This is a genomic window from Jingyaoa shaoxingensis, from assembly GCF_014385005.1.
Taxonomy (GTDB): domain Bacteria; phylum Bacillota; class Clostridia; order Lachnospirales; family Lachnospiraceae; genus Marvinbryantia; species Marvinbryantia shaoxingensis.
On the sequence record NZ_JACRSZ010000001.1, the window covers coordinates 576,717 to 692,059 of the forward strand.

Sequence of the window (115,343 nt, forward strand, 5' to 3'; positions counted from 1 at the left end):
ATCCCAAGACAAAACACTGGAAGTATCCTGCGTGATTGATACTATAAACAAAGCCAAAGCCCGCCGAAATATCGATCAACCATTAATCATCCACTCAGATCGTGGAAGCCAGTATGTTGCAAAAGAATATAAAAAAGCAACCGAAAACATGCAGCGTAGTTATTCAAAGAAAGCATTTCCATGGGATAATGCATGCATTGAATCCTTTCATTCCATTATCAAACGTGAATGGCTCAATCGCTTTAAAATTCGTGATTACAAGCAAGCATACCGGTTGATTTTCGAATATTTGGAAGCTTTTTACAATACGAAACGAATTCACAGCCATTGTGACTTTATGTCGCCTGATGAATTTGAGCGAGTATATGAAAGAAGACATACTAAGGCGGAGCTTCTGGCAGGTTAAAATGGGGAGAAATTTCTCATTTTAACTTGTACTAAATCTTGACATAGCACCACTTAATTTGCACTATCTATGCTAACCGAAACAACAAAGTGCTTGACATTCACAAGTGTTTGCTGTTTACACTTCGGACAGTAGAGTGGAAAGTTCTTTAATTCGGTATCTTCTTGCATTATCGTTCGGGTTTTATTTCCACAGATAGGACATAGAACCCATTTTATAGTTTCCATATTTTTCTCAATCCTTACTTCTAAATATTATCCTACTAAATTTATAAAATTTATCGCAACGGTTTTTAAGCTTTTGCTTCTTGATTACTTAACGGCGGAAAAAGAATGTTTTCACATAGGGCTGTTGTTTACATGTCATTTTTTTGTTTTTTTAATTCTATACCCACCAGTACAACAGATAGCATAAACGCTGAAAAATCAGCAACAGGTCCCGCAAGCAATACTCCCATAATTCCGAAACGAAGCGGGAGCAGTAGGGTAAGCGGAATCAACACAAAGGTCTGCCTTGTTAATGCCAACAGAGCACCTTTTAACGATTTTCCTATTGCGGTAAAAAAACTGGAAGAAAGCAACTGCACACCATTTACCAACACCATGAAAAGATAGGTACGCATGAACAAAACAGCAAATTCAAAATACAGCTCGTCCCCATCTCCGAATAGCGAAATGATAGATTGCGGGAAAAATTGAAATGCGATGAAAGCAATTGTGGAAACAACAAGGTTCCATTTTACCGCAAGCAGGTAAGCCTCCCGTACACGATGGTATTGCCTTGCCCCATAGTTGAAGCCGATAATCGGCTGTGTTCCCTGCGAGATTCCTACAACAATCGCTAGGATTATGGCATTTGTTTTCATAACGATTCCGCAAGCAGCTAATGGAATATCTGTTCCATATTTTGTTAATGCGCCGTAATAAGTCAACGAATTGTACTGAATGATTTGAATCACGGTAACTGCAATCTGGTTTGAGCTGCTGCTGATTCCCATGCTGCAAATTTTCATACTTTCTTTGATGTCCAATAAAAACGACTCTTTTTCAAAATGGATTGTTTGGAAACGCCATAGATAACGGAGTGCGAGTATGAAGGAAAAAATTTGCCCAATAACTGTTGCCCAAGCTGCGCCGGCAATCCCCCAATCGCAAGCAAAAATAAAAATAGGGTCAAGAATGGTATTGATAATAGCTCCCATAACCATGCAAACCATTGAATACTTTGGTTTTCCATCTGCTCGAATCAAATTGCTCATACCATTCGTTACAATAAGAAACGGCATTCCAATCAATGTTATGCTGGCATACTGCTTTGCATATGGAAATACATCTGTCGTTGCCCCAAATGCCTTTAGGAGCAAAGACAGAAAAGCTTCACCAACCAATAAATAAATAATTCCGAAAATCCCCATCAGAACAATACCATTTCCCGCTGCTTTGGCGGCAGCTTTCGGCTCTTTGCGTCCAAGACAGAGGGAAACACGGGAAGCACTGCCAATTCCAACCAGCAGTGCAATAGCAAGGCAGATGGTAGAGAACGGGTAGGCAACATTGGTTGCTGCATTTCCCAGATAACCGACCCCTTGACCAATAAAAATCTGATCCACAATATTGTAGATTGAGCCGACAAGAGACGCCATAATACTGGGAATGGCAAAATCTTTCAACAGTTTTGAAATTTTTTCATATCCTAGGGGATTCTCAGTCATTAAATTCATCCCCCTTTCTTTCTATACGGAGTTCCGCTGTAATATTTTCACCTGCCTGAATCAGCAAATCAATAAAGAGGTTTTTATCAGATTCCCTGAAGCCTTGCAATAAAAGAGCTTCTGTCTTTTCACATACCGTCTGTACCTCATCAATTACAGACAGCGCACGTTCCGTAGGATACAGCTTACACGTCCGCTTATCCTTATCATTTGGGGAACGCATAATCATTCCCTGCTTTTCTAATGCCGCAACTGTCCGTACAATATTGCTCGGATGAACATAAAACATATCCATTAAAGAATCCTGTAAAATGCCAGGCGAACGACAGATTTTAATCAAAAACATATATTGGCTGTTGTTGATTCCAAAGGGGGCAAGCTGTTTATCCAAATAGATTTTGTAAAATCGGTCTGTTACTGAAAGCCATTTTAATAGTTTCATAGATATATTCCTCCTAACCACCAGTATTATAATACAATATGCGTGCGCACGCAATTACTTTTAACATTATATCTGCCGCTTTGTCCTCCTAAACACAAATCAATTCTACATCTATAATCTCTACTGCTCTGCTACGAATATTATTCATTTTCCTAACCCATTCCATCTGATTCTGCATCTTCAGTTCTTCCGTCACTCCCCACTGTTCAGCCATCTGCTCCACCAGCATCTCAACTTTTTCCCTGACCTCTTTATCAACCTGATTCAAATGCTCCGTCAGTTTCCCGGTCAGCACCAGATACTGATACCTGGCACTCCTGTGTTCCTTCAGAAACTGCTTTCGCATTATTCCATATTTCCCATATGTAGGTTCTTCCTCATTGATTTCCAAATCTGGCAGATAATAATCTCCATGCAGTGTGTAGCTCAGTCCGTTCTTTTCATCATAAATCTGTTTCTTCATATTCTTACAACTCCATTCCTCTGTATTTTGCTTTGTTCTTTTTTATCTGTGCATTGTGTTCTTCGCTTCGTTCTCTTGCCCATTGTATGCGGTCACCTATTTTTTTCGGCATTTGCTCCTTCTGTTTTCTCGCTTCAAGTTCCGCCTGGATCCGGATATCGTCCTGTACCAGTCTTTCTACCATATCTTTCCCCAACATGCGTAAAAGCCGATTATATCTGTCCGCAAGTCCTTGCAACATTTCTTTCTCACCAGATAATTTCTGATAATCCTTCTTAACTTCTGCCAGTTCATTTTTTGTGTTTTCATGCTCTTGCTTTTTCTTCTGAAACTTACTTTTCCAACTATCTCTTTCTCTTGTGAGTTCTTTCACCTGTGCAGCCATCGCACCGATTTTGTTTTTCATTTCAATGAATAATGGTTTTATTTTCTTATCCCGGTAAGTTACCGCACGTTCCAATGCTGTAGCTTCCGGCAGAAATGTTTTGATCATTCCATATTCTTTTATTTCCTTACTGACATTATCCATCACTGGTTGCAGGAATTCTCTTCTATCTTCCAGTTTTTTCAATTCCGTTTCTGCTTTCTCCGCACGTTTTTCCGCTATCTCTTTATCTTTCTGGAACTGAATTTTTTCTTCTTCCAGTAGCTTAATATCTGCCCTTGCTTCTGCAATCTGAGAAGTCAATCCTTCATTCTCCACTGTCAGATTTTCTTTTTCCTGTTCCAATTCCTGCACTTCCTTTTTGCGTTCTTTTTTCTTGAAATTGTAAACATCCAGATGTTCTTCATGTGTGCCTTTCTGTTCCCATTCAATTCCATGCTGTTTTGCGATTTCAGCCAGCACTTCCTTTTCATGATTTATCCACTGATTCAGTTCTGTATCATGCTTATTTCCACCTTGAAATCCAAGACTTTTCAATGCCTGCTTCAATGAAACTCTGGTATCCATTCCTTTTCCCTTCCAGTTGGTCACATAAGGAACAAAGTCAATATGCAGATGCGGAGTAGCTTCGTCCTGATGCAGATAGCAGCTAAATACCCGAAGTGTCGGATTCCGTTTCTGGAAGTCTTTCACATATTCGTCCAGTACCTTTACAGCCAGATTTCCTTCTAACGTTCCCACTGCCATATCCTCACGATTACCAATCTGGAATATTACTTCATGGAACAGCTTCTCCTGTTTGCCCTGTCGGATTTTTTCATAATAATTTGCAATCTGCCGGTCCTTTCTTTTCCCGACATTGTATCTCTCCGTAGCATCGTCAAACAGTTCCTTATAAACTTCTTTCAGATTCTCATTCTTATAACAAATGTTCAATTGCACTCTGTCCGGATCTACATTTTCTGCTACAAAATCCCGTCTGTTATGAGCCAGTGAACCGGCTCCGATCATGCCACTGATTGTCCGTTTCATCATAAATTTTCTCACCTCTTTTCTACTCGAGTGCCAGACATGGCACATAATTTTTATTTACGCCAGTTATGGCAAGATTTAAGAAATTTTCGCCGGATACGGCGGTTTTGTTACTTTTGTCAAAAGTAACGCAAAAGCACTTTCGACAGCCGTACCGTCCATCAAAAGTCCCCTTGCGCCCTGCCGGGGACATAACGTCCTTATGGACGTCTGTTCTGCACCGACCGAAGTGGATCATAGATCTGTTTATTCTGGTATCCTCACCTGCACATATTCCAAATCTCCACAATAAGGCGTTCCCACCAGATACCATTCTCTTGCCAGATTCATCTCCATTCTGGTCTGTACCCATTCATCACCTACCAGCACTTCCAGTCCTTCTCCGCAGTGAAATCCTGTATCAATCCATAAATCTGATGATAATAATCCATATCTGTCATTGCTGCTGTTATATCCTAATCTTCCCTGTTTCATTGTATCTTTCTCCCTTCACGACTATCTAATTTGCTATAAACTCACAAACCATCAACTAACTCCCGGCTACACCTTACCGACATTCTCCTTGTCTGCTATCTACAGGTGCGTGACACGATCCTGTAATAGAGTAGTCAGAAAGAACCTTTACCATCGAAAGCTCTCTTGTATTCCTTTTCTGTCAAGGTATTCCTGCCGGAACTTTTCTCTTTCTTCTTCCGTTGGTGCAGTTTTGAATTTGCTATACATTTCACGATTCACCATTGCATCCAGTTTCTTCTCTAAGCCCAACCGGATTTTTTCTTCACCATCATAGTTGTCCATCAAAAAATATTGCAGGAGTTGAAGAAATAACTCGTATGGAATCTGTACATTTCTATTTTGCATCTGTCCTCCTTTCAAGGTAGCAAGATTCCCTCTTCTTAAGAAATGGTAATCTTGCCATCTTCCATTTTTATTCTGGTAACATCCAATACCATTGCTTTCCACGTTTCACAGAATCAATCTCAAGTTCCCGTTTGGCATTCCACAACGTTTTTCCTTTTATTCCTCTGCCTTCTGCTTCTTCTGCAATTTTCTTCTGAGCCATTCCTCCATTTGCCAAAATTTCAAGAAGAAATTCTTTTGCCTTCTGGCTTTTTTGTCCTCTGCCATCTCCATTAAGAAGTTCATCGGCACTGATATCATATTCTCCAATCCATTCAAATCCATTATTCTTATCCAGCCTGAATGCAATGGACATTCCTTCCGGTGCAAGAGAACTCTTCGTATGACATACTACTCTTACTTCCGGTTCTTCCTTAACTCGCCCGACAATCAGAACACTTCTTGCAGCAGCCTGAAAATCAATGGAGCCAAGTCCACGATAAGAAGATTTGCCGTTGCTGTTTTTATTCATATGACCAATCAAAATGACTGCACAGTGATATTTTTCTGCCAGCACTGCTATACGCTTCATCAATGGTCTAATCTCATTTGCCCTGTGCATGTCTACGTTTGCTCCCAGGAACCCCTGAATCGGATCAAGGACAACCATTTTTGCTTTTGTCTGCACGATTGCTTCTTCCAATCGAACATCTGCCATTGTCAGTGGCTGGTCACTGTCATCAATCACCATCACCTTTGAACAATCCGCACCCGCAGCAAGTAATCTGGGTTTGATAGTATCTCCAAGACCATCTTCTGCTGTCTGATAAATCACATGTACAGGTGACATAGAAGACTGTTCCTGCATATTGTCTTCGCCATCTAAACCATCGTTCCCACTATCAACTTCATCACTTCGTTTTTCTTTTATTTTCATCGTTGTATCCGTAACAGGAAAAATCGGCTCTCCTCTGGTCAGTTTTGCAATAATCTGAAGTACCATCGTTGTCTTGCCTTCCCCTAGATCTCCCTGTATAATAGTCACTTTCCCATAAGGAATAAACGGATAAAGCAGCCATTCTATCTGCTCCACCTCTACTGAATCCATTTTGATCAGTTTCAGTTTTGGTTCTATTCTGCAATTTTCAACTTTATTTTTTTCATTCATATTCATTTCATCATCTACCTCCTGCCCCTCCGGGCAAGTCTCTGATGAACAGATATTCGGGAATTGTTGTATCTTTCAATTCGTGATATACTTAATCTGCCAAGATGGTATATCAGTGAATCTGATTATCAGAGAACTTGCTCAGATATTTTATCTGGGCTTTTTCTTTTTTGTCTGTCAGTAGTCATAGCTTCTGCTCCTTACACAAATCTCCTTGTAGGAATAATGATAATTTCAAATTTGCTTCCGTCCTCTAATTCAAGAAGAATCACATAATCTGAATCCCGATCTGGTAAGATGGAACTTATCTTCAACTTCTTACTGTAGTTAATTGCATCAAATATTTTTCCGACTACTTTCTTTGTTTTCATTTGTCTTCCTCCGTATTAACGTTTGTTGTCCAGCATCTCAGCTACTTTTTTCTGCTGTGACGGGTACAGATGCCCATAAGTGTTCAGTGTCATCTGAATATCTTTGTGCCCCAACCTTTCCTTGATAATCAATGGTTCTACGCCCTGATAGATTAAATATGCTACATGGCTATGCCGGATATCATGCACTCTGATTGGTTTTACACCAGTCAATGCTTCATATTTCTTGAGACGTTTCTGCAGCGTTCTCGCCACAATTGGGAACAACCGCTGATCTTCCGGAAGTCCATAATGCTTCTTCGCATACTCCTGCACCTCTTCTTTAAGAAAATTTGGAATATCAATAGTACGGACCGAATTTTCTGTTTTTGGAGTATCAATCATATCTCTTTTCCTGATTCGGTTATAAGTCTTATTGATATGAAGGAGATTTCCACTCATATCAAAGTCCGAAAGACTCAATGCCAGAAGTTCTCCTTCCCTGATTCCTGTCCAGAACAGAATTTCAAATATCAAATAATCTTCACTCCCCGGTTCAATCTCGGCGATAAATCTGTCATATTCTGCTTTCGTCCAGAATTCCAGTTTATTGGCATCCGATTTCCCCATCTTTTTTACTTTCTTACATGGATTTTCCTTCAGATTGTAAATTTTCTGTGCATGATTAAACAGTGCATTTAACTGATTCTGGATCATACGCTCATAAGTCTTGCTGTAACCTTTTTCCTGAATGGTGTTCTGCCACTGGATAATCTCTGCCGGTGTGATCTCATTCATTTTTCTTGTTCCAAAATACGGAACAATGTGCTTGTTCATCATGTGCTGCTTATTGCGGATTGAATTTTCTTTTAGTTCATTCTTCTTATCTTCAAAATAGACTGAAATAAAACTGTTCATCTCCATTTTCATATCCGCCGCAGTCTTTCTTATGAATTCCTTTTCATAATTCAATGCTTCTTTCTTTGTCTTGAACCCTCTTTTCAGCTTCTGCGTTTTCTTTCCTGTCCAGTCAATATAACGGAAGCTCACATACCAGGTTCCCTGTGTTTTGTCTTTGTAAGCTGACATCTTAAACCCTCCTTCATACTGCTCTCTGAGAGCATCCATAAAATTTTGTTTCCCAGTAAGGACGTGGTATCTTCCCACGAACTGCAACATATCCTTCCTTTGCCAGTTCATCATTGAGCTGCTTCAGAATAGAATATGCTTTACTGCGTTTCACACCTAATTCTTCCATGACATCATCAACAGTCATCATATAATTAGTTCTCATAGCGTCCTCCTTTTCAGTCACTTTTGTGACTTCTTTGATGTTTTTTACTATAATTCACTTTTGTGACTTTGTCAATAACCTTTTGCGAATTTTATTTTTATATTCCATTCTACATTTTCAGGCTCTGCGAAAATCAACCTCTTTCGCATCATTCACTTTTGTGCTAGAATAGAATCACAAATATTATTAAGGAGGCAGCACTATGGTAGGTAAAAAAATCCGGGCATACCGGGAATTCAGAGGCTACAGTCAAATACAATTAGCCGAGCTGTCCGGCATTAACGTAGGTACGATCAGAAAATATGAACTTGGAATCCGGAATCCAAAACCGGATCAGTTAGAAAAGATAGCAACTGCACTGGGATTAAATGTAAGTGTTTTTCTGGATTTTAATATTGAAACAGTCGGAGATGTACTCTCCCTATTGTTTTCTATTGATGATTCTGTGAATCTCTCACTTGCTGAGATGCCTGATCAGAAAATTTCACTGACGTTCGATAATCCTACAATGCAGGACTTTTTCAGGAAATGGTGTCAATTTAAAAATGTCTATGAAAAGGAAAAAGCTGAAATATTAGCTATTGAAGATGAAGATAAAAGACAGGAAGAAATGGATAAGCTGAACGCTACCCAGGAAGAATGGAAACTGCGTGCCATGGGAACTACTATAGGTTGTCATACTATCGTTAAAAAAGGTACCGAGGGCAATACTATCAAGGCATATTCTTTAACTTAATATAAAATGTTTGAAAGGAACGAATACCATGAAAAAAATAGATAGCAATGAAATTATAAACTTTTTAAATTCTAAATGGCAAGGAAGTACTTGTCCAATGTGTCATGCTGGAAATTGGAATGTCAGCAATAAAGTTTTTGAACTTCGTGAATTTAACAATGGAGATTTGGTTATTGGCGGTCCTTCAAGTGCTATCACTCCCGTTGTGCCTGTCACCTGTTCGAATTGTGGCAATACAATTTTTATCAATGTTTTATCAACTGGATTGTTAAAGGAGTAGTCAATGTCCGAAATTCATACTAATGATTCAAAAATAATTTCTGAAACCAATAATACATTTTTACACTCAAAAGAGAAAAAATCACAAATAACTATTGCTAACGATACATGGCTACCAGACAAAGCCAAAAACAATTATCACACTCAAAGACTCAAACAGTCAAAGTGGGCATTTTGGCTTAGCTTTTGGGGTGCTATTGCCGGATTTGCTGTTTTAATCATTACAACTTTTATATATATTGCTTCAGATAATCCTTCTGCTGTTGGATATATCTCTGGTATTATTATTGAAGCAACATCTGCTCTATTTTTCACATTGTCTAATAAAGCAAATGAAAAAATATCTGAGTTTTTCGACAAACTCACTTTAGATTCAAATACAACACACGCAATGCACATGACGAAAGAAATTTCCAATTCTGATGTAAGAGATCAACTACTTGTAAAGCTTTCATTACATCTTGCTGGAATTAATGAAGACAAAATTTGTAAACAAACCATCGAAATTTGTACTAATTCGCAGAATGAATCTCCAAATCAAGCTGATTAACTACATATTTTGTTATCATTCTGTTATCACAAGCGGTTGTCAGGACACTCTCCCGGCAACCGCTTTTCTATACTGTTCGTTATTATTTTCCGCTCTTTTATATATTTTCAGGCAACAGAAAAACCCCGGAAACCTTGCGGTTCCGGGGCATCTTACGCTACAGTACGATGTACACGAAGTACATACTAAATTATATATGATGATCTGTCAATCAATGATTACTCGATGATTGTAGCAACACGTCCTGATCCTACAGTACGTCCACCTTCACGTTTGTGAGGTTCTTAAAATCTCATTATTTTCTGTGATTTTCGTGTCTTTATTGTCCTGTGTTATAGGATTTCTACGCTATATTTCTGTTCTCTTCATTTTTTAGTATCAAAACGGTATCACAGCCAGATTTTCATGAGCTGTCAACTTTCCGGTTGCAGATTCCCACCTTGACTGTTATAATCGAAACATGGGTGCTATCATAACGGTAGGCGGTTAGTCCTTCAGCAGAGGGACTGTGACCCTCTGATTACATAGAAACTCGAAAGAGAATCCACTGGAAAGGAGGGCTAAGCCAATGAGTATTGTGGACTTTATTGCAGTCGTGAGCTTCGGCATCACCTGCTTTTGTGCCGGATACACATTCGGCAAAGATAATAACAAGACACAAAAATAACCGCCCCAGCCTCGCAAACTGAACGGTTATTTTTAATCAATTAAGTATGTGGACTAACCGTCTATCGGTAGCACTCTTTTTCTATAATCATATTAGCACGCATGTGTGAAAATGTCAAAAAATTTCTTCATTCTTGGTTATTAATCTCCTTGATCAACTGTACTGCCTTCTCTGCATCATCGGTTTTCACGAATATATCCACACCATATATTCCAAATCCTGGTGCCCCATGCATTGCAACATTCGCACCTGCTTCCTGCGAAAAAGCTGCTATTCCATTTTGCTTTAACATTTCTACAAGTTGTTCTGTCTCTACTATATTCTGTGCATTATAAATTTTTGTCCATTCTACCTTAGATAGGGAAATTTCCTTTTTCTCCTGAACATTTGACGAATTCTGGTTTCTTTTTCGATTAATAAATGCCAAGAGCCTAAGAATAATAAATGCCACAATAGTAATACCAATCAGAAATCCCAATGCTAATCGTGTTATCTGTTTTTCTGTAGCTCCCATTCTAAATAAACATATACCATAGATGACTGTAAAAATTCCTGCACATATCACACTGGTGAGAAAATCTCGCCATATAGTAGCACTTTGGAGCAAACATTTATCCCATATTCCATTATACACCATAATAGATGCATACAGGATTCCTCCTACTAAGACAGTTGCTGTCTCTCCTAAAACCAAGCGAACATCCACCGTTAATAACATCTGAATAATAATCGCTAACACACTAATCACAAACATTGATGCAAATGCAAGATTTCCAGCCTTTAATGCTTTTTGTTTCACCCATTCTTCATACACCGCAACTTTGTCCAGTGTTTCTTTCATCTCTTTATTCATAGTCTGGCTCCTTTCTCCATCCAGGAGCTCTCTCATCTCAACATCGTAATACTCAGCAAGTTGAACAAGTATACTGAGATCTGGCATATTTATTCCTGTTTCCCATCTGGAAACTGTTCTTGCAGATACCTCAAACTTCTCAGCAAGCTGCTCTTGTGTAAGATTCTTTTCTTTACGACATTGCTTTAAAAAAGCTCCAATCTTTTTTGTGTCCATGTCTCTACCTCTCTTCCACTTACAGCTTACCAATATGTACCAAAATTACCACGACATAAAACGAGAATCCGCTAATTTTCAACCGGACATCGTATGTCTAAAACAAGTAAACGGTATTTTCACCCCAAAAGCATTCTATTCCTCTATAAATTAACCTTCTCTTTTATGTCTATCCATAAGCAGCAGAATAAACATAACAAACCATATCACCCATGCAATTAAACAACCGATTCCTATATGCCAAATATCTATAATCATTCCAGCAATAAAAGGAATTGACATAAACATCATTCTCTTCCCATATGCCTTACACATAGCATTTTCATCATATTTTTTTCGTTCTTCTGCTGATTTCATATTATAACCAGACAAGAATTTGGATGCTTGTCCTTTTGACCTATAAAACCATATTCCAAATAAAAGCATAATCACTGCCATTGCAAAGTCAAAAATAATATAAATATAGAACATATAATGCCTTCCTTTCAGTCAATTCCTCAAACCAGAAATTATTACTTTTTGCATAGTGTGTTTTCTAAAATGATAATAACCACGACATCAACTACAATGATTCCCAATGCAATATATACAAAAAATGCAGGCAAAATATTTTCAAGCAAGCCCATAATTAATACAAGAATTGCTATAATAGACATTCCAACTCCCATTGTCCTGCATAACTTCTTTTCATCATATTTTTTCTTTTCTTCTTTTGAAGCTGTATTATATCCAGAAATAAACCAGCTTCCGTGTCCAGAAAGTAAAACTATAGAAAGTACAGCAAATATTACAAAGACAATCCACACTATCCAATCAGAACCTGTTGCTAAATCTGCTAATTTCAATTATAGACCCCTCCCTAAATTCCGTTTTTCTTAATTCTAAAAATCTGAAAGTTGTCTTTTAAGATTTCAATTTCGTTAAATCCTCTAAATACATTTCTGTATAACCACATTCTGGGCAGACTGCAACTCTAACATCATCTATAGTTGTCGCCTTTTGTTTTTCATCTACACGAACAACCATCCCATAGCCACCGCCATTAACTTTAAGTCTTAAATCTAATTTCATACTTGCTCCACACTTTTCACATTTCCTCATTGTTTATACCTCCAAATCCCGAATTTGAGAAAAAGCCCAAAGGACTTTTAATGTCCCTTATGCTTTTCTCTTTTCTTTCGCTGTTTTAGTTCAAACATTCGCTGTTCTTCCGCCTCTTTTTTCTTTCGTTTTTTTTCTTTACGCTCCTGTTTGTTCTGTTCCTGTTGTAATTTCAACGCCTGTTGCGATTTTGTGCCAATGCCAGTTTCCAGCATCTGCTTTTTTGCTGAACACTGCATCCGTTTCGGATTTCTTTTTATATCCTTTACAATAGCTTCAACAGCCGGACTGAATTTCAAACCGAAATAGTATTTTTGAATATATTCCTGCACTTCATAATCTTTTGGTTCTACGCCAAATGTTACCTTTGCCACAGATAATTTACCATCTTCAATATGCTCAAATATGCCTACCCAAAATGGTTCTTCAAAATATACCGTCAATCTTCCATTTACTCTGTCCATAAAAATCCCTCCTAAAATTTATTGAACAAAGAATGGACAACCCGGAGGGGCAGGTTACTTACCCTATTTATATAGGACGGCCGGGCTACCTACCGGCTCTGGCACATCAAAGATGCACGTTGCGTTTTTATCTTTGTTTTGATAAGTTTCAATTTACCTTCACTTTATTTTACCATAGTGCTTTCTAAAGTTCTATTCTAATATACAAAAATGTAAAAAAGCGATTTTATCCCCCTCGCAATCACACATATATCATGTTTTTCAATACAATTTCTTCTGCACTAGCTTTTATATTATTCATCAGCCTGACCCACTCCATCTGATCCTGTGCCTTTAATTCTTCAGTTACACCCTGTTTTTCTGTCATCTGTTCCATAAGCGTTTCCACCTGTTCTCTAGCTTCCTGATCAGTCTGATTCAGATGTTCATTCAGCTTTCCAATCAATAACAAATACTGATACCTTGCTGATCTGTGTTCTTTTAAGAACTGCTTTCGTAACATTCCATATTTTCCATATGTCGGCTCTTCTTCTCTTAAAACCAGATCCGGCAAATAGTAATCTCCATGCAATGTATAGCTCATTCCATTTTTTTCATCATAAAATTGTTTTTTCATAGTCTAAATCTCCAATCCTTTGTATTTTGTTCTATTTTTCTTACGTTGTTGGTTTTCAATCTGACTCTTTTGAGTCGCCCATTCCAACTGTTTCAGAACGCTTCCCTTTGGCATTTGCTCCATTCGCCGTTTTTCTTCCAGTGTCCTCTGTTCTTTAATATCCTGCTGCACCACATCCTCTACAGTTTCTGATCCCAAAATACGCACCACTCTGTCATATCTGTCCGAAATCTCTTGTAAACGTTGATTATCATTTAATAATTCCCCATTTTCTTTACGCACATCATCTAACTGCGTTTGGATATCATCACATTTCTCCGTAGATTTTTGATATTTGTTTTTCCAGCTTTCTATCGTTTTGTTAAGTTCTACAACCTTTCCAGCTAATGCAGCAATCTGATTCTTCATCTTGATAAACAATGGCTTGATTTTATTTTCTCTGTAAGGTACTGCACGTTCAAATGTTCCTGCCTCCGGTAAAAACGTCTTAATCATTCCATATTCTTTTATTTCTTTACTGGCATTATCCATAATCGGCTGCAGCACATCTCGACGCTCTTCCAGACTTTTTACTTCTTTTTCTGCGTCCTCTGCCCTTTGTTCTGCTTCTTGTTTCTCCCTGATTGCCTGTTCCTTATCGTCTTTTAAAATCTGGATATCTGCTCTGAATTCCGCAATTTGTGCTGTCAGTTCTTCGTTTTCTGCAGTTAGATACTCTTTCTCCTGCTCCAGCTCCTGTACTTCCTTTTTTCGCTCTTTCTTCTTGAAGTTATAAACATCCAAATGTTCCTCATGAGTACCTTTCTGTTCCCATTCAATGCCATGCTGTTTTGCAATCTCTGCCAGGACCTTTTTTTCATGGTTCATCCACTGGTTCAACTCTGTATCATGCTTATTTCCACCTTGAAATCCAAGACTTTTTAATGCCTGTTTCAACGAAACTCTGGTGTCCATTCCTTTTCCTTTCCAATCAGTCACATAAGGAATAAAATCAATATGTAAATGTGGAGTAGACTCATCCTGATGTAGATAACACCCAAATACCCGTAGCGCTGGATTCCGTTTCTGGAAGTCCTTTACATATTCATCCAGCACTTTTACAGCCAGATCTCCTTCTACTGTTCCGACAGCCATATCTTCTCGATTTCCAATTTGAAAAATCACTTCGTGGAACAACTTCTCTTGTTTTCCCTGCCGAATTTTTTCATAGTAATTTGTAATCTGCCGATCTTTTCTTTTTCCGATGTTGTATCTCCCCACAGCATCATCAAATAACTCTTTATAGACTTCCTTCAGATTTTCATTCTGGTAACAAATATTTAATTGTACTCTGTCCGGTTCTACATTCTCTGCGAAAAACTCTCTCCTGTTATGGGCCAAAGAACCTTTCCCTATCATACCGCTAATTGTTCGTTTTATCATAATGTTTCTCACCTCTTTTCTGAGCAAGTGCCAGATAGCACATAATTTTTATTTACGCCAGTCATGGCGATATTAAGAAATTTTCGCCGGATACGGCGGTTTTGTTACTTTTGTCAAAAGTAACGCAAAAGCACTTTCGACAGCCGTACCGTCCATCAAAAGGTACCCTTGCGCCCTGCCGGGGGCTATCCAATCAAATTATTCCGGTATTCTTGCCTGTACATATTCCAGATCTCCGCAATATGATGTTCCCACCAGATACCATTCTCTTGCCGGATTCATCTCCATTCTTGTCCGTACCCACTTATCATCAACCAGCACCTCAAGACCTTCTCCACAGTGAAATCCCGTATCAATCCATAAGTCTGATGCCAACAATCCATATCTGTCATTACTGCTGTTATATCCTAATCTTCCCTGTTTCATTGTATCTTTCTCCCTTCTTCACAACTATCAAATTTACAGTAATCTCACATTCCAGCCATAGTTTTCCGTCTGCACCTTACCAACTTTCTCCTTGTTTACTTCTCACAGGTGCGTGACACGCTCCTGTAAAAAGATAGTCAATAAGAACTGTTACCATCGAAAGCTCTCTTGCATTCCTTTTCTGTCCAGATACTCCTGCCGGAACTTTTCCCGTTCTTCTTCTGTTGGTGCAGTTTTGGATTTACTGTATACCTCACGATTTACCATTGCATCCAGCTTTTTCTCCAAACCTTTTCTTATATCATCTGCTTCCTGTTCCTGATCCAGTAAATGATATTTTATAATCTTTCCAAATAACTCCTCTGGAATCATAACGTTTTTCAAGTTCTCACCTTCTTACAATTTATGTAAGGACGCAACACTGCAATGTCTTTACAGATTGCAACCTTGCATTTTAATTCCGCATTTTCTATATACTCTGCAATGTTGCACCCTTAATTTATTCCGGCTTAACTTTATCTAAATCCCAATACCATGAATTACCGATTCGTCTTGCCTTAATTCCAAGTTCCTTTTTTGCATTTTCCAGTGTTCTTTTAGAAATATTCAAATCTTCTGCCATATCAAAGATTTCACTGCTTTGCACAGAAGCTGATGTTTCTGCCAGTTCCCTCAGCATCTTTTTTGCCTGTTCCAGTTTATTTACCTTTGGAGCAATTCCACCAAGCACCTCATCTGCTGTGATTTCATAGTCACCTATCCACTCAAATCCGGTTTCTGTCAGGCGAAATGCTTTGGAATGTCCAAATGCAGCCAGATTATTTTTAATCTGAACCACTGCTCTTAAGTCCGGTTCTCCCTCTATTCTTCCTACCAGTAATACGCTTCTGGCTACTGCAAAAAAGTCAATCGAACCCATTCCTCTATATGCAGCTTTATTTCCACCAGCTTTATTCATATGTCCGATTAATAAAATTGCACATTTATACTTTTCTGCCAGCAAGCTCAATCTTTTTGTCATATCCCTTGCTTCATTTGCCCGGTTCATATCCATTGTTCCTCCAAGGTATGCCTGAATCGGATCTAAAATAAGCACTCTCGCACCAGTCCGTTTGATAGCAGTTTCCAGTCTCTCATCTATCATGGAAAGTGATTTTTCTGTTTCATCTATAACCATGATTCTTTCACAGACCGCTTCTGCCAGCTCCAGTCTGGGTTTTACCGTATCTGCCAGCCCATCTTCCGCTGTCTGATAAATAATATTTACTGGTTCTGTTACTTTCATATCGTTATCCAGACCTTCTCCTTTAGACAATCTCGCTGCAATATTTAATATCAGCGTAGTTTTTCCATCGCCCGGATCACCCTGAATGATCGTTAATTTCCCATAAGGGATAAATGGATACCAGAGCCAGTCCACTGTCTGGGACTGGACATCTGACATCTTTATCATTTTCAAATCTGTTTTATTCTCATTTCTCTGTTCCATAAATTCCTCCATTTTCCCAACTGTTCTCGCCAATTCTCTGTTGTTCTCTGGAAGAATCCCTGCTATAATCAACTTGTCTAGGGTTGACATTTGTGGATTCGTCCCCATTTGTCACATTGCTCCGGTTGTTCGTACTTCCGGAGCTTTTTATATTTTCATCATCCAGCATATCTGCCACCACTTTCTGCTGATCTGGATATAAGTGCCCATAAGTATTCAATGTAATGCGAATGTCCGTATGTCCAAACCTTTCTTTAATCATCAATGGTTGCACTCCCTTATTAATCAGAAATGCCGCATGACTGTGACGAATGTCGTGTACTCTTATCTTTTTTACTCCGGTCTTTTGAACCACCTGTTTTAACTTATGCTGTACTGCTTCATGAACCATTGGAAAAATCCGTTCATCTTCGGGCAACTCATACAGTCTGCTAATATAGTCCTGAATCTCTTTTTTCAGAAATTCCGGTATGGAAATCGTACGGTTCGATTCTTCTGTTTTGGGAGATGTAATCACGTCCTCTCCATGCATACGGTAGTAAGTTTTATTGATATGAAGTAGATTCCTTTCAAAATCAATGTCAGCAGGTGTAATGCTGAGTGCTTCGCCTTCTCTCGCTCCTGTCCAGAATAATAATTCAAACAGCACATAATATTTGCTTCCCGGTTCGATTCCGGTCATAAACTGCCGATATTCTTCAATTGTCCAAAACTTCATTTTCTTTTTTGAAGTCTTTCCCATACGTTTTACTTTGTCACAGGGATTATCTGCCAGATTGTAGATATTCTTCGCATGATTGAACAATGCCGTCATCTGATTCTGTATTGTTTTCAGATAATCATCTGAATATCTTTTTTCAATAATCGTATTCTGCCACTGGATAATCTCTGCTGGTGTGATACTGTTCATCGGTCTGTCCTTAAAATACGGTAACAGTTGAGCATTCATCGTATCTCTTTTGTTCTTGATACTCCTGTCCTTCAATGACTGAGACTTGTCTCGGAAGTAGACTTCTACAAACTCTCCCATTGTCATATCCATGTCTGCTTTCGCTGTTCTTTTATACTCCGCTTCAAAATTTAATGCTTCTTTCTTAGTGCGGAATCCTCTTTTTACTTTTCGCTTTTTGGCTCCTGTCCAGTCCTCATAATAAAATGAAACATACCAGGTTCCTCTTTCTTCATCTTTGTATGCTGCCATACTTTCTCACCCCCTTACATTGCAATCTGGGAATATCCATAAAATTTCTTTTCCCAGAATGCCCTCGGTATCTTGCCCGAAACGGTTACATATCCCTGATCTGCAAGCTCTTTGTTCAGTTTGCGAAGCAGTTTGTAAGCATATCCAAGTGAAATCCCCATGCTCTCTGCAACTTCTTCCGCTGTAATCATATAGTTCTGTCTCTGCATATCATTTCCTCCTTATCTATAATTATCATTTTCACTGATACTATATCATTTTAAATAATCATTGTCAATAATTTTTATCTGTATGAATGATATTTTTCTATATTGTTGATTTTTATCATTTGTGATATACTAATCATAGCTTTTAAGGAGGTGGATAATATGCAGGAATCATCTATTTCAGAAAAAATAAAAGAGCTGCGAACTGATCTGAAGATGAATCAGAAAAACTTTTCTGCAGCTATCGGTATACGTCAGTCAACTTTATCCAGTTATGAAAATGGTGTGGTTACTCCCTCCAATGATGTGCTATTGACTATTGCTCAGAAATTTCATGTCTCACTGGACTGGTTATTTGGATTATCTGAAAATAAAGTACAGATTTCTACTCTCAGCGATATTATTTGGGTTTTATTGCAGATGAATGAATCCAATGAACTCCGGTATGAACTGGATATAAATAATAAATTTCCCGGTGATATAGAAACAGAAACACAGAAATGGTATGCCGGACTTCGCTTTTATGGAAATGATCCGGAACACTCTTTAAATGCAGATATGTGTAATTTTCTTGCTGATCTGCAGGAGAACAGAGAAAGCCTGGAATCTTATTTCACAGGTAAAGATATGTTTGATATGTGGAAAAAGCAGACATTGGAATACTACACTTCCAAACCTGTCACCCATAAAGAAATTGAAGAACTGGATTTTGAGACACGAATCCGTAAACGAGATGAACTTTTAGCACAGAAATTTTCCAATAACGAACAGAAATAGTATCATAACAGTATCACAGGCAGATATGCGAAGATTTTCATTTTCTTCCTATACCTGCCTGTTTTTAATTTATTCGCTATTCTTTACAGCCTTATTTTAAACTTTTACTCAACAGAAAAACCCCGGAAACCTTACGGTTCCGGGGTATCTTACGTTTGGACACAATGTACCTTGCGGTACTCTATTTATATAATTAAGATGTTATGCTAAAATTATTCGATAACTGTAGCAACACGTTCACTTTCCTCAAATATATTTAGAAATTCTTTATAACTTCTTTACCTATTTAATTTCTAAAATATTTCACTCATTCTGTTAAATATTTTTCATAAATTGAACTCTTGCATCTCAAAAAATTAATTTATTAACTCAAATCTATACTTTTGTACTATATCTGGATATTTTTTATGGTCAACTTCAGATATAAACATATTATACGGTCTAACATAAATTTCTTGTTTTCCATATAATGCCTTATACACTACATACTTTTCTCCAGTTTCTGAATGTGTTGCTATAGCCAATATCAGATACTCTTTATTTTTAAAATGCTTATATTTTTTTCCAACTTCAATTTGTCTCATTTTTATCCTTTCTAAGCATTTTCATCAATTCTGAAATAAACATATATGTAAAAATTATTATGCATATTACTAATAATGCTACTGCTATTCCTACAGTAATCCAAATATTAGATGCTTGAAAGCTTCCTTTCCAATAGTCAATAATATCTGTCGATTGATTCACCAACAAACCAACAAAAAAGGCAACTATTACACCATTGATTGCCAATTTTCTAAATTCATCTATACGCTTTAAACCCGCTTTTTCTTCAATAATTTTTGATGCATCAGCTAATGCTTCGTCTCGTACCTCTGCACGGATTTCATCATAAATTTTATCTGTTAAACTCTTTTTTATAGCATCTACATAGCCGTCTTTGTCTTCTGGTACTGCATTCTCTCTGAATACTACTTTATTCTGAGACTCTATGTATTTATCAAGCACTGTTTTTAAAGTTTCTGACATTTAATTTTCCTTTTTCAATAATAAATTTACCGTATCTAAAACCTTTGCCTCAAATTCATCAGATAATTTTGCGCCAATAAACTTTTCTTCATTTTGATATGCTGCATTTTTTTTGTTTTTATATTGTTTCATCTCTGATGGCCTTGACTTTAATTCTTCAAAAACCATCTGAGCAATTCTGATTCCAGGATAAATCTTTATAGCATAATTTGTTGCATTAAATAATCCAATTTTTAAATTGCCCGTATATGTAGAGTTACAATGTTGGTCACTTACAAGCAATCCTAATCTTGTAAATTTGGTTCTTGGTCGAATATGTGCTGTAATATTATCTGGAAGATTAATTTTTTCAGATAAAGACACCAAAAGATATTCTTTAGGAGAAATTGTATATCCAGAAATTGGCAACTCTCTTTCCTCATACATACTGTCAATGTCATTCTGATCGTATAAACTAATACACTTAATCTCCTTTTTCAAAACAGCAACCATGTTTCCAATTGCTAAATCATAAGATTCACTCTGCAATGCTGTCTCTGAAAAAGGGCTTATTAATGACTCACTATTTTTTTGAAATTTTGTGTCAATACATAACTTCCTTATCTCTTTATCTGTTAAAATCATAATCCTCACCTGCGTTCAATAATATAAATATAATAATACACTTTCCTCCTAAATACAATGTTTAAATCTCAAAAATTTTAATCGGATCACTTTATCCAATTCAATACTAAAGTTTTTCTGTATTTACTTGAATACTTATGTTCTATATACTAAACTACATTGCAATTGTGCACTTCGACTCCCATGCTTTTATGCCAGATACACATTTTCTAAAAACAATAACAAGATACAAAATAATCACTTCGGATCACAAATATTGAACAGTTATTTTTATCAATTAATTTTCCAATAACGAACAGAAATAGTATCATAACAGTATCACAGGCAGATATGCGAAGATTTTCATTTTCTTCCTATACCTGCCTGTTTTTAATTTATTCGCTATTCTTTACAGCCTTATTTTAAACTTTTACTCAACAGAAAAACCCCGGAAACCTTGCGGTTCCGGGGTATCTTACGTTTGGACACATGTACCTTGCGGTACTCAATATATATTAATCAGTGATTACTCGATGATTGTAGCAACACGTCCTGATCCAACAGTACGTCCACCTTCACGGATAGCGAAAGTAAGACCCTGTTCCATAGCGATTGGATGGATCAGTTCGATAGTCATTTCTACGTTATCACCAGGCATGCACATCTCTGTTCCTTCTGGAAGAGTGATCAGACCTGTTACGTCAGTTGTTCTGAAGTAGAACTGTGGACGATAGTTGTTGAAGAATGGAGTATGACGTCCACCTTCATCTTTTGTCAGAACGTAAACCTGAGCTGTGAACTTTGTGTGGCATGTAACAGTACCTGGTTTAGCAAGTACCTGTCCACGCTGGATATCAGTTCTCTGAACACCACGAAGAAGAGCACCAATGTTATCACCAGCCTGAGCTTCATCAAGGAGTTTACGGAACATTTCAACACCAGTTACAACTACTTTACGAGTTTCTTCTTTGATACCAACGATTTCAACTTCGTCAGATACATGAAGAACACCACGTTCTACTCTACCAGTTGCAACAGTACCACGACCTGTGATAGAGAAAACGTCCTCTACAGGCATCAGGAATGGCTGGTCTGTAGCACGCTTTGGATCTGGGATATATTCGTCAATTGTGTCCATCAGTTCCATGATCTTGTCTCCCCATGGTCCCATTGGATCCTGCAGAGCCATCAGAGCGGAACCTTTGATGATTGGGCAATCTTTGAATTCATATTCTTCCAGCTGTTCTGTGATTTCCATTTCAACGAGTTCAAGAAGTTCTTCGTCGTCTACCATATCACATTTGTTCATGAATACTACGATGTAAGGTACACCTACCTGACGGGACAGAAGGATATGTTCCTTTGTCTGAGCCATAACACCATCAGTAGCAGCTACAACCAGGATAGCGCCATCCATCTGAGCAGCACCAGTGATCATGTTCTTAACGTAGTCAGCATGACCCGGGCAGTCAACGTGTGCATAGTGTCTCTTTTCTGTTTCATATTCTACGTGAGCTGTAGAAATTGTGATACCACGTTCTCTTTCTTCTGGAGCTTTATCGATGTTTTCGAAATCTGTAGCTGTGTTACCAGCAACTCTTTCAGACAGAACTTTTGTGATAGCTGCTGTTAAAGTTGTTTTACCATGGTCAACGTGTCCGATGGTACCGATATTACAATGTGGTTTGGTTCTCTCAAATTTAGCCTTTGCCATTGTGATTTTCCTCCTTAAAACTATACGCTTTCTGCGATTATGATTGTTATAAAATATAACAGGCTATCTAAGATTATATTTCAAATCTTAGATATTTTCAAGCCTATTTTTATTTATTCTGTCTTATTTAGACTTATCGCTCAGTACTTTTTCCTGTACAGACTTTGGTACTGGCTCATATTTCTCGAAGAACATAGAGTAGTTACCACGTCCCTGTGTCTTGGAACGAAGGTCTGTAGAGTATCCGAACATTTCTGCCAGCGGTACGTATCCGCGAACGATCTTTCCACCGCCGATATCATCCATACCCTCGATACGTCCACGACGGGAGTTGATATCACCGATAACATCACCCATGTATTCTTCCGGCATAGTTACTTCAACCTTCATGATCGGCTCAAGTAAGATTGCTCCGCCCTTCTTCATAGCGTCCTTGAATGCCATAGAACCGGCAATGTGGAATGCCATTTCAGAAGAGTCGACTTCATGGTAAGATCCATCGTATACGTTAGCGTGTACACCAAGTACAGGGAATCCTCCAAGGATACCAGACTGAGCAGCTTCTTCAATACCTTCTCCTACAGCTGGAATGTATTCCTTAGGAATAGCACCACCGACTACAGTAGATTCAAACTTGAAGGTCTCTTCACCGTTTGGATCCATAGGTGTGAAGATAACTTTACAGTGACCGTACTGTCCACGTCCACCGGACTGTTTAGCATACTTGCTGTCAACTGTAACCTCTTTTGTAAAGGTTTCTTTGTAAGCAACCTGAGGTGCACCTACGTTAGCCTCTACCTTAAATTCACGAAGCAGACGGTCAACGATGATTTCCAGGTGAAGTTCACCCATACCAGCGATGATTGTCTGACCTGTTTCCTGATCAGTATGAGCACGGAAAGTAGGGTCTTCTTCTGCAAGTTTTGCAAGAGCTTCACCCATTTTACCCTGACCAGCTTTGGTCTTCGGCTCAATAGCCAGCTCGATAACTGGTTCTGGGAATTCCATGGATTCCAGAATTACCGGATGCTGTTCATCACAAATGGTATCACCTGTAGTTGTGTTCTTGAAACCAACTGCTGCAGCGATATCTCCTGAATAAACTTTATCCAGTTCCTGTCTCTTGTTCGCATGCATCTGAAGGATACGTCCTACACGCTCCTTTTTACCCTTTGTTGCGTTCAATACATAAGAACCAGAGTTCATAGTACCTGAGTAAACACGGAAGAATGCCAGTTTACCAACAAATGGGTCAGCCATAATCTTGAATGCCAGAGCGGAGAATGGTTCTTCATCAGAAGAATGTCTTTCCACTTCATTTCCCTCCATATCAACACCCTTGATAGATGGGATATCGATAGGTGATGGCATAAAATCGATAATAGCATCCAGAAGCTTCTGAACACCTTTGTTACGGTAAGCTGTACCACAGCAAACCGGAACTGCTGTACATTCACATGTACCTTTTCTCAGGACCTTCTTCAGAGCTTCAACGGATGGTTCTTCACCTTCCAGATATTCCATCATCAGATCATCATCCAGTTCGCAGATCTTTTCAACGAGTTCTGTATGATACAGTTCCGCATCTTCCTGCATATCTTCCGGAATATCTACGATAGAAATATCTTCACCCTTTTCATCATTATAAATATATGCTTTCATTTCGAACAGGTCGATGATTCCCTTGAATTCATCTTCCTTACCGATTGGCAGCTGAAGAACGATAGCGTTCTTACCAAGTCTTGTTCTGATCTGATCTACAGCACCATAGAAGTTAGCACCAAGGATATCCATCTTGTTGATGAATGCCATACGTGGTACATTGTAGGTATCCGCCTGACGCCATACGTTTTCTGACTGAGGCTCAACACCACCCTTTGCACAGAAGACGCCGACAGCGCCATCCAGTACACGAAGGGAACGTTCTACTTCTACTGTAAAGTCAACGTGTCCTGGAGTATCAATGATATTGATACGATGTTCCAGAGCACCTGGCTGTGGCTTACAGTTTTCCTGATGTGTCCAGTGACAAGTTGTAGCTGCTGAAGTAATTGTGATACCTCTTTCCTGCTCCTGCTCCATCCAGTCCATGGTAGCAGTACCTTCATGAGTATCACCGATTTTATAGTTAACACCAGTGTAATACAGGATACGCTCTGTTAATGTTGTCTTACCAGCATCAATATGCGCCATAATACCAATATTTCTGGTTCTCTCCAACGGATATTCTCTTCCAGCCAAGGTAAATTCCTCCTATTAGAATCTGTAGTGAGCGAAAGCTTTGTTTGCTTCTGCCATCTTGTGCATGTCTTCTTTTCTCTTTACAGCTGCACCTGTGTTATTGGCTGCATCCATAATTTCGTTCGCAAGTCTTTCTTCCATTGTTTTCTCGCCTCTCTTGCGGGAGAACATTGTTAACCAGCGAAGAGCTAATGCCTGACGTCTGTCAGCTCTTACCTCGATAGGTACCTGATAGGTAGCTCCACCGATACGTCTTGCCTTTACTTCCAGTACAGGCATAATGTTGTTCATAGCTTCTTCAAATACTTCGATAGCTGGCTTTTCAGTCTTCTCAGCCACTCTATCAAATGCTCCGTATACGATCTTCTGAGCTACACCTTTTTTACCATCTAACATGATGTTGTTGATGAGCTTTGTAACCACTTTGTTATTGTATAACGGATCTGCTAATACGTCTCTTTTCTGAGTATGTCCTTTACGTGGCACGTTACTTCCCTCCTTAATATATTCATTAATTCATCGGTACTCACATGTGTCGTTCTAATGTGTTCGTGCTCGAAAGCTTCTATTTAAACCTGCAACCACCTGGTAATAGAACCCCGGCACTAATACTAGTTCTGTTTGTGATACGAATTATTTTACTTCTTAAAAATAATACTAACTACAATCTAAGAATTATTTCTTAGCGTCTTTTGGTCTCTTTGCTCCGTATTTGGAACGAGCCTGTCTTCTCTTAGCAACACCTGCTGTATCCAGTGTACCACGGATGATGTGGTATCTTGTACCTGGTAAGTCTTTTACTCTACCACCGCGGATAAGAACTACGCTATGCTCCTGCAGATTGTGTCCTTCACCTGGAATGTAGCTTGTTACTTCAATGTTGTTTGACAGACGAACTCTGGCGATCTTTCTAAGAGCTGAGTTAGGCTTCTTAGGTGTAGCTGTCTTAACAGCTGTACAAACTCCTCTTTTCTGTGGAGCAGATGTATCAGTGCTTTTCTTCTTCAGGGAGTTAAAGCCTTTCTGAAGTGCTGGAGCAGTAGATTTTTTAGATGTTGTCTGTCTGCCTTTTCTTACTAACTGATTAAATGTTGGCATTCTTTTTACCTCCTGTGTTATTCCCTCATGGGGTGTGGTTGCCGGTTATTCATTCTTGAATAATTCCGTGTATGCGCACTTATACCTTTGATTCTCGTCGCATACGGTTAAATTATAGTGATTAGATTTCCTTCTGTCAAGAACTTTCTTATATTTTTCTAAAAACAATAGACACTTTTTCTTTCTCATGATATGATTAGGAACAAATTTAAAGAAAAAGGAGTGTTCTTATGATCAGGACCTTATTAAAACCCCTGTCATTTATTCCTGCCATTTTACTGATGATGATGATTTATCATTTTTCTGCCCAGCCGGCTGAAGTTTCTTCTCAGCTGAGTTACAAGGTCAGCTATAAAATAGTAGAAACTGCTGATTATGTGTTTGAGACCAATCTGGACTACTGGCAGATGGATTCATGGGCGCAGCGCATTCACGGAGTTACCCGTAAGCTGGCTCATATGACAGAATATTTTGCACTGGCTATTGCAGTGTCCTTTCCATTATATGTATATGGTGTACATGGTATCTGGCTGATGCTTCTGGCCGGGATCATCTGTGTCGGATTTGCCACCGGAGATGAATATCATCAATCCTTTGTATCCGGGCGAAGCCCTTCGTTTAGAGATGTGGGTATCGACAGTTTCGGTGTCTTCTGGGGAATTGTTCTGGTACGTATCATTGGATGGACCGGACGAAAGACGATTTTCCGCCCACGCAAGAAGAAAGTTAAAACAAAGAAAGTTAAAAAATATAATAAAAACAATAATTATAATGATACTTACCATTATAATGAGGATGAGGATCTTCCTCCATATAATCCTGGTGGCAGTTACCCGCCTTACCAGGAGCAGCCCCACTATCAGGCGCCACCGTCCAACTGGAATCAGCCGACTTTTCGGAATGATGCGCCTTACCAACAGCAGCCACCTTATCAGGAGCCCCCTCAATATACACAGGGGCACCGTTATTATGGTAAGGATTCCTGGAAGTCACAGCAAAATTTTCAGGAACACCCTCCTTACCCGGCGCAATCCCCATTTCCGGAAGAACCGTTCTATGGGGAACAGCCAGATTTTCAGGAACAGCCACCTTATGACATGCCGCCTCAGATGGAAGATGACGATTTTGATTATGAAGAAAACAATTCTGATAAAGAAGAACCTTTCTTTATGAAGAGTGCTTATGATGGCAAGCCAAAGCCTTATGATCCAAAGGATCCGTTCCAGGACTGGATGGATGATTACTTCCCGGAAGATGAAGATTCTTCTAAGTAAGTAATTTTATCATCTGCAAAATAGGAGCCATACATCGCTGCATTGATGTATGGCTCCTATTTTTTGATCCGAAAACAACGGTGATGTTTTCGGATCATCATGATTATTCTTCTGTAGTAGCTTCTGTATCTTCTACCGCTTCTTCTGTAAAATCTTCGATTACGTCCTCTGCTGCAGTCTCTTCTGCCATTTCTTCTACATCATCGTAATCCATCAGGTCATCATCGAAAAGGATATCATCATCTTCTGGCTCATCCTGCATATACTCTGTATTCAGGTGAACATTACGATATCTCTTCATACCGGTACCAGCCGGAATCAGTTTACCGATGATTACATTTTCTTTCATACCAATCAGTGGATCGACTTTACCCTTGATTGCAGCTTCCGTCAGAACCTTGGTTGTTTCCTGGAAGGAGGCAGCTGACAGGAAGGAGTTGGTAGCCAGGGAAGCTTTGGTAATACCAAGCATTACCTGTTTTCCTTCTGCAGGCTCTTTGCCTTCTTCGATCATCTTCTCATTGGTATCTTCAAAATCAAGGATATCAACCTGTGTTCCCGGAAGGAATTCGGTATCTCCTGCTTCCTCAATTCTGATCTTCTGCAGCATCTGGCGTACAATTACTTCGATATGCTTATCGTTGATTTCTACACCCTGCAGACGGTATACACGCTGTACTTCCTGGATCATGTAATCCTGTACGGCACGAACACCTTTGATTCTTAAGATATCATGTGGGTTTACGCTACCTTCGGTCAGTTCATCACCGGCTCCCAGTTCTACGCCATCCAGAACCTTGATTCTGGAACCATATGGGATCAGGTAAGTCTTAGACTCTCCTGTCTCCTGATTGGTCACAATAATCTCACGTTTCTTCTTAGTATCACGAATCTCAACCTTACCGGCGATCTCTGTGATGATTGCAAGACCCTTAGGTTTTCTTGCTTCGAAAAGCTCCTCAACTCGAGGAAGACCCTGTGTGATATCTCCACCGGCAACACCACCAGTATGGAATGTACGCATGGTCAGCTGTGTACCAGGTTCACCGATAGACTGTGCTGCAATAATACCTACGGATTCACCTACCTGTACCGGTTCACCGGTTGCCAGGTTGGAACCATAACATTTTGCGCAGACACCGATGTGTGACTTACAGGTCAGCACGGTACGAATCTTGATCTTTTCAAATGGCTTGCCTTCTGCATCTACACCTTCAGAAATGATCTTAGCAGCACGCTTCGGTGTAATCATATGGTTTGCCTTAACGATAACTTCACCATTCTTATCACAGATAGTCTCGCAGGAGAATCTTCCTGTGATACGTTCCTGAAGACTCTCGATCTCTTCTTTACCATCCCGAAGTGCCTGTACATACATACCCGGGGCTTCTTTTCCTTCGCAGCAGTCTGTCTCACGAATGATCAGATGCTGTGATACGTCTACCAGACGTCTGGTCAGGTAACCAGAGTCAGCGGTACGAAGAGCGGTATCGGACAGACCTTTACGGGCTCCATGCGCAGACATGAAGTATTCCAGTACGTCCAGACCTTCACGGAAGTTGGACTTAATAGGAAGTTCGATCGTGTGACCGGTTGTATCGGCCATCAGTCCTCGCATACCTGCCAGCTGTTTGATCTGCTTATCGGAACCACGGGCTCCGGAGTCAGCCATCATGTAAATGTTGTTGTACTTATCCAGACCATCCAGCAGAGCTTTGGTCAGAATATCATCGGTATTCTTCCAGGTCTCAACGACTTCTTTGTAACGTTCTTCTTCTGTGATCAGACCACGTTTGTAGTTTTTGGTAATCTTATCTACTGTATCCTGAGCCTCAGCAATCAGCTGTGGTTTCTGTGGCGGCACGGTCATATCGGAAATGGATACGGTCATGGCCGCTCTTGTAGAATATTTGTAACCCATGGACTTGATATCATCCAGCACTTCTGCTGTCTTGGTAGCTCCATGTGTATTAATAACCTTCTGAAGGATCTGTTTCAGACCTTTCTTACCTACATGGAAGTCAACTTCCAGGGCAAGATCATTTTCATGATTGCTTCTGTCCACAAATCCAAGGTCCTGAGGAAGAATCTCATTGAAGATAAATCTTCCCAGTGTGGAACTTACTATTCCTGTCTTTTCGGTTCCGTCCGGCATCGTCTTGGTGACACGAACATGAATCTTTGTCTGAAGAGTAATTACCTGGTTCTCGTAAGCAAGGATTGCTTCGTTAACGCTCTTGAAGAACTTACCTTCTCCCTTTGCTCCGGGTCTTTCCTGTGTCAGATAGTAGATACCAAGGACCATATCCTGTGAAGGAACGGCTACCGGGCCACCATCAGACGGCTTCAGCAGGTTGTTCGGTGAGAGAAGCAGGAAACGGCATTCTGCCTGTGCTTCTACGGACAGCGGAAGATGAACCGCCATCTGGTCACCATCAAAGTCAGCGTTGAACGCAGTACAAACCAGCGGATGAAGCTTAATCGCTTTTCCCTGAACCAGAATCGGTTCAAATGCCTGAATACCAAGTCTGTGCAGTGTAGGAGCACGGTTTAACATAACCGGATGCTCTTTGATAACCTGTTCCAGGACATCCCATACCTGTGGTTCCAGTCTCTCGACCATCTTCTTGGCGTTCTTAATATTATGAGAAGTACCGTTTGCCACCAGTTCTTTCATAACGAAAGGCTTGAACAGCTCAATCGCCATCTCCTGTGGCAGACCGCACTGGTAAATTTTCAGTTCAGGACCAACGACGATAACGGAACGTCCTGAATAGTCAACTCGTTTTCCTAACAGGTTCTGACGGAAACGACCTGATTTACCCTTCAACATATCGGACAGGGACTTCAGTGGTCTGTTACCCGGTCCGGTTACCGGACGTCCTCTACGGCCGTTATCGATCAGAGCATCTACGGATTCCTGCAGCATTCTCTTCTCGTTACGAACGATGATATCCGGTGCGCCCAGCTCTAACAGTCTTTTCAGACGGTTGTTACGGTTGATAATACGACGATACAGATCGTTTAAGTCAGATGTGGCAAAACGTCCACCATCCAGCTGTACCATCGGTCGGATATCCGGCGGAATAACCGGAATGACAGTCATAATCATCCATTCCGGCTTATTACCAGATTCACGGAATGCTTCGACTACTTCCAGTCTCTTTACGATACGGGCACGCTTCTGTCCTGATGATTCAGCCAGAGCAGCCTGCAGTTCTGCAGATTCCTTATCCATATCAATTGCTTCCAGAAGCTCTTTGATAGCTTCTGCACCCATGCCGACACGAAATGTATCTCCATAGGCTTCTCTTGCTTCCTGATATTCTTTTTCTGTCAGCACCTGTTTGTACATCAGGTTGGTATCACCGGCATCCAGTACGATGTAGTTTGCAAAGTACAGGACTTTTTCCAGTACACGCGGTGATAAATCCAGTATCAGTCCCATTCTGGAAGGAATACCCTTGAAATACCAGATATGGGAAACCGGTGCAGCCAATTCAATATGACCCATACGTTCTCTACGAACGCTGGATTTGGTTACTTCCACACCACAGCGGTCGCAGACAACACCTTTATAACGGATTTTCTTATATTTACCACAGTGGCACTCCCAGTCCTTGCTAGGTCCGAAAATACGCTCGCAGAAGAGTCCATCTTTTTCCGGTTTCAGTGTTCTGTAGTTAATGGTTTCCGGTTTTTTTACTTCTCCATGGGACCACTCTCTGATTTTCTCAGGAGATGCCAGGCCAATCTTGATCGCATCAAACGAAATTGGCTGATAAACTTCTTTATTTGTTACTTCTGCCATGAATGGTTCCCTCCCTATTCTACATCATCATCGAAGCTGTCATCCACATCAACGGTTTCTTCATCTTCGGACTCCTGTACGTCTACAAGCTCATCACCGGAGAATTCCTGCTGGCTGAATCCATAGCTGCCAAAAGAATTTTCCTCACGCTTATAGCCTCTGTCTCCTTCAATGACGGAACGGATATCTGTTTCACCATAATCAACAGTTTCCATAATCTCTACTTCCTGCTGGTTCTCGCCAAGGACTTTGACATCCAGACCAAGAGCCTGCAGTTCCTTCAGCATAACCTTAAAGGATTCCGGGATACCCGGTTCAGGAATATTCTCACCCTTAATGATTGCTTCGTATGTCTTCACACGACCAACAACGTCATCAGATTTTACTGTCAGGATCTCCTGCAGTGTGTAAGATGCTCCGTATGCTTCCAGAGCCCAAACTTCCATCTCTCCGAAACGCTGTCCACCGAACTGAGCTTTACCTCCCAGAGGCTGCTGTGTTACCAGAGAGTAAGGACCTGTAGAACGTGCATGGATCTTATCATCAACCAGGTGGTGCAGTTTCAGATAATGCATGTGTCCGATGGTTACAGGGCTGTCAAAGAACTCTCCTGTTCTACCATCACGAAGTCTTACCTTACCGTCTCTGGACAGCGGCACACCCTTCCACAGTTCTCTGTGATCTCTGTTCTCATACAGATAATCCAGGACTTCCGGAAGCAGTTCTTCGCCATGTTTTGCTTTGAATTCATCCCATTCCAGATTGACATAATCGTTTGCCAGATCCAGAGTGTCCATGATATCGATTTCGTTTGCACCATCAAATACCGGAGTGGAAATATTAAAGCCAAGAGCTTTTGCAGCAAGACTCAAATGAATCTCCAGCACCTGTCCAATATTCATACGAGAAGGCACACCCAGAGGATTCAGCACGATATCCAGTGGACGTCCGTTTGGCAGGAATGGCATATCTTCTACCGGTAATACACGGGAAACGACACCCTTGTTACCGTGACGTCCAGCCATCTTATCACCAACGGAAATCTTTCTCTTCTGTGCAATATAGATTCTGACTGCCTGGTTTACTCCAGGTGCCAGTTCATCACCATTTTCTCTTGTGAATACTTTTGCATCTACAACGATACCGTATTCACCATGAGGTACTTTCAGAGAGGTATCTCTTACTTCACGTGCTTTTTCACCGAAAATAGCACGAAGCAGTCTCTCTTCAGCTGTCAGCTCTGTTTCTCCCTTCGGAGTTACTTTACCAACCAGGATATCACCGGCACGAACCTCTGCACCGATACGGATGATACCTCTTTCATCCAGATCCTTTAATGCGTCATCACCGACACCAGGAACATCTCTTGTAATCTCTTCCGGTCCCAGCTTTGTATCACGGGCTTCTGCCTCGTATTCTTCAATATGAACAGATGTATATACATCGTTCATAACCAGTCTTTCACTTAACAGAACCGCATCCTCGTAGTTGTAACCTTCCCATGTCATGAAACCGATCAGTGGGTTCTTACCAAGAGCGATCTCTCCATTGGAAGTAGATGGTCCGTCTGCAATAACCTGTTCTTCTGCCACACGGTTGCCTTTGAATACGATTGGCTTCTGGTTGTAACAGTTGCTCTGATTGCTTCGCAGGAACTTGGTCAGATGATATTCATCCTTCTGTCCGTCATCTGTTCTGATTACGATCTCTTTGGATGTAACTGTCTCTACCACACCGGCATGTTTTGCAACGACGCAGACACCTGAATCAACAGCTGCCTTAGTCTCCATACCAGTACCAACTACAGGTGCTTCTGTTGTCAGAAGCGGTACGGCCTGACGCTGCATGTTGGATCCCATCAGCGCACGGTTCGCATCGTCGTTCTGCAGGAAAGGAATGAGGGCTGTAGCCACAGAGAACACCATCTTAGGAGATACATCCATGTAATCAAACATACTGCGTTCGTATTCCTGTGTCTCTTCTCTGTAACGACCGGATACATTCTTACGAACAAAATATCCATCTTCATCCAGCTGCTCATTCGCCTGTGCTACATGGTAATTATCCTCTTCATCAGCTGTCATATAGACTACTTCATCTGTGACACGCGGATTCTTAGGATCTGTTTTATCAATCTTTCGGTATGGTGCCTCAACGAAACCATACTGGTTAATTCTTGCGTAGCATGCAAGAGAGTTGATCAGACCGATGTTCGGTCCTTCAGGAGTCTCGATAGGACACATTCTTCCATAATGGGAGTAATGTACATCTCGAACCTCGAATCCGGCTCTGTCTCGTGACAGACCACCAGGTCCCAGTGCGGACAGACGTCTCTTATGAGTCAGCTCACCAAGAGGGTTGTTCTGATCCATGAACTGTGACAGCTGGGAAGATCCGAAGAACTCTTTTACTGCTGCGGTAACCGGTTTGATATTGATCAGGGACTGTGGGGAAATACCCTCCAGATCCTGTGTGGTCATTCTTTCACGAACCACTCTCTCCAGTCTGGACAGACCGATACGGTACTGATTCTGAAGCAGTTCACCTACCGCACGGATACGTCTGTTACCCAGGTGATCAATATCATCGTCATTTCCAATGCCATATTCCAGATGCATATTGTAGTTAATAGAAGCAAAAATATCTTCTTTTGTAATATGCTTCGGAATCAGGTCATGAATATCTCTCTTAATTGCATCTTTGATATCATCCAGGCTTTCATTTTCTTCCAGTATAGAAGACAGCACCGGATAATATACTAATTCTGTCACGCCAAGGCTTCTTGCTTCTTCTTCATCGATATCTACCCATTTGGTGATATCTACCATCATGCTGGACAGAACTTTTTCATTGCGTTCTTCTGTCTGAATCCAGACAAATGGAACTGCCGCATTCTGAATGTCGTCAGCCAGTTCGCGTGTTAATTTTGTACCTGCTTCTACCAGAACTTCACCGGTGGATGGATCTACTACATCCTCAGACAGTACATGTCCTGCAATACGGTTACGAAGCATTAACTTTTTGTTGAATTTATAACGTCCGACTTTTGCAAGATCGTATCTTCTCGGGTCAAAAAACATAGCCGTTATGAGACTTTCTGCACTCTCCACAGCTAACGGTTCACCCGGACGGATCTTCTTATACAGTTCCAGAAGACCTTCTTTATAATTCGTAGATACATCCTTGGTCAGTGTTGCCAGAATCTTCGGTTCTTCGCCGAATAATTCCAGAATCTCAGCGTTAGTGCTGACACCAAGTGCACGGATCAATACGGTAATCGGTACTTTTCTGGTTCTGTCTACACGAACATAAAATACGTCATTGGAGTCTGTCTCATATTCCAGCCATGCACCACGGTTCGGAATAACGGTAGAAGAAAACAGTCTCTTACCAAGTTTGTCATGTGCGATTGCATAGTAAATGCCCGGAGAACGAACCAACTGGCTAACGATAACACGTTCTGCACCGTTAATTACGAACGTACCGGTAGCTGTCATCAGCGGAAGATCTCCCATGAATATTTCATGTTCATTGATTTCGTCAGTCTCTCTGTTATGAAGTCTGACCTTAACTTTCAAAGGAGCTGCATAAGTAGCGTCACGCTCTTTGCACTCTTCGATTGAGTATTTGACATCATCCTCACAAAGCTTGAAATCTACGAATTCCAGGCTGAGCTTTTCGCTGTAATCGCGAATCGGTGAGATATCATCAAATACTTCATTGAGGCCTTCGTCCAAAAACCACTGGTATGAGTCCTTCTGAACCTCGATCAGGTTCGGCATCTCAAGAACCTCTTTCTGTCTTGAGTAACTCATTCGGAAACTGTTGCCGTTTGTGATAGGACGTATCCTGTTTTTCTCCATATGACGTTTCACCCCTGTCTTTTTATATAAATGTGCCGGTGTGTTCTTGTTCTTTTTCGTAAAAATGCAACAAGTTTCATTTTGGGTAAATTTCACCCAAAAGCATACTCCCGCACAATAATGCAACCTATACTGTATCACCAATTCAAGAAGTTGTCAAATGGTTTTTAAATTTTTTTCAAAAGTTTGCCGAACGAATAAACAACACCCTTCCATCCGCTGCGATTCGTCGATTTTGGGGAGTTGCTGCGCCGCTTATGGATCAGGGAATTTTCACGATAGATGCGTTTGTGAAAATCCCCTGATCGCTATGCTCGCAGCTCCATCCAAAATCTTCCTATCATCTTAGCTGGTTGGAAGGGCGTTTATTCTGCGTATCAAAAATTTATAGTAAAAATTTCAAAAATATTTTCGCTTCATATACGAAAGCCTTTTGTTTTATATATCCAGTTTCATATCACCGTATTTAATCCAGCCTTTTTTCCTCATATATTCTGAGATGGCGAGGGTAAGGACTGCCGGAAGGATGATCTGGATCAGAAGAATCTTGATCAGGACGATGGTTCCTGATTCTGCCGGTACCATGGTCTGCCAGGTCATGATCTGACCCACCAGCCCGGCCGTTCCCATTCCAGATCCTGTAGCATTGCTGGTCATCTTGAAGACCATGGTTCCGACCGGGCCCAAGATGGCGCTGGAAAGTATTGCCGGAAGCCAGATGACCGGTTTGCGCACAATGTTCGGTACCTGCAACATGGATGTTCCGATCCCCTGCGCTACCAGACCGCCAATTTTATTCTCACGATAAGATGCCACCGCAAATCCCACCATATTACAGCAGCATCCAACGGTAGCTGCACCGGCAGCCAGACCGGACAGATTCAGAATAATACCAAGTGCTGCAGAACTGATTGGAAGGGTAAGGATCATGCCCATCAGTACAGATACCACAATCCCCATCAGGAATGGCTGCTGCTCTACGCCCCAGTTAATCATTGCACCAAGACTGGTCATGATCTTTGATACGCCCGGTCCTACCAGGAGACCAACCAGCGAACCGGTTCCAATAGTCACAATCGGTGTTACCAGAATATCTACTTTTGTCTTGCCGGCCACCAGATGTCCGCATTCAATACCAATATACGCTGCCAGAAATGCGCCCAGTGGCTCGCCAGGTCCAGCAAATACCATCGTTCCATCCACCAGCACTGTACCCGCCAGAAGCTTGCTGGCAAATGCTCCCACCATACCTGCAGTTGCCGCCGATACTACAACCAGGTAACTTTCTTTAAACTTAGCAGCTACGCCAACACCAATTCCCGCACCAGTCAGTGCCGCGGCAACCTTTCCAACCGCATAGATCATATCTCCTGTAGAGCCACCGACCAATGTCCCGATCTGCTGTATGATTGTTCCGATAATCAGCGTGGCAAACAATCCCTGTGCCATACCACTCAGACCATCTATAAAAATACGATCCAGTAAATTTTTGATTCTTTTCATCGCGTCTCCCTCCTGCCTTCTCAGATGTCTTGTCACCTGTCATGCTAATAAGTATCATACAGGAATCTTTTCATAAAATCAAGTGAATATAGCTTTCTTCTCCTGAGGCAAAAAGCTTTATAACGCACAAAAATCATGCCGAAGCATGATTTTGTGTTGTATATCTTTTTCGTCTCTCTAAACAATTGTTCTTTTCTGCTTACAGTCTGATTGCTGTCTCCAGAGCCACTTTCATCATATTGGTAAACTTGTTCTGTCTTTCTTCTGCAGTAGTAGCTTCTCCGGTCACGATGGAATCTGAAACGGTAAAGATACCAAGTGCTCTCACACCTGCTCTTGCAGCCTCGCAGTAAAGTGCATAACTTTCCATTTCGATACCAAGTACGCCCATCTTCGCCCACTGCTTCCACTCCGGTGTTTCGGTATAGAAGACATCACTGGATAAAATATTTCCTACAATATATGGATAGCCTTCTGCTTCTGCCATCTCCTGCGCAGTCTTTAACAATGTGAAATCCGCAATTGCACTGAAAATACCCGGCAGCTGATACTGATGTGCATAATTGCTGTCCGTGCATGCTCCCTGTGCCATGAGAATAGTTCCAAGTTTTGCGTTTTCCTGAGTTGCTCCACAGGAACCCACACGAATCAGATTCTTCACTCCATAAAAATGAATCAGTTCATGGCTGTAGATGCCAATGGACGGCATTCCCATTCCGGTTCCCATGACAGATACTTTCTTTCCTTTATAAGTACCTGTGTATCCAAACATATTACGAACGGTATTAAACTGTACCGAATTCTCCAGAAATGTCTCTGCGATGACTTTTGCACGAAGCGGATCTCCCGGTAATAAAATAGTTTCTGCTATGTCGCCCATATTGGCCGCGTTGTGTGGTGTTGCCATAATCCATTCCTCCTTTGAGTTATAATTCAAACAACTGCATTTACATATAATATATCATATGTAACGATTGTTCGCATACTCTTTATCTGAAAATTTTCGTGACTGCCGCCTTCTTCTCCATCACATGATCCAGCCACTCCAGACACAGCGGCATCCATCTGGCAATGTGTTTGTCTGGGTCACGCTGTGCCTCCGGTTCTTCCACCTCTTTGGTTGCCAGTGAAAGTCCATGCACGCCCTCCGGAAAAAGGTGATATTCCACCGGAATTCTGTACTTTGCCAACTCATTTAATAATAACAGTGAGTTCTCCACAGGTACTGCATCATCAGCAAAAGTTCCCCAGAGATAAACCGGCACGCAGTCCTCATCCACCCATTTTTCCAGACTGTATACTTCCTGTTTTGCCGGGTCATCCCCCGCCAGACGCACCAGGCTGCTTCGATGGGCAAATTCCCCGGATGTGATAACCGGATATGCAAGGATCATACCGTCCGGCCTGTGCTTTTTCAGGTCAGTATTTTCTGTGAAATATTCCTTCCGGTTCCACAGGATACCAAGACTTCCCGCCAGATGTCCCCCTGCCGAAAATCCGCACACGTATATATGCTTCTTTTCCATACGATATTCCTGTGCATGATCTCTCAGCCAGCTTACCGTATCTGAAAGCTGCTGCAACGGAAGATTGCCAAGCATCGGCTGTTTTTTTACTTCATACCAAAGCACAATCGCCATATAGCCATCCTGTAAAAACTGTTTTGCCACCGGCTCGCCTTCCCGGTCAGACAGGTTCTCATATCCTCCGCCCGGACAGATCACAACTGCTGCCTTGGGTGGTTCTTTCGTCTCATAAACATCAATTCGTGCCCCATTTTTTTCCAGTGTGAATTTTTTCATTTCAGATCAACCCCCTGTTTTCAGAAAAGTCAGAATATCAGATTCTATGTCTTCAGTCTATCACAGGCGCATCAAAAAAGCAAAAAAGAACCACAGACATGTCTCCATGCTGTGGTCCTCATCATTCTGTATGCTTAAATTATTTAAGAGTAACTTTAGCGCCTTCTGCTTCCAGTTTTGTCTTAAGTTCTTCAGCTTCAGCTTTAGAAGCGCCTTCTTTAACTACCTTAGGAGCGCCATCTACAACTTCTTTAGCTTCTTTCAGTCCAAGACCTGTTGCTTCACGAACAACTTTGATAACTTTAACTTTGTTTGGTCCAACTTCTGTCAGTTCTACGTCGAACTCATCTTTTTCTTCTGCTGCTTCTGCTGCTCCAGCTGCTGCTACTACAACACCTGCTGCTGCGGATACACCAAATTCTTCTTCACATGCTTTTACTAAATCATTTAACTCTAAAACTGTAAGCTCTTTGATAGCTTCAATAAATTCAGCTGTTGTTAATTTTGCCATTTTATTTTCCTCCATTTTTTGATATTATTCTTTTCGCTTCGCCGTCATGCTGCCAGCGAGATTCGTTTTGTAATGTCAGGCTGCTTCGTCAGTACCTGACTCTGCCATATACGACTTAAGCCTCTTTGGACTCTGCGATCTGGCTGATAACACGTGCAAAGTTTGCAATTGGGGACTGGATGCTTCCAAGCAGTTTTCCAAGAAGTTCTTCTCTTGATGGAACATCTTTCAGTGCCTGAATAGCTGTCTCATCATAGTAGCCACCTTCTACAACACCTGCAACAAGCTTCAGTGCTGGTACAGTCTTTGCATGTTTTGCAAGGATTCTGATAGGAGCAGTTGCGTCAGTCTTGCTGATTGCAACAGCGTTAGGTCCTTCCAGACTCTTTGTCAGTGGTTCGTAGTCTGTTCCTTTGAATGCAAAGTTCATCATTGTGTTCTTGTAAACTTTGTAAACAACACCAGCTTCTCTCATCTCTTTACGAAGAGCTGTATCCTGCTCTACAGTAATTCCACTGTAAGTAACCAGAACAACAGACTGCGCGTCTTTAATATGTTCGCTGATTTCTTCAACGACCGGTTTCTTCAGTTCTACTTTTGCCATGAATGGTGCACCTCCTTTATAGTTTGTGTACCGCCGCATGAATTCCGGAAATATGAAATAAAAAACCTCTCTGCGCACAGAGAGGTAAATAAATCATTTCTTTAAGAAATTCTTTACTCCTCGGCAGGCGTTTTCATCCTTATGCCTTGCGGCACCTGCTGTCTTCGGCAGTTCTTTTTGAAGATATCACAGTTTTTTGTCTGTGTCAACTGTTTTTTCATTTTTTTACAAAATATCAGAAGCTGCTGTAATTATTCGAATTTCCCTGTCCTGCCACAATCTTGCTCTGTTCTACTGTCTTGCGAGCCCGAAACGGAAATAACTCAAACTCATGCCATTTTACAACTTTTTCGTTTTTATACTTTTATTCTGTCTGCAATGTCTTTACTCACTGCAAACTGTCTTCCCTGTGCGGATACAATCATATTTCCGCAGAAGTTCTGAATCACTTTGATCGTACTGCCTTCTTCGATATGACCTTCCCTTAAAAAATTCAGGATCTCCGGTGCTCCGAACATCCATTTTATGGTACAGGCATTGCCAGCCGTCTGTGCGGATAAGTTTCGCATTTCCCCATCTCCTCTCAGGAATGTCTCGGGCTTTTGGCCCGTGGGACATTGGGTTCTGAATAATCCCCCGTTTTCTTAAATCAATCTTACTCTTCGACTATTGTATTAGTCAATAAGAAACATTCTTAGGAAATGCTAGTATCTGCAAGGCTTTTCTGCCTGCTGATAGATGCCGGCAACTTGTATCCCGATGGTTCTGGAAGCCAGAAAACACCGTCCCCAATGGCACAAAAAAAACCCGGAATCTTTCGATTCCGGGTTTGCATCTAAGAACTAAATCCTAAACAAATTTAGCAGTATTCAGTTTTACGCCAGGTCCCATTGTAGAAGTGATTGTTACACTCTTCAGGTACTGACCCTTTAATGCTGCTGGTCTTGCTTTTGTAATAGCTCCGATAAGCGTCTGGAAGTTGTCGCTCAGCATTTCTTCTGTGAAAGAAGCTTTTCCGATTGGCACGTGAATGATGTTTGTCTTATCCAATCTGTATTCAATCTTACCAGCTTTGATATCGTTGATAGCTTTTGTTACGTCCATAGTAACTGTACCAGCTTTTGGGTTTGGCATTAAGCCTTTTGGTCCAAGTACACGACCCAGACGACCAACAACACCCATCATATCAGGTGTAGCTACTACTACGTCAAAGTCTAACCAACCTTCGTTCTGAATCTTCGGAATCAGTTCTTCTGCTCCTACGAAATCAGCTCCGGCTGCCAGTGCTTCATCAGCTTTTGCGTTCTTAGCGAATACAAGAACACGAACTGTTTTACCAGTTCCATGAGGCAGTACAACTGCACCACGGATCTGCTGATCTGCATGACGTCCGTCACATCCGGTTCTGATATGAACTTCGATTGTTTCATCAAATTTTGCTACAGCATTTTTCTTTACTACGCTGATTGCATCAGCTGCTTCGTAAAGAGTTGTGCGGTCAATTGCTTTAGCCGCATCAGTATATCTTTTTCCTCTTTTCATATTAAATAACCTCCTGGTGGTATTTGCGGGAATCTCCCTCCCACTTTACATTGCTCAGTTACGATAAAATCTTATTCTTCTACTGTGATACCCATACTTCTTGCTGTTCCGGCGATCATGCTCATAGCTGCTTCTACGGAACTTGCGTTAAGGTCTGGCATCTTCATTTCTGCGATCTCACGGATCTTGTCTTTGCTGATTGTTGCAACTTTTGTCTTGTTAGGAACACCTGATCCGGATTTCAGATTGCAGGCTTTCTTAAGAAGAACTGCTGCAGGCGGAGTCTTTGTTACGAAGCTGAAGCTTCTGTCTGCATATACAGTGATAACTACAGGGATGATCAGATCACCCTTGTCTGCTGTTCTTGCGTTGAATTCTTTTGTAAACTGTACAATGTTAACACCGTGCTGACCAAGAGCTGGTCCGACAGGTGGAGCTGGTGTTGCTTTGCCAGCAGGAATCTGTAATTTAATATAACCTGTTACTTTCTTTGCCATAATAAGGCACCTCCTTGTGGTATTGTCGGGGGATTTCCCTCCCACTGTCTAACCGTCTGCGAATTGACGGATGACTTCATTTACATTTTCTGAATCTCTGTGAAACTTATTTCTACCGGTGTTTCACGACCGAACAGCTCAACATTAATGGTAACGCTCTGTTTTGCTTCATTAATGCTCTGGATCACACCGACTGTATCCTTCCAGATACCACCGATGACATTCACCATATCACCAACACCGAAATCAACTTCTACGTTATCATTCTTAATTCCCAACGGCTTCATCTCTTCTTCCGTAAGTGGCACAGGCTTGGATCCCGGACCGACAAATCCTGTCACACCACGGGTATTCCTTACGACATACCAGGTGTCATCATTCATCACCATGTTGAGTAGCACATAACCCGGAAACATTTTCTTCTGGACTGCTTTTGAAACGCCATTCTTTACTTCAACAACCTCTTCCAGCGGTACACGTACCTCAAGAATCTGGTCTTCGAGATGTCTGTTTTCAATTGTTTTTTCAATATTCGCCTTTACCTTGTTCTCATATCCTGAGTAGGTATGAACGACATACCAGTTTGCTTCTGACATATGCTCACCTTGTCCTTACTTAATAAAGAAATTAATACCATACTGAACAACACTGTCAATCACTGTGATCAGTGCTCCCAGTATTACAGAAACTACTGTAACTGCGACTGTCTGTTTTACGAGATCATCTTTGTTTGGCCAGATAATCTTGTTGAACTCAGCCTTGAGTCCGTCTGACCAACTCTGTGCAGGGACCTTATCTTTCTTAGAATTGTCTCCCATGTTGTTCTCCTTTCACAAATAGACAGGATTATTTTGTTTCTTTGTGCAGTGTGTGTTTCTTACAGAATCTGCAGTACTTCTGTGTCTCCATTCTGTCAGGATGATTCTTTTTGTCTTTTGTTGTGTTGTAATTTCGCTGCTTACATTCTGTGCATGCCAATGTGATTCTTGTGCGCACAACTTCCACCTCGCTCTCAAACAAATTTTTGTGGATGACCCGCGACGGTCATCAAATTTTTAGGCATAAAAAAAAAGCCCTACTTCCATTCGCTCGTACATCTTAACATACGAATATATGGCTCGTCAAGTCTTTTTTTATCTCTTCTCTCATATATTTTATAAAATTCTCTTTCAAACATCTGGAGTTTATTATGCCTCATTCTGCACGTTTACGCAAGCTTTTTCTGATTCTGTTCTTCTGTCTCTGCTTTGGCGCAGGACGCCTCGCCGCCCGGTCCGTACCCCAATCTGCCCCTGCATCTTCCATTCTCCGGCCGGAAGCCGCCAACTGGGGGTTAAGTTTTCAGGAAGAAGGGAAAACTCCCGTAGGAAACGCTTCCATATCAGAGCTGCTTCCTTATCATGCATTCTATGCACAGGACACAGAAGATAAGGTCATCTATCTGACCTTTGACTGCGGTTACGAGAATGGTAATACACCTGCTACCCTGGATGCTCTGAAGAAGCATCAGGTATCTGCCACATTCTTTACGGTGGGCACCTTCCTGGAATCAGAACCGGATCTGGTAAAGCGCATGATCGCGGAAGGACACACTGTAGGAAACCACACCTGGCATCATCCGGATATGTCCGCCATATCCACCAGAGAATCATTCTCAGAAGAACTGAACAGTACCGCTGATGCCTACCGCCAGATCACCGGTCAGGAGATGCCCCGCTATTACCGGCCGCCTCAGGGCAAATACAGCACAGAGAACCTGCAGATGGCAAAGGATCTTGGCTATTCTACTTTTTTCTGGAGCCTTGCCTATGTGGACTGGTACCAGGATAACCAACCTTCCAGAGAAGAAGCCTTTGACAAACTTCTGGGACGGATACACCCCGGAGCCATCGTACTGCTGCATAATACCTCTTCCACCAACGCTGCGATCCTGGATGAACTGCTGACGAAGTGGGAAGATATGGGCTATCACTTCGGCACACTGCAGGAGCTGGTTGAACAGAGCCTGACCTGAAAAACATTACTGTTCACATTATATCTGATACATAGGATCACAGTGTTCCAATCTAATCTCTTTTCCTGTAAACGGCTGTAAAAAGCGCACTTTCCAGGCGCACAGTCTGGTTACATCCTGATGGGGAATCCCTCTTCCATACAGAGGATCTCCCATCAAAGGATGACCGATGTATGCCATATGCACACGGATCTGATGGGTACGCCCAGTCTCCAGCCGGAGACGTACCAGTGCCTGTTCCTTCTCCTGTTTCCAAACCAGATAGCGTGTCACTGCCCGCCTGCCTTCTTCCGTCACCCGCATCTTCTGCCCCTGCCCGGCCACTGTTTTCTCTTTTCCAACAGGCACCGTAACTACCTGTTCCTCTCTTTGTGCTTCCTGCGGAAATATTCCCTGACACCATGCCAGATATTCCTTAGTAAAAACACCCTGTTCCTTCTGCTCCCACAGTCTTGCTGCTGCAATACGATTCCTGGCAAACACCAGAATCCCCGATGTATCTTTGTCCAGCCGTCCGATACTGTGTATTACAGTCTGTTCACCGAGAGAAGTAAAATAAGTTGCCAGATCTCCTGCAACCGTATCCTGGCTGTGTCCTGCCACCGGATGTGTCACGCGCCCGGCAGATTTCCAGACACAAATCACATCTGCATCCTCATACAGGATCTCCGGCATGACACCGGAACCTTTTACTTTTCCGCAGTCAGTTCTTTGTTCCTGAATCAGAATTGTCAAAACATCTCCAGTCTGCAGAATCTGGTTTATCCTGCATCGTTCTCCGTTTCTCCGTATTCCATTTTCCCGGAACTTCAGGCTGCGGATCTGCGCAGGCGTCAGATAAAGTTCTTTTTTCAGATACTGTTCCAGCTTTTTTCCCTGCCAGTTCTCCTCTATCTGCATCGTGACAGTCTGCCTCATGCTTCCGGCCCCACCGTTCTTCTGCTTAAAATATTCTCTGCGATCACCAGATCTTCCGGCGTGGTAACCTTAATGTTATCATAGGAACCCATAACCAGCTTCACCGGGCAGATCCCAAGTGTCTCTACAATCATGGAGTCATCTGTTACGCCTTCCATGCTGCCCTTGCGGATCTCTCTGTGTGCCTGACAAATCAGATCGTAACGGAATACCTGAGGGGTCTGCACATTCCACAGCGTTTTACGATCCAGTGTCCTCTCAACGATGCCCTCTGCATTTCCTACTTTCATAGTATCTTTTGTCGGAACTGCTGCCACACATGCGCCGTACTTATCTGCCGCTTCCATGGTACGCTCCAGCATCTCCCCATCCGGGAATGGTCTTGCACCGTCATGAATAAATACAATATCACAGGCTTCGCAGGCTTTCAGACCTTCATAGACCGAATCATACCGTTCTTTTCCGCCAGGCACCACATACTTTACTTTCTGAAAGCCGTACTTCTCTACAATTCGCCAGCAAAACGGAATGGCGTCCTTGCCGGTAACCAGAATAATCTCTGATATCAAATCCGACTGTTCAAAGCATTCCAGTGAATAATATAATAAGGGTTTCCCATCCAGTTCCAGGAACTGCTTCGGCACTGCACTTCCCATTCTTTTTCCTTGTCCTGCTGCCAGCACAATGGCTTTTGCGTTCTTCATGGCATTTCTCCTTTGCCTACTGTCTCTCTTTTACCAGTTTTACAATCTGCTCTTCATAATCCGGTCCGGTAAAATCCTCGGTTCTTCCTGCAGTACGGATATTACTCTCTGCCCCCAGTCCATCCTCATCAAATTCCCAGATATGATAACTGATTCCTCTGTATTCAAAATCAATACTGCCAAGTCCTGCTTCCTCAGTATAACGATATTCCCAGCCTTTTTCCTTTAACTGATCCTGTACTTTCTGTAAACGCATGGTGTTACTCCTCTTTCTGTGGCACTGCCCAGTCATAAAGCAGCCCTTCTATTTTATCGTATTCGAATCCAAATCCCTTGTCAAATTCCTGCCGCTCCCATGTACCATAAGGGAACCAGACCTCCAGATAATCCTGAAACAGCAGGATCTGTCCCTGATCCATCACTGGCCCCACATCCTGTTCGGAAACTGTCGTATCTTCTATCGAACAGTTCTTTGCCAACTCTTCCTTTACCTGATCCTCCGGCATTGTAAACAGACTCCAGATATCTACCCTGTCGCCTGTACTGCGGCTGAACACCGCTGTCTGGTAATTGCATGTAGTACCTCCGTCAAAATGCAGCTTCTTTGGTGTTGTCACTGCTGTGAGAATCACCATATATTCCTGATTTTCTGCGGATTCTGTTACATCCTGGCTGACCTTGTGACAGGTAAAATGCTCCCTGTTTTTTTCGCATTCCAGATAGTCCTGATATGCATCTTCCAGCTCCTGATCCAGGTCATACAGCAGGCCCTGTTCCCGATACCAGGTACGCACTTTTTCCTTTGCCGGATCGGAAAATCCATCAAAACCGGACAGTTCCGAATCTATCTCCTCCTCCGGTGAAAGGACGTTCGTAGTCTCCAACAGATCTGTCCCATTCTCCAGCCGGTAACGATACTGTCTGGTATCTTCCTTTTCATTTTTCCATTTTGCAGCTGTCTCTCCATCCGAAAAAGTGTATGACACCTCATCTGTCTTTTCCCATACTGCAAAACTGTGCACCTCTTCTGTCCCGTCACTATTCCCACAACCGGTCAGAAGTCCGGCAGCCAGCAGAGCCGGCAGCGTCAGCACCTTCCTGTGCCTTCTGAATCTGTTCATATTGCTTTCCTTTTTATTTCTGCGTATATTGGGGGCGGATCCCAAGGTCTTTCATCCACTAATGAGCAAGCTCAAGTGGATTTAGACCTTTTGACCCTGATATCTAAATTATGATAAAACCGACGACAGGTGTACATCCCATATCGTCGGTTTTCATTCCGGAGCCATTCCTGTTTCCGGTTCTATAGAGGGCGTGAATATCTGATATCACATAATTGTTCAGTCCCCTCACAGTTACAATATTACATACTTTTTATACCAGTTTTTTGCCTGTCAGCATCTCATATGCCTGAAGATACTTCTCGATGGTCTTGTCCACGATATCCTGTGGCAGTGTCCAGTCGTTATCTGGATTGGCCTTCAGCCAGTCACGGGCAAACTGCTTATCAAAGGATGGCTGACCATGACCCGGCTCGTATCCTTCTGCCGGCCAGAATCTGGAGCTGTCCGGTGTCAGCATCTCGTCACCGATCACCATGTTACCATTCTCATCCAGACCGAATTCAAACTTGGTATCTGCAATGATGATGCCCTTGCTCAGTGCATATTCTGCACACTTCTTATATAAAGCAATGGTGTAGTCACGAAGCTTGGCTGCGTACTCTTCGCCCTTGCCAGGGAATCTCTTTTCCAGATATGCAACGCTCTGCTCATAGGAAATGTTCTCGTCGTGGTCACCGATCTCCGCCTTGGTAGATGGTGTGTAGATCGGCTCAGGCAGCTTATCGGATTCCTTTAATCCTTCCGGCAGCTTAATGCCGCATACTTCACCGGTCTTCTGATAGCTTGCCCATCCGCTTCCTGTAATATAGCCACGTACAATACATTCTATCGGCAACATCTCCAGCTTGCGGCACAACATGCTGTTACCGTCAAACTTCGGTTGCTGGAAATATTCCGGCATATCTTTTACGTCTACAGAAATCATATGGTTCGGCAGAATATCTTCTGTCAGATCAAACCAGAACTTAGACATCTGTGTCAATACCGTACCTTTTTTGGTAACCTCGTTGTTCAAAATTACGTCAAAACAGCTGATACGGTCTGTTGCTACCATAACCAGGCTGTCTCCGTTGTCGTAAATCTCACGTACTTTTCCTTCTTTTACAGGCTTCATTTCCATAGTCAGTACTCCTCTTTTATTTTGAATTAATACGGATTGCCCGCGCGTTGCGCTTTACGCAATCTGTTGTTATTATAACTACTATCCCAGACCAATTGCAATACTCATTTTTCACAAAACATTGGCTATGAACATTAACTACAACACAGCCTCGTAGATTCTCGATACAATCTCTTCTTTTTTCTCCAGCGGAACCGATGAATAGTTCATGACATAAATCTGCTCCTGTTCCGGTGGAGTGCCAAAGTAGTAGCCAGACACCGGATTAAGACGGATTCCCTTTGCCCTGGCTGCATCCATGACTTCTTTTTCTGTCTTTTCCGTATCAATCTTCATCAGAAAATGTACTCCGGCTTCTTCCTCATAAATAGATATATACTTATGAATCGGATGACTGTGAAATGCTTCCAGCAACTTGTCCCGCTTCATCTGATAATAGTTGCGCAGACGGTTAATATGCTTCTCGAAGCTTCCGTTCTGAATAAAACGTGACAATGTATACTGTTCAAAATTCGATACGGTACAGGAATAAAAGCTTAAATTTCGGTAAAACAGTTCCGCCAGAGAATCCGGCAGCACCATGTAACTGATTCGCACCGTAGAAGATAATGTCTTGGTAAAGGTATTCATATAGATCACCTTCCCAGATACATCCATGCTTTGCAAAGTCGGAACCGGTTTTCCGCAAAGCCGCAGTTCACTGTCATAATCATCCTCTATAATATAACGGTCAGGAGATCCCGCCGCCCATCCCAGCAGTTCGTAACGCCTGCTCACCGGCATCACCACGCCGGTAGGAAAATGATGCGACGGTGAAGTATGGAGAATCTGCACGTTCTTTTTCTCCAGCTGGGATGGCAGTACTCCTGCATGATCCATATCCAGATATCGATATGGCACGCCCATGCTCTCATAGATCTTCGCCACCTTGTGATAACCCGGATTCTCCACGCCGTACACGCATTTTTCCCCCAGAAGCTGGATCAGCAGGCTGTACAGGTACTCTGTTCCAGCTCCTACAATGATCTGCTCTCTCTGCACACTCATGCCCCGGAAGTCCATGAGATACCGGGCAATGTTTTCCCGCAGCTCCATAATGCCTCCGCATGGCGGGTTGGTCATCAGCTCTTCCTGCTTTTCTGACATGATTTCCCGCATGGTTCTGGTCCAGATGGAAAAGGGAAATACTTCCGTCTCGGTCTGATTGCTGGAAAAATCAGCCAGATATGCGTTCTCTCCGCCGGTCAGGATCACATGATGCCGGTCTGTTCTGATTTCTTTCTCCACTGCTGAGGTGATCTTCAGGTCAGATACAAAAAATCCCTTCTTGGGCTGTGAATAAATATATCCTTCTGCCATAAGCTGACCATAGGCATTCTCCACCGTAATGACACTTATACCCAGATTTTTTGCAAACATCCGCTTGGAGGGCAGCTTCTCTCCTGCCTTGATTTTCCCGGAAAGGATATCCTTTTTGATGCATTTATACAGATATTCATACATGGAATCTGACCCTGTATTTGTAAAATTATAAGTAAGCAATGTCTCTTTTTTCTCCCATCTGGTATTACTGAATATATTGAAATTGATTATTTTCATAATATCACCTTTCCATTATACTCGGTGCATGAGATTTGCGCAACTCTGGTACGACATACAAAAATTAACCGGACTAATAACGCAGAATGCCTTTTCATTCTGCAAAGAAGAAAAACGCAGGCGCATTTTACACAGGAGGATTTTATCATGGAGAAAGTTACAGAAAGATATGAATTAAATAAACAACTCGCTCAGATGCTCAAGGGTGGCGTTATCATGGACGTTACCACACCGGAGCAGGCAAAGATCGCAGAAGCTGCCGGTGCATGTGCTGTTATGGCGCTGGAACGTATTCCGGCTGATATCCGTGCAGCAGGCGGTGTCTCCCGTATGAGTGATCCAAAATTAATTAAGAAAATTCAGGATGCTGTGTCTATCCCGGTTATGGCAAAATGCCGTATTGGCCACTTTGCGGAGGCACAGATTCTGGAAGCTCTGGAGATCGACTATATTGATGAAAGTGAAGTTCTCTCCCCTGCAGATGATATTTACCATATTAATAAAAGAGACTTTAAGGTGCCATTTGTATGCGGTGCCAAAGATCTGGGCGAAGCGCTGAGACGAATTAATGAAGGTGCTTCCATGATCCGTACCAAAGGAGAACCCGGTACCGGTGATATTATTCAGGCGGTACGTCATATGCGGAAAATGAACAGTGAGATTGCCCGCATCGGAAGCATGCGTAAAGATGAGCTCTATGAAGCTGCCAAACAGCTTCAGGTTCCTTATAATCTGGTAGAATATGTACACGAAAACCTCCGTCTTCCTGTTGTCAACTTTGCTGCAGGCGGCGTGGCTACCCCGGCTGATGCTTCTCTTATGATGCAGCTTGGCGCAGAAGGTGTTTTTGTCGGTTCCGGTATTTTCAAATCCGGCAATCCGGAAAAACGTGCATCTGCCATTGTTCAGGCAGTTACCAACTATACCGACGCTTCACTGATCGCAAAATTGTCCGAAGATCTGGGTGAAGCTATGGTAGGTATCAATGAACAGGAAATCCAACTGATCATGGCAGAAAGAGGAATCTAGAGATGACTGTTGCAGTACTGGCACTTCAGGGTGCCTTCATCGAACATGAACAGGTGCTGAACCACCTTGGCGTGGAACACATCGAGCTTCGCCAGGCATCGGATCTGAAAAAAACATTTGATGCACTGATTCTCCCAGGCGGAGAAAGTACCGTGCAGAGTCTCTTGCTTCATGAGCAGAATATGTTTGAACCTTTGAAAAAAAGAATTGAAGATGGAATGCCGGTGCTCGCCACATGTGCGGGACTGATTCTGCTGGCATCCGAAATCGAAGGTCAGGAAACCTCTCATTTTGCCACACTGCCGGTAAAGGTAAGGCGAAACGCCTATGGCCGGCAACTTGGCAGTTTTCATACAGAATCTGAAGTAAAAGGAATCGGAAAAGTACCAATGACCTTCATCCGTGCCCCTTACGTATCTGAAACCTCTCCTGATGTGGAAGTGCTTGCGGTAGTTGACAATAAAATCGTCGGTGTCCGTTACAACAGCCAGTTTGCCTATGCCTTTCACCCGGAACTGGATGATAATACCCAGATTCATGAGCTGTTCTTAAGGAGCATTTCAGCAAAATCTTAAATAATAAGAGAGTCATAATCCTCTTCCCATATGACGTAAAACAGACCTGATTCGGCATATCACTGCCACAATCGGGTCTGTTTTTATCATAGTATCTGTCCAGTCTCGTTACAGATACCCTATTTACTTTTATACCAGTCCGATCAGACTGAATACTCCGGTACTTGCCACGCCCATAATGACGCCTGCCAGAAGGACACCTCCCAGCGCTGCCAGTACACTTTTCTTAAAGTCCAGATCCAGGATACTGGCTGCCAGTGTTCCGGTCCATGCTCCGGTTCCCGGAATCGGAATTCCAACAAAGAGAAACAGCGCCACGTAGGTACTTCTTCCTACTTTTTCCACCAGCTTCTCTCCGCCCTTCTCACCCTTTTTCAGGATCCAGGTAAAAGGTTTTTCAAGAATCGGCTTCTCTGCTCCCCATTCCAAGATTTTTCTTGCAAAGAAATAAATAAACGGTACCGGAATCATATTTCCAATGATACAGATAATATAAGAAGCCACAAGCGGCAGCTTCATACCCACCGCCAGAGGCACCGCCACACGCAGCTCAGCCAGCGGTAACATAGATACAAAAAATACAGTCAAAAACTTTGTAAACATACATTTTCCTTTCTATACAGACGTTAACTCACTTAACGCTATTCAATATAATATATATTTACAAACATTGCAAGTTATACTGAATCATTCAACTATCATTTTCTATACAATTACATAAACTCAGGCACTTCAAAGCAATCACACAGATAATAGGCAGATTTCGCAGCAGATGCGAGGCTAGCGACACCTGCGACATCGGAAAAGTTTCTATCCCGAGGAGCAGGTGTCCATAAGCGCCGCAGCAGATGCCAGAAATCAACGTATCTGTGGGATGCTTTAAAATGCCTGAGTTATTCAATAATATATATTCTATTTAATCACGCCCTGCTCTGAACTGTGTCTCATGCGGTTGATAGCTCTTGCCAGGGATGCCTGTGTGGTTTTGTATTCACGAATGCTCTGTTTCTGACGCATCTCTTCCATTGCGCGGTCTCTTGCCTCTCGTGCTCTGACAGCATCGATATCTTCCGGAAGTTCTGCAGATTCTACGATGGCTGTCACACGGTTATTGGCTGCCTGTACTACTCCTACACCGGATACTGCCGTCACCCAGGTGCCGTCTTCCTTCTGGAAACGGATCTCACCTGGCTTTAATGCCAGAACCATCTCTTCATGATGAGCCATAAAAGCTTTTTCACCGTCTGTGGCTGTCACGATCACCACAGACACTTTTCCGGCAAAAAAGACTTTATTACTTGTAACAATTTTCAAAAAAAATGTAGCCATGGAAAGTTATCCTTTCTGCATTGCATTTGCCTTTTCAATTACTTCATCAATGGTTCCCACATTGAAAAATGCTGCTTCCGGATATTCATCCATCTCACCGTCAATGATTGCCTTGAAGCCACGAATGGTTTCTTTTACCGGCACGTATTTTCCGGGAACACCGGTGAAGTTCTCTGCTACATGGAATGGCTGGGAAAGGAATCTCTGAATCTTTCTCGCACGGTATACAGTTACTTTATCTTCTGCAGATAATTCTTCCATACCAAGGATTGCGATAATATCCTGCAGTTCCTTGTACTTCTGAAGCATCTCCTGTACCTTCAGTGCTGTCTCATAATGTTCTTTTCCTACTACATCCTCTTCCAGAATTCGTGAGCTGGATTCCAGCGGATCTACTGCAGGATAAATTCCCTGTTCTACAATCTTTCTGGAAAGTACGGTAGTCGCATCCAGATGGGCGAATGTCGTTGCCGGAGCCGGGTCTGTCAAGTCATCTGCAGGCACATAGACTGCCTGTACAGAAGTAACAGATCCTTTTTTGGTAGATGCGATTCGCTCCTGAAGAGCACCCAGTTCATTTGCCAGTGTCGGCTGATAACCTACAGCGGAAGGCATACGTCCAAGAAGAGCGGAAACCTCCGAACCTGCCTGTACAAAACGGAAAATATTATCGATAAAGAGCAGCACGTTCTGATGCTGTTCATCACGGAAATATTCTGCCATAGTCAGTCCTGTCTCAGCCACACGCATACGTGCTCCAGGTGGCTCATTCATCTGTCCGAATACCAGGGCAGTCTTCTCCAGAACTCCGGATTCTTTCATTTCAGTCCACAGGTCATTACCCTCACGGGAACGCTCTCCGACACCGGTGAAGATAGAATATCCACCATGCTCTGTGGCAATGTTACGGATCAGTTCCTGAATCAATACGGTTTTACCTACACCGGCACCACCAAACAGACCAATCTTACCACCTTTGGCATACGGTGCCAGAAGGTCAATAACCTTGATACCAGTCTCCAGCATCTCTACTACCGGGCTCTGATCTTCAAATGTTGGCGGTTCTCTATGGATACACCAGTGTTCTTCTTTGTCCAGAGATTCCTCTCCATCTATGGTCTCTCCCAGTACGTTAAACAGTCGGCCAAGGGTCTTTTCCCCTACCGGCACTTTAATACCGCTTCCGGTGGCAACGACTTCCATATCTCTGTGAAGTCCCTCACTGGATGCCAGCATAATACAACGCACGGTATTTTTTCCTATATGCTGAGCCACTTCCATAACGCAGCGTTTTCCATCGTTCTCTACTTCCAGCGCATCCTTGATAAAAGGAAGCTCACCGTTCTGGAACTCGACGTCAATAACCGGTCCCTGAACCTGTACGATCTTACCTACATTCATTTTCAGCGGTCTCCTTTCTTTTTACGTTTCTGTGCTTTTGCGCCGCTGACCACTTCCGTGATCTCCTGCGTAATGGCAGCCTGACGCACACGATTATATTCGATTGACAGCTGGTGAAGCATATCCTTCGCACTGTCATTGGCTGCCTCCATTGCCATCATACGGGCGTTATGCTCGCTGCAGAAAGATTCTACCAGTGCACCGAAAATATATCCTGTGACATAGTTCGGTACGATGCTCTCCAGTACTGCCTCCGGAGACGGAGAAAAGATGAATTCCTCCTGCTGTACACCGACAGCATGCTGCATAACTGTTGGCGAAAAATCCTGCTGCGTCAGCGGAAGCAGACGCTCCATTCTGGTTTCACTTTGCATTCCATTTTTCATGGATGTAAAGATAATGTCGATTTCATCCAGTTCCCCATTGTCATATGCTTCCAGCAGCTTACTGGTAATGACACGGGCTCTGTCAAAGGTCGGATGCTGGGCCGTATAGAGGAAATGCTCATCTACCGCAATCTTCTTGCCGGCAAAATACTGTCTTCCCAGTTCACCTACCACAAACAGATTCCATTCTTCAGACTTCTCCAGTTCCTCTTCTGCCAGCTTCAGGACATTATGGTTGTATGCACCGGCCAGTCCCTTATCGGCTGTGAATACAAGAAAGCCTCTTTTTTTACCGGATCCCACAGGATCATGTGTCAGATACCTGCTCTGCATCTCCGGCATATGACGGATAGTTCTTGCAATCATACTCTGCATGGTGAAGAAAAATGGTTCTGTTTCTGCTAGTTCCTTTTTGGCACGCTGGAGTTTGGTGGATGATATCATATACATTGCATTGGTGATCTTCATCGTATCATTGATACTTTTTATTCTGCCCTGTATCTCTCTTGCATTTGCCATTGGATCACCACCTATACTTCTCTATTCCAGACCTGATCTCTGTACTCTTCTGCCGCCTTTACAATCTGATCACGAAGACTGTCACTGAGCTGTCCGGCTGTCTCCAGTTCACGGATGATTGCCGGCTGGCTCTTTGCAAAATATTCCAGCATTCCGGTACGGAATTCTCTGATCTTTTCTACCGGTACATCGATCATGACTTTTCCGGTAGCTGCACACAGCATAATAACCTGCTGTGGCATGGAGAATGGCTTGCACAGTGGCTGTTTCAGGAGCTCCATCAGTCCCTTTCCGTATTTTAACTGTTCTACGGTTGCCGGATCCAGATCAGATGAGAACTGGGTAAATACTTCCATCTCACGATACTGTGCCAGGTCGATACGGATACTTCCGGCTGCCTTCTTCATGGCTTTTGTCTGCGCTGCACCACCTACACGAGATACAGAAAGACCTACGTTAACTGCCGGTCTCATACCGGAGAAGAACAGGTCACTTTCCAGGAAAATCTGACCATCGGTAATAGAAATAACGTTGGTCGGAATATACGCGGATACGTCACCTGCCTGAGTCTCGATAATTGGAAGTGCGGTAATGGATCCGCCGCCTGCCTGTTCATTCAGACGACTGGAACGCTCCAGAAGTCTGGAATGCAGATAGAATACATCTCCAGGATAAGCCTCACGTCCCGGTGAACGTTCCAGAAGCAGAGACAGTGCACGATAGGCAACTGCGTGCTTGGACAGATCATCATATACGATCAGGACATCTTTTCCCTGATACATGAAATACTCTGCCAGTGCGGTTCCGGAGTATGGTGCCATATACTGAAGCGGTGCCGGATCGGATGCAGTGGAAACAACAACGGTTGTGTATTCCATAGCATCATGTGCTTTCAGAGTATGAACAATCTTGGCCACGGTAGAAGCTTTCTGACCGATTGCCACATAAATACATTTTACATCTTTGCCCTTCTGGTTCAGAATGGCATCAATCGCAATAGAAGTCTTACCTGTCTGACGGTCACCAATGATCAGTTCTCGCTGTCCACGTCCGATCGGGAACATGGAGTCAATGGAAAGAATACCTGTCTCCATTGGTACAGATACAGATTTACGATCCACAATACCAGGTGCTTCATTTTCGATCGGGCGGTAATCAGTGGATGGGATCTCTCCTTCTCCGTCAACCGGTGCACCCAGGGCATTGATAACACGGCCAAGGAATTGATCTCCTACCGGGATGCCGGCTTTCTTTCCGGTTCTCATCACTTTGCTGCCTTCACGGATCTCGCTGTCACTTCCGAACAGGATACAGCCGATCTCGTCACGTTTGATATCCTGTACCATACCTTTGATTCCGTTATCAAAGACTACGATTTCACCGTACATGGCATGATCGATACCATCAATGTTTACGATACCGTCTCCTACGGACTTGACAATACCGACTTCTTTATCTTTTGCTGCCAGGTCAAAATCTTCGATCTCGCTCTTTAATATAGAGATAATGCCTTCCAGCGTCTGTGCATGCTTTCCATCTCTGTTGTCCCCAAGGATCTTATCGGTAAGCTGCTTGATTCTTCCTTCTGTGGACCAGTCATATTCCTTGTTGCCAATAGCGAGAATAAATCCGCCTCCAAGGCTTTCATCTTTTTCACTGACCAGTTCGATCTCTTCTGATCCACTTTCTTTTTTTACAAATTCTCTGATACCTTCCAGCTGTTCTTTGGTTGGTTCCGTCACATATTTTAAGATGGCCCGTTCTTTGCCGGATTTTTTCCATCCCATTTCTCTATATGCCTTGCATACTTCTGAAAACAGTTCGATTTCCTGATTATCGCACATGATCTTGATCACATCACGGATCTCGGTCGGGAAAATCTTATCGATTACTCTGTGCTTTCCAGCCAGATCTGCGGTTGGATTGCTGAACTGCTCCAGTAATACGGGTACGGTCTGGAAGATATCAAGGGCCTGATCAACCACATCGGCAGGAATCTTTAATTCCCTTAACATGTTTGCATACTTTTCTACTGCCTGTGTCATCTTCTAATCTCCTTTTTCAAGCACATCTTACTGCTGACGAAGAAATTCATCATACAGGGCACGGTCGTTGTCCGTTCCTTCTTTTTCTCCTGCCACGCGGGCTGCTGCAGTTACTACCATGTCTCGTACTGCATCTTCTGCCTGCTGCATGATCTTCTTTTTCTCCTGCTCTGCATCGTTGCACGCTTTATCCACAATGTTTCCTGCCTTTTTCTGTGCTTCATCCACAATACGGCTGTATTCACCTGCGGCTTCTTCTCTCGCTCTGGCAACGATCTGTGCTCTTTCCTGTTCTGCATTTTTAATAGATGCTTCGTATGCTTCCTTGCTCTTTAACGCACTGTTCTTTGCTTCTTCAGCTGCAGAAAGTCTGGCATCTTCTTCTTGCTGACGTTTTTCCAAAATCCCATTTACCGGTTTGAACAGAAAACGTTTCATCAGAAAATACAGAATTAACAGGTTAATTACTGTAAATAATAAATTCCAGTCTAATCTTAACATCCTGGTTAACCTACCTTCCTGTTATATGTCTTTTGTATCCTTTTCGATTAACCAAGGAACATGATACATAAAAGTGCGATAACGAAACCGTAGATCGCGGTTGCTTCTGCCAGCGCACAACCAAGAAGAAGTAACTTTGTGATCTTACCTTCTGCTTCCGGCTGACGTGCTACTGCGTCTGTTGCTTTACCTGTTGCGATTCCGATACCAATACCTGCACCAATACCTGTCAGTACGGCGATACCTGCTCCGATTGCGATTAATGTACTCATAGTCTTATTCTCCTTTAATTCGATGTTTTATATTTGTTTTCTCTATGCTTCTTTAATAAATAATGATGTCAGGAATACAAATACATATGCCTGAATCAGTCCGTCAAAAATATCAAAATAGAAACTGAATGGGAGCGGAAGTACAACCGGTACCAGCTGCTTAATCAGCTCCATGATTACAAATGCACCAAGGACATTACCAAATAATCGCATACACAATGATAACGGACGGATGAAAATCTCCAGTACGTTAATCGGTGCCACGATAGCAATTGGTTCTGCAAAGTTCTTGCACCATCCTTTGACTCCTCTTTTTACAATTCCCGCTGCCTCGATCAGTATGATACTCATAATCGCAAGTGCAGCTGTCACATTCAGGTCCTTTGTCGGCGGTTTTACTCCAAATAAACCAATGACATTCGATACTCCGATATAGAGCAGAACTGTTACCAGATACGGCACATACTTCCGGTTCTCTTTACCGATCATACCTTCGACCATGCTGTTCAGTTTTACGACAATAAATTCTGCGGCCGCCTGTCTTTTACTGATGTTGTCTACTCGCAAATTGTGTGTCATAAACAGTGCAAATATCAACAATACTGCCATTATTACCCAGGTAATAACTGTTGATTCTGCAATTCCGATGTCACCAATCTGGAAGACCGTCTCACAGGTTAGCTCTTCCTGCAGCTTTGCCGCAAGGTCACCCATACTATCACCTCTTTCTGACTCTCCTAAGATGCGTCTGTTTTTTATCAATGACGTATTATACTCTCATTTCCTGCATTTGGTAAGACCAAAATTATGGAAATTTCAGATAAAATTAAGAGTTTTTTGTTGCATTTTGCCAGTACATCATGCATATTTAGATCTTCTGTCTCAGAAAATTCATAAAGTGGTATGAGCATTTATTTACAACACAAAAACCATATGAGAATTGCCTGTTCTCATATGGCTTCTTATAAAAATCACGATTTGATTTTGACTCCGTTCTATCCGTTGGTGTAACGTGACAGGAACTGTCTGGTTCGTTCTTCCTGCGGATGTTCAATCACATCCCGTGCTTTTCCCTGCTCTACAATGTATCCGTCATCCATGAAGATGATCTCATCTGCCACATCCCTGGCAAATGCCATCTCATGGGTTACAATGATCATGGTGGTCTTCTGGTCTGCCAGGCCACGGATCACCTTCAGCACTTCTCCGGTCAGTTCCGGATCAAGGGCCGACGTTGGTTCGTCAAAGCAGAGAATATCCGGCTTTAATGCCAGTGCCCTGGCGATGGCGACACGCTGCTGCTGACCTCCGGATAATTGGTGTGGATAATGATTTTCTCTCTGTTCCAGCCCCATCTTCTTCAAAAGTGCTTCCCCGTGTGCATGTATCTCATCCAGAATGGCTTTTTTATTCTGCTTGTAATCCGGACGTTCCTTTGCCAGAAGCTGTTCTGCCAGCATCACGTTTTCCAGTGCAGTGTACTGCGGAAACAGATGAAAGGACTGAAATACCATTCCAAAATGAAGACGTTTTTTACGCAGCTCACGTTCATTCTGACTGGCTCCTCTGGACGCATCATAGAGCATCTCGCCTTTTACGGCAATACTGCCACTGTCCGGAGTCTCCAGAAAATTCAGGCACCGAAGTAAGGTGGTCTTACCTGAACCGGATGAACCGATGATAGCAAGAGCATTTCCTTCCTCCATGGAAAAACTGACATTCCTTAAGACCTGGGTGCTTCCAAAATGTTTTTCGATATTTTTTACTTCTAATATTGCCATTTCTTTCGCCCCCTATCTGAAATAATCCAATCGTTTTTCAAAGTAATTAAATAACAGTGTCAGCACACCTACAAAGATCAGGTAAAACAGACCGGTGTAGAACAGCGGCCATACCAGACCTGCAGACTTCATGAAGGAATATCCGCGCTGTGTCAGTTCCTGTGCTGCAATGATTCTGGCAAGGGATGTATCCTTAACCAGTGTAATAATCTCATTGGACATCGGCGGAACCACACGTTTCACCATCTGAAGCAGTGTGATCTTAAAGAATATCTGAGATCTTGTCATACCAAGTACCTGTCCTGCTTCCCGTTGTCCCGCCGGGATGCCTTCGATACCGCCGCGGAAGATTACAGAAAAATAACAGGCATAGTTAATGGTAAATGCCACCACTGTCGCCGTAATTCGTCCTGCTTCGTTGCCTCCCCAGATATTATGTCCCAGCCACATGCCCGGACCGTAAAAAATAATAATCAACTGTAACATCAGAGGTGTTCCCCGGATGATCCATACCAGTATCTGAATCAGATAACTCAGTGGCTTGAACTTGCTCATGGTTCCCAGAGCCAGTACCAGTCCCAGTGGCAGCGAGAATATCAATGTCAGAATAAAGATCTGAAACATGGTTCCCATGCCTCGTAATAATTCCATCGTAACCTGTACAAACATACTTCTTCCCCTTACATACACAAGGCAGAGAGTGCGCCCTCTGCCTCATGTAAATTTTGTAATTTATGATTCTCCACCTGCGGCGGAATACTTTCACAATCTGTTTTATTCTGCCGGAACAACAACTACCTGTGCATTGTTGCAGTATGCATTGGTACATTCCATAGAATTGGTCACTTCGTCTGTCAGTGTCATACCATTCCATACCACGTCAATGTTCTTGGAATCCAGTTCCATGATCTTGTTATCCCAGTCAATCTCTACGAATTCCACATCTACGCCAAGCTTTTCTGCAACAACGCCTGCCATATCTGCATCAAATCCGATCCAGTCACCGTTCTCATCTTTGTAATCCATTGGTTCAAAGTCTGTGATACCAACGATCAGAGATCCCTTGCCCTGAATATAAGCTACGTCACTGTCCTCTGCTGCATCGGTTGCTTCTTCTGAGGCTGCTTCCGTTTCTTCTTCTGTCACTTCTGTTGCTTCTTCCGCTGCACCCTGTTCTACCAGTGCATCCTGTACGCCGTACTTTTCAGCCACTTCTTTCATAGATCCGTCTGCATAAGTCTCTGCAAACACTTCATTAATATATGCTGCAAGGTCTGAGCCTTTTCTGCATCCTACTCCATATTCTTCAGTAGTCAGCTCATCGGTATGTACCAGATTCGGATAACTTGTTCCTTCTCCGATCATTGCGCCAGCCATTAACAGGTCGATGATAGCTGCATCGGATGTGCCGGAAGCGACTTCCATCAACGCATCTGCCTGAGATGCTACGGAATTATACTGGAATCCATTCTCTTCTGCAGCAGCTTCTCCGGCTGATCCTGCCTCTACTGCATATACCAGATCTGCATCTGCCGCACATGCAGGCATTGCCATGCCCATTACCATACTAGCACCTAATACCATTGCCAAACCTTTTTTCATGATTCTCTCCTCCAAAAAACGGGTATTTGTTTTATCACTTTTGCATTTTACCATAGTAGCATGATAAAGTAAAGTTTTTTTTGTTGCTTTTCTGAGGTTTCTATAGGAGTCTTTCCGTATCACCAAATCTTATCTGGATGCCAGACCTGTTTACGTACAAAAAAAAGAAACAATCTACGGGCATTTTTTAATCTGCTACCTTAGCTTGTTTCTTTTAAGAATCCTGGAAATCAAATGTTTCAGGAATGATATTAATTCATATGATCTTGTAAATTTTATGCGTGACTTCAGGGTTGTTGACAAAGGCGATGGAACCTATATCAATATTTCTCAGAATCAAACCATTAATGAAAAAATCAAAAAACTTACCGGATTGACCAATCTCGATGCACTGTATCTAACAGAAAAAGAGATTCAAAACATCTTTGATTTTACCATGCTAATTGATAGCTGAGTACTATGTTTTGAGAGAAACGACGGAAGTCAGGTTATGTAAATAAAATTCTGACGTCTTATGTAACCATTTCTCATTCCTCCTTTTTTCAAAAATATGATTGCATAATTAATATGTCATTTCACGTCATCTGTTTTGAAAAAGGTTAGAATTACCTACGGGAGAATAATCAAGGCGTTAAGCAATAAGTATTAAAATCGATTTTTATATTTCTTCTTGACACATTGCCTTTAGCAGCTTGACATACCAGGTGTTGTTGATATCTTCTTCCGATATATCCTTCATATCTTCCGGAGAGTCAATTTTGCACCACCAGCTTTCTGTTCCGAAAATGATTTTCTTCAGGGAAAAAACGTATATGGCAGGATTATGTATGACTCCAACATTTAAGATTTTCTCATCTTCATTATAAGAAACATTGCTCATCCACGGCAGATCCCCGAGATACAAGCCAAGGTATGTTTTCCCCTTGTACTCTTCTGCACATGGTTTGATGCTGACAAAACGACCGGAAGCAGACATCATCATCCCTTCCATCTGTGTTCAAATCGTTCTGCCGATGGTAGCTCGCTGTGAACGATCAGCCTGTAAACATCGCCTTCTGTGATAAAGGAAATTTCAACGACCTGCTCTCCAGCACTTCCATACTGATTCACCTTCTGAACGACCCCCTCGCGTTTCGTTAGGGTGCCTCTGCAATGGCGTTTCACTGCGGCGTAGGGATTCACATACCCCTACGCTTTCGCCACATCGCTTGCGCAGAAGAAGGTCTTGCCTATGCCCTATGCGAAAAACGCTGTCTATTAAAACGCTTTTACAAGACTAAATTTCTCTGTCAAAATGCTTTTATATTTCTCTGTCTTACTCGAAAAGCCCTGATTTATCTGCCCCTCGGGAGCGTGATCTCAAACACGGCGCCGGTGTCCCCGTTGTACGCACGGATCGTCCCCTTATGCATGTGGATGATCTCCCGGGTCAGGGCAAGGCCGATGCCGGATTTTCCGCTTTTTCCCATGTAGAAACGGTCAAAGATGTGCGGCAGGTCCGCTTCGGCGATGCCGTCCCCATTGTCCTGTATGCGTATCGTCACCTGCCGCCTGTCCGCGCGGCAGGTCAGGCGCAGCTCGCTGCGGGCATAGCGTACGCCGTTGGATAGGATATTGGTGACGGCTCTGCGCAGCCGGGTATCATCGCAGCTGACCATAACGGGCTCCTCGGGGAAGTCCGGCACGATTGCGATGCCGCCGGCGGCTGCCGGCTCCACGGCGCGTATGCTGTCGTATAGCAGCTCCCGAACATCCATCTCGGAAAGGGTAAGTGGCTGCCGCCCCATATCGATTTTTGAGATGTCCAAGAGCTCGTCTACCAGCTCCGTCATGCGGTCGCTTTCCTTCAAGATCACCTCCGCCGCGCTACCTGTGTCCATCACACCAGCCTGTATGCCCTCCGCGTAGCCCTGTATCGCCATAAGCGGCGTTTTCAGCTCATGGGAGGCGTTCTGAAAGAAGGTCTGCTGCCGCTCCGCCTCCTTTTCAATATCCCGGCCAAAGAGGAAGCCCAGCAGGCACATGACGGAGGAGATCGCCAGCAGCACCGCAAAGAACGCCCAGTTCAGCGTCACAATATAGTGGGTGATGGGGCCGATGTCTATGTACATGATGTAGGCGTACGGCTTTTCCCAATCGTCCTGCTCCTCCTGCACGGACATGAATATCAGGTGATGCCTGTCCGTTTTGAGGGTATAGCACTGGCCGAGTGTGATATCCCGTCCAGCACAATATTCCAGCAGCTTTTTCTCCAGCCGGTAGGTATCCCGATTCCATGTGTTGTGCCGGTAGCCATCCTCCAGCTCCAAAAATACGATGCTGGGCGTAAAGAAGTATCCCTCCTCCCAGTTCTCGTCATAGTCCGGTTCGTCATAGGTGTAGGGTATGGCTCGATTCTGATACTCCGCTTCGTTGAGCAGCGCCTTTTTTGCCTCGTTTACAAAGTGGGACGGGATGATCACGTTTACCGCTAGCACAAAAAGGGCAGACAGAAGTAAAGCCGAGCCGAGAATCAGATACACGATCCGCAGCTTGATGTTTTTCATACGCTTCCTGCTCCCTTCAGCTTATAGCCAAAGCCCCAGATGGTGCTTACGCTGACGGAGCTTCCCGCTTGCAGCAGCTTTTTTCGGATACGGCGCAGGGTCTCGTCGGTCACGCGGGTCTCCACCTCCGAATCAAAGCCCCACACCGCGCTGAGCAGCTCCTCACGGGAATAGGCCTTCTCCGGCTGCTTCATCATATAGCTGAGCAGCCGCAGCTCGGTCTGGGTCAGCGCCACGATTGTGTTTCCGCAAAAGACGGCGTTTTCTGTAGCGGAATAGCGGAGATCCCCGTAGCGCAGCTCGCCCTCTGCCGCCGACGTTTTTCCTCGGTCCATCTCCACCCGGCGCAGCAGCGCTTTAACTTTCATGAGCAGTATAGTGGGGCGGAAGGGCTTGGTGAGATAATCGTCGCTGCCCTGGCTGATGCCCATGACGTAGTCCAGCTCGCTGTCCTTGGCTGTAAGCAGGATGATGGGAATGTCGGAAACAGCGCGAAGCTCCCGGCACACGGTAAGGCCGTCCGTGCCGGGCATCATAATGTCCAGTATCACCAGCTCCGCAGGCTCCTGACGGAATGCCTCCAGCAGCGCGTCACCGCTTTCAAAGGAGCGCACGGTATATCCGTCGCTTGCAAGGAAGCTATGGAGCAGCTCCCGGATGCTCTTTTCATCGTCCGCCAAATAGATAGAATGTTCCATGTGTCCTCCCTAAAAGTAGCGCCAAATGCTGCGCACAGGCGCAGCATCGGCGTCGTATTTAGTTAATCATATCAGAAAACCTCTTTGCCGTCAAAAGGGGCAGATGCCACTTTCGCAGCCGGTATCGCCCCAAATGGTATCGTACAGCTTGCACAGCTGGTTATCAAGCTCTACCAGCCGGTTATAGTCGGCGATCAGCTCGTCCTTTTCCGCGTCGGACAGGAAGCTCAGGCTGCGGATAAAGGTGGCCTCATCATAGTTGTCGAAGTTATAGTCATCCGGCAGATTGAAGTACGCTTCATCTACCTTGTCCCACAGATCGGCGTTCTTCTCGCAGACGCGGTCATACTCCTGCTCCAGGGTGTCGATCTCATCCAGCACCTTGGGGTCGGCCTTTTCCAGCGCCTTCTCGTAAAGCGACATATTGTCGCAGTCGGGCAGCTGACCATACAGCGCCTCCATCTGGGCATCCAGCTCGTTCAGCTCCTTGATGTCCGCCAGAAGAGTTTCCTTCTCCGCTTCGATCAGGGCATTGGTGCTGCGGATAAACGCTGCTTCGTCAAAGTTTGTGAAGTCGTAGTCGTCGGGCAGGGCGTTGTAGACCTCGTCCAACTTTTCCCACAGCGCCGCGTTTCTCTGGAAGATGGCGTCGCTCTTCTCTTCCACCGCCTCGATCTGCTCCCAGATGGCGTCCTCATTCTCGGTGGCAATTTTAGTAACAGGCTCCATTGGCGCGGATGTGGCGGCAAAGGCGGAGGTTGCTGTGCCGATGGCCGATACCATCAATGTCAGTGTCAGTGCAAAGCTCAAAATCGTTTTCTTTTTCATAGTATGTTACGCTCCTTTTTGAAGTATGTTGCGGTTGTGCATCAACCTTGACTACATCATACCAGAAGCGGCTTCGGATTTCCCCCGCAAAAGTGCATGGAAAGTGTCACAAAAGTGCAACGAGACCAAGGGAAAGCAAATATCGAAAAACAAGAGGACTGTATTTTGAATAAATGACTTCAAACTCATCCATACATACCCCTCCCATCTTTTCAAATCTATGTATTAGATTCTCAGTAAGTCAAAAAGTTACAAAAAATAAGATTATTTTCTTTCAAGCATTTTATCGTTTGCAATGTGACAGCTTTCTTTTGAAAAGTACCGATGCTTTTTAGCCCCGGGATGCTGAAGGCGCTACTCAGACACACGATCGGATTCCAGTCTACGGCTCCGATGGTCGTTTGCCCTGTAAGACCGCCGGAATTCATCCAAGCCTGCCAGTTTTCCTGCTTTATTTGTAGCCTCAGACTGAATGGTCTTAAAAGCGGCAGGTACTGTAATGACTACATTCTCGATAGGACGATTCAAACGAGTCTCTGCATCGCTTCTAAGCTGCTTCAAAATTTCAGAAGACAACTCTTCCGGCATTTTCTCAATCTTCGCAGAAGCAAAAGGAATCATCTTGCTGAGACCCATCTGTCTCTTGAACTGAATAGCAAGATCTTCAACCTTCTGAGAATTGTACGCTCTCTGACCGATAAGCATACGGCCTTTGCCGTTAATCAGGACTGCAGAAGGTGTAACAGACATTCTGTCCGCAGTATTATCAATAATCTCAAATCCATGGTCGTTATCCGGAATGGCAAGACAAGAGTTTGTCGTTCCAAGGTCTATACCACAATCATAAAATCTTTGCATACGCCATCATCCTCTCTATCTCATCCGTACCGATAGCCACTTCCTCATCTGCCACGGATGTTTCTTTAATACTCTGCGGGGTTTCTGCCGCTGTTTCTGCCACTGCCGGTGCCTCCGTCTTCACAGAATTATCCTCGACAACACCAGTATTTGTCTTCGCTTCTTTTACAGCAGTTCCTATGATGACACGGGCATGCTGTACCAATTCTCCATTCTGATATACATAGGGAGCAAGCGTTTCAACAATAATCAGTTCATTTTCATCGGCATCCTCGTCCTCATTATTGACTACCTCAACAGCAAGGCCGGGATCGAACTTGGAGCCAAGGGGATCTTTTACCTCAACACCAGATGCCGAAATGTATTTTTTTATACTTCTAAGGGCGCTCTTAGCAGCCATCTTTCTATCTGCGACCAGGTTATCCAGCCACTTTTCAAGACGCCATGCCGCTACAGCCAATTCTTTAATATCTGCTTTATCTGACATAATCCGCCTCCTTTATGCTCTCTTAACCTTTACGCTGGAAGTAATACCTGCAATAGGTCCATCACCATTATCAACAATCACATACCAATGGTTGGAAGAAGGTATGGTAATACGATGTGATGAACTTAATCCGCTTACTCCGTAATATTTGAAATCATTACCGTTCAGATAATTCTGATAGCCCTGTGCATTAACCAGGTACGCATAGCCCGCTGGACTAATCGTAACTTCGACAACCATACTAGGACCTGTTGTCATCTGGAAGCCGATATCGTGGCAGATATGATTTCTCGATCTATGATTTCTTCTTTCAACCTGAACTGTAGCAAAAACAGATTCTCTTCTCTGTGCGGCAGATGGATGTCCCAATTTCTCCGCTTCTGCCCAGTATTTTAATGCCTGATCTACACTCTTTCTTACGCCGGCACCTTCGAAGTAGCATTCGGCAAGATTATATGCACCCTGCAGATTACCTGCTTTAGCAGCCTTTTCAAACCACTGAGCCTCCTGCTCATCTGACTGCGGAACACCATGCCCCTTCTGATAACAAATACCGATGCTGTTCGGAGAGTACATATTTCCTGCATCAGCCGCCTTGTGATACCAGTACAGAGCCTGTGTATAATCTACTGCACGGCCTCTTCCATAATAGAAGTCATCGCCCTTAACATCCCATCCGGTATGAGGTGTATTCCAATCGATTGATTTGATATTCGCTTCACCGAAGGTGTTGGTAATACGCTTTTTGTCATCTGCACTGCAGTAGCTGTACCATGCTAATTGATAGCTGAGTACTATGTTTTGAGAGAAACGACGGAAGTCAGGTACCATAGTAGCATACTAAAGTAAAGTTTTTTTTGTTGCTTTTCTGAGGTTTCTATAGTAGAGTGGATTTTAACAGACAAACGGACGAATACTTGGCAAATTTTCTTATTTAAACGCTGTATCATAACATCTCATTTTATAATATCATTATTTCAATGAGATCGTTATGTTTACAGCGCTTATTTATTCGTAAATGCCAAGGTTTGTCTTAAATAAACAATATGGAACAGATATTTTCAATAACAAAACAAGGGGAGTTTTATGATGGAAAAACGAGGTTTTATCTGGAAATTTATCGGTGATAAGAAGTTTTATAAGATGGTTCTGCTGATTGCGGTTCCGATTATGATTCAGAATGGAATTACGAATTTTGTAAGTCTCTTGGATAATATTATGATCGGGCGTGTGGGGACAGAGCAGATGTCCGGTGCCGCCATTGTAAATCAGTTGATTTTTGTTTATAATCTGTGCATTTTCGGCGGTGTATCAGGTGCCGGGATTTTCACTGCACAGTTTTATGGTCATGGTGATACGGAAGGAGTCCGTCAGACATTCCGCTTTAAACTGTGGCTTGCGATACTGCTGACATCTGCTACCATTGTACTGTTTCTGACTGCCGGACCGAATCTGATTCAGTTTTATCTGAATGGGGAAGGGAAAGCTGCTGACGCTGCTGCTATTCTTTCCTATGGAAGTCAGTATCTGTATGTGATGCTCCTTGGACTTCCGGCGTTTCTGGTAAGTCAGGTGTATGCCAGCACACTGCGGGAATGTGGCGAAACTGTACTGCCGATGAAGGCAGGAATTGTCTCTGTGTTGGTGAACCTTACCTTTAATTATTTTCTGATCTATGGAAAATTCTTTTTCCCTGAACTGGGCGTAACCGGAGCTGCCATTGCCACCGTCCTTTCCCGTTACGTGGAGGCTGCCATCATCGTGACAGTCACGCACCATCATTCTGAGAAAAATGCATTTGCCAGGGGTCTGTATCACACTTTAAAAGTTCCGGCAGATCTCTGCAAAAAAATAGCAATTAAGGGATCTCCTCTGTTATTTAATGAAACATTCTGGGCAGCCGGTATGGCAATGCTGACACAGTGTTATTCTGTCCGCGGGCTGAATGTAGTTGCCGGGCTGAATATTTCCAATACCATCAACAATGTATTTAATATTGTGTTTATTGCTCTGGGTGATTCCGTTGCTATCATTGTAGGACAGCTTCTGGGAGCCGGCAAAATGAAGGAAGCCAGAGATACGGATAATAAGATGATTGCATTTTCCGTCTTCTGTTGTACCTGCGTGGCTCTGGTGATGCTGTTTCTGTCTCCACTGTTTCCGCAGCTGTATAACACAACACCGGAAGTAAGGCTTCTGGCTCGTGACTTTATCATGATTACCGCCATTTTCATGCCACAGAATGCTTTTCTGCATGCATGTTATTTTACCTTACGTTCCGGTGGAAAAACTGTTATTACTTTTTTGTTTGACAGTGTCTTTATCTGGTGCGTCAGTGTCACCATTGCCTACATCTTAAGCCGTTTTACCGGACTGTCGGTTCTGGCAATCTACACCATGGTACAGCTTGCTGACCTGATCAAATGTGTCATTGGCTTCATTCTGGTGAAAAAGGGCATCTGGCTTCAGAATATTGTTTCTTAAACCGTATCGGAACAGTTACTTTACATCTGATATTCCGGGCGCTTCAGTTCCCGGCACATCAGTACAATCGCCACTACACCTGCCAGTCCATCTGCGACTGGTCCGGCAAAGAGGATTCCGTCAATACCGATAAACAGCGGAAATACCACTATCAGCGGTAATAAAAACAGAATCTGTCTGGTCAGTGACAGAAACATACCCAGTCCCGGTTTTCCAATAGCTGTAAAGCTGTTGGAAGTAATCGGCTGGATAAAGTTCAGGAAGGTAAAAAATAAAAAGATCCTGAAATAGCTGACCGCAAATCGAATATACTCTTCACTTCCATTTCCAAAGATTGCAATGATCTGTCTCGGAAAAATCTGAAAAATCAGAAAAGCAATCACTGAAATCACAAGTCCGGTCTTTGCTGCCAGCAGATATCCTTTTTTCACACGATCATACTGTTTTGCTCCATAATTGTAGCTGACAATTGGCTGTAATCCCTGGGAGATTCCGATGATAACCGAAAAGAATACCTGATTGACTTTTGTGATAATTCCTGCACATGCCAGCGGAATCTCCTGTCCATAGGAAGACAATCCTCCATAATAGGTCAGTGACTTGTTCATGACAAGCTGTACCACCATCATGGCAAGCTGATTACTGCACGCCGCCGCTCCAAGAACCATATCTTTTTTCACATAACATACAGCAGGTTTCAAATGTTCCGGTTTTAGATCCACAGTCTTACAATGCAGCAGATAGCGAATGACCAATATCACAGAAATATACTGTCCGATCACAGTAGCCCAGGCTGCTCCTGCCATGCCCCATCCAAACCCAAATACAAATAAGGCATCCAGAATCGTGTTGATGATAGCTCCGGTCACATTACAGATCATGGACATCTTTGGGCTGCCATCTGCACGGATCAGATGCCCGCCTCCCGCAGTCAGAATCAGTACCGGGAAACCCAGTGAAGTGATTCGGATATAGGCTTTGGAATATTCCATGATACTGTCCGGAGCTCCGAAGAAACGAATCATCGGTTCCAGAAATAACTGCGTAATCATAAGTAATATGGAGCCCAGTACGACCATTCCGGTAATGGCATTTCCCATACAATGTACCGCTTCTTTTTCATCCTGTCTGCCTTTTGCCAGATTAAATGCAGATGCCCCACCGATTCCGAACAGCAGGGCAATGGAAATGCAGGCGGTGCTTAAAGGAAATGCAATATTTGTCGCCGCATTTCCCAGTTCACCCACACTGTTTCCTATAAAGAACTGATCTACAATGTTATACAATGCCGAAGTAAGCATGGCTATGATGCTCGGCACTGCAAATTTTTTAAGCAAAACAGGAACCGGCAGAACTCCTAATGGATTTTCTGATCTGTGTTCTTGTTCCATATATATCTCCTTACTGAGTGACATGCTCCCACCACTTAAATCTCTGATTTTGAAGTGGGGGCTTCTTGTTCAATGGCTCTACTGAGCCAAGTATCTACAAGCTATTCTCGCGTGCCCCGCGATTCTTTTGCCCGGACACGGGCATATTTTTCTATTGTCCGGATACGGACAGTTTATGCTGTCAACATCCTTCTTGCCTCTTCACAGATGTTGATTGCTGCATTACGATCTCTATCCATCTCATTTCCACACGCACAGCGATAGACTCTTTCGGATAATTTCAGTTCTTTCTTTACCCTTCCACATTTACAGCATTTTTTACTGGAAGGAAAGAAACGGTCTACCTTTACCATTTTCTTTCCTTTCCATGCCAGTTTATAGTCTAACATTTCCCTGAACATTCCATATCCATTATCCTGTACGCTTTTTCCGAAATGCAGACACTGACCCATTGCTTTCATATCGATATCTTCCACTGCAACTGCATCATAACTATCTACAATCTTTCGACTAAGTTTGTGTAGATAATCTCTTCTCTGATTTCGAATCTTTTCATGACATCTGGCAACTTTCTTTTTCTGCAATTCGTAATTATGACTTCCTCGTACGCATCTTGACAACTTTCGTTGCTCCCTCGCCAACCTTTTTTCATTTTTTCTGAAAAAACCTGCTTCTTCCGTCTCAATCTTTTCTGAAAACACTGCCATCCCCTGCATTGCATAATCAATTCCAAGTATCTTTGCAGTACTGTAATCTGATTCAGCTGCTTGGTTTTCACAACTGTATCCTTCATACAACAGGCTTGCAAAGTATTTTCCGGATGGTTCCATACTGACTGTCACTGATTTCAGACGAAAATCTTCTGCTGGCTCTCTGTGTTTTTTCATGGCAATCCATTTTAACTTAGGAAGTCGGATCCGCTTACTTTCCACCAGAATATTTCCATTGACCAAATTCGTTGTATAGCTGCTTCTGGAATGATGCTTTGACTTGAACCTCGGAAATCCAATCTTGGGTTCTCGAAAAAAATTCTTATATGCCTTTTCCAGATGAAGCTGGACATTTGCCAGCGCAAGCGAATCTACTTCTTTCAAAAATGGATATTCCTTTTTATACATGGCCGGTGTATTTTTTAACATTTTCTTCGTCTTTTCATACTCCTGGATCTTATCATTAAGCATTTGATTGTACAGGAAACGACAACAGCCAAATGTTTTGCCCAGAAGTATCTTCTGTTCTTCTGTCGGATAAATTCGGAAATGATACGCTATATTCAATACTTTTTCACTCCCTGGCTTTCAATGTATTGACGGATTACTTCTAACGGAGCACCTCCAGCTGTCAGTAGGCAGAAACTCTGACTTCCAAAGGCTTCTTTCCAAAGCTTTTCTCTAATTTCCGGATACTCCTTTTTTAACAGTCTGCTACTGGCACTTTTATAAGCATTGATAAATTTACTAAGTTCCGTTCTCGGCTGCGCACGGAACATTACATGCACATGATCAATGTCATGATTACATTCTTCCAGCACAATCCCATACTGTGGAGCAATATGTTCCCATATCTCTTTTGCTCTTTCTGAAATTGGATTGTCAGTGACTTTTCCTCGATATTTCACTACCATGATCAGATGATAATACATTAGATATACTGAATGCGCATTATGATCTGTTTTTCCATGCAAATCAGTCCTTTCTCTAACAATTTATATTTTCGACTGACTCTATTATACCACGGATCGCATCATCGAACAAGCGTTCTTTTTATGCAAGTTAGCTACAATTCATCTCCCACCTGCAGAGGAATGAGAATTCTTGCTATATTATGTTAAAATTACTTCTCTTTGCCGGGATCTTGAATTCCGGGTGCTCTCCGGACCAAACATTCTGTGGCATGCAGGACAAGATCTGTATATCTTCTGTGCTGATCTCAAAATCAAACACATCCATATTCTGCTTCATACGCTCCATGGTAGATGATTTTACCAGTGGAATAATACCTTTCTGAATCGAAAATCTCAGACAGATCTGGGCAGGTGTTTTACCATATTTTTCTGCAAATCTTGTCAATACTTCATTCTCGATCATTTTTCCGCGTCCCAGTGGACTCCAGGCCTGCATACGGATTCCTTTGCTCTGTCCGTAGGCTACGGCTGCTTCCTGAGAATATCCCGGATGAATCTCTAACTGATCTACCTGTGGTTTGATTTTTGCATTTTCCAAGATCACATCTAAATGATTCGGCAGAAAATTGCTCAATCCCAGGCCTTTCGCTTTTCCTGCTTCATGCATTTCTTCCATTCCGCGCCATGTCAATACATCTCTTTCTTTCCAGTCAGCTTCTTCCAAAGATGCTTTCGGCCAGTGAATCAGATACATATCTACATAATCCATCTGAAGACGTTCCAGACTTCTATCCATAGCCGCCTTCACCTCATCGTATCCTCTTTCATCAATCCAGGCTTTCGTTGCAATAAAGAATTCTTCCCTTGGAATACCGCTTTCTCGGATTGCCTGTCCCAGAACACGTTCTGTTTCATAAAAAGATGCTGTATCAAAATAACGGTATCCTGCTTTGATGGCTGTTTTGATAATCTCCAGATTATCTCCACCTTTGGCATTATATGTACCAAAGCCAAGGCATGGAATCTTTGTACCGTTTTCCAGTGTATAGCAGTCATTGATTGAATTCATAATATGCCTCCTGTGCTTATTTTAAAATTCGTATCATATCTCCTGTAATTTCACTGATACTGTGTGCCCCGCACATTGCCATGGTGTCAGCCAGTTCCGCTTTGATCTTTTCTATGTAGCATTTTACGCCTTCTTCTGCACCGCCATAGACAGCCGTTACAAACGGTCTTGCAATGATTACTCCATCTGCCCCCATTGCCAGAGCCTTGAATACGGTCACACCGTCACGGATACCGCCGTCTACCAGAATCTTCATGCCGCTGCCTTTTAATGCTTCGACAATCTCCGGAAGTACTTCTGCGGTTGCCGGACACTGATCCAGAACTCGTCCGCCATGGTTGGAAACTACGATGGCTGCTGCACCGGCTTCTTTTGCCTTCAAAGCACCTTTTACAGTGATGATACCCTTCACGATGAATGGTACATCATGTTCGCTAATGATGGCTTTCAGTTCTTCTACTGTCTTGCTTCCTGCCGGTGGCTGAAAGTTCTTCAGGAACGGCAGACCTGCTGCATCAATATCCATGGCTACTGCAAAGGCATTGCTGTCTTTTACCATTTTCATCTTGTCGGCTACCATTTCTCTGCTCCATGGTTTTACAGTTGGAACACCGGCTCCGCCGGCTTCCTTGATGGCCTTTGTTGCAGCTACCATAACGTTGGCATCCATACCGTCACCGGTAAAGGCTGCAATGCCGTTTTCTGCACAGGCATTTACCAGAATCTTATTATACTGTGTATCATCATAGCAATCTCCATAATGCAGATTTACCGCACCTACCGGACCTGCAAATACCGGCATGGCGAATCCTTTTCCAAAGAGACAGACCGATGTGTCAATCGGTGCATTCTCACAGATGGTATCCATATTCACACGGATATTCTTCCATGCATCGAAGTTGCGGATGGCTCCGTCTCCACTTCCCTTTGCGCCAGGTCCCGGCACCAGATTCGTACAGGCACGGCCATTACATACATTACATGCTTTACAATATTTTCCAATACGCTCGCGGGCGTTCTTTACTACTTCCTGATAAGTCATTTTTCGGCTCTCCTTTGCATAATTCTATGGGAATTATAGCACTTTGACGGGTCTTACTTCAATAGGCAAAAACAACATGAGCATTACCAGGATAATTCAAGTCGAACGTCCGTGAGACTTGGCGCGTGATTCTGGTCAGCGAAGCTGACATATTCTTATCAGAATCACTGCGCATCCTCGCGGAGCGTTTATCTCAGTCGGAGATTGGACTCCCACTGAGACAAATTTGCTATTACTCACCGCCTGAAGGACGCCACTGAAAAAGTCCTTATTTTGCGCAAAGTAGCACAAGATAAAGTATATTTATATGTTTTGCGCTACTATATATTGTATGTAAAAACAGTTTTTCAGTGGCGTCCCTGAAGAGGTGGGAGTCTTCTCGACTGAGATAAAACAGAGGGGCTGCTCGCCCCTCCTACAAATACTCCCTCATCTCTTTGATCATGTGTTCTTCTTCCGCAATGACTTTCTCCGCCAGTTTCTGTACAGATGCCGATGCTGCCGGATACTGATGCAGATAACGATACAGGGATTTTACGCCCATGTTGCAGCCGTCTGTAATCAGATCCGCCACGGTACGGTCTGACTCTTCTCCGCCCAGCTTCGCATTAGTTTTCATCCAGGACATCATCTTGGCTGTCACAGCCGGTTCTTTGCCCTGATCATGATATTCATTCAGATACTTGTGTGTTTCATTTCCCAGCTTCTCATGCACTTTTTTGCTTTCCTGCAAAATATCTCGCATATGACCGTCACTTACATGATCCAGCACATCATTCAGAGACGTGACACCCATTTTGATTCCCGCGTTGCATTCCCGTAAAAGTTTAATGGTATCGTCTTCCACTAAAAAACACCTCCTTCGGGATTTACTTTTCCCAAAAGAGATGTTTTTATGTACATTTTATATCGATCCGTATCTGTTCAGTTCTTTCACTGACAGAATCATCTTTGTTCAAGAATGCCTCGGCATTCTTGCTGCGAGATGCGTGTCATGCAAAGCATGACATATTTCTTTTGCGCATCTCTGCAATCCTGCCGGAGGCTATATCAGATGGGGGATTGACTCCCACCACTGATACTAATTTGCTCCTCGCCACCTAACGAGGTGGAGTCATCTCACATCTGGTATACATGTCTCTAATTTACTCGATTGGATCCATATCCAGTCCCAGTTCTCTTGGCAGGAATCTCGGACATACATTCTCTGAAGAGGTAATAACAGATGCTGCCAGCTTCGTTCCGATCTGTGCAGATTCTTCCAGTGTCTTTCCATAGGTCAGTCCGATGGTCACACCTGCAAAGAATGCATCCCCTGCTCCTGTAGTATCCTTCACCATAACCTGACGTGCCGGACAGATACCCTTCGTTCCGTTCATATCTGCATAGACAGATCCCTTTTCGCCCATGGTCACAATCATAGATGGAATCTTGCCCAGTGTCACTCGCTGTGCCAGAATCTCACATAATTCTTCCGGTTCTTTTTGGCTGTAATCATCCGCAAACAGCATGCCTGCTTCCAGATGGTTGCAGACAAAACAGTCTACTTTCTGCAACAGATCGCGGCGTTCCACCGCAATGCTCATATTCGATACAATGGCAAAAATCTTTTTCTCATATTTATCTGCCAGCGCAAATACTTTCTTCATCAAGTCCTTGTGCATATCTGCCTGTACCACAACGGAATCTGCCTGTGAAAAAATCTCGTCACCATGTTCTTCCAGAACCTTCATAATCGGCATCATATCCGATCTCTGAGAGATGGATCCCGCTAGATCTCCATGATTATCAAACACTGCCAGCCAGGTTCCCATTCCACCCGGAATCTCCTGAATGTATCTGGTATCCACTCTGTGATTGTTCAGCTTTTTCAGAACATCTGCACCAAGTGCCGAATCATCTACGATACTGATAAAGGTCGGTCTCAGTTCCACATTGGCAATGTCCTCTGCCACATTCCGACAGACACCGCCATGAATATATTCAACTCTTCCCACATTCCGGCCATCCGGAATATAAGCATCATCCGGAAAGCCTTTGATATCTACAAATACTGCACCAATTACTACTATTCCCATTCATTCCTCCGATTATTTCGCAATATTGTATTTATTATAACCCGATTCGACTTTTTTCGCCACTGGTTTTCGCATTTCACCGGAACGTCTGCGTCCATTCAATAATTACCCGCTTCACAATAAGTTTTATCATACACCGTAATCAGCCTTTTTTATTAGTACTGAAATATTTTTCCAATATTTCCAATGCTTCTTTTCGCAGAATCCCTTCTGTCACTTCCGGCTGCCAGAAAGAGTGTTCAAATACCATTCTGGAGCAGTTACATCCTTCGTTTCCCAGAATATGTTCCAGTTCCATATTGCTTGCTCCATATACCAGACGTCCCAGTTTCACCCAGACAAGCGCCCCACTACACATAAAACATGGTTCACAACTGGAATACAATGTATATTCACGTAAATCTGTAATGGCAGTCTGTGCACAAAATTCACGGATAAGACCTGCTTCTCCGTGAAACGTCGGATCGTGCCTGGTATAAATCTGGTTTTCATTACTGAATACAATCTCACCATTCTTTACAAGCACCGCTCCAAACGGCTCATTTCCATGCTCCACCGCCTGGCGAGATAGGTGAAGCGCCTCCCACATGAATTTTTCATCTTCTTGCATACCAATACCCTGACGGGCATCATTTTCTTTATATGTCATAGATTGATTCTCCTCATAATTTTTTTACAAATTTTCTAAACAATATCAGTTTTCAATTGTCAGCGTAAGAATTTCCATTGCAACTTGATTTTATAATCCTGATAATGTTCTCATTACCAGATCTACATCTTTATTTTCCAGTTCCTGAATAATATGAAGATATGTTTTCTGTGTTGTAGTCATACTGGCATGTCCTAATCTGCGCGCTACACTGGCAATGGACACTCCCGCAAATAGTAACAACGATGCATGTGTATGGCGGAGACCATGAATCGAAATCTCTGATATGCCACACCTTCTACAGTGTCTTGTAAGTATATCATTTACTGTAGAATTATAGATTTTCTTATTCCCAGCAAAAATAGGTTCGTTCTCAGGAAGATTTTTTGTTAATTCGGAAAACTTCACAACAATCTGCCAGTCAATCTGAATTTTTCTTATAGAGGATTTATTTTTTGTCGGTAGAAATCCGCCTTTACCTTTATAATCCCAGGTTTTACTTATGGATAATGTCTGTCTGGAAAAATCAAAATCTGCCGGTGTAATTGCCAGTGCTTCTGAAAATCGCATTCCTGTTTTTGCTACAAGAAGAATAAACCAGTCCCAGTTTACTTCTTCTTTGATGTCAAGATTAGCAAGCAATGTATGCAGTTCAAACTGATTCAAATATTTTATTTTCTTTGTTCCTGGCGTTTTTCCTTTTATAATTGCCTTTCTGGTTGGATCCCTGTCTATCATTCCTTCATCTACTGCATCCAGGATTGCTCCTTTCAGTTGATGATGAAAATCCAGTGTCGTCTGTCTCTCATGCTCTTTTGCATAATCATTTAGCAACTGTTGGTATACCGTTCTCGTCAATTGAGACACTTTTAATTCAGGTACCAGTTTTTCTACCCATTTTTGTGTCATCAGGTACTTCGCCATCGTAGCATCTCTGATCGCACCTCTTTTATATACTTCAATCCATTGTGCATAATAATTGCAAAAAAGTTCATTATTGTATGTATCATTTATCATAAGTATTCTCCATTCCTGAAAATTACTTACGCCGATACAACCACTTTACATAATATTCTTTGTTTTATGCAATCATTATAAGCGGCTTTACTTCTTCATCCAATGTTTTCTTCAGTTCTTCCATCATTCGATTATAATATTTAAACTTCGGCAATGGTTTTTCATGTGTCTCCTTGTAGCTGGTATAATCAACGGTTGCCTTAATAGCACTTTCATTTGGTATTTCACCGTTTCTATAATGCGTAGCTGCGTACATCACATCCTCTTTTGACGCATACCAGGTAATGCAAAACTCATTAATCACTCTTTCCACACAGTCGTGTTTCATATTTTCCACAATATTCAGAATGGACTTTCCTCTATAATGAGTATCATCTTTTTCAATATCTTCTATCAGATCAGACATGATATCTGCTACTTTTTCATTATCCTTTCGCAAATCTTCTACATATTGTTTTACTTCATTCACTTTTTTCTGACGTTCTTCTGGTGTAATATCTTTTTCCTCTTCTTCTGGAGTAACAATATCCTGTATCAAATTGATGATATATTCATAATCAATTTTCGTATTACTGTATGCCATCAATTCATAATCCTGATCTATCTGTGTGTCATCCTGATTGTCATCATTCGTATCCTTTTCATTCCGAATTTCTTCTATTATATTTTTATAATGTCCAACATAATCATCATATTCTGCTTCTGTTATTCCATATTCTTCTAGCATACTGTCATCATATTTTGTAAACGATTTCAGTTGTGCAAAAAGTTTATCAAACGACTGGAATATTTTGATAAATATCTTCTTTTCTTTCATTGACATTTCCGGAATGGCTGATGGTGTCTCTGCGCAGACTCTCAGCGCTGACAAAGCCTTTCGAAACGCCGGTTCAATTTCATCCCATTCTGCCAAAAGTGCTGTTTCCGTACTTCCAGCGGAATATAATTTTACCGCATCATCCACACACTTCTTAAATAATTTTGGTGCCTGAAATGTTACAATCTGACCATAAGTTTTATTTTTATCATAAATACGGTTGGTTCGTGAAAACGCCTGTATCAGATCATGTGGTCCCATTGGCTGCCTGTCAATAAAAATTGTAGACATACACGGTGCATCAAACCCTGTCAGAAGCCGATCTACCACAATAACTAGATCTAGCTGCTCACTACGGCTCTTAAACTTTGCATTTTTTCTGGCTAATCTCTTATTCAGATTTCCATTGTATGCCTGTATTTGTGAGAGTTCATACTTTGTCCCAAACATAGCATTATAGTCATCCAGTGATTTCTGCATCTTCTCCTGATTTACATGAGAGCCTTCCTCATTCTCTGTTACAGAATACGTGATAGCAAATTTGGGGAAATCTGGAAGCACCTGCTTGATTTTTTCATCAATGACAAGGTCCGTTTCTCCGTTCTTTACTTTTGTTAATAATTCATAATATTTCTGTGCCATCTGAATGGAACTTGTTGTAAGAAGCCCTTCATAGGTCTGCCCTTTTCCATTTTGAAATCCCAGTTTATGATAAGACCTGTTCAAAATAATATCCAGCACCCTTAGCATGTGTGTTTCATTCTCATAAACACTGTTGTCTGCTTCATCTACAATATTTTTCGGTCCATTATGTTCCACCTGAAAACCCAACACTGCTTTGTCATGAATTGCGTTCTGTATCGTATATCGATGAAGTCGTTCACCATATAATTCTTCCGTAGTCCGTGGCAAATCTCCCATCTGCGGATATGGATTCTCTGCAAAACGTGGTGTCCCTGTAAAACCATACCAAAGAGAACGTCCAAAAAATCGCTCCAATTCTCTCTTGGTTCTCGGAGTAACCGCACGATGACATTCATCTACCACAAATGCAATCCTCAAATTCTTAATTTTCCGATATTCTGGCGTATCTTCCTTTAATCTTTTAGTGATTAAAATCTGCATTTTCTGAATCGTCGTCACGATTACCTGGCGGTCATCAGATTTCAGTTTTCTCTTCAGATCATTTACATTATCTGTTTCATCCACATCCACCAGATCATTATTTGCGTATGCCTGAAATGCCATAGTGGTCTGTGTATCCAGATCCTTCCGGTCAATCAAAAAAATTGCCTTATCAATTGCTGGAATATCCATGAGAAGATTTCTGGTTGCTTTATAAGATGTCAATGTCTTTCCAGATCCGGTTGTATGCCATACAAATCCTGATTTTCCTGTCTTTGAAGCTTCTCGAATTGATTCAATCGCATGTATCTGATATGGTCGTAGCAGAATCAGTCTCTTGGCATCCTCATCCAGAACTGTATATCTGGCAATCATCTCATGAGCTTCTGGTATTCGAAGCACACTTTTCGTAAAATTAAGATAATCCGCTACTGGGTTATTATCCTTGTCTACCCATCCACTCATAAATTTCGGATTCAGTTCTGTGTCACTGGCTGCTGCAAAGTATCTGGTATCCACCCCATTGCTGACCACAAACATCTGCACTGCTGAAAATATGCCGGTAAATTTTCCTTCACTGATATACTTCTTAATCTGCCAGAATCCATCCATATAAGAATGTTGTTTATTCTTAAGTTCTATATGTATCAGGGGCAGACCATTTATCAGCAGCGTCACATCAAATCTTCTATCTCTTGCAGGTATCGATTTATCTTCTGATGACCTTAACGCACTATACTGATTAATCACTTCATATACACTGCTTCCACCTGCAATATGTTCATGATTCACCACCACTAAGTGCAATCTTTCTGTGTCTCTTTGAACATGAACCTGAACTTTCCCATTTTCACCAACCAACCATTCGCCTGCCTTATAGAAAGACGAAAACTGTAATTGATTCTTTACCTGTTCAAATTCAGAATCTGATAACTGCTCTCCGTTCAATCTATCTTTGTTATTTTGTTCGAGAATATATTTAAAATTAGCCCATAAGTCTGCCTCAGTCTTCAAATCTGCCCGGTAAGTCCACTGAGATTCACCGTAAATCAACTGTTCAATCAATTTTTGTTCTATCATTGACTCCAATTCTGGCATAATTTTCTTCTCCTTTGTAATTATTGATGAGATTGTATATATTTTTCATTCATAGCATGGCAAAATACTTTCGCTGGTGAAGAGTGATGAGGTGGTCGAGTGAATGTAATAGCTTTCCTAACATTTTCTGTTCATCATAACTTGGTAGCATCAAATCAAAGTCAGATAGAACCTCTTTGGTTATTGTTTTGATTGTTCCTCCAGGAGCTTTTCTTGCTTCTTCTATAAACTTTTCCTTGATAATGTACGCCCAAAAAGTTTTATCAATGTCAGCATTGTACTTGTCAAAAATAAGTACTGTTCTATCTACAAAAGCTTTATATTGCGTGATTGCAACCCTTCCAATGCTTCCTTGTAATGTTACAAGCACAGAGCCTTCTTCGGCACACACACTCATAGGCTGTGCTAATTTACTTATCTTTTGTTTTGTATCATCAACAAGTTTCATGTCGTCTGAAACATCTGCAACTTGAACAAATGGCATTGCCCCTTCTCCATCATACCAATCCTTATTTCCATATGGTTGCGGAAACGAACCTCTACGAAATCCAGCGCAATCAGATAACTTACGCTGTTCCCAAGCATACGTTCTTTTACAGTCTCTCTCTTACCATCATTAATGTATATCCCAGCAGATTTTGTCCTTTCCATTGATTCATATCCAATCTTTTTGGATCATTCATGGATAATCCAATTCCCCATATCCGATCTTTTACTGCGCATTCTGCTAAAATAGCATCTTTTGTTTTTTTTAATTGTTCTTTCAACAAAATACTCTGGGAAAATTTGTCGATGAGCCCTTCATATACAACAATCTGCCGTATCCCATTCCAGATATTTTCGTTATATCTACTCACTTGGCGTCCCAATGTTTTTATCTCTGCTACATTGCTTGTTTCCAAAATTTTATATGCTATTTCTGTATCTGCAAAACAAACAGCCTTTTTATACATCATATACTGTTCCATTGATGAAAATTTTATATTATCCGCTATAAAATCCGATGAATACCAGTTACTTAAATAGCCGTTTTCTTCATCTGGATTATGAAAACACATGATTTTCACTGAATCTCACCAACCTTTTGTACAGCTAACCGTAAGTCCAAATCATGAAGTCCATAATAAGACTTTTCCAAAAAATCCACCGGAATTTTCTTCACTAGCTCAGCACTTGGCAAATTATAATACCATTGATAATATGCATAAAATTCACCAATCCAATCTGGCATGAAGCCCTCTATTGCTTTTCCCGGTTTCAATTCATATTTCTCAGTATCTGAAAAATATTTCCATAACTCTTTCGCATCCATTGTATTTACATAAGCCATTGCTCTATCAATACTTTTTCTGGTTCTACTTTTCATATAGGTATTGATAAAATCTTCTGTATCTTTATCAGGAAATGACTGTGCTACAAAATCAAACAATTTTCCCTGATTTTCAACTACATCTTCTAAATAAGCATCTGAATAAGCCCGCATTTTATCACCTTTCAAAACAGTGTACTGAACACCTTTGTTACTTTATTTGCATCAGAATTCACTAAATCACGCATTTTCCGTCTTGCATCAATGTCTCTTTGATTATATTTATAATTAAATTCAGAATAATCAACCATTGTTAATTCATCTTTTATTTCTGTTAGCTTGGAATATGCCAGTTCTGTTTTTATACAATATTGAATTCCAAGTCCACCAAGCGAAAGTAACTCTTCCAGAATATCTAAATCAATATTATCCCTGACAAATTCCTTTGCTATATAAAAATAAGATGCATTGGCCCTCCATCCTTTTATCACATCATAATTATCCGTATCTATACCATACTTATCAATAAATTTTGTTGAAAGCATACGATATCTCTTAGAATCTGCCGCATCTCTATGCTTCATCAGTTCAGCAAGCCAGGATAATATATTTTTTTCTTCCAAATCTAATATATTCAGTTCACCGCAATCCAATTCAAACTTATGTACCCATCCATTTTTCTCATTTGGTCTACATACAGCCCATTCTTTCGCCAGTTCCAGACTTTCTGTCAAATAAAATCCACGTCCATAATCATGTTTGTCATTTCCACCACCATAAATTGGGGCAATCGCTTTATCTGGAGTTCCATGATATAATATTAATTTTCCCATTTTGCTCATTTTCTCCTATACAAACATGTTCTGTAGCATAAATTTCTTGATATTTTTCAATTCATCACACTTCTGCTGGTGAAGAGTGATGAGGTGGTCGAGGTTCCTAAAATAGAGACCAATTTTTCTTTGTTCATCAATTTCCGCTGGTAAAATTATTTTCAAATTTTGTTGAGCAGTGATTCCAATATATGGTCTTGTAGATTGTGCCGCTTTAGTTTTTAACTCAGTTTGGAAATCTAAAGAATTAAAAAAGGAATACAAATACTCTCTGTTTAACCGTTCTTCATTTTTAATTCTATAGTAAGTAACCTGAGGTGTTAACATTGCATATTCCGTCATCAAATTGCTTAAAATAGCAGTCTCGCCAATAGTTGCCTTGTGTGTTAGTAGAACATCTCCATTTCGTGCAAATCCCTTATCAAGTCTTTCTGCTCTTTCTTTTGTAATATATTTGCATGAATGAATATTTACTTCTCCATTATGAATATCCGATGCCATCAAAAAAGGAATTCCAGAATCTACATACTCATCTGAAGTTGGATGTTTCTCTCCGTGGTTTCCATCTAAAGGTGCTTCCAAAATTCCCTCTTTCACAAGTTCTCCCAACTTACGCTGTTCCCAATCTTCCGTAAATCCTGCAAATCGAATTTCTGGAACTTTCTGACCATTTTGTGGAAACATTTTTTGAAGCATAAATTTTTTCAATTTTTTTACTTCATCATACTTTCGCTGGTAAAGAGTGATGAGGTGGTCAAGAGAATCAAAATACTCCCCAATTTTTCGCTGTTCCTCTAACGTTGGATATGGAATTGGCATTTCCATAAACTGTGTTGACGAAATCGTAAATCTGTCAAATCGAGCACCTGAATCTCCGTTTAATTTCATGAAGCGATGCCACTTCGTAGTTTTAAAATAAAATTCCAAATATAGATTATCTATATCATGTGTTCTAAATACCGTATAAAGTGGCGACATTACACCATTTCTACCAAGCCTGTTACGATTTATCGGTCCAACAGGAGCCGTTACAGAAATTCTAGGATTATAAATGAAGTCATCATTTCTGACGATATAATAACCATCCAGATTTTCATTGTTTACAATCTCTCTATCAAAATAGTCCTTCTGACTAATGATTCCCTGTTCTGCTGAGTTTGTAAACGGTTCTGAAAATTCATTATTTTTATTCTTCTCTGATACCTTATCGGCAATCTCGTTCAACTTACGCTGTTCCCAATCTGTTGTATAACCTTTAAATCTGATCTTTGGTTTTGCCATATCTACCCCTCCATTTTCCCAATCAAATCGTTTAATGAGGACATGATTGTTTCATCATCAGATGTCAGTTCTTTGAGGAGTGACAGGAATTCTCCCTGTACCTGTTCCAGTTCTTCGTCTGTTTTCTTCATTTCTGTCAGTAATTCAGACAAATCCACCTCTTCTTCTTTTTCAAAATTATCTACATAACGAGGGATATTGAGATTAAAATCATTTTTCTCAATATCTTCGAAGCGCGCAAGGAATGATTCTTTCTCTACTGTTTCACGTTTTGTATATAATTCCATGACAGATTTGATATGGTCATCTGTCATTTCATTTTGTTTCTTACCTTTATCAAATTTCTTTGAAGCATCTATAAAGAGTACATCTCTTCCATCTCTGTGCTTTTTTAACACAATAATACAGGTCGGTATAGACGTGTTGTAGAACAGATTCGCCGGCAATCCAATCACTGCATAGATATTTCCAGAACGAAGCAGTTTTTCTCTAATTTTCCATTCTGCCGCGCCTCTGAAAAGAACACCGTGCGGTAAAACAATTGCCATTGTTCCATTACTCTTCAAATGATACAGACCATGAAGTAAAAAAGCATAATCTGCTTTTGATTTCGGAGCCAGGACACCATAATCACTGAATCTCTCGTCCTGTAAGAATCCTGCTGCCGCACTCCACTTTGCAGAATATGGTGGATTCATAAGCACCATATGAAAGTCTGTTTCCTCTTCGGTTGGCCAGTCTCCATCCAAAGTATCGCCATTACGAAGCTTTTGATTTTCTGCGGCAATGCCATGTAAGAACATATTCATTCTTGCCAGATTGTAAGTCGATGTATTCAATTCCTGACCATAATATTTAATATATCCCGGATGCTCTGCATACTTTTTCGCATTTAAAAGCAATGAACCCGATCCCATACAAGGATCATATACAGACAAACCTTTCCTATCTTCCTGACCTGCAATGGCAATCTGGGTTAGTATCTTAGATACCGCCTGTGGTGTATAGAATTCTCCTGCCTTTTTTCCTGTCTCTGATGCAAACTGTCCTATCAGGTATTCATACGCATTTCCCAATATCTCTGCATTTGAATTTAACAAATCCGCTTTATCAATTTCTTTTATTAAACTGGCAACTGTATCACTCTGCTTCTGATCACCAGTTCCAAGTCGGTTAGAATACAAATCAATATCTGTAAACAAATCTGCAAATATTGGATCACTTTGTTCTATATTGTTGAATCCTTTTTGTAGCTGCTCACGGTTAAATGAATTATTTCTTGCTGCATCCGCAAAATAAGTATAGGTTAATTCTGGTTCTATAACATAATGACACTCATCTTTCATTTGCTCTTTTAATTCTTCTGCATCTTCACCTTTTAACTCTTCTATATAGACATTCAATGCTTCTCTCAGCGTCTCTGGTTTTCCATCACATATCATGTCATATACTTTAATCAAAAAAGAATCCGATAAATACTTATAAAAAACAATGCCAAGCAAATAATCTTTGTATTCATTTGCATCCATCTTTGATCGAAGAATATCTGCGCCACTCCACAATACACTGATTAAATCCTTGCTGTTTTCCAATTCAGCCATCTTTTGTTCCTCCAAATCTGCTTTTTCCCATACGCAGTCTATAGCTGCTATTCATATTCCAAGTATATCATACCCATTTAGAAGATTGTACTTTTAAAGTCAAATAGAGCTATCGCAATTTGCACGATAGCCCCGCCATAACTATTTTGTTCCTTCCATTTCCTGTAGCAGCTTTCTCTGATATTCTGGATCTTCTACGCTTCTTTTCAAATCATCCAGGCGATTTTCTGCTAACAGCTTTTTTGTCAGCTCTGTCACGTTCTTCTCTCCGATCTGTTCTCCGATCTGCCTGCCTTTTTTAATCAGTTTATCCGATTCTAATTCCAGAACTTTTCCGCCCATAATCTCTCCCAATCCTTTCCTGACTTCTTGCTGTTTTGAAAAATTCAAGAATGCCTCGGCATTCTTGCTGCGAGATGCGCGTCATGCAATGCATGACATACTTCTTCTGCGCATCTCTGCAATCCTGCCAGAGGTTATATCAGATGGGTGATTGACTCCCACCACTGATACTGATTTGTTACTCGCCACCTACAAAGGTGGGAGTCATTTCACATCTGGTATAATCTCTATCCAAAGTTATCTGGATCATTGTGGATTCACAAGATTGGACGGCTTTTCGCCTCTTAAAATAGCGCATGCCCCGTCAAGTGCTTCTCTTGCCATCGCACTTCTTGTTTCGTATACATTGCTGGCAATATGTGGTCCCAGTACAATGTTATCCAGTTTTGTCAGTTCTTCTGAAATGTGTGGTTCCTGTTTATAGACATCCACGGCTGCTCCGCGGATACGATGGCTTTTCAGTGCCTGAATCAGTGCTTCTTCATCTACAATCGGACCTCTGGCTGTATTCAGAAAATATGCCATTTTCTTCATTTTCTCAAAGGAATGTTCATTGATAATATGATGGTTCTGTGGCGTATATGGCATGTGGCAGCTTACCACATCTGCTTTTTCCAGTACTTCATCAAAAGTACCGTATGCTGCTCCGATATTTTTTTCTGCCTCTGGCTTTCTGGATGGACTGTAATAAATAATCTGCATTCCAAGTCCTCTGGCTTTACGGGCAACCGCCTGCCCGATCCTGCCAAATCCTAAAATCCCCAGTGTTTTTCCATAAAGCAGCATCCCGTAATCAAGAAAACATCTGGATTCTGTACGCAGTTCCTTTCTTGCAAACTGATCATAATGTATGGTCCCCCTGCAAAGCGTCATCATCAGGGCTACGGCATATTCTGCGATGGATTCACACACTGCTTCTGGCGTATTAATGACAGAAACTCCATGTTCACTGCACAGATCCACGTCAATATGATCGTATCCTACGCCAAGATTGCAGATCACCTTCAGATTTTTTCCCGCTGAAAGAATCTCCACCGGAACTCAGCTTGCTACTAATAATGTAGACATAAGCACGCCTCTATTTCTCACAAATCTCTCAGATGCGAATTATATATCCTTTTCAGCAAATACACAGATGCTGCCAGGGATGCCAGTTCTGCCACCGGGAAGGACCACCACACGGCATGCAGGCCAAACATATGGGCGAAGATATAGGCTACCGGAAGCAATACCAGAAGCTGACGGCACACGGATGTAATCAGGCTGTACATACCATTTCCCAATGCCTGGAATACGGAACCGATGACAATACAAAAGCCAGCCAGCAGGAAGCTGAGACTGATGATTCGCAAAGCTGTAACTCCGATGCTGATCATATCTTCCGATGCATTGAACATTCGAAGCAGTGTTGCCGGCATAGTCTGGAATACAATAGCTCCCAGCACCAGAATCGTTACAGCTGCACCACATCCCAGTTTTACGGTTTGCATGATTCTTGCTTTGTTTCTTGCTCCGTAATTATAAGCAATGATCGGAACCAGACTGTTATTCAGTCCGAATACCGGCATGAAGAAAAAGCTCTGGAGCTTGAAATATACCCCAAATACAGCCGCCGCTGTAGAAGAAAATCCCAGGAGAATTTTATTCATACCATAAGTCATAACCGATCCAATGGACATCATCAGAATCGACGGCACCCCAACTACATAGATCTCTTTTGCAGTTTCGCCATCAAAACGCATCCGTTTAAAGGAAAACTGGATTTCTTTGTTTTTCTTCAGATTACAGTAAATGCCGATGCACATACCGCAGAACTGTCCGATAACCGTGGCAATGGCAGCACCTGCCACACCCATTTTCGGAATAAAACCAATACCAAAGATAAATACCGGATCCAGAATAATATTCACAATTGCACCGGTTCCCTGGGAAATCATGTTATAGAGAGTCATACCTGTGGACTGCAGCAAACGTTCCATACAAATCTGCATAAACAGACCAAAAGAACAGACGCAGACTACCGTCATATACTGCACACCATATTCCAGAATCTCCGGATCTGTGGTCTGGGTGGCAAAAAATGCACGTGATCCCACCAGTCCAATGACTGCAAATACCAGATAACTGCAGATTGCAAGAAGCACACCGTTATTAGCTGCTTTATGTACTTTGTCCATCTCTTTTTCACCCAGACTCTTGGACAAAAGTGCATTTACACCAACTCCCGTACCGGAAGCAACGGAAATCATCAGGTTCTGAATCGGAAATGCCAGTGATACGGCTGTCAGTGCATTTTCATTAATCTGTGCCACAAAAACGCTGTCTACAATATTATACAGCGCCTGTACCAGCATAGATAATATCAGTGGCAGCGACATCGTAAACAACAGTTTCGGAATGGGCATGGTACCCATTTTATTTTCTCTTACATTTTCACTCATAAAAACTCCTTCTTACCTCTTTCGTTGTTACTGTTCACTCCATGACCAGCAACATGCCTCACAGTGCACTCATTTCTCCGCATCAGAGTGCTTTTGGCAGATTCCACTCATAATGCTTGGCAAGTACACGGATCACTACTACTAAGATGATCGATAAGATCATAGCCACACCGGAATGCAGCCAGTCATATAGCAGAATATAACTGATTGCCCCTGCAATAGATGCACAGGCATATACATGTTTCCGCAGAATACCCGGTGTCTCATTTGCCATCATGTCGCGCAGCAGACCACCGCCCACACCGGTAATTACCCCAAGAAAAATCTTCAGGAACAGCATATGGTTCATATCATTATTCATAACAGAATTTACTCCTACAACGGTAAAAACCCCCAACCCGATGGCATCCATCAGGTTAAAGAGGGTTTCATATAATGCTGATTCCAGGAATTTTGGGGAAGCATGATTGATTTTGATCACAAGGAAAAGAATCAGGATAGATATCATAGATACCATGACGTAAATCGGCTTGACAAACATCATTGGCGGATGAACCCCGATGATAAGATCACGGATCATACCGCCTCCAACTGCGGTTGTAATACCCAGTACCAAAATGCCAAGGAAATCCAGACGTTTCTGAATGGCAACCATGGCACCTGACAAGGCAAACGCAACCGTCCCAATCATTTCCAGAACAAAAGTCAGGTCGATCGTTCCAGACATAATATATCCCCCAGTTACTTATTTTGTACCGAAAATACGGTCTCCGGCATCACCAAGTCCCGGGCAGATATATGCATTTTCATTCAGTTCACGGTCAATATGTCCAACATAAATCTGAATATCCGGATGTGCCTCCTGAAGCTTTTTCAGACCTTCCGGAGCTGCAATAATTGCCATGAATTTGATCTTCTTTCCACCGTGCTGTTTAATAAAATCCACTGCTGCGATGGCAGAACCGCCGGTAGCCAGCATCGGGTCCGTTACTACGATCAGACGTTCAGAAATCGGATTCGGCAGCTTGCAGTAGTATTCGTGTGGAATATGTGTTACCTCATCACGGTACAGACCGATATGTCCGATCTTTGCCGTTGGTACCAGTGCCTGCACACCGCTTACCATACCGAGTCCTGCTCTCAGAATTGGAACAATAGCCAGTTTCTTTCCTGCGATCACAGGGGACTTGCATGTCTCAATCGGTGTTTCAATCTCAATCTCTTCCAGCGGAAGGTCCTTTAATGCTTCATAACCCATCAACATGGCTATCTCTTCTACCAGAGAGCTGAATTCTGCTGTTCCTGTATTCTTGTCACGCAGTCTGGTAATTTTGTGCTGAATCAGTGGATGTGTCATTTCAATTACGTTACTCATAGTTTTCCTCCAAATGTATTATTAATTTACAGTATCTTTATTTCTTTTCTTTCAGATCTGAATTCTGAGGATTGATGCCAAGTCCTCTGCTGATATCTCCGGTTGCGTTCTTACCGAATTCATAATCATTACCAGGAAGAATTGCATTTAAGAGAATACCTGCAATTGCTGCAATGGCAAGGCTGGTCAGTGTAACATCGGTACCAAGTACGTGGAATGTCAGCCCGTCTGAGAATCCCAGACCGCATACCAGAATCACTGCTGCAATGATCAGATTTCTTGACTTGGTAAAATCTACCTTGTTCTCTACAATGTTACGTACACCGATAGCAGAAATCATACCGTATAAGATAAAGCTGACTCCGCCGACAATCGCAGATGGCATGGAACCGATGATCTCTGCCATCTTCGGGATCATACTCAGAATCACTGCATAAATTGCTGCCAGACGGATCACCTTTGGATCATATACACGGCTCAGTTCCAGAACACCGGTATTCTCTCCATAAGTCGTATTTGCCGGTCCTCCGATCAGTGCCGACAGAGAAGTGGCCAGTCCGTCACCGATCAGTGTACGGTGAAGTCCCGGATCTTCTATAAAGTTTTCTCCTACTGTAGCTGAGATCGCACTGATATCTCCGATATGTTCCATCATAGATGCCAGAGCAATCGGTGCCATAATCAGAATCGGTGTCAGATGGAACTTACAGATCTGGAAAGGCGGTAATCCAACCAATCCGGCAGAAGCTGCTTTGGAAAAGTCCAGTATCGCACTTTCGTCTGCATTCGTAACACCCATTGCATTCAAGATCAGCGCCAGGCCGTAAGAGATCATGACCCCCATCAGGATCGGGATAATCTTAAACATGCCCTTTCCCCAGATATTAAAGATAATTACCACAGCCAGTGCAGTGAATGCCAGAAACCAATTGGATGATGCATTACTGATTGCTGATGGTGCCAGGCTCAGTCCGATACAGATAATAATCGGTCCGGTCACAATCGGTGGCAGGAAATACATAACGCGTTTTACACCTGCCAGCTTTACAATCAGTGCCAGTACCAGATATAGCAGTCCGGCCACCACAATCCCACCACATGCATAAGGCAGCTTTTCACCCATAGTCATATCCGCAAAAATTCCGGTATTTAACTGGGACACCGTGTAAAATCCCCCAAGAAAGGCAAACGATGATCCAAGAAATGCCGGAACTTTCAACATTGTACAAAAATGGAAAAATAAGGTACCCAAACCTGCGCAGAACAGGGTAACCTGTATGGAGAGTCCTTCGCCTTCAAAATAGTTGTTTACCAGAATCGGCACCAGAATCGTTGCACCAAACATAGCAAACATGTGCTGAAGTCCAAGAAGCAGCGTCTTAGGAAGCCCCAGCTTCGAGACATCACGTATTGCATCATTCCGCTCGTTCATTTTAATCTCCTCTTTCCTTATATAATTTTTCTCCTACCTATTATAGTAGTTTACTGCACTTTGGTCAATTAGCAGTGTTTGCTGTAATTGCATTCCCATTTTTGTATTGAATTCCAACTGCCATGGCATACTGAGCCTCATGCCGCTTTTGCACCAGTTCTTTTTCATAACGGATCACTCCATGATTTTCATATGGATCATTGAAGTAATATCCTTCTTCGTCATATCCAACCAACAGCATGCAGTGTTCATTGGAGATCCAGGTGAATGTCTCCTGTGGAGCTTCTTCCAGTTTCCATGACGGTCCTACAATCGGTTCCTTCATGTCAATGCATGCCCAGAAAACCACCGGCATTCCCTGGTCAATGTAGGTACTGAGCAGTTCTTCCATGGAACTTCCTGTCTCATCCACTGCATGGTAGATTCCTTCTTTTTCAAACACTTTGTTCAAGGTCTTACAGATCACAGGTGCATAGCAGCCCATTCCGTCTTCCCTGTAAGGACTTCCGCAGAATACTTTCCGTGGGTCACCGCCATACACGATATCCTCCCTGGTTTCAAATTCCTGACATTCCAGATAGTTTTCAATCCATTCATCCACCGTCACCTGATAACCAAGATGTCTTAACAGCATAACCGACGAGACACTTTCGCACCCCGTCGGATAGTTCAGGCTCTGATTGATGTACGGGACTCTAATCAGATGCTTTTTCATTTCCCGCACTTTCCTCACCATTGTTATATTTTTTCATGAAAGTAAGTACCATAAGCAGCATAGCTGCACTGACTCCTAACGTAATCCACCAGATCTTCACAAATCCGGCTATCACATAACCAATTACACAGACAACAGCAACCACTGCTGCATACTGCATCTGTGTAGATACATGGTTAATGTGGTTACTCTGTGCCCCCGCCGAGGACATAACTGTCGTATCTGAGATCGGAGAAACATGGTCTCCGCACACTGCACCTGCCAAAACTGCGGATACGGAAATAATCATCATTTCGAGCTGCTTTGCATCCGGGAACATGGCAACTACAATCGGTACCAGAATCGCAAAAGTTCCCCAGCTTGTTCCGGTGGAAAATGCCAGAAACACACCTACCATAAACATAATAGCTGGAATAATCACACCTGCAGAAGTATGGGAACCTACCACACCTCCTACAAATTCAGCCAGTCCCAGTGTATCGCTGACACCCTTTAAGGTCCACGCAAAGATCAGAATGGCAACTGCCGGAATCATCAGACGGAATCCTTCCACAAAACTGTCCATAAAACCTTTAAACGTCACTACTTTTCTTGGCAGATACAAAACTAACATAAAGAAAATTGTCAGCATCGTGGCAAAAATCAGACTGGTTTCCGCATCACATCCTGAGAAGGCAGATACCACATCTGTTGCACCGCCTAAGAATCCTGTATACACCATAGCTCCGATGGCAGATACAATCAGCACCAGAACCGGAAGAATCAGATCATATACTTTTCCATTCGGGCATACTTCTTCATTCTTTACATTTTCGAACTCTTCTGCACCACTGGTAAAAAGATCACCTTTTTTCGCATTTTCTTCATGCTTCTTCATCAGACCGAAATCAAATCCGGTCACACAGACATAGATTACCATAACTAATGTCAGAATGGCATAAAGGTTATACGGAATGGTCCGTAAGAAAAGCTGGAATCCTGTAATCCCGGCATCTGCAGGTACATAGGAATTTACGGCTGCTGCCCAGCTGGAAACCGGTGCAATAATACAGATCGGTGCTGCTGTTGCATCAATAATATAGGCAAGCTTCGCTCTGGAGATCTTAAAACGGTCCGTCACAGGACGCATAACAGATCCTACTGTCAAACAGTTAAAGTAATCATCCACAAAAATCAGTACACCAAGCCCTGTGGTTGCCAGCATGGCTGTTTTTCTGGACTTAATATGGTTACTGGCCCAGTTACCGTAAGCGGCAGACCCACCCGACTTGGACATCAGCACAATAATCATACCCAGCAGCACATCAAAAATCAGAATATTCAGATTCATACTGCTTTTCATAATATCAAACAAAGTAACAAAAGCATTCCACGGATGGAAGCCCGTACAGAGCAATGCCCCCAGTGCTACCCCGACAAACAGGGAACTGTATACCTCTTTGGTTACAAGTGCCAGCACAATTGCCAGCAATGGCGGAAGCAGCGCCCAGGCTGTTCCTATAAATACTGATCCGTCCATATACTCTCTTCCTCTTCTCTCTTTTCCTTATCACTTTAAAAAACGGTCCAGAATCCCTTTTGTTTCTGACTTTTCCCTGTCATGAATGAATCCTGAACCGTTCTCCTTTTTCTCTATACTTCTTTTGCTGTCAGGTTATGCTTCTGTCTCTGTTTCCAGATCATCGACTACCGGTATCTCTTCATCTGTCTCAGGAAAAGTCGTGATACCGTCTTCATCTGTCTCCTCTTCTGCCAGACCCCATTTTTCCATCCAGCTTTCTGCATTGGACTGAAGCTCCATAATCAGTCCCATCACACCGGCAGAGTCCATATCTGCCAGCATCTCTGCATCTGCAGGTGTTTCGATCTTTTCATAATCCGCATTTACAGTTACATAGCCGGTCAGCAGCGGTAATTCTTCGCCGTCTGCAGCCAGTGTCAGGTTGTTCAGAGTCCATGTAAAGCCCTTGCCTTCCTGTACATCTTCAAATGTGCTGTTCAGAGTCATACCTACATCTGTTCCGGTCTCTTCATCCGGGATACTGATCTCCATATCCAGTGCTCCGCTCTCTGCATCAAAATTCATAGTGAAGATATCGGCATCGATAAATGTCTCCTCACTGTCAGATGCTTTCAGGTTCACTTTCACATCCATCTTGCTGTCTGTAGTCTCATTGGCAAATGCATATGCCAGATGCATAGCATCTTCTTCTGCCCCTTCTTCATAGATATCCATATCCATGTCAAATCCTGCTGACATATTCGCCGGATCTGTAAAGGTATATACAAGATCCATAATCACAACCGACGATTCACTGTCTTCAGCAGCCGTTGTTACTTCTTCTTCCTCAGATTCTGCGTCATTATCCAGATCTGATAAGGTATCATTCTGTTCATCGATCAGGCTTTCGTCCATCTTCATTGTCATGGTCATCTTCGTTACCAGATCGTTTTCTACCCAGTAAGTAATGGTAAACTGATCTCCCAGTACTGCTTTTCCCTGTTCCAGAGATTCTTCCATAGCAGCATCAAAGTCTTCTACCCCTGTCACTCCTGAAGCACTCAGTACGGAAGAAAGTTCCGTCAGGAGATCACTGTAGATACTCATTACACTCTCAGTATCATAGGTTGCATCATAGAAGGTGACGCCCGGGTATTCTGCATCCTCTCTGGTTTCCACATTCATGGCATCCTGCGCAGATGTCGTAGCTTTTTCCAGAATTGCCTTAATATTCCCCAGCAGATCTGTAGCATCTTCTGCAGATGCTGAGCCTTCCGGGAAGAACTTCATATCGATATCTTCCGGCATATCCAGTTCGCCAAAAAACTCCTCCCATACAGAACCTTCATATTGTTCTTTAAAACTTCCGGCCTTCAATGCCACTGTCTTAGATAAAAATTCCGGAAGTGTCAGTGCCAGCTGGTTCTCATCCCCATACAGGGAAAGGCTTGCAATATTATCTGCGTTCACTGCTGCTGCCAGTTTAAACAGCCACTGCTTATCCTTCAGATCAATGGTTGTATCTGCTGTCAGACCCAGATCTCCCTGTAACTGTTCCGGCAATTCTGCATCTGCCAGCAGTTCTTCCGGAATCGTTGCATTGATGCTGACCTGTGCCCCGCCTTCATTCATTGCTTTTACAATATTGTCCCAATCCAACATCGTACTGATCGGTGACGGAGTCTCTGCCTGTGCCTGTTTTTCCAAAATTGCATTCAAATCATCTAATGGTGCTGCACTGGCAGATGCCTGCAGAGATACCACACCTACGGTTGCTGCTACTGCTGTTTTACCTAACCACTTCTTGAATTTACTCATGTTCTCCTCCTATCGTATCGAACGTTGTTCATTCCCGCCATTCATAAGGCGAAATAATTATTTTAAATGTCCCTTCTTCCGAAACACTCTATTAGAATCATACATGAAAATGCAGTATCTTGCAATATAAATATGGCAATTTGCACTGCCACCATTTGCTAATAAATCATAATAATGTATATTTGTCATAGCTGTTTTCCCAGATACCAGTTTATTTTTTCCTGATTCAGTTTTTCTCCGATCACAATAATGACTTCCTGTCCCTTCGGGATAGGTTCCACAGACATCTGATCATGGGTGATATTCAGTTCCAGCCAGCTTCCGTCTTCTTTTTTCAGAAAGCCTTTGATACGGAATACCTTTCCACACTCCTTATCTTTCAGGATCCTTTCTGCCACATCTTTCAATTCTGTTTCCTGAATCGGCAAATTCATGTAATAAACAGATGTGTATGCTTCTCTCTGATCCATCCAGAGTTTCCCACATTTTTCTGTACGGTATCCACTTTTTGTCAACTCCTGAAAATCACTGTCATTCATTTTATTCCAGTCTTTTCTGTAAATATCATGTTCCAGACTTCTGCTGCACTGAAATTCTGCCAGAACTTTCTGTAAAAAATCTTCTGTTTCCTTTTCCTTCTCAGGGCTGACGCACTGTGTTCTGCTCATCACGATTTTTCCCGCACAGGCAGCCTGCTGTGCCAGCATATATCTGGAACTTTCTGACAGATCCGTGTTCAGCCCTGCATCCACAATGGTGTACACAGATCCAATCTCATACCAGCGGTCCAATGGCTCTTCCCTGAGAATATCAAAGAATTCATCCACATCAAAAATTCCTGACGGTTCGATCAGAACACGGTCATAACCGCACATCCCCATGGATATAAGCTTCGTCTTAAATCGTCTCCGGTGGCAGTCTTCATCACATCCGCCCGCCACCATCTCCAGTTCACACTTGTCTCCCATAAGTCCCTGCAGCAACATCATATCCACATTCACTGCTCCAAAATCATTCTCCAGAATACATATATTTTCTCCTGTATCCATCAGATATTTTGCATATTTTTTTATAAATGTGGTTTTTCCGGATCCCAGAAATCCGGTAATCAAGTCTACTTTTACCATATCTTCCCTCATATCAACGCGGCATCTGCATTCCGCTCTTCATTTCACTTCGGTCGGTGCCCGCGTAAAAAGAATCGGGTGTGAAAATTCACACCCGATCCATATCAGTCTTCATTATGCAATTTGCATCTTACAGCTGTGGTCCTGCTGCAACCAGTGCTTTACCAGCTTCATTTCCTTCGTATTTAGCGAAGTTCTTAACGAATCTGCCAGCCAGGTCTTTTGCTTTTTCTTCCCATTCGGAAGCGTTAGCATAGGTATCTCGAGGATCCAGGATTCCTGTATCAACACCGTTCAGTTCTGTAGGAACTTCGAAGTTGAACATTGGAATTGTCTTTGTAGGAGCTGTCTTGATATCTCCGTTCAGGATTGCATCAATGATACCACGAGTATCTTTGATGGAGATACGTTTTCCGGTTCCGTTCCATCCTGTGTTAACCAGGTAAGCTTTTGCTCCGCTCTTTTCCATCTTCTTAACCAGCTCTTCTGCATATTTTGTAGGATGCAGTTCCAGGAATGCCTGACCAAAGCAAGCTGAGAAAGTAGGTGTAGGTTCTGTAATTCCACGTTCTGTACCAGCCAGTTTAGCTGTGAAACCAGACAGGAAGTAGTACTGTGTCTGTTCCGGTGTCAGAATAGATACTGGAGGAAGTACTCCAAATGCATCTGCTGACAGGAAGATTACGTTCTTAGCTGCCGGTGCGGAAGATACCGGGCGAACGATGTTTTCGATATGATCGATTGGGTAGGAAACACGAGTGTTTTCTGTTACGCTCTTATCAGCGAAATCGATCTTGCCATCTGCTGCAACTGTAACGTTCTCAAGAAGAGCGTCACGTCTGATTGCATTGTAGATATCTGGTTCAGATTCTTTATCCAGGTTGATAACTTTTGCGTAGCATCCACCTTCAAAGTTGAATACGCCGTTGTCATCCCAGCCGTGTTCGTCATCACCGATCAGAAGTCTCTTAGGATCTGTGGAAAGTGTTGTCTTACCTGTTCCAGACAGACCAAAGAAGATTGCGGTGTTTTCACCATTCTTATCTGTGTTAGCTGAGCAGTGCATTGCTGCGATGCCCTTCAGTGGCAGGTAGTAGTTCATCATAGAGAACATACCTTTTTTCATTTCTCCGCCGTACCATGTGTTAATGATAACCTGTTCACGGCTTGTGATGTTGAATGCTACACATGTTTCGGAGTTCAGTCCTAATTCTTTGTAGTTTTCAACTTTTGCTTTAGAAGCGTTATATACAACGAAGTCTGGCTCGAATGTTTCAAGTTCTTCAGCTGATGGTGTGATGAACATGTTTGTGATGAAGTGTGCCTGCCATGCTACTTCAACGATGAAACGAACTGCCATACGTGTATCTTTGTTTGCTCCACAGAAAGCATCTACAACAAACAGTCTCTTGTTGCAAAGTTCTTTCTTAGCGATTTCTTTTACGGTTTCCCATACATTTTCTGGCATTGGATGGTTGTCGTTCTTGTATTCATCTGTTGTCCACCATACAGTATCTTTGGAATTCTCATCCATAACAATGTATTTATCTTTAGGAGAACGTCCTGTATAAATACCTGTCATAACATTCACTGCACCAAGTTCTGTAACTTTACCTACTTCGTAACCTTCCAGTCCGGCTTTTGTCTCTTCTTCAAAAAGCTGTTCGTATGAAGGATTGTGAACGATTTCTGTTGTTCCTGTGATGCCATACTTGCTTAAATTGATCTCTGCCATCTTCCATTAACCTCTTTTCTTTCCTAGTATCTAATTTCGATAACCGCCTGCAAATGCAGGAAATACGGTATCTTTCTCCTCATATGGAGATTGTTACTTTCTCCACAAGCATTAGTATACAGAATATGTTTGAAGAAATCAACTAAAATTATTGATAATTTTTGTATACAATTTCCCGCGGATACTGTAAAAACTGGCATTGTAAATCTGATATTTTCAAATCTGTTTTACCCCCACATTTCTTTCGGATCCATATATTTCTTTCTGTTGCTTCCCCATCCATTCTGATATTTGATAGTCATGTAAATCGGACCTTTCTCATCTTTTACCTGAACATAGCAGATACCGTCTTCATCGAATTTATCTGTTATATCAATTTTCTGATCTCGATAATATACCCAGACACTGCCATCATCCAGATATTCCACCTCTGGGGAATCCCATTCTTCCAGATATTCTTCTGCTGTCAGCGGACGTTGTTTTCCATTCGCTTCATAGGCGATTCCACCTCCGCTGACTTCTCGCTCTTCTCCGTTTTCATCTTTCCATGTGATACTGTAACCTTCCCCGTCATTTGTCACATCCATCACTGCATCTGTCCTTTCTCCATGCATCCAGATCTGTACCATGCGCTGGATTCCACCCACGTTCATGGCATAGGCTGTTCCGGTTCCACCAAGAAGAACACATCCTGTTATCATGGCTGCCGCTATCTTCATTTTTGTTTTTTTCTGTAATACTGCCATCTGTTCTACCTCCTGAAATGAGCATTCATGAGGCTCTAATGCAGAAAACGCTTTTTTGTATTTTTCTTTATTCGTCATCTTCCCACTCCTCCTGCAATGAATTCTTCAGCATAGTCCGTCCACGGGAAAGCCGTACTTTCACATTGCTTTCCGACAGTTTCAGGATACTGGCAATCTCCCATATGGAATAATCTTCATAATAAAACAGATGGATCACAATCCGGTATTTTTCCGGGAGTTTCATCACTTCTTCAAACAGATCTCTGGAATGTGTATCTGTAAACTCCAGTGTTTCCATATAATCTTCCAGGGAACATTTATGCTTTTTCCAGAATGTCATACTGAGATTCTTCGCTTTATTAATCGCAACTCGCAGAAGCCATGCCCTGATATGCCGCTCATTTTCAAATTCTTTTTTGATTGTGTAATACTGAACGAACGTCTCCTGAACCACGTCCTCTGCATCCATCTGATTTTTGCAGATGTTAAATGCCGCTGCGTAAAGATTCTTCTGATAACGCTCTATCAGTTCCTGTACTGGTTGTCTCATGGGTACTCCCCTTTATTCTGTTTCAGGTACCTTCAATTATAATACAGATGAGCAGATGAAAAGGTTACAGAATTTCTGATTTTTCGAAGCTAATGCATTGATCTTCTGTGAAAAAAGACGTAGGATAGAAAATGTGAACTGACAGTAACTATTCAGAACCCACTGGGTGATCATCTTTTATGTCAGATGGGATATCGCATCCCCAAATGTCAGGAGCTCCGGCTTCTTTTCTCCTCTGGTGAATGGATTGGCGTAAAAGAGCAGGGTTCCTTTCCTTGTTTCTGCGCCAAACCTTATCCAGTGATAGGTTTCCTGCACCGAAAAAGTAATCGTTCCATTGTATTGTCTCCATCCGTCTTTTCGTACTTCTTCCAGCAGCACCATCTTTTCCCCGTCATTCAGATAAAAAACCTGCGCATTCCGTTCTCTGGTTTTTATCTTCAGTTCGAATCCCATAATTGCGCATTGGTCCGGCAGACTGTCCCCAAAACGATATGCGCCCGGTATCCGCTCTCCGGATGCCTTATAACATTCACAGGAAAATTGCACTTCACAGTTTCTGGTTACATAAACGTGACAAGCCTGTATGCTCTTCAAAAACTGCGCCGGTGTCATCTGTTCCATATAACACCATGTAGAAGGGTCTCCCGGTTTTGGCGGCACAGATGCATCTCCATAGCGTTCTGTCTCTTTCAGATGCACGTCACTTCCACCCACAGCACAGATCCGATGTCCGTCAGCCCACAGAAGATCTGATAAAGCCACTGCTTTTTTATTGGCTTTCTCCGCATGCTGCTTTGCATCATGTTCAAATGTGGGATTATTATCCACCTCCAGACAAGTCAGTTTTGACAACTGCAGATCCTTATAGTTCCAGCTCCACTGATCCAGAAATGGGTGGTTCAGACTGAAGATCTCATGGTTTCCCACTTTGATCCGGTTGGCATGTCCAATCTCCTGCGTCATCTCCATCCCCGGCAACACCATGCAACTGGTCAGTGGCCACTTTTTCTGCCACACATTGTGATCGGTAACCGCGTAAAAATCCAGACCTTCTTTTTCTGCCCTGATCTTCATTTCTTTTGGAGTGTCATGCCCGTCTGACATGGTCGTATGAATATGAAGATCTCCACAGTACCAGCGGCTTGCTGCACCAAAAATCTGATCTTGTGACAATCCTTCATACTGCTCCTGTATGCCGTCTTTGTTTTTTGTTATACTTTGTATCCAGTTATATGTTGGAAATTCTTCTGAATTGTTCAGCCTCTGCCTTTTCAATATTTTTGCAAGATCTTTTACCGAATTCAGGCAAATATCCGCCTTGTTTCTGGCATTTTTTTCTTCCCCAGTCAACACCAGGCAGGTCATAATCCCCGCCTGCTGACCACAGGCAATATCTGTATAGCAGCGGTCTCCCACCAGCAATGCTTCTTCCCTGATACAACTATACTTTTCCAGCACATATTCTGCCATCTCCGGATATGGTTTGCCCAGAAACTGTGGCTTGCGGTCTACCGCAAGAGATATCATATAACTGATTGCCCCGCAGTCCGGTAACATAATCCCGTCCTCATACGGACAGCATAGATCCTCGTTCGTCGCATACCATGGTATCTTATTTTTCTGCAATACACGGCATACTGTTGTCAGTGTTTCATAAGTCAGTTCCCGGTTATAGGTAGTCAACACCGCTGCAATGTCTGTTTCTTCCTTTTCTGTCACGTTCAGTCCCATCCTGCGACACTCCCACAGAAATGCTCTGGTTCCAAATACAAAAATTTTCTGGTTGCCGTACTGTTTTTTCAGTACTGAGATTGCAAATGTACCGGCTGTGACAAATTCCTCTTCCGATACCCGGATTCCCCAGTTCTGAAACTTATCCACATATTCTGCCACACCTCTGGATGAATTGTTTGTAAAATAACAGCAGATTCCGTGCTGTCTGTGGATCTCTTCAATCAGTTCGGCAGCACCGTCTATAAGCTGTTTTCCCAATGCCAGGGTTCCGTCGATATCCATAATAAATAATCTTTTTTTCATCACTATTTAATCCCCGAATGTACAAAACTCTCGATAAACTGTTTCTGAAATACTACAAACAGAATCAGAAGCGGTGCGCACACCAGAAATGTAGCTGCGCTGACATCACTCCACTGTGCACCAGTCTCGAAGGACATGGCAAACATGGCAAGTCCCAGAGACAAAGGTCTTTTGGATACAGAATCTGTCATAACCAGTGGCCATAAGAAGTTATTCCACTGGTAGGATACAGAAATCATACCAAACGCCACGAACGCCGGTTTGAGCAGCGGTACATAGACTTTCGTGATAATCTGCATAAAAGATGCGCCCTCTACCTGGGCTGCCTCTTCCAGTTCATAGGGAATGGTCTTGATCGTCTGGCGAACAATCAGTGTTCCCATAGCGGATGCAAAAAACGGAAGCGCTATTCCGATCCGGCTGTCATTTAAGCCAAGTTTTACCATCAGGCTGTAGTTTGGCAGAATCAATACTTCCGGTGCAATCATCATCTGTGCCAGAAAAATCACAAAAAGTACTTTGCTTCCATAGAAGTCCATTCTGGCAAAGGCATATCCTGCAAGTGTAACCAATACCAGCTGCACCACAAGCACCAATAAGGTGATCAGAATGGTGTTGCCATAATATTGTAAAAAAGGAACCGTCTCAAATACGTGACGGATATTTTCCAGTGTGGGTGCTGACAGCGCGAAAAGATTCAACGCTTTCCCTGATGGGATAAATGCGGTACGGATAACCCAGATCAGAGGAATCACAGACACTGCCATCAGAATCCACATCAGAGAACGGTAAAAAATATCTCCGATACTCAATTTCTTCATCATTTTTCTTTCCTCATTTTCTCATGTCTAGTACAGTTAATTTTTGTATGATGTACTAGTTGTAATAAGCATGCCTGTCATCATAAAAGAATTTTACTGCTGTCACGATCAGCAGAATTCCTACCAGTATCACTGTCATTGCAGATGCTTTTCCGTTGTTCCAGTAATCAAATCCAGTCTGATAAATGTAAAACAGCAGCATATTTGTTGCATTGCCGGGGCCACCTTTTGTCATAATATAAAGATGATCCACTGTCTTAAAGGCACTGGTCAGTGCAATGATAAATACATACATGGTAGTCGGTTTTAACAATGGCCATGTGATGGCTTTGAATCTGCGAAATCCGGTTGCTCCGTCGATCTCTGCTGCTTCAAACACTTCTTTTGAAATGCCGTTTAATCCGGCAATATAAAATAACATCAGATAGCCTGCCTGTTTCCAGATCAGCATAACAATAATTGCCCAGATTGCAGTCTTTCCGTCTGCCAGAAGCCGCCAGCTGGAATTAATGTATCCCAAAAGTCCATAAATCGGTGTATAGATAAACATCCAGATATTGGCTGCCGCTACCAGAGGAATAAAGGTCGGATAGATGAATCCGATTCTGGTCACGGTCTTTCCCCATTTTCCAAGAGAATTGGAAAAGGATGCCATTGCCACACCCAGTAAAATGCTGGCCGGAACCGTCACCACTGCAATCAGAAGATTGTTCTTCATACATTCCCAGAATACCGGATCCATAAGCAGTGCCTGATAATTTGCCAGTCCTGTAAATACCGGCTGTACCGTAGACAGATCATCTTTGTAAAAACTGGAAATCAGACTCTGTATAATCGGATATACGGTAAAGATCCCCAGAAATATCAGTGATGGCAGTAATAACAGCCATGCACGGAAACTGTTTTTCCATTTTTTCTTTCTTGCCCGTTCCTGAATCACAGTCAGGGACACACGAGATGTCCCTGACTGTATCATTGGACCGGTAAGTACCTGCTGCGCTGTACTCATATAGTCCTCCTGTTATCTGTATGCCTGAAGAATACCATCCGCGGTCTGCTGTGCGGCTGCCAGTGCTGTTTCCACATCTTGCTGATCTGTCATTACATAAGAGATTGCGTCATCAATGGCTTTCTGGACTTCAGCCTGATTATATGTAGATAATTCTGCATATCCATATTCCAGCTGGTCTCTTGCCACCAGACAGTATGGAAATTCTTCTGCGTACTGTTTCATTCTGTCTGTTTCGTAAGCGCTTGGTCTGGTTGCCACATATCCAGTATCAATGCTCCACTGAGCTACACGTTCATCGTCGGTCATCCATTTGATGAAGTCAAAGGCTGCCTGCTGGCGTTCTTCGGATACACCCTTGAAGATATAGAAGTTACCGCCGCCTGTCGGAGAACCGAAGGATTCATTTTCCGGCAGCATGGCTACACCAAAATCAAAGGTTGCATTGTTTTTCACATTGGTCAGGTTACCGGTTGTGTGGTACATCATGGCTGTTTTTCCTTCCAGGAAATCAGAAGGTGTAGTTGCCCATGCTACGATACCGGATGGCTGTGAACCGTTCTCTGACAGACTCTTCCAGAACTTCAGTCCCTTCGCTGTACGTTCATCATCATAATAAGTTTCTGTACCGGTATCATTCATCAGGTTAAAACCACTCTGCTGTACACAGAAAGTCTGGAGCATCCAATATGCATATCCATCAGAAGGAATCTGAATTCCGTACTGGGTGGTCTGTCCGTTTTCGGTAATCGTCAGCTTCTGCGCATCTTCATACAGTTCATCCCATGTTGTAGGCGGCTGTTCCGGATCCAGTCCGGCTGCTTCAAATGCATCTTTATTGTAGTAAAGAACTATAGTACTTCTCTGCCATGGAATACCGTAAGTGGTTTCTCCGTCACGGCTGTTCATCATGAATCCATCGTAGAATCCATCCAGCCACTGCTGATCCTCTTCTGTGGTGCAGAAGCTGTCAATATCTGCAATGGCATCCATAGCCAGAAGGGAATATAAATCTATGGAAAACATGATTGCCAGATCCGGTGTATTCCCGCCTTTGATGGCTGCCTGTACCTTTGTTCTGGTATCTGCATAACTTCCTGCATAAACCGGATTAATGGTAATATTCGGATTCTCTTCATGATACTGTGCACACAGATCATCAATCAGTGCATCCGGTCCGCCTCCTACGGAAACCGGGAAATACATGGTCAGCTCCATTGGTTCTGTTGTTGTCGTTTCTTCCTGTGCAAATCCTGTGGTTCCAAGGCTGCCTGCCAGCATCGTTCCTGCCAAAAGCATACAAATTTTTTTCTTCATCTTTTTCTCCTCTCCTGATCGTTATCAGATAAGCCAAGTATAAAGAAAAAAGTTCTGCCCTACTATCATGGTGGGGTAAAACTTTTGTAAAGCTTCAGAAAAGCAAAGTAAAAAACATGTAAAAAATCGCCAGTCATTTTTCATGATCTGGCGACTTCGCTTTTGGTCTGCATGTTATTTTAATTTATGATGCTTTTCTCTTTTCTTTTACTGCTTCTTCAAACTCCCGCATACAGATCGGCCGGTAATAGTAATATCCCTGCAATTCATCACAGCCTTCCTGAATCAGAAAATCTGCAGCCTCCTTTGTCTCTACTCCTTCGCAGACAATACTTTTTCCGGTCCGCTTCAGCAGATGGAAGATCTCCTGCAATACGATGCGACCTTTTTCCGTCAGGCTACCGTCCAGAAAGCTCTTATCGATCTTCACTTCATCAAAGGCAATATCTTTCAGTGTATTCAGAGATGAATATCCGGAACCAAAATCATCCATGGAGATACGAATATGGTATGCGTGAAGGATGCTGATCATCCCATTTACTGCATCTCGGTTTCGTATATAGGCACTTTCGGTAATTTCAAAAATAAGATATCTGGTATCTATCTCGTATTTGTTAATGATATCCAGCAGTTTTTTCGTAAATCCCTCAATATCCCGGAAGTGAAACGGGGAAATATTCAGAGACAGTGTCACTGGCTGTGTCCGGCATTCACGCTGGCTGACCATCCACTGAAACGCTTTTTCATACACATAAAAATCCAGTGCTTCCACTTTTCCACATTCTTCCAAAACTGATATAAATTTGTTTGGTCCCAAGATTGCTCCATCTGACCTCTGCCAGCGCACCAGCACCTCCGCACTGGTGATGCTTTCATCCATTCCGGAAATCTTTGGCTGAAAATACAGAATGAATTCTTCTTTCTCCAGTGCACTCTGGAAAGAATGCAGTACATCTGCCCGCAGTAATTCTGCATGTGCCAGTTCTTCGGTATAGGCACAGATGCCATCCACCTGCTCCTTTGCTTTTCTTCTGGCGGTATTGGTATGAGAAATAATCTTTTCTGTATCCTCCTCTCGGTTCAAATCGTAATAAACGCCTGTATTCATAGAGAAATATTCTACTGGATATTTTCCCTGCACCTCATTGGCCAGAATCTGGTTATTCTTCGCAACCATTTTCAGACAGGAATCCAGAGCTTCTCCTGTCACATCCACTACTGCCACAAATACATCGGAATGAAATCGACTGGTAAAAACTACTTTTGGAAATAACTCCAGTCTTTTCCATATAAACTGTAAAATCTCATTTCCCATCTGATAGCCCCAAAATTCATTGATCAGATGAAAATCCTTCACATCCATTAGCAGCAGCATGTAAGTCTTATGTTCTTCTCCATTATTCTTTAAGGTAAATAACTTGCCTGCCAGTTCACTGACAGAAATGATCTGTCCTACATCACTGACTCCCCTGCACTGAATCTGTTCCTGACTGCTTCCGCTCTTTTTAAATGCTTTGTCCCGGTACATTTTTTCATCGGCATGTTTCATCAGATCCTGCACCAGATAATAATGATTCTTATAGCTGACTTCATAACCTACCGCATAACTGATCTCATGTTCTGCCTGTGTATTGTATACATCTACATTTCTTTGAAGTTCCATATTCATCTTTTCAAGTTCATCCAGAGATGTATGCTCCTGTACAATCACGAACTCATCTCCGCCATATCTGGCCAGGAAACTGTTTTCCGTCAGAATTCTGGTCAGAAAGGATGCAAATGTTTTAATAAAACGGTCTCCTTCATCATGTCCGAAGGTATCATTGATATACTTCAGCCCGTTCATATCAAACATCATAATACCCACATCCAGAGTATCATCCAGTTCCTGGATCTGGTTCAGCTTTTTCTCCAATGCCTTTTTATTATGAATTCCCACTGCGTCAGTGGCTTCGCTCTGCACCATATTCTGCACATAATCCTTCAGTGCCAGTGTCAGGGCACATCCAAGAAGTGCAATGGTAACCAGAATGATCCGCACCAGCAATGCAACTGTCGTATCGTAATGAATGAGGTTATCCAGATGAAATGCCACAACAAGCAAAAACAGCAGGAATAATACCAGCTGTGCATTGCAAAAGTTTATAATTTTTTTGTTAAATTTCACGTTTTTTCTCCCTGCTCTTTTTATTCTGCAACCAGAATCACATTCTGTGCCAGACGCTTCTCGATCCCGATTTTGCTCTCTCTGATCAGCACAACAAAATATCCGTGAAGCTCAGACAACACCTCCACCGTACTTCCTACTGTAAATCCAAGTGTCTCCAGATAATGCTTCTGCCTTTCCAGACCGCAGACCTTGGCTATGGTATATGCTTTATGAAACTCTGCCAGATTCAATGGCATGACAACACCTCACTGTTCATTAGCGACTTATAAAAGTTAGTTTTTGCTAACTATGAATGTACCATGTTTTTTCTTATCTGTAAATAGGTTTTCGGTAGAATGTGACAGAAAAAAGGAATTTGCGCCGAAATATTTCGTTCTGCGCAAATTCCTTTTTACATCTTATAACTCATACCTTTCGCAGCAAGAATGCCGAGGCATTCTTGAATGTAATGAAAATCTATTGTCTCACATCCACCAACTGGATCGGATCTGCATTTGGACTATTCAGGCTTGCACCATATCCCGATACTTCCAGATACATCCGTCCAAGATCTTCTTCATTGACAATCCAGGCCACGTTCACCTCTGTGCTTTCACCTGCTGCCAGACTGGAAATGTAGTTCTTCCCGATATCACTCTGGCTGTCATAATACTGCATTCCGCCATCTATATTCAGCCCGCCGTCCCACTGTACGTAATCATAATCCTCTCCAGACTGGTTCATATAATCCTTTTCCTGATATCCATCATCTGTCTGATTCAGCAGAGACAGCCTAATATAGTAATGGATATTTTCCAAATCCTGGTCACTATGGTTTGTAACTGTCAGAGTAGCGTATACCAGTTTTGCTGAGAAGCTCTCTGTTCTTACCACTTCATCCAGTGTATCCACACCATCACCGCATTTGACATAAGTTGCTTCGTTGTCTTTTAATTTTTCATTTTCATCTAATCTGTCTTTCCATTCATCCGGAATATACGCTTCATTCAGTAATGAGAAATCATCTGATACCTGCACGCTGTCTACCTTCAGGCTCACCTTACTCTCTGCTGTCTGATTTCCCTGTGCATCCTCTGTTAAGTAACCATCTTTATATATCTCTTCTCCCATCGTATAAATGTGCAGTTTATCTGCCGTCACCACGGTATCATATGCCGGAAGTTCTGATCCATCACCTTCTGCCAATGCAGCGTTTTCATTTTCTACCAGGGTGTTCCAATCCCACATATCTCCTGTGCTGACCATCTCCCCGGTCTCCTTCAGTGTGATTCCCTCTGCTACTTTATATGCCTCTTCTTTGGATACATCACTTCCGATATACATGGTCACAATTCTGCCTTCTTCCGGGCAGAGCAGATAAATCCGCTGGTTAAAATGGGTATCTGTCTGTACCGTATGATACTTCAGATAGACACCTTCGTGTTCTCCAAATATAGTCTGTTCGCTTTCTTCCACACTGGTATCTGTCAGTCCCTCTTCCAGATTACCGTCTCCGATCAATACACTGTCAATGCTGAATCCACCTTTGTTATCTGTATTGATATAATCCAGATGGCGTTCATCCTTCCACTCCATACCTTCCGGAATATAAGAAGTCTCTATTCTTACATCTGCAATCTGATCTGGCAGAGCTTCCGTTGTCTGACTCTCGGTATCGGCTGTCACACCGGTTACCACACTGTAGCTGCCCTGCTGCTGCAGATTCATATGATAATTCCGGTAAGCATTGACTGCTGCATAGGCTCCGGTACCGATGAGTACACAGGCTACTGCTGCCGCTGTCGCTGTTCGTCCCAGCGTCCATACCTTCTTTTTCTTCCTGCTTCGTCTGACATTTTTCTGGGTGTGAACTTGTTTCTCCACTTCTTTTTCTATCATTTCACTGATAAAATCCGGTGTCTTTGGATACTGGCCTTTCAAATCTTCCAATCTCATCTGCCTGCTGCCTCCTTATTCTGTAATCTGTTTTTCATTTTCTCTCTGGCTCTTGCCAGACGCTTCTGCACTGCCCCTTCGGAAATATCCAGCATCTCTGCTATCTCCCTGCAACTGAAGTCTTCCACGTAATACAGTACCACCGGTATGCGAAGTTCTTCCCGCAGTTCCTGTACTGCTTCATACAGTTCGCCGTAATTTCGCCTTTCTTTTTGCGGTGTCTCGATCTGTTCCATATACTGATCTATGGGTAAAATCTTCTCTGATCTTCGACAGATGTTATAGCATTCGTTCATCAGAATCCGCATCAGCCAGGTCTTCACATACCGGTCTTTGCGAAGTGTGTCCAGCTTTGCAAATGCCTTTACGATTGTTTCCTGTATGGCATCGGCACAATTCTGGTCATCCTTTAGAATAGACTTTGCCGTGGCATACATCTGATGCTGGGAGTCCAGAATCACATTTCCCAGTTGTTCTTTTGTCACTTATACTGCCCTCCTTATCCACAGGATGGAGTTTTATTTCCATTTCCTGTTTGCTTTCATTTATTAGACGTATGGTGATCTGAAATATCCCTCAATTACAAAATTATTTTTTCAAGAATGCCTGACATGATAAAGGACTGCATAGATTTTTTATGCAGTCCAGCTAATTTTCCATATCAATTTTATACCATATTCTCGCACAGATCAGAGACTATCTCTTCTCCTGAACCATCATCATGCATGCCAGAATCAATAGTGCACTGGATCCCCAGATGGACTTCATTCCCATATGTGTGGAACAGATTCCTCCGATTCCGGCACCGATCGCAAATGTCAGGATAATTCCATAATAATGTGCCACTTTTTTCAGTGCCTCTGGTTTTTTATCTCTTAAATAAACCGACAGACTCTCCGTTCCGCTTCGTAAGTTTCCAATGCACATGGTGCTGGCATAACCGTATCCATGCACCTTGCGGAATGCCTGTACCTGCATGGAGCATGCAAAGGATACCAGCATTGTGGCAATCATATTATAACCGGACGGGATGAATCCCACCGCAAACAATATCACAAATTCTATGGCAACGATAATCTGTCTCCAGTGCACTTTCTTTGCCATTTTGTACTTATGACCGATCTGCTCTGCCACCAGAACTCCCAGGGCAAACGCTATCACCGGGAACAAATAATGTAAAGCTCTTCCCCATTCTCCCATCATCATATGCTGACTCATAAGTACCACATTTCCCGTCTGAGCATTGGAAAAAACCTTGTCTCGCACATTGTAGGTATATGCATCCTGAAAACCACCTGACAGAGCCAGTATTGCACTGAGGAGAAACGTCTCCGATGTCTGAATCTTCTCTTCTATTTCTTCTACATCTCTGTGTACTTCACGTTCTATCTTTTGCAGCTCATTTGCCATGTCTGTATAAGCCTTCCTTCTATAGTCATTTTTCTTCTATTTCCTGTTCCTTCCTGTTTTTCTCCTCTTACCATACCATTCTATATCTCTTTTATCAACCTACAACCTTCCGATTTTCTTAAGAAAAAACATACTTTATTTCCATAGTTTTCACAGAATGACCATACTTTTCCTATAACATGAACTCATTAAATTCAACGGTAAGCTCAATAGAAAGGTTGGTAACTATTATGAGAAATAAATACGCAGCACTGGCACTTGGTATGGTACTGACTATGGCCGCCACGCCGGTTATGGCGGAATCTACGACAAATACATCTACGGCAGAAGTATTAAAAGAAGCCTCAGGTGCTTCCTCAAATACCGAATCTTCTTCCGATGCTTCTGCTCCGCCGGAGAAGCCTGACGGAGAAAAACCTGATGGGGAAGCACCTGGAGAACCTCCGCAGGATGGGAATGCTCCTGACGGACAGGGTGGTCCTGGCGGAGTTCCCAGTGATACACCGGGCGAAGGCCCTGGCGGACAATCTCAGGGCGTAAACAGTTACAACGCTGTAAATGACTGTACCGAAGATACTACATTTGACGGGGAAGATATCGAATCCTCCGGTACCGATGAAAATGCTGTTTTGGTAGAAAACGGTGCAGATGTGACTATCAAAAATTCTAATATTTTACGTGACTCTGCCAACAGCACAGGCGGTGATAATTCCAGCTTTTATGGTGTGGGTGCTGCCGTTCTTGCCACAGACGGCACCGCATCTGTCAGTGGCAGTACCATTTCCACAGATGCAAAGGGCGGTGCCGGACTCTTTGCCTATGGTGACGGAACGGTCTATGCGGCAGATTCTACTATCACAACTCAGAAAGATACCTCCGGCGGTATTCATGCAGCCGGCGGCGGTACCCTGTATGCATGGGATCTGGATGTGACTACCAACGGTGAATCTTCCGCAGCGATCCGCAGTGACCGCGGCGGCGGTACTATGGTAGTAGATGGCGGTACTTATACCTCCAATGGTGTGGGTTCTCCGGCTGTTTACTGTACTGCAGATATTGCCATTAATGATGCTGATCTGACCGCCAACAGTTCCGAAGCAGTCTGCATCGAAGGACTGAATTCTCTGCATCTGTTTGACTGTAACCTCTCTGGAAATATGTCGGATGATGACCAGAATGACTGTACCTGGGGTGTAATTGTATATCAGAGTATGTCCGGAGATTCTGAAGTGGGTAACAGTACCTTCCAGATGACTGGCGGTACTTTATCCACCGGAAATGGAGGTCTTCTGTATACTACAAATACAGAATGCACCATCACTTTAGATGGTGTGGATATTACCTACGCACCGGACAGTGAATTTTTCTTGAGATGTACCGGCAATGACAATGCAAGAGGATGGGGCACAACAGGTGCCAACGGATCTGACTGTTTGTTCACAGCCATCAATCAGGATATGGAAGGTGACGTGGTATGGGATTCCAGCAGCGATCTGGATTTCTATATGACGAATAACAGCACCCTGACCGGCTCTTTTGTAGATGATGAAACTTACGCAGGTGAAGGTGGAGACGGCTATTGCAACGTTACCATCGATATGGGAAGTACCTGGATCGTTACCGGTGACAGCACTCTTTCTTCGCTGTCAAGCGAAGGAACCATCGTAGATGAAGAAGGTAATACAGTGACCATTCAGGGCAGTGACGGAACTGTTTACGAAGACGGCGAAAGCCAGTATACCATCACAGTAGATTCTTATGAAACGACCGCTGATACCAGTGATGCAACTCCTTCTGCAGACTGGTCTGACTATGAAGCTGACCGTCCGGAATCACTGTAATGAATATGCCTGCATACTTTGTACACAACAGCAAGCTTATAAAATAACACCGCAATAACCCCTCCCATAATATTAAATCTCACAGTTCACTGTCTGAGCTGTGGGATTTTTGTTATAAAAAAATCCCCTTTTTTCCCTTAATAAGTGTATAATAAACGATATATTGGTAAAACCATTCTGATCAAAGGAGAAATGACATGAGTACAATGAATCTGACCTTGTTAACGGATCTCTATGAGCTTACGATGATGCAGGGATATTTTAAAAATAACTGTAATGAGACAGTTGTATTTGATATGTTCTACCGGAACAATCCATGTGGTAACGGCTATGCCATCTGCGCCGGTCTGGACCAGCTGATTGATTATATCAAACGTCTCGAATTTTCTGATGAAGATATTGCATATCTGGATTCTCTCCATCTTTTTGAAGACGATTTTCTGGAATATTTAAGAGACTTCCATTTTAGCGGTGATATTTATGCTATCCCGGAAGGAACTGTGATCTTCCCAAGAGAGCCACTGGTAAAGGTGGTTGCTCCGATTATGGAAGCTCAGCTTGTAGAGACTGCTTTGCTGACGATCATCAATCACCAGAGTCTGATTGCCACTAAGACAGCCCGGGTGGTCTACGCAGCTGACGGTGGTGGTGTGATGGAATTCGGCCTTCGCCGTGCCCAGGGACCGGATGCCGGTGTCTATGGCGCAAGAGCAGCTATGATTGCCGGATGTATCGGTACTTCCAATGTACTTGCAGGACAGCTTTTTGACGTTCCGGTTAAGGGAACTCACGCTCACAGCTGGATCATGAGTTTCCCGGATGAATACACTGCTTTCAAAAAGTATTCTGAATTATATCCGGATGCCTGCTGTCTGTTGGTAGATACCTATGATACCTTAAAATCCGGTGTACCAAATGCCATCCGTGTCTTCACTGAGATGCGGGAAGCCGGAATTGAACTGAAAAACTACGGTATCCGTCTGGACAGTGGTGACCTGGCTTATCTCACAAAGCGCGCTCGCCAGATGCTGGATGAAGCCGGTTTCCCGGATGCATTCATCTCAGCCTCCAGTGACCTGGATGAATACCTGATCACCAGTCTGAAGTCTCAGGGATGCTGCATTGATTCCTGGGGTGTGGGTACCAACATGATTACTTCCAAGGATTGCCCTGCTTTCGGCGGTGTATACAAGCTGGCTGCTGTTCAGGATGCGGATGGTAACTATATTCCGAAGATCAAGCTTTCTGAAAACATTGAGAAGATCACGAATCCAGGTAATAAGACTGTATTCCGTATTTATGAAAAGGATAAGCATAAGATCAAAGCAGATCTGATCTGTCTTGCTGATGAGTTATTTGATGAATCCAGGGATCTGACGATCTTTGATCCTCTGGAGACCTGGAAACGTACGAAATTAAAAGCTGGCACTTACGAGCTGCGTGAGCTTCTGGTTCCTGTCTTCAGAAAAGGCGAATGCGTTTACACCTCTCCATCTGTTATGGAACTGCGTGATATCTGCAGTAAAGAGCTTGATACTCTGTGGGAAGAACACAGACGCCTCGTCAATCCATCACAAATGTATGTAGATCTCTCTGATAAGCTCTATGACATTAAGAAAAATCTGCTTCATCAGATGAGCATGGAGGATGAAAATTAATCTCTCCGTTATAAGCTGAAAAAGACTGACCCCTCAGTCATCTGTAAAATAAGATGATATGATTGGTCAGTCTTTCTTCTTTTTCTTCCTACATACTTCCGGTCAGACGAATGATATCTTTCATCTCATCAATATCCATATCCAGCATAATTGCAAGTTCTTCCACACTGAACTTCGGCTCTCCTTCATCCCCATCTGTCAGATCTTTCATGACATTGTCCAGATTCTGTACTTTTGCCACCAGACAGTCATCTTCGAACTTCTGCTCATCCTGCTGATTTGCTGCCTCTTTCACACCTTTGCGCAGCCGATCCCGGATATCGCTGTCCGTAACCCCTTCCATATCTCCTGCAAAAATATTCAAAAGCGCTACGTTAGCTTCCTGAATCAGATCTGCCAGATTCATTCCATCCCGGAACATCTCTGCCGCAAGATCTGCTGCCAGCGGCAGGAACTCTTCCAGGCGCTGCGTTGTCTCTTCCGGTTTCTTCAGTGACTCTTTATAACGCTTCAGATATTTTTTGTCTTCTGTTGTCAGACACTGATTACCCTGAATCCGGTCTGCTCTCCTCTGGTCTTCTTTTTCCAGTTCTTTTGCTTCTGCTGCTTTCTTTGCCTTTTCCTCTTCCGTCTCTACAGGCTGGCTCTCCTTCTCATCGGAAAAAGAGATGCCCTCGATATAAATGCCCTGGCTTTTAAAATAACGGAAGATCTGAAGCAGCTGCTCCCGGTCCAGATTCATACCTTCAAAAAAGCTGCGGATCTGATCACCCTTCAGTACCTTTCCATTCTCATTTGCACTCTGGCTCAGCTCGGCCAGTTTTTTCTGAAATTCCTGTATTTCCATAGGATATCGGTCTCCTTATCTGTTGCCAAACTTCTGTATCGCCGATATTCTAACATAAAATATGGTATATTTCAATTTTCCATCTGCCGTCCCATAAAATTAGCTGCACATCTGGCCACGATCTGTTCTGTCTCACCCATCTGTACCTTATCACTTTTTCCCATGAGGACTACAGCACCTATGGCATCTCCTTCACAGAGGATCGGACTGATCACCTGGGCGCGTTTCTCCTCATTGATCTCCAAAATATCCACATGCTCCTTGTCTGCCTGATTGTGAAGTACATTTTCTCTCTCTTCGATCAGACTCTCCAATGAACCGCTGATGGGCCTGCCGACATATTCACGCTTCACTCCACCTGCTGTGGCAATGATCTGGTCCCGGTCAGTGATGCAGATGCTGTGACCTGTGGTCTGTGCCAGAGATTCCGCATACTGCTTCGCAAAACTGCCCAGTTCTCCGATGGGCGAGTACTTCTTCAGAATGATCTCTCCTTCTCTGTCTGTGAAGATCTCCAGCGGATCTGATTCTCGGATTCTCAATGTCTTTCGTATCTCTTTTGGTATCACGACCCGGCCTAAATCATCAATCCGCCGGACTATTCCTGTGGCTTTCATAATGTATGGTATTCCTCCTGTTTTCTCATAGTGTTTTCCATATACTGTGTCATATGGATATTATGTGGAAAAACAGGGGTTTTATACTTCTTTTTTATAAAAGAAAGATCACCACCATCAGCACGATACCTATCGTTTTACAGTTTTTCTTTATCATCACTTCACCGCAAAGATACGCTTTTCTTTTCTTTCGGCAGCCTGTGGATATTCCCCGTCCACATAGCCCAGTGCACAGTGTCCGATGCCTTCATATTCACCTTCCACGCCCAGAGACTTCAGCAGATCTTTTCCCCAGTCTGTCTCGAATTCTTCCTTCGCACGATGGATCCAACAGCTTCCGATTCCCAGTTCATGGGCTGCCAGCATCAGATTGCCCATAACAAGACTTCCATCGTAAATACGAGTCGGCACTTCTTTTTTTGCTAAAACAATGATCATGGCCGGTGCTCCGTAAAACGGATCAAAGCCTTCCTTCCAGCCACCGATCTCCTGATTCATCTGTGCAATCTTATCTCGCATCTCCTTATTCGTCACCTGAATCATGATCGTCGCCTGACGTCCCATGCCGCTGGCTGCATACAGTCCGGATTCCATGATCTGATCCAGAATCTCCTGTGGCACCATATCCGGCTTAAACTTGCGGACACTTCTTCTTGACTTCATGTTCTCTAATACTTCTCTCATACTTCTGTCCTCCAATACCATAATTCTACAATCTATTTTAACCATTTCAGCGCTATGATGCAATGTCTTTTACCAGCGTCGTCACGACAATAATCATCTGCAATGATTTGAACAGGTGGCAATATTTTGTTTGCCAAAAAGGAACTGCTGGACAGTAGCTTTTTATCCTGTTAAGATAGCTGATGGAATTAAAAGTTCCAGACTATAACAAAAGAGGAAATATTTATGAAAGGACTTGGAACGATCATCAATGCCCTGGCTATTCTGGCAGG

Annotated in this window: 119 protein-coding genes, 4 pseudogenes and 1 other annotated feature (1 of these 124 only partly in view); of the genes and pseudogenes, 14 read left to right on the plus strand and 109 right to left on the minus strand. The window is 42.6% G+C overall.

Features of this window, described 5'->3' with window-relative positions; translation table 11 throughout:
• Positions 1–31 precede the first annotated feature (31 nt).
• On the plus strand, positions 32–406 hold the full coding sequence (locus tag H8716_RS02710; RefSeq protein ID WP_243002484.1) for an integrase core domain-containing protein: 375 nt from the start codon (positions 32–34) through the stop codon (positions 404–406).
• Between the two features lie 53 nt (positions 407–459).
• On the opposite strand, the gene H8716_RS02715 is transcribed toward H8716_RS02710, so the two are convergent.
• From H8716_RS02715 to H8716_RS02765, 11 genes are all read right to left on the minus strand, one after another.
• Complete coding sequence (locus H8716_RS02715; protein ID WP_075671335.1) at positions 460–633, minus strand: cysteine-rich KTR domain-containing protein; 174 nt, start codon at positions 631–633, stop codon at positions 460–462.
• Between the two features lie 128 nt (positions 634–761).
• On the minus strand, positions 762–2,117 hold the full coding sequence (locus tag H8716_RS02720) for an MATE family efflux transporter (protein WP_330384686.1): 1,356 nt from the start codon (positions 2,115–2,117) through the stop codon (positions 762–764).
• Positions 2,110–2,559, minus strand: coding sequence for a MarR family winged helix-turn-helix transcriptional regulator (locus tag H8716_RS02725; RefSeq protein ID WP_117606416.1), 450 nt, complete (start codon positions 2,557–2,559; stop codon positions 2,110–2,112). The genes H8716_RS02720 and H8716_RS02725 overlap by 8 nt, the downstream gene beginning before the upstream one ends.
• 88 nt (positions 2,560–2,647) lie before the next feature.
• Entirely contained in the window at positions 2,648–3,022 is a 375-nt protein-coding gene (locus tag H8716_RS02730; protein WP_249306991.1) for a TnpV protein, read from the minus strand.
• A 4-nt stretch (positions 3,023–3,026) separates the two neighbouring features.
• A complete protein-coding gene (locus H8716_RS02735; protein ID WP_283242902.1) occupies positions 3,027–4,442 on the minus strand; it encodes a plasmid recombination protein in 1,416 nt (471 codons plus the stop codon).
• Positions 4,443–4,685: 243 nt separating this feature from the next.
• Positions 4,686–4,913, minus strand: coding sequence for a DUF5348 domain-containing protein (locus H8716_RS02740; RefSeq protein WP_249306993.1), 228 nt, complete (start codon positions 4,911–4,913; stop codon positions 4,686–4,688).
• 147 nt (positions 4,914–5,060) lie between these two features.
• A complete protein-coding gene (locus tag H8716_RS02745; RefSeq protein WP_249306994.1) occupies positions 5,061–5,300 on the minus strand; it encodes a complexin-2 in 240 nt (79 codons plus the stop codon).
• A gap of 67 nt (positions 5,301–5,367) precedes the next feature.
• A complete protein-coding gene (locus H8716_RS02750; RefSeq protein WP_249306995.1) occupies positions 5,368–6,453 on the minus strand; it encodes an AAA family ATPase in 1,086 nt (361 codons plus the stop codon).
• Positions 6,454–6,647: 194 nt separating this feature from the next.
• On the minus strand, positions 6,648–6,818 hold the full coding sequence (locus H8716_RS02755; RefSeq protein ID WP_009243121.1) for a hypothetical protein: 171 nt from the start codon (positions 6,816–6,818) through the stop codon (positions 6,648–6,650).
• Positions 6,819–6,833: 15 nt separating this feature from the next.
• A complete protein-coding gene (locus H8716_RS02760; RefSeq protein WP_249306996.1) occupies positions 6,834–7,886 on the minus strand; it encodes a site-specific integrase in 1,053 nt (350 codons plus the stop codon).
• A 13-nt stretch (positions 7,887–7,899) separates the two neighbouring features.
• Positions 7,900–8,091 carry a helix-turn-helix domain-containing protein gene (locus H8716_RS02765; protein ID WP_009243123.1) on the minus strand — a complete coding sequence of 64 codons (192 nt, stop codon included), beginning with the start codon at positions 8,089–8,091 and terminating at the stop codon, positions 7,900–7,902.
• 202 nt (positions 8,092–8,293) lie between these two features.
• On the opposite strand from H8716_RS02765, the gene H8716_RS02770 reads away from it, so the two are divergent.
• The 3 genes from H8716_RS02770 to H8716_RS02780 are packed head-to-tail and all read left to right on the plus strand — an operon-like array spanning position 8,294 to position 9,656.
• The gene (locus H8716_RS02770) at positions 8,294–8,827 is read left to right on the plus strand and encodes a helix-turn-helix domain-containing protein (protein WP_249306997.1); all 534 of its coding nucleotides are present in this window, start codon (positions 8,294–8,296) and stop codon (positions 8,825–8,827) included.
• A gap of 28 nt (positions 8,828–8,855) precedes the next feature.
• Complete coding sequence (locus tag H8716_RS02775) at positions 8,856–9,107, plus strand: hypothetical protein (RefSeq protein WP_177505593.1); 252 nt, start codon at positions 8,856–8,858, stop codon at positions 9,105–9,107.
• 3 nt (positions 9,108–9,110) lie between these two features.
• On the plus strand, positions 9,111–9,656 hold the full coding sequence (locus tag H8716_RS02780; RefSeq protein ID WP_249306998.1) for a TRADD-N-associated membrane domain-containing protein: 546 nt from the start codon (positions 9,111–9,113) through the stop codon (positions 9,654–9,656).
• A 794-nt stretch (positions 9,657–10,450) separates the two neighbouring features.
• On the opposite strand, the gene H8716_RS02785 is transcribed toward H8716_RS02780, so the two are convergent.
• The 12 genes from H8716_RS02785 to H8716_RS02840 form a co-directional block, all read right to left on the minus strand.
• On the minus strand, positions 10,451–11,392 hold the full coding sequence (locus H8716_RS02785) for a helix-turn-helix domain-containing protein (RefSeq protein WP_117674936.1): 942 nt from the start codon (positions 11,390–11,392) through the stop codon (positions 10,451–10,453).
• A gap of 150 nt (positions 11,393–11,542) precedes the next feature.
• A complete protein-coding gene (locus H8716_RS02790) occupies positions 11,543–11,863 on the minus strand; it encodes a DUF3784 domain-containing protein (RefSeq protein ID WP_008373564.1) in 321 nt (106 codons plus the stop codon).
• Between the two features lie 41 nt (positions 11,864–11,904).
• Positions 11,905–12,237 (minus strand): DUF3784 domain-containing protein, encoded by a 333-nt coding sequence (locus H8716_RS02795; RefSeq protein ID WP_117598193.1) that lies wholly within the window; start codon positions 12,235–12,237, stop codon positions 11,905–11,907.
• 58 nt (positions 12,238–12,295) lie between these two features.
• Positions 12,296–12,493: a zinc ribbon domain-containing protein gene (locus H8716_RS02800; protein ID WP_008373560.1), complete on the minus strand. Its 198-nt coding sequence runs from the start codon at positions 12,491–12,493 to the stop codon at positions 12,296–12,298.
• Positions 12,494–12,540: 47 nt separating this feature from the next.
• Entirely contained in the window at positions 12,541–12,957 is a 417-nt protein-coding gene (locus tag H8716_RS02805; RefSeq protein ID WP_249306999.1) for a YjdF family protein, read from the minus strand.
• A 241-nt stretch (positions 12,958–13,198) separates the two neighbouring features.
• Positions 13,199–13,573 (minus strand): TnpV protein, encoded by a 375-nt coding sequence (locus H8716_RS02810; RefSeq protein WP_117598191.1) that lies wholly within the window; start codon positions 13,571–13,573, stop codon positions 13,199–13,201.
• 3 nt (positions 13,574–13,576) lie between these two features.
• On the minus strand, positions 13,577–14,995 hold the full coding sequence (locus H8716_RS02815) for a plasmid recombination protein (RefSeq protein WP_118333175.1): 1,419 nt from the start codon (positions 14,993–14,995) through the stop codon (positions 13,577–13,579).
• Positions 14,996–15,193: 198 nt separating this feature from the next.
• Positions 15,194–15,421: a DUF5348 domain-containing protein gene (locus H8716_RS02820; protein WP_008373529.1), complete on the minus strand. Its 228-nt coding sequence runs from the start codon at positions 15,419–15,421 to the stop codon at positions 15,194–15,196.
• A gap of 150 nt (positions 15,422–15,571) precedes the next feature.
• Positions 15,572–15,805, minus strand: coding sequence for a complexin-2 (locus tag H8716_RS02825; protein WP_330412578.1), 234 nt, complete (start codon positions 15,803–15,805; stop codon positions 15,572–15,574).
• Between the two features lie 115 nt (positions 15,806–15,920).
• Positions 15,921–16,922: an AAA family ATPase gene (locus H8716_RS02830; protein ID WP_181977662.1), complete on the minus strand. Its 1,002-nt coding sequence runs from the start codon at positions 16,920–16,922 to the stop codon at positions 15,921–15,923.
• Positions 16,894–18,111, minus strand: a complete 1,218-nt coding sequence (locus H8716_RS02835; RefSeq protein WP_249307000.1) for a site-specific integrase — start codon at positions 18,109–18,111, stop codon at positions 16,894–16,896. The genes H8716_RS02830 and H8716_RS02835 overlap by 29 nt, the downstream gene beginning before the upstream one ends.
• 14 nt (positions 18,112–18,125) lie before the next feature.
• The gene (locus H8716_RS02840) at positions 18,126–18,320 is read right to left on the minus strand and encodes a helix-turn-helix domain-containing protein (RefSeq protein ID WP_008373524.1); all 195 of its coding nucleotides are present in this window, start codon (positions 18,318–18,320) and stop codon (positions 18,126–18,128) included.
• A 159-nt stretch (positions 18,321–18,479) separates the two neighbouring features.
• On the opposite strand from H8716_RS02840, the gene H8716_RS02845 reads away from it, so the two are divergent.
• Positions 18,480–19,094, plus strand: coding sequence for a helix-turn-helix domain-containing protein (locus H8716_RS02845; protein ID WP_243008134.1), 615 nt, complete (start codon positions 18,480–18,482; stop codon positions 19,092–19,094).
• 362 nt (positions 19,095–19,456) lie between these two features.
• Here H8716_RS02845 and H8716_RS02850 read toward each other — a convergent pair.
• The 7 genes and pseudogenes from H8716_RS02850 to rpsL form a co-directional block, all read right to left on the minus strand.
• Positions 19,457–19,678, minus strand: a pseudogene (locus H8716_RS02850) (DUF1653 domain-containing protein); the annotation flags it as partial.
• A complete protein-coding gene (locus H8716_RS02855) occupies positions 19,665–20,123 on the minus strand; it encodes a DUF3827 domain-containing protein (protein ID WP_249307002.1) in 459 nt (152 codons plus the stop codon). The gene H8716_RS02855 and the pseudogene H8716_RS02850, both read right to left, overlap by 14 nt.
• Positions 20,124–20,747 carry a dCTP deaminase gene (gene dcd, locus H8716_RS02860; RefSeq protein ID WP_249307003.1) on the minus strand — a complete coding sequence of 208 codons (624 nt, stop codon included), beginning with the start codon at positions 20,745–20,747 and terminating at the stop codon, positions 20,124–20,126.
• 505 nt (positions 20,748–21,252) lie between these two features.
• Positions 21,253–22,440 carry an elongation factor Tu gene (tuf, locus tag H8716_RS02865; RefSeq protein ID WP_249307004.1) on the minus strand — a complete coding sequence of 396 codons (1,188 nt, stop codon included), beginning with the start codon at positions 22,438–22,440 and terminating at the stop codon, positions 21,253–21,255.
• 123 nt (positions 22,441–22,563) lie between these two features.
• Entirely contained in the window at positions 22,564–24,681 is a 2,118-nt protein-coding gene (fusA, locus tag H8716_RS02870) for an elongation factor G (RefSeq protein ID WP_283242904.1), read from the minus strand.
• 15 nt (positions 24,682–24,696) lie between these two features.
• The gene (gene rpsG, locus H8716_RS02875; RefSeq protein WP_249307005.1) at positions 24,697–25,167 is read right to left on the minus strand and encodes a 30S ribosomal protein S7; all 471 of its coding nucleotides are present in this window, start codon (positions 25,165–25,167) and stop codon (positions 24,697–24,699) included.
• Between the two features lie 189 nt (positions 25,168–25,356).
• Entirely contained in the window at positions 25,357–25,779 is a 423-nt protein-coding gene (gene rpsL, locus H8716_RS02880; RefSeq protein WP_249307006.1) for a 30S ribosomal protein S12, read from the minus strand.
• Positions 25,780–26,009: 230 nt separating this feature from the next.
• On the opposite strand from rpsL, the gene H8716_RS17680 reads away from it, so the two are divergent.
• Positions 26,010–27,053, plus strand: a complete 1,044-nt coding sequence (locus H8716_RS17680; RefSeq protein ID WP_330606417.1) for a VanZ family protein — start codon at positions 26,010–26,012, stop codon at positions 27,051–27,053.
• A 103-nt stretch (positions 27,054–27,156) separates the two neighbouring features.
• Here H8716_RS17680 and rpoC read toward each other — a convergent pair whose 3' ends face one another.
• The 13 genes from rpoC to rpmG all read right to left on the minus strand — a co-directional run bounded on the left by rpoC (position 27,157) and on the right by rpmG (position 42,182).
• Positions 27,157–30,864, minus strand: a complete 3,708-nt coding sequence (rpoC, locus tag H8716_RS02890; protein WP_249307007.1) for a DNA-directed RNA polymerase subunit beta' — start codon at positions 30,862–30,864, stop codon at positions 27,157–27,159.
• 14 nt (positions 30,865–30,878) lie between these two features.
• Positions 30,879–34,727, minus strand: coding sequence for a DNA-directed RNA polymerase subunit beta (gene rpoB / locus H8716_RS02895; protein WP_249307008.1), 3,849 nt, complete (start codon positions 34,725–34,727; stop codon positions 30,879–30,881).
• A gap of 438 nt (positions 34,728–35,165) precedes the next feature.
• Entirely contained in the window at positions 35,166–36,230 is a 1,065-nt protein-coding gene (locus tag H8716_RS02900) for a PTS transporter subunit IIC (protein ID WP_249307009.1), read from the minus strand.
• 199 nt (positions 36,231–36,429) lie between these two features.
• Positions 36,430–37,137 (minus strand): purine-nucleoside phosphorylase, encoded by a 708-nt coding sequence (deoD, locus tag H8716_RS02905; protein WP_249307010.1) that lies wholly within the window; start codon positions 37,135–37,137, stop codon positions 36,430–36,432.
• 82 nt (positions 37,138–37,219) lie between these two features.
• A complete protein-coding gene (locus H8716_RS02910) occupies positions 37,220–38,032 on the minus strand; it encodes an alpha/beta hydrolase (protein WP_249307011.1) in 813 nt (270 codons plus the stop codon).
• A 139-nt stretch (positions 38,033–38,171) separates the two neighbouring features.
• A complete protein-coding gene (rplL, locus tag H8716_RS02915) occupies positions 38,172–38,543 on the minus strand; it encodes a 50S ribosomal protein L7/L12 (RefSeq protein ID WP_249307012.1) in 372 nt (123 codons plus the stop codon).
• A gap of 115 nt (positions 38,544–38,658) precedes the next feature.
• On the minus strand, positions 38,659–39,147 hold the full coding sequence (rplJ, locus tag H8716_RS02920) for a 50S ribosomal protein L10 (RefSeq protein WP_249307013.1): 489 nt from the start codon (positions 39,145–39,147) through the stop codon (positions 38,659–38,661).
• 49 nt (positions 39,148–39,196) lie between these two features.
• Positions 39,197–39,333: a sequence feature (ribosomal protein L10 leader region), on the minus strand.
• Between the two features lie 170 nt (positions 39,334–39,503).
• Entirely contained in the window at positions 39,504–39,716 is a 213-nt protein-coding gene (locus H8716_RS02925; RefSeq protein WP_249307014.1) for a FeoA family protein, read from the minus strand.
• Between the two features lie 280 nt (positions 39,717–39,996).
• Positions 39,997–40,689, minus strand: a complete 693-nt coding sequence (rplA, locus tag H8716_RS02930; protein ID WP_249307015.1) for a 50S ribosomal protein L1 — start codon at positions 40,687–40,689, stop codon at positions 39,997–39,999.
• A 71-nt stretch (positions 40,690–40,760) separates the two neighbouring features.
• The gene (gene rplK, locus H8716_RS02935) at positions 40,761–41,186 is read right to left on the minus strand and encodes a 50S ribosomal protein L11 (protein WP_249307016.1); all 426 of its coding nucleotides are present in this window, start codon (positions 41,184–41,186) and stop codon (positions 40,761–40,763) included.
• Positions 41,187–41,266: 80 nt separating this feature from the next.
• The gene (nusG, locus tag H8716_RS02940; RefSeq protein ID WP_249307017.1) at positions 41,267–41,782 is read right to left on the minus strand and encodes a transcription termination/antitermination protein NusG; all 516 of its coding nucleotides are present in this window, start codon (positions 41,780–41,782) and stop codon (positions 41,267–41,269) included.
• 15 nt (positions 41,783–41,797) lie between these two features.
• Positions 41,798–42,004: a preprotein translocase subunit SecE gene (secE, locus tag H8716_RS02945; RefSeq protein WP_249307018.1), complete on the minus strand. Its 207-nt coding sequence runs from the start codon at positions 42,002–42,004 to the stop codon at positions 41,798–41,800.
• 28 nt (positions 42,005–42,032) lie between these two features.
• The gene (gene rpmG, locus H8716_RS02950) at positions 42,033–42,182 is read right to left on the minus strand and encodes a 50S ribosomal protein L33 (protein WP_249307019.1); all 150 of its coding nucleotides are present in this window, start codon (positions 42,180–42,182) and stop codon (positions 42,033–42,035) included.
• Between the two features lie 193 nt (positions 42,183–42,375).
• Here rpmG and H8716_RS02955 point away from each other — a divergent pair, with 193 nt between their 5' ends.
• Positions 42,376–43,200: a polysaccharide deacetylase family protein gene (locus H8716_RS02955; RefSeq protein WP_249307020.1), complete on the plus strand. Its 825-nt coding sequence runs from the start codon at positions 42,376–42,378 to the stop codon at positions 43,198–43,200.
• An 18-nt stretch (positions 43,201–43,218) separates the two neighbouring features.
• Here the strand turns inward: H8716_RS02955 and H8716_RS02960 are convergent, their stop codons facing one another.
• The 6 genes from H8716_RS02960 to pdxR form a co-directional block, all read right to left on the minus strand.
• Positions 43,219–44,100 carry an RluA family pseudouridine synthase gene (locus tag H8716_RS02960; RefSeq protein WP_249307021.1) on the minus strand — a complete coding sequence of 294 codons (882 nt, stop codon included), beginning with the start codon at positions 44,098–44,100 and terminating at the stop codon, positions 43,219–43,221.
• A 14-nt stretch (positions 44,101–44,114) separates the two neighbouring features.
• Entirely contained in the window at positions 44,115–44,822 is a 708-nt protein-coding gene (gene ispD, locus H8716_RS02965) for a 2-C-methyl-D-erythritol 4-phosphate cytidylyltransferase (RefSeq protein ID WP_249307022.1), read from the minus strand.
• A 16-nt stretch (positions 44,823–44,838) separates the two neighbouring features.
• Positions 44,839–45,078: a kinase gene (locus H8716_RS02970; protein WP_249307023.1), complete on the minus strand. Its 240-nt coding sequence runs from the start codon at positions 45,076–45,078 to the stop codon at positions 44,839–44,841.
• Between the two features lie 4 nt (positions 45,079–45,082).
• A complete protein-coding gene (locus tag H8716_RS02975; protein ID WP_249307024.1) occupies positions 45,083–45,943 on the minus strand; it encodes a hypothetical protein in 861 nt (286 codons plus the stop codon).
• Positions 45,944–46,196: 253 nt separating this feature from the next.
• Positions 46,197–47,060: a phosphoribosylaminoimidazolesuccinocarboxamide synthase gene (locus H8716_RS02980; RefSeq protein WP_249307209.1), complete on the minus strand. Its 864-nt coding sequence runs from the start codon at positions 47,058–47,060 to the stop codon at positions 46,197–46,199.
• Between the two features lie 144 nt (positions 47,061–47,204).
• The gene (pdxR, locus tag H8716_RS02985) at positions 47,205–48,665 is read right to left on the minus strand and encodes a MocR-like pyridoxine biosynthesis transcription factor PdxR (protein WP_249307025.1); all 1,461 of its coding nucleotides are present in this window, start codon (positions 48,663–48,665) and stop codon (positions 47,205–47,207) included.
• 147 nt (positions 48,666–48,812) lie between these two features.
• On the opposite strand from pdxR, the gene pdxS reads away from it, so the two are divergent.
• Together pdxS and pdxT are read left to right on the plus strand one after the other, a co-directional pair.
• Positions 48,813–49,694, plus strand: a complete 882-nt coding sequence (pdxS, locus tag H8716_RS02990; RefSeq protein WP_283242906.1) for a pyridoxal 5'-phosphate synthase lyase subunit PdxS — start codon at positions 48,813–48,815, stop codon at positions 49,692–49,694.
• 2 nt (positions 49,695–49,696) lie between these two features.
• Positions 49,697–50,269 (plus strand): pyridoxal 5'-phosphate synthase glutaminase subunit PdxT, encoded by a 573-nt coding sequence (gene pdxT / locus H8716_RS02995; RefSeq protein ID WP_249307026.1) that lies wholly within the window; start codon positions 49,697–49,699, stop codon positions 50,267–50,269.
• A gap of 129 nt (positions 50,270–50,398) precedes the next feature.
• Here pdxT and H8716_RS03000 read toward each other — a convergent pair whose 3' ends face one another.
• From H8716_RS03000 to H8716_RS18020, 11 genes are all read right to left on the minus strand, one after another.
• On the minus strand, positions 50,399–50,872 hold the full coding sequence (locus H8716_RS03000) for a COG2426 family protein (RefSeq protein WP_249307027.1): 474 nt from the start codon (positions 50,870–50,872) through the stop codon (positions 50,399–50,401).
• A gap of 309 nt (positions 50,873–51,181) precedes the next feature.
• Complete coding sequence (atpC, locus tag H8716_RS03005) at positions 51,182–51,598, minus strand: ATP synthase F1 subunit epsilon (RefSeq protein ID WP_249307028.1); 417 nt, start codon at positions 51,596–51,598, stop codon at positions 51,182–51,184.
• Positions 51,599–51,604: 6 nt separating this feature from the next.
• Positions 51,605–52,999 (minus strand): F0F1 ATP synthase subunit beta, encoded by a 1,395-nt coding sequence (gene atpD, locus H8716_RS03010; protein ID WP_249307029.1) that lies wholly within the window; start codon positions 52,997–52,999, stop codon positions 51,605–51,607.
• A 2-nt stretch (positions 53,000–53,001) separates the two neighbouring features.
• Positions 53,002–53,904 (minus strand): ATP synthase F1 subunit gamma, encoded by a 903-nt coding sequence (gene atpG, locus H8716_RS03015; RefSeq protein ID WP_249307030.1) that lies wholly within the window; start codon positions 53,902–53,904, stop codon positions 53,002–53,004.
• An 11-nt stretch (positions 53,905–53,915) separates the two neighbouring features.
• Positions 53,916–55,949 (minus strand): F0F1 ATP synthase subunit alpha, encoded by a 2,034-nt coding sequence (gene atpA, locus H8716_RS03020; protein WP_249307031.1) that lies wholly within the window; start codon positions 55,947–55,949, stop codon positions 53,916–53,918.
• 27 nt (positions 55,950–55,976) lie between these two features.
• The gene (locus tag H8716_RS03025; protein WP_249307032.1) at positions 55,977–56,450 is read right to left on the minus strand and encodes an ATP synthase F0 subunit B; all 474 of its coding nucleotides are present in this window, start codon (positions 56,448–56,450) and stop codon (positions 55,977–55,979) included.
• 47 nt (positions 56,451–56,497) lie between these two features.
• Entirely contained in the window at positions 56,498–56,722 is a 225-nt protein-coding gene (atpE, locus tag H8716_RS03030) for an ATP synthase F0 subunit C (protein WP_117449348.1), read from the minus strand.
• A gap of 42 nt (positions 56,723–56,764) precedes the next feature.
• Positions 56,765–57,436: a F0F1 ATP synthase subunit A gene (locus H8716_RS03035; RefSeq protein WP_249307033.1), complete on the minus strand. Its 672-nt coding sequence runs from the start codon at positions 57,434–57,436 to the stop codon at positions 56,765–56,767.
• 281 nt (positions 57,437–57,717) lie between these two features.
• Entirely contained in the window at positions 57,718–58,503 is a 786-nt protein-coding gene (locus H8716_RS03040; RefSeq protein WP_283242907.1) for an amino acid ABC transporter ATP-binding protein, read from the minus strand.
• A gap of 12 nt (positions 58,504–58,515) precedes the next feature.
• Positions 58,516–59,172, minus strand: a complete 657-nt coding sequence (locus H8716_RS03045; protein WP_249307034.1) for an amino acid ABC transporter permease — start codon at positions 59,170–59,172, stop codon at positions 58,516–58,518.
• Between the two features lie 105 nt (positions 59,173–59,277).
• Positions 59,278–60,105 carry a transporter substrate-binding domain-containing protein gene (locus H8716_RS18020; protein WP_330606421.1) on the minus strand — a complete coding sequence of 276 codons (828 nt, stop codon included), beginning with the start codon at positions 60,103–60,105 and terminating at the stop codon, positions 59,278–59,280.
• Positions 60,106–60,211: 106 nt separating this feature from the next.
• Between H8716_RS18020 and H8716_RS18125 the strand changes: the two are divergent.
• A pseudogene (locus H8716_RS18125) lies at positions 60,212–60,559 on the plus strand (IS1634 family transposase); the annotation flags it as partial.
• 204 nt (positions 60,560–60,763) lie between these two features.
• On the opposite strand, the gene H8716_RS03060 reads toward H8716_RS18125, so the two are convergent.
• The 8 genes and pseudogenes from H8716_RS03060 to H8716_RS03095 all read right to left on the minus strand — a co-directional run bounded on the left by H8716_RS03060 (position 60,764) and on the right by H8716_RS03095 (position 66,353).
• Positions 60,764–61,096: a hypothetical protein gene (locus H8716_RS03060; protein WP_249307035.1), complete on the minus strand. Its 333-nt coding sequence runs from the start codon at positions 61,094–61,096 to the stop codon at positions 60,764–60,766.
• Positions 61,093–61,287, minus strand: a pseudogene (locus H8716_RS03065) (BRO-N domain-containing protein); the annotation flags it as partial. The pseudogene H8716_RS03065 and the gene H8716_RS03060, both read right to left, overlap by 4 nt.
• 152 nt (positions 61,288–61,439) lie before the next feature.
• Positions 61,440–62,651 carry a sensor histidine kinase gene (locus H8716_RS03070; protein ID WP_249307036.1) on the minus strand — a complete coding sequence of 404 codons (1,212 nt, stop codon included), beginning with the start codon at positions 62,649–62,651 and terminating at the stop codon, positions 61,440–61,442.
• Complete coding sequence (locus H8716_RS03075) at positions 62,648–63,349, minus strand: response regulator transcription factor (RefSeq protein WP_249307037.1); 702 nt, start codon at positions 63,347–63,349, stop codon at positions 62,648–62,650. The genes H8716_RS03070 and H8716_RS03075 overlap by 4 nt, the downstream gene beginning before the upstream one ends.
• A gap of 90 nt (positions 63,350–63,439) precedes the next feature.
• A complete protein-coding gene (locus H8716_RS03080; RefSeq protein WP_249307038.1) occupies positions 63,440–64,177 on the minus strand; it encodes a hypothetical protein in 738 nt (245 codons plus the stop codon).
• A gap of 354 nt (positions 64,178–64,531) precedes the next feature.
• Positions 64,532–65,035 (minus strand): Hsp70 family protein, encoded by a 504-nt coding sequence (locus H8716_RS03085; protein WP_249307039.1) that lies wholly within the window; start codon positions 65,033–65,035, stop codon positions 64,532–64,534.
• A complete protein-coding gene (locus H8716_RS03090; RefSeq protein WP_249307040.1) occupies positions 65,019–65,522 on the minus strand; it encodes a nucleotide exchange factor GrpE in 504 nt (167 codons plus the stop codon). Before H8716_RS03090 ends, H8716_RS03085 begins: the two co-directional genes overlap by 17 nt.
• A gap of 12 nt (positions 65,523–65,534) precedes the next feature.
• The gene (locus tag H8716_RS03095; RefSeq protein WP_249307041.1) at positions 65,535–66,353 is read right to left on the minus strand and encodes a DUF1883 domain-containing protein; all 819 of its coding nucleotides are present in this window, start codon (positions 66,351–66,353) and stop codon (positions 65,535–65,537) included.
• 258 nt (positions 66,354–66,611) lie between these two features.
• On the opposite strand from H8716_RS03095, the gene H8716_RS03100 reads away from it, so the two are divergent.
• Complete coding sequence (locus tag H8716_RS03100; protein WP_249307213.1) at positions 66,612–68,006, plus strand: MATE family efflux transporter; 1,395 nt, start codon at positions 66,612–66,614, stop codon at positions 68,004–68,006.
• A 20-nt stretch (positions 68,007–68,026) separates the two neighbouring features.
• Here H8716_RS03100 and H8716_RS03105 read toward each other — a convergent pair whose 3' ends face one another.
• The 38 genes and pseudogenes from H8716_RS03105 to H8716_RS03290 all read right to left on the minus strand — a co-directional run bounded on the left by H8716_RS03105 (position 68,027) and on the right by H8716_RS03290 (position 109,424).
• On the minus strand, positions 68,027–69,397 hold the full coding sequence (locus H8716_RS03105) for an MATE family efflux transporter (protein ID WP_249307042.1): 1,371 nt from the start codon (positions 69,395–69,397) through the stop codon (positions 68,027–68,029).
• A 173-nt stretch (positions 69,398–69,570) separates the two neighbouring features.
• Positions 69,571–70,674: an RNA-guided endonuclease TnpB family protein gene (locus H8716_RS03110; protein ID WP_249307043.1), complete on the minus strand. Its 1,104-nt coding sequence runs from the start codon at positions 70,672–70,674 to the stop codon at positions 69,571–69,573.
• Complete coding sequence (gene tnpA / locus H8716_RS03115) at positions 70,671–71,081, minus strand: IS200/IS605 family transposase (RefSeq protein WP_330606425.1); 411 nt, start codon at positions 71,079–71,081, stop codon at positions 70,671–70,673. The genes H8716_RS03110 and tnpA overlap by 4 nt, the downstream gene beginning before the upstream one ends.
• A 133-nt stretch (positions 71,082–71,214) precedes the next feature.
• Positions 71,215–72,090: an aldo/keto reductase gene (locus tag H8716_RS03120; RefSeq protein ID WP_249307044.1), complete on the minus strand. Its 876-nt coding sequence runs from the start codon at positions 72,088–72,090 to the stop codon at positions 71,215–71,217.
• A 16-nt stretch (positions 72,091–72,106) separates the two neighbouring features.
• Positions 72,107–73,132: an alpha-hydroxy-acid oxidizing protein gene (locus tag H8716_RS03125; protein WP_249307045.1), complete on the minus strand. Its 1,026-nt coding sequence runs from the start codon at positions 73,130–73,132 to the stop codon at positions 72,107–72,109.
• A 415-nt stretch (positions 73,133–73,547) separates the two neighbouring features.
• Positions 73,548–73,979: a hypothetical protein gene (locus H8716_RS03130; RefSeq protein ID WP_330606426.1), complete on the minus strand. Its 432-nt coding sequence runs from the start codon at positions 73,977–73,979 to the stop codon at positions 73,548–73,550.
• A gap of 298 nt (positions 73,980–74,277) precedes the next feature.
• The gene (locus tag H8716_RS03135) at positions 74,278–75,210 is read right to left on the minus strand and encodes a carbohydrate kinase family protein (protein ID WP_249307046.1); all 933 of its coding nucleotides are present in this window, start codon (positions 75,208–75,210) and stop codon (positions 74,278–74,280) included.
• 142 nt (positions 75,211–75,352) lie between these two features.
• The gene (locus tag H8716_RS03140; RefSeq protein ID WP_249307047.1) at positions 75,353–75,859 is read right to left on the minus strand and encodes a nucleoside deaminase; all 507 of its coding nucleotides are present in this window, start codon (positions 75,857–75,859) and stop codon (positions 75,353–75,355) included.
• 90 nt (positions 75,860–75,949) lie between these two features.
• Positions 75,950–76,876: a site-specific integrase gene (locus H8716_RS03145; RefSeq protein ID WP_249307048.1), complete on the minus strand. Its 927-nt coding sequence runs from the start codon at positions 76,874–76,876 to the stop codon at positions 75,950–75,952.
• A 64-nt stretch (positions 76,877–76,940) separates the two neighbouring features.
• Positions 76,941–79,916: a type I restriction endonuclease subunit R gene (locus H8716_RS03150; RefSeq protein ID WP_249307049.1), complete on the minus strand. Its 2,976-nt coding sequence runs from the start codon at positions 79,914–79,916 to the stop codon at positions 76,941–76,943.
• A 49-nt stretch (positions 79,917–79,965) separates the two neighbouring features.
• A pseudogene (locus H8716_RS03155) lies at positions 79,966–80,436 on the minus strand (restriction endonuclease subunit S); the annotation flags it as partial.
• Positions 80,437–80,509: 73 nt separating this feature from the next.
• Positions 80,510–80,983: an NADAR family protein gene (locus tag H8716_RS03160; protein WP_249307050.1), complete on the minus strand. Its 474-nt coding sequence runs from the start codon at positions 80,981–80,983 to the stop codon at positions 80,510–80,512.
• Positions 80,980–81,399, minus strand: coding sequence for a hypothetical protein (locus H8716_RS03165; RefSeq protein ID WP_249307051.1), 420 nt, complete (start codon positions 81,397–81,399; stop codon positions 80,980–80,982). Before H8716_RS03165 ends, H8716_RS03160 begins: the two co-directional genes overlap by 4 nt.
• Positions 81,400–81,410: 11 nt before the next feature.
• Positions 81,411–82,058, minus strand: a complete 648-nt coding sequence (locus tag H8716_RS03170; protein WP_249307052.1) for a DUF3990 domain-containing protein — start codon at positions 82,056–82,058, stop codon at positions 81,411–81,413.
• A 15-nt stretch (positions 82,059–82,073) separates the two neighbouring features.
• Entirely contained in the window at positions 82,074–83,339 is a 1,266-nt protein-coding gene (locus tag H8716_RS03175; RefSeq protein WP_249307053.1) for a restriction endonuclease subunit S, read from the minus strand.
• A gap of 2 nt (positions 83,340–83,341) precedes the next feature.
• Positions 83,342–84,940: a type I restriction-modification system subunit M gene (locus H8716_RS03180; protein WP_249307054.1), complete on the minus strand. Its 1,599-nt coding sequence runs from the start codon at positions 84,938–84,940 to the stop codon at positions 83,342–83,344.
• A gap of 141 nt (positions 84,941–85,081) precedes the next feature.
• The gene (locus H8716_RS03185; RefSeq protein WP_249307055.1) at positions 85,082–85,282 is read right to left on the minus strand and encodes a hypothetical protein; all 201 of its coding nucleotides are present in this window, start codon (positions 85,280–85,282) and stop codon (positions 85,082–85,084) included.
• Between the two features lie 246 nt (positions 85,283–85,528).
• A complete protein-coding gene (locus H8716_RS03190; protein WP_249307056.1) occupies positions 85,529–86,317 on the minus strand; it encodes an NAD(P)-dependent oxidoreductase in 789 nt (262 codons plus the stop codon).
• A 50-nt stretch (positions 86,318–86,367) separates the two neighbouring features.
• On the minus strand, positions 86,368–87,723 hold the full coding sequence (locus H8716_RS03195; RefSeq protein WP_249307057.1) for an MATE family efflux transporter: 1,356 nt from the start codon (positions 87,721–87,723) through the stop codon (positions 86,368–86,370).
• An 82-nt stretch (positions 87,724–87,805) separates the two neighbouring features.
• Positions 87,806–88,450: a trimeric intracellular cation channel family protein gene (locus tag H8716_RS03200; RefSeq protein WP_249307058.1), complete on the minus strand. Its 645-nt coding sequence runs from the start codon at positions 88,448–88,450 to the stop codon at positions 87,806–87,808.
• A gap of 18 nt (positions 88,451–88,468) precedes the next feature.
• Positions 88,469–89,098, minus strand: coding sequence for a uracil phosphoribosyltransferase (gene upp / locus H8716_RS03205; protein WP_249307059.1), 630 nt, complete (start codon positions 89,096–89,098; stop codon positions 88,469–88,471).
• A 37-nt stretch (positions 89,099–89,135) separates the two neighbouring features.
• Entirely contained in the window at positions 89,136–90,530 is a 1,395-nt protein-coding gene (locus tag H8716_RS03210) for a uracil-xanthine permease family protein (protein WP_249307060.1), read from the minus strand.
• A gap of 64 nt (positions 90,531–90,594) precedes the next feature.
• On the minus strand, positions 90,595–91,245 hold the full coding sequence (locus tag H8716_RS03215) for a C39 family peptidase (RefSeq protein ID WP_249307061.1): 651 nt from the start codon (positions 91,243–91,245) through the stop codon (positions 90,595–90,597).
• The gene (locus H8716_RS03220; protein ID WP_249307062.1) at positions 91,226–92,764 is read right to left on the minus strand and encodes a Na+/H+ antiporter NhaC family protein; all 1,539 of its coding nucleotides are present in this window, start codon (positions 92,762–92,764) and stop codon (positions 91,226–91,228) included. The genes H8716_RS03215 and H8716_RS03220 overlap by 20 nt, the downstream gene beginning before the upstream one ends.
• Positions 92,765–92,899: 135 nt before the next feature.
• Positions 92,900–94,564: a hypothetical protein gene (locus tag H8716_RS03225; RefSeq protein WP_249307063.1), complete on the minus strand. Its 1,665-nt coding sequence runs from the start codon at positions 94,562–94,564 to the stop codon at positions 92,900–92,902.
• A 185-nt stretch (positions 94,565–94,749) separates the two neighbouring features.
• A complete protein-coding gene (locus tag H8716_RS03230; RefSeq protein ID WP_249307064.1) occupies positions 94,750–95,691 on the minus strand; it encodes a GTP-binding protein in 942 nt (313 codons plus the stop codon).
• A gap of 130 nt (positions 95,692–95,821) precedes the next feature.
• Positions 95,822–97,426 (minus strand): phosphoenolpyruvate carboxykinase (ATP), encoded by a 1,605-nt coding sequence (gene pckA / locus H8716_RS03235; protein ID WP_249307065.1) that lies wholly within the window; start codon positions 97,424–97,426, stop codon positions 95,822–95,824.
• Between the two features lie 227 nt (positions 97,427–97,653).
• Positions 97,654–98,250, minus strand: a complete 597-nt coding sequence (locus H8716_RS03240) for a hypothetical protein (RefSeq protein WP_249307066.1) — start codon at positions 98,248–98,250, stop codon at positions 97,654–97,656.
• Positions 98,240–98,722 carry an RNA polymerase sigma factor gene (locus H8716_RS03245; protein ID WP_249307067.1) on the minus strand — a complete coding sequence of 161 codons (483 nt, stop codon included), beginning with the start codon at positions 98,720–98,722 and terminating at the stop codon, positions 98,240–98,242. The genes H8716_RS03240 and H8716_RS03245 overlap by 11 nt, the downstream gene beginning before the upstream one ends.
• Positions 98,723–98,899: 177 nt before the next feature.
• Positions 98,900–100,762: an HAD-IIA family hydrolase gene (locus tag H8716_RS03250; RefSeq protein ID WP_249307068.1), complete on the minus strand. Its 1,863-nt coding sequence runs from the start codon at positions 100,760–100,762 to the stop codon at positions 98,900–98,902.
• A gap of 2 nt (positions 100,763–100,764) precedes the next feature.
• Positions 100,765–101,586, minus strand: a complete 822-nt coding sequence (locus H8716_RS03255; RefSeq protein WP_249307069.1) for a carbohydrate ABC transporter permease — start codon at positions 101,584–101,586, stop codon at positions 100,765–100,767.
• Between the two features lie 52 nt (positions 101,587–101,638).
• Positions 101,639–102,592 (minus strand): carbohydrate ABC transporter permease, encoded by a 954-nt coding sequence (locus H8716_RS03260; RefSeq protein ID WP_249307070.1) that lies wholly within the window; start codon positions 102,590–102,592, stop codon positions 101,639–101,641.
• 12 nt (positions 102,593–102,604) lie between these two features.
• Positions 102,605–103,909: an ABC transporter substrate-binding protein gene (locus H8716_RS03265; RefSeq protein WP_249307071.1), complete on the minus strand. Its 1,305-nt coding sequence runs from the start codon at positions 103,907–103,909 to the stop codon at positions 102,605–102,607.
• Between the two features lie 184 nt (positions 103,910–104,093).
• Positions 104,094–106,076 carry an EAL domain-containing protein gene (locus tag H8716_RS03270; protein ID WP_249307072.1) on the minus strand — a complete coding sequence of 661 codons (1,983 nt, stop codon included), beginning with the start codon at positions 106,074–106,076 and terminating at the stop codon, positions 104,094–104,096.
• Positions 106,077–106,096: 20 nt separating this feature from the next.
• The gene (locus H8716_RS03275) at positions 106,097–106,315 is read right to left on the minus strand and encodes a FeoA family protein (protein WP_249307073.1); all 219 of its coding nucleotides are present in this window, start codon (positions 106,313–106,315) and stop codon (positions 106,097–106,099) included.
• 220 nt (positions 106,316–106,535) lie between these two features.
• Positions 106,536–108,014, minus strand: coding sequence for a DUF4367 domain-containing protein (locus tag H8716_RS03280; RefSeq protein ID WP_249307074.1), 1,479 nt, complete (start codon positions 108,012–108,014; stop codon positions 106,536–106,538).
• Positions 108,011–108,499: an RNA polymerase sigma factor gene (locus H8716_RS03285; RefSeq protein ID WP_249307075.1), complete on the minus strand. Its 489-nt coding sequence runs from the start codon at positions 108,497–108,499 to the stop codon at positions 108,011–108,013. Before H8716_RS03285 ends, H8716_RS03280 begins: the two co-directional genes overlap by 4 nt.
• Positions 108,500–108,710: 211 nt before the next feature.
• Positions 108,711–109,424, minus strand: a complete 714-nt coding sequence (locus H8716_RS03290; protein ID WP_249307076.1) for a YoaK family protein — start codon at positions 109,422–109,424, stop codon at positions 108,711–108,713.
• A gap of 230 nt (positions 109,425–109,654) precedes the next feature.
• Here H8716_RS03290 and H8716_RS03295 point away from each other — a divergent pair, with 230 nt between their 5' ends.
• Together H8716_RS03295 and H8716_RS03300 are read left to right on the plus strand one after the other, a co-directional pair.
• On the plus strand, positions 109,655–111,265 hold the full coding sequence (locus tag H8716_RS03295; RefSeq protein ID WP_249307077.1) for an autotransporter outer membrane beta-barrel domain-containing protein: 1,611 nt from the start codon (positions 109,655–109,657) through the stop codon (positions 111,263–111,265).
• A gap of 197 nt (positions 111,266–111,462) precedes the next feature.
• The gene (locus H8716_RS03300; RefSeq protein ID WP_249307078.1) at positions 111,463–112,923 is read left to right on the plus strand and encodes a nicotinate phosphoribosyltransferase; all 1,461 of its coding nucleotides are present in this window, start codon (positions 111,463–111,465) and stop codon (positions 112,921–112,923) included.
• An 88-nt stretch (positions 112,924–113,011) separates the two neighbouring features.
• On the opposite strand, the gene H8716_RS03305 is transcribed toward H8716_RS03300, so the two are convergent.
• The 3 genes from H8716_RS03305 to H8716_RS03315 form a co-directional block, all read right to left on the minus strand.
• Positions 113,012–113,770, minus strand: coding sequence for a hypothetical protein (locus tag H8716_RS03305; protein ID WP_249307079.1), 759 nt, complete (start codon positions 113,768–113,770; stop codon positions 113,012–113,014).
• Between the two features lie 71 nt (positions 113,771–113,841).
• Positions 113,842–114,387: a stage V sporulation protein T gene (gene spoVT / locus H8716_RS03310; protein ID WP_249307080.1), complete on the minus strand. Its 546-nt coding sequence runs from the start codon at positions 114,385–114,387 to the stop codon at positions 113,842–113,844.
• Positions 114,388–114,543: 156 nt separating this feature from the next.
• A complete protein-coding gene (locus tag H8716_RS03315; RefSeq protein WP_249307081.1) occupies positions 114,544–115,071 on the minus strand; it encodes a nitroreductase in 528 nt (175 codons plus the stop codon).
• Positions 115,072–115,296: 225 nt separating this feature from the next.
• On the opposite strand from H8716_RS03315, the gene H8716_RS03320 reads away from it, so the two are divergent.
• Positions 115,297–115,343, plus strand: the 5' portion of a protein-coding gene (locus H8716_RS03320) for a DUF554 domain-containing protein (RefSeq protein WP_249307082.1). It continues 679 nt past the right edge of the window; 47 of the gene's 726 nt are visible here — the first part of the coding sequence; its start codon is at positions 115,297–115,299; the stop codon falls past the right edge of the window.

What these genes read in the sequence shown, in the direction of transcription:
- H8716_RS02715 (WP_075671335.1), bottom strand. Translation starts at nt 633, where the DNA reads ATGGAAACTATAAAATGGGTTCTATGTCCTATCTGTGGAAATAAAACC.
- H8716_RS02720 (WP_330384686.1), bottom strand. Translation starts at nt 2,117, where the DNA reads ATGACTGAGAATCCCCTAGGATATGAAAAAATTTCAAAACTGTTGAAA.
- H8716_RS02725 (WP_117606416.1), bottom strand. Translation starts at nt 2,559, where the DNA reads ATGAAACTATTAAAATGGCTTTCAGTAACAGACCGATTTTACAAAATC.
- H8716_RS02730 (WP_249306991.1), bottom strand. Translation starts at nt 3,022, where the DNA reads ATGAAGAAACAGATTTATGATGAAAAGAACGGACTGAGCTACACACTG.
- H8716_RS02735 (WP_283242902.1), bottom strand. Translation starts at nt 4,442, where the DNA reads ATGATGAAACGGACAATCAGTGGCATGATCGGAGCCGGTTCACTGGCT.
- H8716_RS02740 (WP_249306993.1), bottom strand. Translation starts at nt 4,913, where the DNA reads ATGAAACAGGGAAGATTAGGATATAACAGCAGCAATGACAGATATGGA.
- H8716_RS02745 (WP_249306994.1), bottom strand. Translation starts at nt 5,300, where the DNA reads ATGCAAAATAGAAATGTACAGATTCCATACGAGTTATTTCTTCAACTC.
- H8716_RS02750 (WP_249306995.1), bottom strand. Translation starts at nt 6,453, where the DNA reads ATGAATATGAATGAAAAAAATAAAGTTGAAAATTGCAGAATAGAACCA.
- H8716_RS02755 (WP_009243121.1), bottom strand. Translation starts at nt 6,818, where the DNA reads ATGAAAACAAAGAAAGTAGTCGGAAAAATATTTGATGCAATTAACTAC.
- H8716_RS02760 (WP_249306996.1), bottom strand. Translation starts at nt 7,886, where the DNA reads ATGTCAGCTTACAAAGACAAAACACAGGGAACCTGGTATGTGAGCTTC.
- H8716_RS02765 (WP_009243123.1), bottom strand. Translation starts at nt 8,091, where the DNA reads ATGAGAACTAATTATATGATGACTGTTGATGATGTCATGGAAGAATTA.
- H8716_RS02770 (WP_249306997.1), top strand. Translation starts at nt 8,294, where the DNA reads ATGGTAGGTAAAAAAATCCGGGCATACCGGGAATTCAGAGGCTACAGT.
- H8716_RS02775 (WP_177505593.1), top strand. Translation starts at nt 8,856, where the DNA reads ATGAAAAAAATAGATAGCAATGAAATTATAAACTTTTTAAATTCTAAA.
- H8716_RS02780 (WP_249306998.1), top strand. Translation starts at nt 9,111, where the DNA reads ATGTCCGAAATTCATACTAATGATTCAAAAATAATTTCTGAAACCAAT.
- H8716_RS02785 (WP_117674936.1), bottom strand. Translation starts at nt 11,392, where the DNA reads ATGGACACAAAAAAGATTGGAGCTTTTTTAAAGCAATGTCGTAAAGAA.
- H8716_RS02790 (WP_008373564.1), bottom strand. Translation starts at nt 11,863, where the DNA reads ATGTTCTATATTTATATTATTTTTGACTTTGCAATGGCAGTGATTATG.
- H8716_RS02800 (WP_008373560.1), bottom strand. Translation starts at nt 12,493, where the DNA reads ATGAGGAAATGTGAAAAGTGTGGAGCAAGTATGAAATTAGATTTAAGA.
- H8716_RS02805 (WP_249306999.1), bottom strand. Translation starts at nt 12,957, where the DNA reads ATGGACAGAGTAAATGGAAGATTGACGGTATATTTTGAAGAACCATTT.
- H8716_RS02810 (WP_117598191.1), bottom strand. Translation starts at nt 13,573, where the DNA reads ATGAAAAAACAATTTTATGATGAAAAAAATGGAATGAGCTATACATTG.
- H8716_RS02815 (WP_118333175.1), bottom strand. Translation starts at nt 14,995, where the DNA reads ATGATAAAACGAACAATTAGCGGTATGATAGGGAAAGGTTCTTTGGCC.
- H8716_RS02820 (WP_008373529.1), bottom strand. Translation starts at nt 15,421, where the DNA reads ATGAAACAGGGAAGATTAGGATATAACAGCAGTAATGACAGATATGGA.
- H8716_RS02830 (WP_181977662.1), bottom strand. Translation starts at nt 16,922, where the DNA reads ATGGAGGAATTTATGGAACAGAGAAATGAGAATAAAACAGATTTGAAA.
- H8716_RS02835 (WP_249307000.1), bottom strand. Translation starts at nt 18,111, where the DNA reads ATGGCAGCATACAAAGATGAAGAAAGAGGAACCTGGTATGTTTCATTT.
- H8716_RS02840 (WP_008373524.1), bottom strand. Translation starts at nt 18,320, where the DNA reads ATGCAGAGACAGAACTATATGATTACAGCGGAAGAAGTTGCAGAGAGC.
- H8716_RS02845 (WP_243008134.1), top strand. Translation starts at nt 18,480, where the DNA reads ATGCAGGAATCATCTATTTCAGAAAAAATAAAAGAGCTGCGAACTGAT.
- H8716_RS02855 (WP_249307002.1), bottom strand. Translation starts at nt 20,123, where the DNA reads ATGTCAGAAACTTTAAAAACAGTGCTTGATAAATACATAGAGTCTCAG.
- dcd (WP_249307003.1), bottom strand. Translation starts at nt 20,747, where the DNA reads ATGATTTTAACAGATAAAGAGATAAGGAAGTTATGTATTGACACAAAA.
- tuf (WP_249307004.1), bottom strand. Translation starts at nt 22,440, where the DNA reads ATGGCAAAGGCTAAATTTGAGAGAACCAAACCACATTGTAATATCGGT.
- rpsL (WP_249307006.1), bottom strand. Translation starts at nt 25,779, where the DNA reads ATGCCAACATTTAATCAGTTAGTAAGAAAAGGCAGACAGACAACATCT.
- H8716_RS17680 (WP_330606417.1), top strand. Translation starts at nt 26,010, where the DNA reads ATGATCAGGACCTTATTAAAACCCCTGTCATTTATTCCTGCCATTTTA.
- rpoC (WP_249307007.1), bottom strand. Translation starts at nt 30,864, where the DNA reads ATGGCAGAAGTAACAAATAAAGAAGTTTATCAGCCAATTTCGTTTGAT.
- rpoB (WP_249307008.1), bottom strand. Translation starts at nt 34,727, where the DNA reads ATGGAGAAAAACAGGATACGTCCTATCACAAACGGCAACAGTTTCCGA.
- H8716_RS02900 (WP_249307009.1), bottom strand. Translation starts at nt 36,230, where the DNA reads ATGAAAAGAATCAAAAATTTACTGGATCGTATTTTTATAGATGGTCTG.
- deoD (WP_249307010.1), bottom strand. Translation starts at nt 37,137, where the DNA reads ATGGCAACACCACACAACGCGGCCAATATGGGCGACATAGCAGAAACT.
- H8716_RS02910 (WP_249307011.1), bottom strand. Translation starts at nt 38,032, where the DNA reads ATGAAAAAATTCACACTGGAAAAAAATGGGGCACGAATTGATGTTTAT.
- rplL (WP_249307012.1), bottom strand. Translation starts at nt 38,543, where the DNA reads ATGGCAAAATTAACAACAGCTGAATTTATTGAAGCTATCAAAGAGCTT.
- rplJ (WP_249307013.1), bottom strand. Translation starts at nt 39,147, where the DNA reads ATGGCAAAAGTAGAACTGAAGAAACCGGTCGTTGAAGAAATCAGCGAA.
- H8716_RS02925 (WP_249307014.1), bottom strand. Translation starts at nt 39,716, where the DNA reads ATGCGAAACTTATCCGCACAGACGGCTGGCAATGCCTGTACCATAAAA.
- rplA (WP_249307015.1), bottom strand. Translation starts at nt 40,689, where the DNA reads ATGAAAAGAGGAAAAAGATATACTGATGCGGCTAAAGCAATTGACCGC.
- rplK (WP_249307016.1), bottom strand. Translation starts at nt 41,186, where the DNA reads ATGGCAAAGAAAGTAACAGGTTATATTAAATTACAGATTCCTGCTGGC.
- nusG (WP_249307017.1), bottom strand. Translation starts at nt 41,782, where the DNA reads ATGTCAGAAGCAAACTGGTATGTCGTTCATACCTACTCAGGATATGAG.
- secE (WP_249307018.1), bottom strand. Translation starts at nt 42,004, where the DNA reads ATGGGAGACAATTCTAAGAAAGATAAGGTCCCTGCACAGAGTTGGTCA.
- H8716_RS02955 (WP_249307020.1), top strand. Translation starts at nt 42,376, where the DNA reads ATGCCTCATTCTGCACGTTTACGCAAGCTTTTTCTGATTCTGTTCTTC.
- H8716_RS02960 (WP_249307021.1), bottom strand. Translation starts at nt 44,100, where the DNA reads ATGCAGATAGAGGAGAACTGGCAGGGAAAAAAGCTGGAACAGTATCTG.
- ispD (WP_249307022.1), bottom strand. Translation starts at nt 44,822, where the DNA reads ATGAAGAACGCAAAAGCCATTGTGCTGGCAGCAGGACAAGGAAAAAGA.
- H8716_RS02970 (WP_249307023.1), bottom strand. Translation starts at nt 45,078, where the DNA reads ATGCGTTTACAGAAAGTACAGGATCAGTTAAAGGAAAAAGGCTGGGAA.
- H8716_RS02975 (WP_249307024.1), bottom strand. Translation starts at nt 45,943, where the DNA reads ATGAACAGATTCAGAAGGCACAGGAAGGTGCTGACGCTGCCGGCTCTG.
- H8716_RS02980 (WP_249307209.1), bottom strand. Translation starts at nt 47,060, where the DNA reads ATGAAGCCTGTAAAAGAAGGAAAAGTACGTGAGATTTACGACAACGGA.
- pdxR (WP_249307025.1), bottom strand. Translation starts at nt 48,665, where the DNA reads ATGAAAATAATCAATTTCAATATATTCAGTAATACCAGATGGGAGAAA.
- pdxS (WP_283242906.1), top strand. Translation starts at nt 48,813, where the DNA reads ATGGAGAAAGTTACAGAAAGATATGAATTAAATAAACAACTCGCTCAG.
- pdxT (WP_249307026.1), top strand. Translation starts at nt 49,697, where the DNA reads ATGACTGTTGCAGTACTGGCACTTCAGGGTGCCTTCATCGAACATGAA.
- H8716_RS03000 (WP_249307027.1), bottom strand. Translation starts at nt 50,872, where the DNA reads ATGTTTACAAAGTTTTTGACTGTATTTTTTGTATCTATGTTACCGCTG.
- atpC (WP_249307028.1), bottom strand. Translation starts at nt 51,598, where the DNA reads ATGGCTACATTTTTTTTGAAAATTGTTACAAGTAATAAAGTCTTTTTT.
- atpD (WP_249307029.1), bottom strand. Translation starts at nt 52,999, where the DNA reads ATGAATGTAGGTAAGATCGTACAGGTTCAGGGACCGGTTATTGACGTC.
- atpG (WP_249307030.1), bottom strand. Translation starts at nt 53,904, where the DNA reads ATGGCAAATGCAAGAGAGATACAGGGCAGAATAAAAAGTATCAATGAT.
- atpA (WP_249307031.1), bottom strand. Translation starts at nt 55,949, where the DNA reads ATGACACAGGCAGTAGAAAAGTATGCAAACATGTTAAGGGAATTAAAG.
- H8716_RS03025 (WP_249307032.1), bottom strand. Translation starts at nt 56,450, where the DNA reads ATGTTAAGATTAGACTGGAATTTATTATTTACAGTAATTAACCTGTTA.
- atpE (WP_117449348.1), bottom strand. Translation starts at nt 56,722, where the DNA reads ATGAGTACATTAATCGCAATCGGAGCAGGTATCGCCGTACTGACAGGT.
- H8716_RS03035 (WP_249307033.1), bottom strand. Translation starts at nt 57,436, where the DNA reads ATGGGTGACCTTGCGGCAAAGCTGCAGGAAGAGCTAACCTGTGAGACG.
- H8716_RS03040 (WP_283242907.1), bottom strand. Translation starts at nt 58,503, where the DNA reads ATGGCAATATTAGAAGTAAAAAATATCGAAAAACATTTTGGAAGCACC.
- H8716_RS03045 (WP_249307034.1), bottom strand. Translation starts at nt 59,172, where the DNA reads ATGTTTGTACAGGTTACGATGGAATTATTACGAGGCATGGGAACCATG.
- H8716_RS18020 (WP_330606421.1), bottom strand. Translation starts at nt 60,105, where the DNA reads ATGAAAAAAGGTTTGGCAATGGTATTAGGTGCTAGTATGGTAATGGGC.
- H8716_RS03060 (WP_249307035.1), bottom strand. Translation starts at nt 61,096, where the DNA reads ATGGAAGGGATGATGATGTCTGCTTCCGGTCGTTTTGTCAGCATCAAA.
- H8716_RS03070 (WP_249307036.1), bottom strand. Translation starts at nt 62,651, where the DNA reads ATGAAAAACATCAAGCTGCGGATCGTGTATCTGATTCTCGGCTCGGCT.
- H8716_RS03075 (WP_249307037.1), bottom strand. Translation starts at nt 63,349, where the DNA reads ATGGAACATTCTATCTATTTGGCGGACGATGAAAAGAGCATCCGGGAG.
- H8716_RS03080 (WP_249307038.1), bottom strand. Translation starts at nt 64,177, where the DNA reads ATGAAAAAGAAAACGATTTTGAGCTTTGCACTGACACTGACATTGATG.
- H8716_RS03085 (WP_249307039.1), bottom strand. Translation starts at nt 65,035, where the DNA reads ATGCAAAGATTTTATGATTGTGGTATAGACCTTGGAACGACAAACTCT.
- H8716_RS03090 (WP_249307040.1), bottom strand. Translation starts at nt 65,522, where the DNA reads ATGTCAGATAAAGCAGATATTAAAGAATTGGCTGTAGCGGCATGGCGT.
- H8716_RS03095 (WP_249307041.1), bottom strand. Translation starts at nt 66,353, where the DNA reads ATGGTACCTGACTTCCGTCGTTTCTCTCAAAACATAGTACTCAGCTAT.
- H8716_RS03100 (WP_249307213.1), top strand. Translation starts at nt 66,612, where the DNA reads ATGGAAAAACGAGGTTTTATCTGGAAATTTATCGGTGATAAGAAGTTT.
- H8716_RS03105 (WP_249307042.1), bottom strand. Translation starts at nt 69,397, where the DNA reads ATGGAACAAGAACACAGATCAGAAAATCCATTAGGAGTTCTGCCGGTT.
- H8716_RS03120 (WP_249307044.1), bottom strand. Translation starts at nt 72,090, where the DNA reads ATGAATTCAATCAATGACTGCTATACACTGGAAAACGGTACAAAGATT.
- H8716_RS03125 (WP_249307045.1), bottom strand. Translation starts at nt 73,132, where the DNA reads ATGACTTATCAGGAAGTAGTAAAGAACGCCCGCGAGCGTATTGGAAAA.
- H8716_RS03135 (WP_249307046.1), bottom strand. Translation starts at nt 75,210, where the DNA reads ATGGGAATAGTAGTAATTGGTGCAGTATTTGTAGATATCAAAGGCTTT.
- H8716_RS03140 (WP_249307047.1), bottom strand. Translation starts at nt 75,859, where the DNA reads ATGACATATAAAGAAAATGATGCCCGTCAGGGTATTGGTATGCAAGAA.
- H8716_RS03145 (WP_249307048.1), bottom strand. Translation starts at nt 76,876, where the DNA reads ATGATAAATGATACATACAATAATGAACTTTTTTGCAATTATTATGCA.
- H8716_RS03150 (WP_249307049.1), bottom strand. Translation starts at nt 79,916, where the DNA reads ATGCCAGAATTGGAGTCAATGATAGAACAAAAATTGATTGAACAGTTG.
- H8716_RS03165 (WP_249307051.1), bottom strand. Translation starts at nt 81,399, where the DNA reads ATGCGGGCTTATTCAGATGCTTATTTAGAAGATGTAGTTGAAAATCAG.
- H8716_RS03170 (WP_249307052.1), bottom strand. Translation starts at nt 82,058, where the DNA reads ATGGGAAAATTAATATTATATCATGGAACTCCAGATAAAGCGATTGCC.
- H8716_RS03175 (WP_249307053.1), bottom strand. Translation starts at nt 83,339, where the DNA reads ATGGCAAAACCAAAGATCAGATTTAAAGGTTATACAACAGATTGGGAA.
- H8716_RS03180 (WP_249307054.1), bottom strand. Translation starts at nt 84,940, where the DNA reads ATGGCTGAATTGGAAAACAGCAAGGATTTAATCAGTGTATTGTGGAGT.
- H8716_RS03185 (WP_249307055.1), bottom strand. Translation starts at nt 85,282, where the DNA reads ATGGGCGGAAAAGTTCTGGAATTAGAATCGGATAAACTGATTAAAAAA.
- H8716_RS03195 (WP_249307057.1), bottom strand. Translation starts at nt 87,723, where the DNA reads ATGAGTGAAAATGTAAGAGAAAATAAAATGGGTACCATGCCCATTCCG.
- H8716_RS03200 (WP_249307058.1), bottom strand. Translation starts at nt 88,450, where the DNA reads ATGTCTGGAACGATCGACCTGACTTTTGTTCTGGAAATGATTGGGACG.
- upp (WP_249307059.1), bottom strand. Translation starts at nt 89,098, where the DNA reads ATGAGTAACGTAATTGAAATGACACATCCACTGATTCAGCACAAAATT.
- H8716_RS03210 (WP_249307060.1), bottom strand. Translation starts at nt 90,530, where the DNA reads ATGAACGAGCGGAATGATGCAATACGTGATGTCTCGAAGCTGGGGCTT.
- H8716_RS03215 (WP_249307061.1), bottom strand. Translation starts at nt 91,245, where the DNA reads ATGAAAAAGCATCTGATTAGAGTCCCGTACATCAATCAGAGCCTGAAC.
- H8716_RS03220 (WP_249307062.1), bottom strand. Translation starts at nt 92,764, where the DNA reads ATGGACGGATCAGTATTTATAGGAACAGCCTGGGCGCTGCTTCCGCCA.
- H8716_RS03225 (WP_249307063.1), bottom strand. Translation starts at nt 94,564, where the DNA reads ATGAGTAAATTCAAGAAGTGGTTAGGTAAAACAGCAGTAGCAGCAACC.
- H8716_RS03230 (WP_249307064.1), bottom strand. Translation starts at nt 95,691, where the DNA reads ATGGTAAAAGTAGACTTGATTACCGGATTTCTGGGATCCGGAAAAACC.
- pckA (WP_249307065.1), bottom strand. Translation starts at nt 97,426, where the DNA reads ATGGCAGAGATCAATTTAAGCAAGTATGGCATCACAGGAACAACAGAA.
- H8716_RS03240 (WP_249307066.1), bottom strand. Translation starts at nt 98,250, where the DNA reads ATGACGAATAAAGAAAAATACAAAAAAGCGTTTTCTGCATTAGAGCCT.
- H8716_RS03245 (WP_249307067.1), bottom strand. Translation starts at nt 98,722, where the DNA reads ATGAGACAACCAGTACAGGAACTGATAGAGCGTTATCAGAAGAATCTT.
- H8716_RS03250 (WP_249307068.1), bottom strand. Translation starts at nt 100,762, where the DNA reads ATGAAAAAAAGATTATTTATTATGGATATCGACGGAACCCTGGCATTG.
- H8716_RS03255 (WP_249307069.1), bottom strand. Translation starts at nt 101,586, where the DNA reads ATGATGAAGAAATTGAGTATCGGAGATATTTTTTACCGTTCTCTGATG.
- H8716_RS03260 (WP_249307070.1), bottom strand. Translation starts at nt 102,592, where the DNA reads ATGAGTACAGCGCAGCAGGTACTTACCGGTCCAATGATACAGTCAGGG.
- H8716_RS03265 (WP_249307071.1), bottom strand. Translation starts at nt 103,909, where the DNA reads ATGAAGAAAAAAATTTGTATGCTTTTGGCAGGAACGATGCTGGCAGGC.
- H8716_RS03275 (WP_249307073.1), bottom strand. Translation starts at nt 106,315, where the DNA reads ATGCCATTGAATCTGGCAGAGTTTCATAAAGCATATACCATAGCCAAG.
- H8716_RS03280 (WP_249307074.1), bottom strand. Translation starts at nt 108,014, where the DNA reads ATGAGATTGGAAGATTTGAAAGGCCAGTATCCAAAGACACCGGATTTT.
- H8716_RS03290 (WP_249307076.1), bottom strand. Translation starts at nt 109,424, where the DNA reads ATGGCAAATGAGCTGCAAAAGATAGAACGTGAAGTACACAGAGATGTA.
- H8716_RS03295 (WP_249307077.1), top strand. Translation starts at nt 109,655, where the DNA reads ATGAGAAATAAATACGCAGCACTGGCACTTGGTATGGTACTGACTATG.
- H8716_RS03300 (WP_249307078.1), top strand. Translation starts at nt 111,463, where the DNA reads ATGAGTACAATGAATCTGACCTTGTTAACGGATCTCTATGAGCTTACG.
- H8716_RS03305 (WP_249307079.1), bottom strand. Translation starts at nt 113,770, where the DNA reads ATGGAAATACAGGAATTTCAGAAAAAACTGGCCGAGCTGAGCCAGAGT.
- spoVT (WP_249307080.1), bottom strand. Translation starts at nt 114,387, where the DNA reads ATGAAAGCCACAGGAATAGTCCGGCGGATTGATGATTTAGGCCGGGTC.
- H8716_RS03315 (WP_249307081.1), bottom strand. Translation starts at nt 115,071, where the DNA reads ATGAGAGAAGTATTAGAGAACATGAAGTCAAGAAGAAGTGTCCGCAAG.